The organism is Paenibacillus sp. KN14-4R (assembly GCF_052180255.1).
Taxonomy (GTDB): Bacteria; Bacillota; Bacilli; order Paenibacillales; family NBRC-103111; genus Paenibacillus_AM.
Map to the genome: position 1 here is coordinate 2604680 of NZ_CP197466.1, position 115343 is coordinate 2720022.

The 115343-nt window shown below is 41.6% G+C and carries 114 protein-coding genes (1 of these 114 cut by a window edge); 1 reads left to right on the top strand and 113 read right to left on the bottom strand.

Translation table 11 applies throughout. The features are described 5' to 3' along the window. The 89 genes from pgsA to sucC all read right to left on the bottom strand — a co-directional run. Positions 1-511, bottom strand: the 5' portion of a protein-coding gene (pgsA, locus tag ACSBOP_RS12565) for a CDP-diacylglycerol--glycerol-3-phosphate 3-phosphatidyltransferase (protein ID WP_442600878.1). Its footprint begins 74 nt before the window's first position; 511 of the gene's 585 nt are visible here — the first part of the coding sequence; its start codon is at positions 509-511; its stop codon lies off the left edge, out of view. After that, positions 508-1836: a 30S ribosomal protein S12 methylthiotransferase RimO gene (rimO, locus tag ACSBOP_RS12570; RefSeq protein ID WP_442600879.1), complete on the bottom strand. Its 1329-nt coding sequence runs from the start codon at positions 1834-1836 to the stop codon at positions 508-510. The genes pgsA and rimO overlap by 4 nt, the downstream gene beginning before the upstream one ends. Positions 1837-1952: 116 nt before the next feature. Then, positions 1953-2444 carry a YajQ family cyclic di-GMP-binding protein gene (locus ACSBOP_RS12575; RefSeq protein ID WP_442600880.1) on the bottom strand — a complete coding sequence of 164 codons (492 nt, stop codon included), beginning with the start codon at positions 2442-2444 and terminating at the stop codon, positions 1953-1955. A gap of 39 nt (positions 2445-2483) precedes the next feature. Beyond that, positions 2484-3350 carry a helix-turn-helix domain-containing protein gene (locus ACSBOP_RS12580; RefSeq protein WP_442600881.1) on the bottom strand — a complete coding sequence of 289 codons (867 nt, stop codon included), beginning with the start codon at positions 3348-3350 and terminating at the stop codon, positions 2484-2486. Positions 3351-3388: 38 nt separating this feature from the next. Then, positions 3389-4165 (bottom strand): DUF3388 domain-containing protein, encoded by a 777-nt coding sequence (locus ACSBOP_RS12585; protein WP_442600882.1) that lies wholly within the window; start codon positions 4163-4165, stop codon positions 3389-3391. A 124-nt stretch (positions 4166-4289) separates the two neighbouring features. Beyond that, complete coding sequence (locus ACSBOP_RS12590; protein ID WP_442600883.1) at positions 4290-5147, bottom strand: hypothetical protein; 858 nt, start codon at positions 5145-5147, stop codon at positions 4290-4292. Positions 5148-5214: 67 nt separating this feature from the next. After that, a complete protein-coding gene (locus ACSBOP_RS12595; RefSeq protein WP_442600884.1) occupies positions 5215-5469 on the bottom strand; it encodes a DUF3243 domain-containing protein in 255 nt (84 codons plus the stop codon). Between the two features lie 137 nt (positions 5470-5606). Next, positions 5607-6365, bottom strand: a complete 759-nt coding sequence (ymfI, locus tag ACSBOP_RS12600; RefSeq protein ID WP_442600885.1) for an elongation factor P 5-aminopentanone reductase — start codon at positions 6363-6365, stop codon at positions 5607-5609. Between the two features lie 11 nt (positions 6366-6376). Beyond that, positions 6377-7657, bottom strand: a complete 1281-nt coding sequence (gene yfmH, locus ACSBOP_RS12605; RefSeq protein ID WP_442600886.1) for an EF-P 5-aminopentanol modification-associated protein YfmH — start codon at positions 7655-7657, stop codon at positions 6377-6379. After that, entirely contained in the window at positions 7658-8947 is a 1290-nt protein-coding gene (gene yfmF / locus ACSBOP_RS12610; protein ID WP_442600887.1) for an EF-P 5-aminopentanol modification-associated protein YfmF, read from the bottom strand. Positions 8948-9058: 111 nt separating this feature from the next. After that, positions 9059-9829: a spore cortex-lytic enzyme gene (gene sleB / locus ACSBOP_RS12615; protein WP_442600888.1), complete on the bottom strand. Its 771-nt coding sequence runs from the start codon at positions 9827-9829 to the stop codon at positions 9059-9061. Positions 9830-9929: 100 nt separating this feature from the next. Further along, complete coding sequence (locus tag ACSBOP_RS12620; protein WP_442600889.1) at positions 9930-12452, bottom strand: DNA translocase FtsK; 2523 nt, start codon at positions 12450-12452, stop codon at positions 9930-9932. A 99-nt stretch (positions 12453-12551) separates the two neighbouring features. After that, a complete protein-coding gene (locus tag ACSBOP_RS12625; RefSeq protein WP_442600890.1) occupies positions 12552-12773 on the bottom strand; it encodes a YlzJ-like family protein in 222 nt (73 codons plus the stop codon). Between the two features lie 10 nt (positions 12774-12783). Beyond that, positions 12784-13530 carry a ClpP family protease gene (locus ACSBOP_RS12630; RefSeq protein WP_442600891.1) on the bottom strand — a complete coding sequence of 249 codons (747 nt, stop codon included), beginning with the start codon at positions 13528-13530 and terminating at the stop codon, positions 12784-12786. A gap of 149 nt (positions 13531-13679) precedes the next feature. Continuing rightward, positions 13680-15356 (bottom strand): ribonuclease J, encoded by a 1677-nt coding sequence (locus ACSBOP_RS12635; protein ID WP_442600892.1) that lies wholly within the window; start codon positions 15354-15356, stop codon positions 13680-13682. A 199-nt stretch (positions 15357-15555) separates the two neighbouring features. Then, positions 15556-16419 (bottom strand): 4-hydroxy-tetrahydrodipicolinate synthase, encoded by an 864-nt coding sequence (gene dapA, locus ACSBOP_RS12640; RefSeq protein ID WP_442600893.1) that lies wholly within the window; start codon positions 16417-16419, stop codon positions 15556-15558. 33 nt (positions 16420-16452) lie between these two features. After that, on the bottom strand, positions 16453-17673 hold the full coding sequence (dapG, locus tag ACSBOP_RS12645; protein WP_442600894.1) for an aspartate kinase: 1221 nt from the start codon (positions 17671-17673) through the stop codon (positions 16453-16455). A 36-nt stretch (positions 17674-17709) separates the two neighbouring features. Continuing rightward, complete coding sequence (locus ACSBOP_RS12650; RefSeq protein ID WP_442600895.1) at positions 17710-18750, bottom strand: aspartate-semialdehyde dehydrogenase; 1041 nt, start codon at positions 18748-18750, stop codon at positions 17710-17712. A gap of 104 nt (positions 18751-18854) precedes the next feature. Then, a complete protein-coding gene (locus tag ACSBOP_RS12655) occupies positions 18855-19448 on the bottom strand; it encodes a dipicolinate synthase subunit B (RefSeq protein WP_442600896.1) in 594 nt (197 codons plus the stop codon). Then, on the bottom strand, positions 19445-20344 hold the full coding sequence (dpsA, locus tag ACSBOP_RS12660) for a dipicolinate synthase subunit DpsA (RefSeq protein ID WP_442600897.1): 900 nt from the start codon (positions 20342-20344) through the stop codon (positions 19445-19447). The genes ACSBOP_RS12655 and dpsA overlap by 4 nt, the downstream gene beginning before the upstream one ends. Before the next feature lie 146 nt (positions 20345-20490). Continuing rightward, the gene (gene dut / locus ACSBOP_RS12665) at positions 20491-20910 is read right to left on the bottom strand and encodes a dUTP diphosphatase (RefSeq protein WP_442604465.1); all 420 of its coding nucleotides are present in this window, start codon (positions 20908-20910) and stop codon (positions 20491-20493) included. Between the two features lie 16 nt (positions 20911-20926). After that, on the bottom strand, positions 20927-22180 hold the full coding sequence (locus ACSBOP_RS12670; protein ID WP_442600898.1) for a M16 family metallopeptidase: 1254 nt from the start codon (positions 22178-22180) through the stop codon (positions 20927-20929). Positions 22181-22296: 116 nt separating this feature from the next. After that, positions 22297-23367, bottom strand: coding sequence for a polysaccharide deacetylase family protein (locus ACSBOP_RS12675; protein ID WP_442600899.1), 1071 nt, complete (start codon positions 23365-23367; stop codon positions 22297-22299). 151 nt (positions 23368-23518) lie between these two features. Further along, positions 23519-25621 (bottom strand): polyribonucleotide nucleotidyltransferase, encoded by a 2103-nt coding sequence (gene pnp, locus ACSBOP_RS12680; RefSeq protein ID WP_442600900.1) that lies wholly within the window; start codon positions 25619-25621, stop codon positions 23519-23521. A 272-nt stretch (positions 25622-25893) separates the two neighbouring features. Continuing rightward, a complete protein-coding gene (gene rpsO / locus ACSBOP_RS12685) occupies positions 25894-26163 on the bottom strand; it encodes a 30S ribosomal protein S15 (protein ID WP_258206322.1) in 270 nt (89 codons plus the stop codon). A gap of 187 nt (positions 26164-26350) precedes the next feature. After that, positions 26351-27301, bottom strand: coding sequence for a bifunctional riboflavin kinase/FAD synthetase (locus ACSBOP_RS12690; RefSeq protein ID WP_442600901.1), 951 nt, complete (start codon positions 27299-27301; stop codon positions 26351-26353). Between the two features lie 43 nt (positions 27302-27344). Beyond that, positions 27345-28268, bottom strand: coding sequence for a tRNA pseudouridine(55) synthase TruB (gene truB / locus ACSBOP_RS12695; RefSeq protein ID WP_442600902.1), 924 nt, complete (start codon positions 28266-28268; stop codon positions 27345-27347). After that, entirely contained in the window at positions 28265-29260 is a 996-nt protein-coding gene (locus tag ACSBOP_RS12700; RefSeq protein WP_442600903.1) for a DHH family phosphoesterase, read from the bottom strand. Before ACSBOP_RS12700 ends, truB begins: the two co-directional genes overlap by 4 nt. Further along, positions 29257-29613 carry a 30S ribosome-binding factor RbfA gene (rbfA, locus tag ACSBOP_RS12705; RefSeq protein WP_442600904.1) on the bottom strand — a complete coding sequence of 119 codons (357 nt, stop codon included), beginning with the start codon at positions 29611-29613 and terminating at the stop codon, positions 29257-29259. The genes ACSBOP_RS12700 and rbfA overlap by 4 nt, the downstream gene beginning before the upstream one ends. Before the next feature lie 4 nt (positions 29614-29617). Next, positions 29618-32152 (bottom strand): translation initiation factor IF-2, encoded by a 2535-nt coding sequence (gene infB, locus ACSBOP_RS12710; RefSeq protein WP_442604466.1) that lies wholly within the window; start codon positions 32150-32152, stop codon positions 29618-29620. Between the two features lie 55 nt (positions 32153-32207). Then, positions 32208-32531, bottom strand: a complete 324-nt coding sequence (locus ACSBOP_RS12715; protein WP_442600905.1) for a YlxQ family RNA-binding protein — start codon at positions 32529-32531, stop codon at positions 32208-32210. Beyond that, on the bottom strand, positions 32521-32841 hold the full coding sequence (gene rnpM / locus ACSBOP_RS12720) for an RNase P modulator RnpM (protein ID WP_442600906.1): 321 nt from the start codon (positions 32839-32841) through the stop codon (positions 32521-32523). Before rnpM ends, ACSBOP_RS12715 begins: the two co-directional genes overlap by 11 nt. 33 nt (positions 32842-32874) lie before the next feature. Further along, a complete protein-coding gene (gene nusA, locus ACSBOP_RS12725; protein WP_442600907.1) occupies positions 32875-33972 on the bottom strand; it encodes a transcription termination factor NusA in 1098 nt (365 codons plus the stop codon). Positions 33973-34093: 121 nt separating this feature from the next. Beyond that, a complete protein-coding gene (gene rimP / locus ACSBOP_RS12730; RefSeq protein WP_442604467.1) occupies positions 34094-34528 on the bottom strand; it encodes a ribosome maturation factor RimP in 435 nt (144 codons plus the stop codon). 244 nt (positions 34529-34772) lie between these two features. Next, positions 34773-39077, bottom strand: coding sequence for a PolC-type DNA polymerase III (locus tag ACSBOP_RS12735; protein WP_442600908.1), 4305 nt, complete (start codon positions 39075-39077; stop codon positions 34773-34775). Between the two features lie 84 nt (positions 39078-39161). Then, positions 39162-40613: a proline--tRNA ligase gene (gene proS / locus ACSBOP_RS12740; RefSeq protein WP_442600909.1), complete on the bottom strand. Its 1452-nt coding sequence runs from the start codon at positions 40611-40613 to the stop codon at positions 39162-39164. A 120-nt stretch (positions 40614-40733) separates the two neighbouring features. Beyond that, a complete protein-coding gene (gene rseP, locus ACSBOP_RS12745; protein ID WP_442600910.1) occupies positions 40734-41984 on the bottom strand; it encodes an RIP metalloprotease RseP in 1251 nt (416 codons plus the stop codon). 202 nt (positions 41985-42186) lie between these two features. Beyond that, a complete protein-coding gene (locus ACSBOP_RS12750; RefSeq protein WP_442600911.1) occupies positions 42187-43335 on the bottom strand; it encodes a 1-deoxy-D-xylulose-5-phosphate reductoisomerase in 1149 nt (382 codons plus the stop codon). Between the two features lie 18 nt (positions 43336-43353). Further along, the gene (locus ACSBOP_RS12755; protein ID WP_442600912.1) at positions 43354-44157 is read right to left on the bottom strand and encodes a phosphatidate cytidylyltransferase; all 804 of its coding nucleotides are present in this window, start codon (positions 44155-44157) and stop codon (positions 43354-43356) included. A 23-nt stretch (positions 44158-44180) separates the two neighbouring features. After that, on the bottom strand, positions 44181-44954 hold the full coding sequence (locus ACSBOP_RS12760) for an isoprenyl transferase (protein ID WP_442604468.1): 774 nt from the start codon (positions 44952-44954) through the stop codon (positions 44181-44183). A gap of 63 nt (positions 44955-45017) precedes the next feature. Next, entirely contained in the window at positions 45018-45572 is a 555-nt protein-coding gene (frr, locus tag ACSBOP_RS12765; RefSeq protein WP_442600913.1) for a ribosome recycling factor, read from the bottom strand. Continuing rightward, entirely contained in the window at positions 45572-46300 is a 729-nt protein-coding gene (gene pyrH, locus ACSBOP_RS12770) for a UMP kinase (RefSeq protein WP_442600914.1), read from the bottom strand. The genes frr and pyrH overlap by 1 nt, the downstream gene beginning before the upstream one ends. Positions 46301-46406: 106 nt before the next feature. Further along, the gene (tsf, locus tag ACSBOP_RS12775) at positions 46407-47060 is read right to left on the bottom strand and encodes a translation elongation factor Ts (protein ID WP_442600915.1); all 654 of its coding nucleotides are present in this window, start codon (positions 47058-47060) and stop codon (positions 46407-46409) included. Between the two features lie 122 nt (positions 47061-47182). Next, a complete protein-coding gene (gene rpsB / locus ACSBOP_RS12780; protein WP_442600916.1) occupies positions 47183-47881 on the bottom strand; it encodes a 30S ribosomal protein S2 in 699 nt (232 codons plus the stop codon). Positions 47882-48049: 168 nt separating this feature from the next. Continuing rightward, positions 48050-48517: a hypothetical protein gene (locus tag ACSBOP_RS12785; RefSeq protein ID WP_442600917.1), complete on the bottom strand. Its 468-nt coding sequence runs from the start codon at positions 48515-48517 to the stop codon at positions 48050-48052. Continuing rightward, positions 48514-49077 carry a DUF6115 domain-containing protein gene (locus tag ACSBOP_RS12790; RefSeq protein WP_442600918.1) on the bottom strand — a complete coding sequence of 188 codons (564 nt, stop codon included), beginning with the start codon at positions 49075-49077 and terminating at the stop codon, positions 48514-48516. The genes ACSBOP_RS12785 and ACSBOP_RS12790 overlap by 4 nt, the downstream gene beginning before the upstream one ends. A 21-nt stretch (positions 49078-49098) precedes the next feature. Then, positions 49099-49428: a hypothetical protein gene (locus ACSBOP_RS12795; protein WP_442600919.1), complete on the bottom strand. Its 330-nt coding sequence runs from the start codon at positions 49426-49428 to the stop codon at positions 49099-49101. 58 nt (positions 49429-49486) lie between these two features. Continuing rightward, positions 49487-50893 (bottom strand): DUF342 domain-containing protein, encoded by a 1407-nt coding sequence (locus ACSBOP_RS12800; protein ID WP_442600920.1) that lies wholly within the window; start codon positions 50891-50893, stop codon positions 49487-49489. 21 nt (positions 50894-50914) lie between these two features. Then, entirely contained in the window at positions 50915-51706 is a 792-nt protein-coding gene (locus ACSBOP_RS12805; protein ID WP_442600921.1) for a FliA/WhiG family RNA polymerase sigma factor, read from the bottom strand. 16 nt (positions 51707-51722) lie between these two features. Next, positions 51723-52130 carry a hypothetical protein gene (locus ACSBOP_RS12810; protein ID WP_442600922.1) on the bottom strand — a complete coding sequence of 136 codons (408 nt, stop codon included), beginning with the start codon at positions 52128-52130 and terminating at the stop codon, positions 51723-51725. Between the two features lie 4 nt (positions 52131-52134). Next, positions 52135-52629 carry a chemotaxis protein CheD gene (locus ACSBOP_RS12815; RefSeq protein ID WP_442600923.1) on the bottom strand — a complete coding sequence of 165 codons (495 nt, stop codon included), beginning with the start codon at positions 52627-52629 and terminating at the stop codon, positions 52135-52137. Then, positions 52626-53237, bottom strand: a complete 612-nt coding sequence (locus ACSBOP_RS12820) for a chemotaxis protein CheC (RefSeq protein WP_442600924.1) — start codon at positions 53235-53237, stop codon at positions 52626-52628. The genes ACSBOP_RS12815 and ACSBOP_RS12820 overlap by 4 nt, the downstream gene beginning before the upstream one ends. Positions 53238-53239: 2 nt before the next feature. Then, the gene (locus ACSBOP_RS12825) at positions 53240-53701 is read right to left on the bottom strand and encodes a chemotaxis protein CheW (RefSeq protein WP_442600925.1); all 462 of its coding nucleotides are present in this window, start codon (positions 53699-53701) and stop codon (positions 53240-53242) included. 16 nt (positions 53702-53717) lie between these two features. Further along, a complete protein-coding gene (locus tag ACSBOP_RS12830) occupies positions 53718-55811 on the bottom strand; it encodes a chemotaxis protein CheW (protein WP_442600926.1) in 2094 nt (697 codons plus the stop codon). A gap of 51 nt (positions 55812-55862) precedes the next feature. Next, a complete protein-coding gene (locus ACSBOP_RS12835) occupies positions 55863-56990 on the bottom strand; it encodes a protein-glutamate methylesterase/protein-glutamine glutaminase (protein ID WP_442600927.1) in 1128 nt (375 codons plus the stop codon). A 44-nt stretch (positions 56991-57034) separates the two neighbouring features. Then, positions 57035-57916, bottom strand: coding sequence for a MinD/ParA family protein (locus ACSBOP_RS12840; RefSeq protein ID WP_442600928.1), 882 nt, complete (start codon positions 57914-57916; stop codon positions 57035-57037). Beyond that, the gene (gene flhF / locus ACSBOP_RS12845) at positions 57909-59177 is read right to left on the bottom strand and encodes a flagellar biosynthesis protein FlhF (RefSeq protein WP_442600929.1); all 1269 of its coding nucleotides are present in this window, start codon (positions 59175-59177) and stop codon (positions 57909-57911) included. The genes ACSBOP_RS12840 and flhF overlap by 8 nt, the downstream gene beginning before the upstream one ends. After that, positions 59174-61207, bottom strand: a complete 2034-nt coding sequence (gene flhA / locus ACSBOP_RS12850) for a flagellar biosynthesis protein FlhA (RefSeq protein WP_442600930.1) — start codon at positions 61205-61207, stop codon at positions 59174-59176. The genes flhF and flhA overlap by 4 nt, the downstream gene beginning before the upstream one ends. A 3-nt stretch (positions 61208-61210) precedes the next feature. After that, positions 61211-62320 carry a flagellar biosynthesis protein FlhB gene (gene flhB / locus ACSBOP_RS12855; RefSeq protein ID WP_442600931.1) on the bottom strand — a complete coding sequence of 370 codons (1110 nt, stop codon included), beginning with the start codon at positions 62318-62320 and terminating at the stop codon, positions 61211-61213. A 36-nt stretch (positions 62321-62356) separates the two neighbouring features. Continuing rightward, positions 62357-63142, bottom strand: coding sequence for a flagellar biosynthetic protein FliR (gene fliR / locus ACSBOP_RS12860; RefSeq protein WP_442600932.1), 786 nt, complete (start codon positions 63140-63142; stop codon positions 62357-62359). A gap of 12 nt (positions 63143-63154) precedes the next feature. Then, positions 63155-63424, bottom strand: a complete 270-nt coding sequence (gene fliQ, locus ACSBOP_RS12865; protein ID WP_442600933.1) for a flagellar biosynthesis protein FliQ — start codon at positions 63422-63424, stop codon at positions 63155-63157. Positions 63425-63437: 13 nt separating this feature from the next. Then, the gene (fliP, locus tag ACSBOP_RS12870; protein ID WP_442600934.1) at positions 63438-64199 is read right to left on the bottom strand and encodes a flagellar type III secretion system pore protein FliP; all 762 of its coding nucleotides are present in this window, start codon (positions 64197-64199) and stop codon (positions 63438-63440) included. Then, entirely contained in the window at positions 64196-64810 is a 615-nt protein-coding gene (locus tag ACSBOP_RS12875; RefSeq protein WP_442600935.1) for a flagellar biosynthetic protein FliO, read from the bottom strand. Before ACSBOP_RS12875 ends, fliP begins: the two co-directional genes overlap by 4 nt. Before the next feature lie 41 nt (positions 64811-64851). Next, positions 64852-65214, bottom strand: a complete 363-nt coding sequence (locus ACSBOP_RS12880) for a response regulator (RefSeq protein WP_442600936.1) — start codon at positions 65212-65214, stop codon at positions 64852-64854. A gap of 26 nt (positions 65215-65240) precedes the next feature. Then, entirely contained in the window at positions 65241-66497 is a 1257-nt protein-coding gene (gene fliY, locus ACSBOP_RS12885; RefSeq protein WP_442600937.1) for a flagellar motor switch phosphatase FliY, read from the bottom strand. Further along, positions 66487-67488, bottom strand: a complete 1002-nt coding sequence (gene fliM, locus ACSBOP_RS12890) for a flagellar motor switch protein FliM (RefSeq protein ID WP_442600938.1) — start codon at positions 67486-67488, stop codon at positions 66487-66489. The genes fliY and fliM overlap by 11 nt, the downstream gene beginning before the upstream one ends. Before the next feature lie 43 nt (positions 67489-67531). After that, a complete protein-coding gene (locus ACSBOP_RS12895) occupies positions 67532-67996 on the bottom strand; it encodes a flagellar basal body-associated FliL family protein (protein WP_442600939.1) in 465 nt (154 codons plus the stop codon). Position 67997: 1 nt separating this feature from the next. Then, a complete protein-coding gene (locus tag ACSBOP_RS12900) occupies positions 67998-68222 on the bottom strand; it encodes a flagellar FlbD family protein (protein ID WP_442604469.1) in 225 nt (74 codons plus the stop codon). A 69-nt stretch (positions 68223-68291) separates the two neighbouring features. Next, the gene (gene flgG, locus ACSBOP_RS12905; RefSeq protein ID WP_442600940.1) at positions 68292-69104 is read right to left on the bottom strand and encodes a flagellar basal body rod protein FlgG; all 813 of its coding nucleotides are present in this window, start codon (positions 69102-69104) and stop codon (positions 68292-68294) included. 86 nt (positions 69105-69190) lie between these two features. Next, the gene (locus tag ACSBOP_RS12910) at positions 69191-69583 is read right to left on the bottom strand and encodes a TIGR02530 family flagellar biosynthesis protein (RefSeq protein ID WP_442600941.1); all 393 of its coding nucleotides are present in this window, start codon (positions 69581-69583) and stop codon (positions 69191-69193) included. Further along, positions 69576-70019 (bottom strand): flagellar hook capping FlgD N-terminal domain-containing protein, encoded by a 444-nt coding sequence (locus ACSBOP_RS12915; RefSeq protein WP_442600942.1) that lies wholly within the window; start codon positions 70017-70019, stop codon positions 69576-69578. Before ACSBOP_RS12915 ends, ACSBOP_RS12910 begins: the two co-directional genes overlap by 8 nt. A gap of 40 nt (positions 70020-70059) precedes the next feature. Continuing rightward, entirely contained in the window at positions 70060-71520 is a 1461-nt protein-coding gene (locus ACSBOP_RS12920; protein ID WP_442600943.1) for a flagellar hook-length control protein FliK, read from the bottom strand. Between the two features lie 30 nt (positions 71521-71550). Further along, positions 71551-72465 (bottom strand): magnesium transporter MgtE N-terminal domain-containing protein, encoded by a 915-nt coding sequence (locus ACSBOP_RS12925; protein ID WP_442600944.1) that lies wholly within the window; start codon positions 72463-72465, stop codon positions 71551-71553. A 40-nt stretch (positions 72466-72505) separates the two neighbouring features. After that, positions 72506-72952: a flagellar export protein FliJ gene (gene fliJ / locus ACSBOP_RS12930; protein WP_442600945.1), complete on the bottom strand. Its 447-nt coding sequence runs from the start codon at positions 72950-72952 to the stop codon at positions 72506-72508. 6 nt (positions 72953-72958) lie between these two features. Beyond that, on the bottom strand, positions 72959-74278 hold the full coding sequence (gene fliI, locus ACSBOP_RS12935; RefSeq protein WP_442604470.1) for a flagellar protein export ATPase FliI: 1320 nt from the start codon (positions 74276-74278) through the stop codon (positions 72959-72961). 2 nt (positions 74279-74280) lie between these two features. Beyond that, positions 74281-75120, bottom strand: a complete 840-nt coding sequence (locus tag ACSBOP_RS12940) for a FliH/SctL family protein (RefSeq protein WP_442600946.1) — start codon at positions 75118-75120, stop codon at positions 74281-74283. Further along, positions 75113-76129 carry a flagellar motor switch protein FliG gene (gene fliG, locus ACSBOP_RS12945; protein WP_442600947.1) on the bottom strand — a complete coding sequence of 339 codons (1017 nt, stop codon included), beginning with the start codon at positions 76127-76129 and terminating at the stop codon, positions 75113-75115. The genes ACSBOP_RS12940 and fliG overlap by 8 nt, the downstream gene beginning before the upstream one ends. 12 nt (positions 76130-76141) lie before the next feature. After that, positions 76142-77734 (bottom strand): flagellar basal-body MS-ring/collar protein FliF, encoded by a 1593-nt coding sequence (gene fliF, locus ACSBOP_RS12950; RefSeq protein WP_442600948.1) that lies wholly within the window; start codon positions 77732-77734, stop codon positions 76142-76144. 43 nt (positions 77735-77777) lie between these two features. Then, on the bottom strand, positions 77778-78077 hold the full coding sequence (gene fliE / locus ACSBOP_RS12955) for a flagellar hook-basal body complex protein FliE (protein ID WP_442600949.1): 300 nt from the start codon (positions 78075-78077) through the stop codon (positions 77778-77780). A gap of 23 nt (positions 78078-78100) precedes the next feature. Further along, entirely contained in the window at positions 78101-78550 is a 450-nt protein-coding gene (gene flgC, locus ACSBOP_RS12960; protein WP_442600950.1) for a flagellar basal body rod protein FlgC, read from the bottom strand. 3 nt (positions 78551-78553) lie between these two features. Then, positions 78554-78967 carry a flagellar basal body rod protein FlgB gene (gene flgB, locus ACSBOP_RS12965; RefSeq protein WP_442600951.1) on the bottom strand — a complete coding sequence of 138 codons (414 nt, stop codon included), beginning with the start codon at positions 78965-78967 and terminating at the stop codon, positions 78554-78556. 272 nt (positions 78968-79239) lie between these two features. Next, positions 79240-80025, bottom strand: coding sequence for a GTP-sensing pleiotropic transcriptional regulator CodY (gene codY, locus ACSBOP_RS12970; RefSeq protein ID WP_442600952.1), 786 nt, complete (start codon positions 80023-80025; stop codon positions 79240-79242). A gap of 49 nt (positions 80026-80074) precedes the next feature. Then, complete coding sequence (gene hslU / locus ACSBOP_RS12975) at positions 80075-81472, bottom strand: ATP-dependent protease ATPase subunit HslU (protein WP_442600953.1); 1398 nt, start codon at positions 81470-81472, stop codon at positions 80075-80077. Positions 81473-81505: 33 nt separating this feature from the next. Further along, entirely contained in the window at positions 81506-82048 is a 543-nt protein-coding gene (hslV, locus tag ACSBOP_RS12980) for an ATP-dependent protease subunit HslV (RefSeq protein WP_442600954.1), read from the bottom strand. Positions 82049-82228: 180 nt separating this feature from the next. Continuing rightward, positions 82229-83551 carry an FADH(2)-oxidizing methylenetetrahydrofolate--tRNA-(uracil(54)-C(5))-methyltransferase TrmFO gene (trmFO, locus tag ACSBOP_RS12985; RefSeq protein WP_442600955.1) on the bottom strand — a complete coding sequence of 441 codons (1323 nt, stop codon included), beginning with the start codon at positions 83549-83551 and terminating at the stop codon, positions 82229-82231. A 13-nt stretch (positions 83552-83564) separates the two neighbouring features. Next, positions 83565-85658 carry a type I DNA topoisomerase gene (topA, locus tag ACSBOP_RS12990; RefSeq protein WP_442600956.1) on the bottom strand — a complete coding sequence of 698 codons (2094 nt, stop codon included), beginning with the start codon at positions 85656-85658 and terminating at the stop codon, positions 83565-83567. A 43-nt stretch (positions 85659-85701) separates the two neighbouring features. Then, complete coding sequence (gene dprA, locus ACSBOP_RS12995; RefSeq protein WP_442600957.1) at positions 85702-86802, bottom strand: DNA-processing protein DprA; 1101 nt, start codon at positions 86800-86802, stop codon at positions 85702-85704. Positions 86803-86886: 84 nt separating this feature from the next. Next, the gene (gene sucD / locus ACSBOP_RS13000) at positions 86887-87819 is read right to left on the bottom strand and encodes a succinate--CoA ligase subunit alpha (protein WP_442600958.1); all 933 of its coding nucleotides are present in this window, start codon (positions 87817-87819) and stop codon (positions 86887-86889) included. Positions 87820-87884: 65 nt separating this feature from the next. Next, the gene (gene sucC / locus ACSBOP_RS13005) at positions 87885-89045 is read right to left on the bottom strand and encodes an ADP-forming succinate--CoA ligase subunit beta (RefSeq protein ID WP_442600959.1); all 1161 of its coding nucleotides are present in this window, start codon (positions 89043-89045) and stop codon (positions 87885-87887) included. 294 nt (positions 89046-89339) lie between these two features. Here sucC and ACSBOP_RS13010 point away from each other — a divergent pair, with 294 nt between their 5' ends. Further along, positions 89340-90899, top strand: coding sequence for a YifB family Mg chelatase-like AAA ATPase (locus ACSBOP_RS13010; protein WP_442600960.1), 1560 nt, complete (start codon positions 89340-89342; stop codon positions 90897-90899). 124 nt (positions 90900-91023) lie between these two features. On the opposite strand, the gene ACSBOP_RS13015 is transcribed toward ACSBOP_RS13010, so the two are convergent. The 24 genes from ACSBOP_RS13015 to plsX all read right to left on the bottom strand — a co-directional run bounded on the left by ACSBOP_RS13015 (position 91024) and on the right by plsX (position 115305). Next, positions 91024-91404 carry a YraN family protein gene (locus ACSBOP_RS13015; protein ID WP_442600961.1) on the bottom strand — a complete coding sequence of 127 codons (381 nt, stop codon included), beginning with the start codon at positions 91402-91404 and terminating at the stop codon, positions 91024-91026. Further along, positions 91401-91775, bottom strand: coding sequence for an EscU/YscU/HrcU family type III secretion system export apparatus switch protein (locus ACSBOP_RS13020; protein WP_442600962.1), 375 nt, complete (start codon positions 91773-91775; stop codon positions 91401-91403). Before ACSBOP_RS13020 ends, ACSBOP_RS13015 begins: the two co-directional genes overlap by 4 nt. Then, positions 91772-93823, bottom strand: coding sequence for a hypothetical protein (locus tag ACSBOP_RS13025; RefSeq protein WP_442600963.1), 2052 nt, complete (start codon positions 93821-93823; stop codon positions 91772-91774). The genes ACSBOP_RS13020 and ACSBOP_RS13025 overlap by 4 nt, the downstream gene beginning before the upstream one ends. 68 nt (positions 93824-93891) lie before the next feature. Continuing rightward, positions 93892-94500: a ribonuclease HII gene (locus ACSBOP_RS13030; RefSeq protein WP_442600964.1), complete on the bottom strand. Its 609-nt coding sequence runs from the start codon at positions 94498-94500 to the stop codon at positions 93892-93894. Positions 94501-94552: 52 nt separating this feature from the next. Continuing rightward, on the bottom strand, positions 94553-96250 hold the full coding sequence (locus ACSBOP_RS13035) for a methyl-accepting chemotaxis protein (protein ID WP_442600965.1): 1698 nt from the start codon (positions 96248-96250) through the stop codon (positions 94553-94555). Between the two features lie 135 nt (positions 96251-96385). After that, positions 96386-97282 (bottom strand): ribosome biogenesis GTPase YlqF, encoded by an 897-nt coding sequence (gene ylqF, locus ACSBOP_RS13040; RefSeq protein ID WP_442600966.1) that lies wholly within the window; start codon positions 97280-97282, stop codon positions 96386-96388. Positions 97283-97314: 32 nt separating this feature from the next. Further along, positions 97315-97947 (bottom strand): signal peptidase I, encoded by a 633-nt coding sequence (gene lepB, locus ACSBOP_RS13045; protein ID WP_442600967.1) that lies wholly within the window; start codon positions 97945-97947, stop codon positions 97315-97317. Positions 97948-98039: 92 nt separating this feature from the next. Then, positions 98040-98381, bottom strand: a complete 342-nt coding sequence (gene rplS, locus ACSBOP_RS13050; protein WP_442600968.1) for a 50S ribosomal protein L19 — start codon at positions 98379-98381, stop codon at positions 98040-98042. 136 nt (positions 98382-98517) lie between these two features. After that, on the bottom strand, positions 98518-99291 hold the full coding sequence (gene trmD, locus ACSBOP_RS13055) for a tRNA (guanosine(37)-N1)-methyltransferase TrmD (RefSeq protein ID WP_442600969.1): 774 nt from the start codon (positions 99289-99291) through the stop codon (positions 98518-98520). Beyond that, positions 99288-99809 (bottom strand): ribosome maturation factor RimM, encoded by a 522-nt coding sequence (gene rimM, locus ACSBOP_RS13060; RefSeq protein ID WP_442600970.1) that lies wholly within the window; start codon positions 99807-99809, stop codon positions 99288-99290. Before rimM ends, trmD begins: the two co-directional genes overlap by 4 nt. 66 nt (positions 99810-99875) lie before the next feature. Beyond that, positions 99876-100106, bottom strand: a complete 231-nt coding sequence (locus ACSBOP_RS13065; protein WP_258205933.1) for a KH domain-containing protein — start codon at positions 100104-100106, stop codon at positions 99876-99878. A 24-nt stretch (positions 100107-100130) separates the two neighbouring features. Further along, positions 100131-100403 carry a 30S ribosomal protein S16 gene (gene rpsP / locus ACSBOP_RS13070; RefSeq protein ID WP_442600971.1) on the bottom strand — a complete coding sequence of 91 codons (273 nt, stop codon included), beginning with the start codon at positions 100401-100403 and terminating at the stop codon, positions 100131-100133. A gap of 46 nt (positions 100404-100449) precedes the next feature. Continuing rightward, positions 100450-101817 carry a signal recognition particle protein gene (gene ffh, locus ACSBOP_RS13075; RefSeq protein WP_442600972.1) on the bottom strand — a complete coding sequence of 456 codons (1368 nt, stop codon included), beginning with the start codon at positions 101815-101817 and terminating at the stop codon, positions 100450-100452. A gap of 17 nt (positions 101818-101834) precedes the next feature. Beyond that, on the bottom strand, positions 101835-102182 hold the full coding sequence (locus ACSBOP_RS13080; protein ID WP_442600973.1) for a putative DNA-binding protein: 348 nt from the start codon (positions 102180-102182) through the stop codon (positions 101835-101837). Positions 102183-102290: 108 nt separating this feature from the next. Continuing rightward, positions 102291-103286 (bottom strand): signal recognition particle-docking protein FtsY, encoded by a 996-nt coding sequence (gene ftsY / locus ACSBOP_RS13085; protein ID WP_442600974.1) that lies wholly within the window; start codon positions 103284-103286, stop codon positions 102291-102293. 46 nt (positions 103287-103332) lie between these two features. Further along, positions 103333-106908: a chromosome segregation protein SMC gene (smc, locus tag ACSBOP_RS13090; RefSeq protein WP_442600975.1), complete on the bottom strand. Its 3576-nt coding sequence runs from the start codon at positions 106906-106908 to the stop codon at positions 103333-103335. 71 nt (positions 106909-106979) lie between these two features. Continuing rightward, positions 106980-109073, bottom strand: coding sequence for a stalk domain-containing protein (locus ACSBOP_RS13095; protein ID WP_442600976.1), 2094 nt, complete (start codon positions 109071-109073; stop codon positions 106980-106982). 109 nt (positions 109074-109182) lie between these two features. Continuing rightward, complete coding sequence (rnc, locus tag ACSBOP_RS13100) at positions 109183-109887, bottom strand: ribonuclease III (protein ID WP_442600977.1); 705 nt, start codon at positions 109885-109887, stop codon at positions 109183-109185. Positions 109888-109949: 62 nt separating this feature from the next. Then, positions 109950-111185, bottom strand: a complete 1236-nt coding sequence (fabF, locus tag ACSBOP_RS13105) for a beta-ketoacyl-ACP synthase II (protein WP_442600978.1) — start codon at positions 111183-111185, stop codon at positions 109950-109952. A gap of 103 nt (positions 111186-111288) precedes the next feature. After that, positions 111289-111522 (bottom strand): acyl carrier protein, encoded by a 234-nt coding sequence (acpP, locus tag ACSBOP_RS13110; RefSeq protein ID WP_258205942.1) that lies wholly within the window; start codon positions 111520-111522, stop codon positions 111289-111291. Positions 111523-111595: 73 nt separating this feature from the next. Then, a complete protein-coding gene (gene fabG / locus ACSBOP_RS13115; protein WP_442600979.1) occupies positions 111596-112336 on the bottom strand; it encodes a 3-oxoacyl-[acyl-carrier-protein] reductase in 741 nt (246 codons plus the stop codon). Between the two features lie 37 nt (positions 112337-112373). Beyond that, positions 112374-113306, bottom strand: coding sequence for an ACP S-malonyltransferase (fabD, locus tag ACSBOP_RS13120; protein ID WP_442600980.1), 933 nt, complete (start codon positions 113304-113306; stop codon positions 112374-112376). A 17-nt stretch (positions 113307-113323) separates the two neighbouring features. Next, the gene (locus ACSBOP_RS13125) at positions 113324-114310 is read right to left on the bottom strand and encodes a beta-ketoacyl-ACP synthase III (protein ID WP_442604471.1); all 987 of its coding nucleotides are present in this window, start codon (positions 114308-114310) and stop codon (positions 113324-113326) included. 8 nt (positions 114311-114318) lie between these two features. After that, entirely contained in the window at positions 114319-115305 is a 987-nt protein-coding gene (gene plsX / locus ACSBOP_RS13130) for a phosphate acyltransferase PlsX (RefSeq protein ID WP_442600981.1), read from the bottom strand. Positions 115306-115343 lie beyond the last annotated feature (38 nt).

Consider the following 115343-nt stretch of genomic DNA (forward strand, 5'->3'; position numbering starts at 1 on the left):
CCGCAAGCCATGTCAATATCATATCAACAGGAATTCCGATGAAATTGAACGGGAAGTTATTAACTAGCACGGTAATAATAGCAGCAATTTGCGTAATCGTCTTTAACTTTCCCCATTTACTTGCTGCAATCACGATGCCTTCAAGAAGCGCAATCTGACGTAGTCCATTTACCGCAAATTCGCGTGAAATGATAATAATAACAATCCAAGCGTCAATTTTATTCATTTGAACAAGGGATACCAGCACTGCAGTAACTAGTAATTTGTCAGCGAGCGGATCTAATAATTTACCTAGATTAGTTACCATCTTCTTCTTCCGAGCAATATATCCATCGAGTGAATCTGTACTCGCTGCAATGATAAAAATTAATGCTGCGATAATTTGATTGTAAGTTATTGTAAAATCGTCTCCGATATGAATATCAGGAAACCTCACTTGAATGAGTAAAAAGAACATGATGATCGGAACAAGAAAAATTCGTGCGATTGTAATTTTATTAGCTAAATTCACGTCAATATCACCCCTGATAGATCGAATTCAAAGGAATGCGTGATCTTAACCTTAACGATCTGGCCAATTTCAAGTTGACCTCCTGTCACGAACACCTCACCATCAATTTCTGGCGCATCATACTGTGAGCGCCCAACATAAGTATCTGTTCGTCCTTCATAACGTTCAATTAACACATCAATTTCTTCGTCAATACGTTGCCCATTGCGATCTTTTGAAATCTCACGTTGAAGTTCCATGAGTGTATTCGCACGAAATTCCTTCACATCTTCTTCAACTTGATCTGGCAATCGAGAAGCTGGTGTATCCGATTCCTTCGAGTATGTGAACACACCTAATTTATCGAACTCCACATCTTCAATAAATGCTTTTAAATTTTCAAAGTCTTGTTCAGTCTCCCCTGGAAATCCAACAATTAAAGATGTTCTTAACGCTACATTGGGAATACGGTCTCGAATTTTATCAATTAACGCCCGAGCATCCTTTTGTCTACCCGGCCTTTTCATGCGTTTCAATATACGATCTTCACTATGCTGCAGTGGCATATCAACATATTTACAAACCTTCGGATTGGTTGCAATCGTATCAATAAGTTCATCGGTAAAGAAACCTGGGTACGTATAATGGAGACGAACCCACTTAATACCAGGAACTTCACTTACCCTATTTAGCAGCTCTGGCAGCTTAAATCCATCATATAAATCTGTTCCATAATTGGTTGAATCTTGGGCAATCAAGCTAATTTCTTTAATACCTTGGGAAGCAAGATCTGTAACTTCTGACAGAATTGATTCCAAAGAACGACTACGGAAAGCACCGCGCATAATTGGAATCGAGCAAAATGTACAAGCATTGTCGCATCCCTCTGCAATTTTCACATAGGCTGAATATCGCTGAACCGAAGAACGACGTGGCATTACTTGCTCATAATTAAATATTGGATTACCGACGTAAATTGGCATTTTACCAGCTAACGCTTGATCAATAATCTCATTGATATTATGAAAATCACCCGTACCGACAATACCATCGATCTCAGGCATTTCTTTAAGTAAATCTTCTTTATAACGCTGAGTTAAACAGCCTGACACAATTAATGCCTTGAGGTTTGCTGTCTGTTTCAAATCTGCCATATCCAAAATGGTATTGACTGATTCTTCTTTCGCAGCGTCAATAAAACCGCATGTATTTACAATAATGATTGTTGCGTCTTCTTTATCTTCGACTAATTCGTAGCCACGTCCATGAATCAAACCAGACATAATTTCTGAATCCACTAAGTTTTTCTCACAACCCAGCGTGACTACTTTTACTTTTTCTGTCATTTCAATAAACCCCCAATTTCATGACCCAACCATTATACACAAGTATAATACATGCCAAAGAGAAGTGTCAAAAAAGTGAAAACCCCTTGAAATCAAGGGGTTTAAGACTTTTTATTTTATTTAAAGTTTGTAAATTGTAAATCAAGCGGCAAATTTGCTCCACGAAGTAATGCCATTACTTGCTGCAAGTCATCTTTACTTTTTCCAGTCACGCGCAATTGATCTCCTTGGATTTGACTCTTCACTTTAAGCTTCGAGTCACGGATGAGAATGTTCATTTTCTTCGCATTCTCTTGGTCGATCCCTTGCTTTAGCTTCGCACGTTGACGAACAGTAGCAGATGAACCCGACTCCACTTTGCTATATTCCAAATTTTTAAGAGGGATACCCCTTTTAGCCATTTTACTATGCAAAATATCAATAACATTTTGTAGTTTAAAGTCATCGTCGGAGATGATTACCAATTCTTCTTTTTCAATCGTAATCGAGCTTTTAGTGTTTTTAAAATCAAATCGTGTCTCAATCTCACGAGTAGCTTGATTCACAGCATTTGTTAATTCCTGCATGTCTACTTTAGAGACAATATCAAATGAACTCTCAGAACTCATGTACGATTCACCCTTTCTTTTAAGAATAATAAGTCATGATTAAGGTGCTGTTGTCCCTGTGCCCATAGCTGAAACTAAATTAAATCTGAAGTTTTTTACGAAATCGTCATTGCTGAATGAAACCGGAACGCCGTTAACGGACAGTTCTACTTCTCTGGAAGCACCAATACGAAGAAGAGCCGCATAGTCAAATTCCCATGTTTTCGTTTCACCACTTTGCAATGTGCTGCTGTTGATTGTTTTGGTTTTCCCATCAGCATCTGCAGATTTCACCTCAACCCAACTTGGGTTACCCACAATTTTAATCGTAACAGAGATCTTATCTACATTTGTTACATTAAAAGCATCGTATTTCCCTTGTTTCTCGGCTGGAATTAGCTCTGCTTTGGGAGGAGTTGGAGTCGGTGTAGGTGTTGGCTGAGGCGTAGCCGAAATATTTGGAGTTGGAGATGGTGTTGAAGCATCCGCCTTATCCGTTATTTTTGTTTGTTGATTGACGTCATTCGTGCCCCCACCGCTGCTAATTTTATAATAATAAATAATAGCTAATATTAGCACGATAAAAGAAATAACTAGAATTGTAGACGCCAAACGGCCCCACTTTTCTATATTTCTAAAGTTCCCACGGCGACGCGGTTGAATAGTCGGTTCATTCATTTCATCAGAAGCAGGCTCTGGACTACTTAAACGAAATAGATTAAGTGCTTCCTGCGGATCAATTCCTACAGCTTCTGCATAGCTTTTAATGAACGCTTTCACATAAAAACTGCCAGGCAATACCCTATAGTTACCTTCTTCAATCGCCTCTAAGTAACCTTTGCGTATCTTCGTAATTTCTTGTAATTCTTCCAAAGACATTTTACGTTGGATTCTGGCTTCGCGTAACAGTTGTCCTAATTCAGACACAAAACTCACCCCCTTATATTAATTAACATATGGCCCATTTAAAAAGGATCTACGCTATAAGTGATATTTTCGTAATTGATTTCTTCATCTGGCGTAGTGCGTAATTCAATAAAATAATCAAAATCATCATACGTATAGCTTGATTCTCTTATAAAAATGTCAGGATGCTCAATGACCTTAGTCGAAGGCATCGCCATAATTGTTTGCAGTAAATCATGATGCTTTTCGTTTGATCGAATCGTGGAAACAATTCCATCTATAATAAACACGTTATTTGGTGACAATTCATCTTCTGACAATTGGCTGCGAACGGTTTGACGGAGTAATGTAGACGAAACAAATGTCCAACGTTTATTAGAACATACACTGCCTGCAATGATAGATTCCGTCTTGCCTACGCGTGGCATACCTCGAAGTCCTACAACATGGTTACCGTCCCTTTTGAAGATTTCACCAAGGAAATCAACCAGTAGACCCAGTTCATCCCGAACAAAACGAAATGTCTTATGGTCATCAGAATCACGTTCAATATAACGACCATGACGAACCGCTAATCGATCTACCAGTTTTGGTGTACGAAAGGCATTTATGGTTATATTATCAACCTTTTTTAACATTCTACCCATAAGTTCAATTTTTTCTTCATCACTCGTCTGCAAGATCATACCACGAGTACGATCCTCTACACCATTAATGGCTACAATATTAATATCAAGCATCCCCATTAGTGAAGCAATATCACCTAACAAACCCGGGCGATTCTTGTGGATTTTATATTCCATATACCATTCTTTTACCTCTTTATTTGGTTTCATGCTCTTTATATCCAACCTGATCACCTCAAATTCTCGACAGTCTTTTCCTTTTCTCAACACATCTAAACATTTATTCTACAATATTCTTGTTTGTCCTGCTTTATTTTCGTAAAGTGTAGGAACTTTAATTTAGTTTTAGTTCTTTTAGTTCATTTGCGTTGTAGGACTTTAGACCAGACTTCCATGAGTTATCAACGATGGATTGCACACTATTTTTCATAATCTCATCCCAATTCAAATCAGCTGTTGAAGCATTAACATTCATAACCGGAATACCTATTGTCTTGAGCTTCTGCACAACACTCGCATCAGCTGGTGAATATAGAACAATCCATTCCGAATGATGATTTGATAATTGGAACTTCAACTGCTTAAACCATTCTGGATTGTTATCCAGTAACACAATATGGTCTGCCTCCTCCGATGGTGCCCATGCAGAAGGGATTGGCTTGGACGCTGTGGTTACCCACTCGATGGATGTTCGCGCCGTGATCTTAGCTTGAACCCATGATTCAATCTGAGGCTTCAGGATTGAGGTATCCACAGACATTACCGATAAATTCGCCTGATCTTGAATAGAACTCATATCCACATTCGATTGATTTTGAAGCAAACTCCACTTGCTCTTCGGTAATTCGGACGCCGCTTTAACTGTCGAAGCCAGAAGGTCATTGCCAATTACATAAATATAATCATAAGCTTTATCTTTGACTTGGTTCTTCACATCATCATTAATTTCTTGAACATCTTGTATCCAATCATATGTAATTTGATGCGCCTCACGCCAGTTTGGGAGCACAGATTGTATAGTTGATTTTATTGAAGATCCAACACTTGGGCTTGTGATAAAAAGAACGGACTTTTTGTTTGCTAACATTTCTGCGCTAATAGATGGAAGTCCACGTCCTGCACATGCTGTGAGTACACTCATACATGTCAATATAGCACCTATTAGAATGATTCTAGAAATACACTTTTGCATCCTCACAACCCTTTCCCATACAAACATACAAAGCCCCCATGAAGGAGGCTTTGAGTGAGACCTTATATTAGTCTTTATCTACCATCTTCACCATTAATCTGGCGATTACCCGTTTTTCTTCCTCATTACCTGCATCCCATAGCTGTTTGATCACATGTTCCTCTACGTTTTGCGGATCTACTTTGTTAGCAAGGAAATCGCCAATGTGAAATGCGACTTTGGAAATCATGTCGTCGCTCATTCCAACTCTTTCAGCTTGATCTACTTTTTCACCGAGGAATTGCTTCCACTTATCAAAAACAGTTAGTACAGTTGTCGCCATATACAGATTACCTCCAATTTGAATGTGATTATTATCTTTTCTAATATTCGCATTCAAATGAAGATCTATTCGAGCAATATCCTTACTATAACATACTCAGGAACGAATCGAAACTTCTTGACCTTTAGCTTGTGTCCTTACGTTAGCCATCCACCATTGGGTGAAATCACTTGACCTGTTATGTAGCTTGACTCTGGCAATGATAAGAAGTAGACAAGCGAGGCAATTTCATCTGGTAATGCAAATCTTCCCAATGGAATATCATTCTCAATTTCAGCTTGCTCCGAAGCGTCAAAAGTCGACATCATATCCGTTTGGACAGCTCCTGGAGCTACCGCATTCACGGTAACCCCAGAAGGAGCCAATTCTTTAGCTAATGCCTTTGTAAAAGCATTCATTCCACCTTTAGCGGTTGAATACACAACTTCACATGAAGCTCCAGATATGCCCCAAATCGAAGAAACATTAATGATTCTTCCATATTTTTGCGAAATCATAGCTGGCATAAAAGTTTGTGTACATAAGAATGGAGCTTTCATATTTACATTGATGACCCGATCCCAGTCCTCTTCTGAAACATCTGATAACAATCCATAATGAGAGATACCAGCATTGTTCACGAGTATATCGGGCAACATGCCGTGACTTTCAATCTTATCTTTCATTCGTAGAATCTGTTCTTTACTCTGCAAGTCAGCCGAAACTGTCATTACTTTAACTCCATATTTCATACAAGTACGTGCTACTTCATTCGCTGCTTCATGTGATTGTAAATAGTGAATAATCACGTTCAATCGAGCAGAAGCAAAGCGCTCAGCAATGGCAGCTCCAATCCCCCGTGAAGCCCCTGTAATAAGAACCGTTTGTTCTGTAAACGGCTTTATTGTATGATTCATTTTTGTCATCCTTAATCACTCCGAACAATTGATATCGCCATTCTACCCCAGTCAAAATGTTCATGGAGTCGTTCCATCACATCTTCCAGCTTCATGTTTTCATAAATACCAAGAATTTCAAACATATCAATTCCGTTTAATAAATATTTCGTGAACTCGCCAGCAATCGCTTCCGGTGAATTCATCATTCGCAGGAAAGAACCAATCTTTTTCTTACGGCTTCTTTCAAAAGCTTCTGAAGTAATCCCCTGTTTTTGAACTTCATTCACCGCATCTTGTATGCGAGAAAGGAGTAAGTCAGGATCTCTTGTCTCCCCACCAAATACGGAAAAAGCATAATCCGCTGTACAATTGTATTCATGACCAAAGTTGTCTGAAATTAAGTTGTCGTCATACAAACGTTGATAGATCGGTGAAGAACCTGAGAAAAGCACGTCAAGCAACAGTTTGGTTGTGAGTTCTCTTTTCAGAAGTGGTGTACCTTCTTGACCTAACGGTATTTCCTTAAATCCAATTAAACATTTAGGTAAGGAAACTGGAAGCTTGATTATTTTCTTTGGTATATAGACTTGTTCAGGCTCAGGATCAAAGAAATGTTTAATCTCACCTTGTGACTTAAATGTCTTCTTCTGTTGATTTTGCTCCACAAATTGGATGACTTCTTCCACATCCACGCCACCTACAACGAACAAGACCATGTTGCTTGGATGATAAAAAGTGTGATAACACATGAACAATGTTTCTTTTGTAATCTTGGAAATGGATTCAATCGTTCCCGCGATATCAATATGGATTGGATGGACCTTATACATCGCTTCGATTAAACCAAAATAAGAGCGCCAATCCGGATTATCTTGATACATATTAATTTCTTGCCCGATAATCCCTTTCTCCTTCTCTACGCTCTCATCTGTCCAATAAGGCGTCTGAACAAAGTCAAGTAATGTTCCAAGGTTATCCAGCACATGATTCGTGGCAGTGAACAAATAAGATGTGCGATCAAAGCTCGTAAACGCATTTGCAGAAGCACCTAGGGAAGCAAATTTATTAAACACGTCGCCTTCCGGCTCCTCGAACATTTTATGTTCCAAAAAATGAGCAATTCCGTCAGGCACCTGAACCGGTTCTTGACCTTCGACTGCAAAATGATTGTCCACGGAGCCATATTGGGTAGTAAAAGTGGCATATGTTTTTTGAAATCCTGGTTTAGGTAATATATACACCCGAAGCCCATTCGCGAGCTGTTTAAAATATAACGTCTCATCCAATTGCGGATATGGGATACTGCGCATTTAGGACTCCCCCTTTTGATCACGCAGGAAATAAATCGTATCCAATTCAACTTTGGATGCAATATTGCGAATCGCATCCGCATTCACACGCTTTATTCCTTCTAGAAGTGAACCAACCGTTCTTTCTTTGCCAGATAATACGGCGTTAAAATCAAACGAGATGAGCTCAAATGCTGAATCTTGTATTTCTCGCAAATGATTAGATAGCATCGCCTGTGTTTGCTCAATCTCAGATGGTGTTACTTCACCTCGTGCCATGACATCGAGCTGATTTTTAATGATTTCTACTGCTTTATCGTATTTGTCGATTTCAATACCTGATTGAATAGACAAGATTCCTTTGTGACCATCAACACGTGAAGAAACATAATAAGCAAGTGAATTTTTTTCTCGTACGTTAATGAACAATTTGGAATGTGGATATCCGCCAAGAACTCCGTTATACACCAGTAAGGCTGGATAATCATCATCTCCATATGTCGTATGTACTCGAAGTCCCATATTTAGCTTTCCCTGATTCACATCCAGCTTCTCGACAACTGTTCGAGTTTGGACCTCTTTTTTGGATGGGGTTTTCATCTCATAGGATACAGGTTCACCCTTTTCAATATAAAAAGCTTCCGTAACATAATTTTCAACTTCAGACAGTGTTGTATTACCCACAACATAAACATCAATAGGTGCTTGCTGTAACCATTGTTTGTAATGGTTAAATAACGATTCTGAAGTAATCGCTTCAAGGTCAGCAATACTTCCAAGCGGATGCAATCGATACGGCTCATCTTTGGACATTTCTTCAATACAACGCTCAGCTGCGTATCTTATCTTATCGTTAACGATGGATTCAATTCTCTTTTGCAACGAGGTTTTCTCAGCGGCTACATATTTATCACGGAAATGGCCATTCTCTGTTGCTGGTTTCGTAATTGCATTTCCAATAAAATGAAGGCCTTGCTGCAGCAAAGATTCATTGGATGAGACGAATCGATCATTAATAATATCCATCCGAAACTGAACAATTTGATAATCCCCACGTTTATAAATGTCAAAGCCAAAACCTGCTCCATACATATCATCTAAGCGCTCACGAAACGTTTGAGTTTCTGGTAACAGTTCTGTACCTCTACGTAAAACAAAAGGTGTAAGCGCTGTTGGTGTCACAGCATCCTCATTTAAAGGTCTTCCAACATAAACAGATATCGCGAATGTTTTAAAGCGATTGGTAGGCAACACATGAATTCGAATTTTCCCAACACGACTTCGTTCAAAAGTTAAAGGTTTCACACTCATTCTCCCTTCTTAACTCGTTATGCAACATCTATCCTTAGTATATTCATACAGAAACAGAAGAAGCAACCATTCGGTTACTTCTTCGCTGTATTTAATCCTATTTTCCTTATTTTAGCGACAGAAAATGTGTTCACCGATTGTTTTGAATTGTGGGCGACTCCAGATCCATTTGGAAGTGGCTGTTTTCGGGTTGAAATAGTACAGACATCCATCCGTTGGATCCATGCCGTTCAACGCATCGAGTACTGCGCGTTTGGCTGTTTCATTTGGTGTCAACCAGATTTGACCATCAGCAACAGCTGTAAAGGCAAGGGGTTGAAAAATAACACCATGTACCGTATTTGGGAAACTTGCTGAATCTACACGGTTCAAAATAACAGCAGCAACCGCAACTTGACCTTCGTATGGTTCACCCCTGGATTCCCCGTAAACCGCATTTGCGATTAAATTAATATCCTCTTCTGAATAACCGCGATGACCTGTCTTCTTCATTTCACCTTTAGGCGCTTCAGAAGTGTTTTTTCCGGCACCTGCCGTTTGACCTTTGTTTGTTTCTCCACTTGGTTTCCATGCCTTCGTCGCTTCCCAAAGTTTCACCTTCGTCTTACCACCAACCAAACCATCAACTGGCATACCGAACTCACTTTGGAACCATTTCACAGATTTCAATGTACTATTGCCAAAATCTCCATCGATTTCACCAAAGTAAAACCCTAAAAACTTGAGTCTTCCTTGTAATTCAAAAACATCTGATCCCTTCGACCCGTATTTCACGATCTCCTTAGAAAATGTCTCTTTGGAACTAAACAGAGAAGTCATTTGCACCCCTGCAAAAAGCAATAAAACGATACAAATGGTAACAATTACAATTCGTTTATTCATATTGAATCAACCTTTCTTTCGTTATACCTGCCTGATATGGCTTATTATGAGAAAGGTAGCTCTGTCTTATACAAAAAAACACTCCCGAGGGAGTGTTTTTCTATGAAGATATTCGATTATGATTAAACTGTTCTAAGGAAATAAGCACCTCGCGCGGCTTACTGCCTTCACTGGGACCAACAATTCCCTTTGCTTCCATGTAATCCATTAGCCTTGCCGCTCTTGTATATCCAATACGCATACGACGTTGTAATAAGGACGAGGAGGCTTGTTTCGCTTCAAGAACAATTTGTACGGCTTGCAAATACAATTCATCCTCCACCTCATTTACATGCTCAGAAGCTTCCTCCACCTCAGGGACTAACTCTTCTCGATAATCTGCTTTTTCCTGTGTGCTAACGAAAGATACGACTCCTTCCACTTCTTGGTCAGAAAGGAATGCTCCTTGAACACGTACAGGTTTTGATGCACCTACCGGTAAATATAACATATCCCCGCGCCCTAGCAGCTTCTCAGCACCCACCATATCTAGGATGGTACGTGAATCGACTTGAGAAGAAACACCGAATGCAATACGAGAAGGGATATTCGCTTTGATGACGCCAGTAATAACATCGACTGAAGGACGCTGAGTCGCAATGATTAGATGGATGCCTGCTGCTCGGGCCATTTGTGCTAGACGACAAATGGCATCTTCTACATCATTAGCTGCAACCATCATAAGATCCGCAAGCTCGTCCACAATAACGACGATATAAGGCAGTGGAGCTTCCGTTCCATTCTCAGTTAACAGCGCATTATAACCCTCTATATTACGCGTACCACTTTTGGAAAATAATTCATACCTTTTTTCCATTTCGGATACGATCTTCTTAAGTGCTAGCGATGCTCTTCTTGGGTCTGTTACAACAGGTGCAAGTAAATGTGGAATACCGTTATACACATTCAACTCTACCATTTTAGGATCGATCATAAGAAACTTAACTTCATTCGGCTTCGCTTTATACAAAATGCTGGTAATAATTCCATTAATACAAACTGACTTCCCTGATCCCGTTGCACCTGCCACGAGTAGATGTGGCATTTTTGCTAAATTACCGACGATCGGTTGCCCAGAAATATCTCGACCAAGTGTAATGGACAAACGCGAAGATGCGTCCTGGAAAGCCGCGGTTTCCATAACTTCCCGCATCGTTACAATAGACACCTCGGTATTCGGCACTTCAATACCGATCGCAGATTTACCAGGAATCGGCGCTTCCATCCGAATATCTTTAGCCGCAAGAGCTAGCGCTATATCATCAGTCAAAGATACAATCCGACTGACCTTAACGCCCACATCAGGTTGAATTTCATAGCGAGTTACAGCAGGACCACGAACTACCTGAAGAACTTTCGCTCGAACACCAAAGCTCTCAAGCGTTGCTTCGAGTTTCTTTGCATTTGCCATGAAGTCCGTATCAGATCCTTTTGTCGATTGCGGCTTAGCCAATATTCCTAGAGATGGCATCTCATATGGCGCAGCTACACGAACTGAAGCTTCTCCTTCATTCCCAGTAGCCAGCGATGAAACAGGTTCCTGCTTTACCTGTTTTTCTTCTACTTGAGCAGAATGGATACGATCTTCATGATCAGTAAAGTCCCGTATCATTGGCCCTAAAGCTTCGTTATCTTGCTGAACCAAATCTTTTGTCACTGGCACAGATGGAGATTGATACACGACCTTCTCTTCTACCACAGGATTCTTAGGCATAAATGACGATCCAAAATCATCATCATCCTCATCGCTAAATGCATTTTGCTTTACAGTTGAACGATCAGGCTGGAGTGCTTGCAGCCAGCTCTTCTTTTTCACGACTGGCTTTAAAAACTCTTCGTCAAATTCATCATCAATCGGTATGTATGGAACCGGGGCAGGTTTACCGCTGTTTTTAACTGTATGTCCTGAAGTTGGCGTCTTCTTCGTTTTTAGATCCGCTTTCTTCGAACGCAACCATGCTTGAAAGCGCTGATTAATTGTTCCACCAACACCTTTAAACCGACCTCTCATTAAGGCCCCCGCATCCACTAATGACCAGCCTGTTGCCAGAATGACCCCGATAATATATAGGACGATCTGAACGACTTTAGCACCAGCATTATCAAACAAGAAATAGAACAATGCATAAAGAGCGGCACCAATTAATCCGCCACCAATATCATGACGGAGAATATCCTCACCTGTTAAGGTAGGCTGCAACCCTTCAATGACTGCATTCCATGTGGTAGACCAAATCATGGAAGCGGTGAAATCACTATTGCGATAGAGTTCACTGAATAAATGAATGTGATAGGAAACGAGCAGACCGAATATAAATAATACAATTCCGGCTTTTCGTGATGTTCGATACCGTGGCCATTTACGCCGAATCATTGCATATAATGCGATGTAAATAAAAATTAATGGAATTAAAAAATCCCACTGACCAACCAGGACTCTGCATAAATATTTCAATGTGTGTCCGACATGTCCTTGATCTGCCAACGAAATAACAGAAAATGTCAGAATTAGAATTCCGTACAATTCAAAAAGCAAATCTCGTGTCAGTCGTTTATTGCCTCTTTTTTTTCCTTTTCTGGCCATTTTCTCACCTCCAATTATGAATTATACCATAGTTTGGATAATGAGAATACCTGTAAGGGGAACGAGTTTTCGCATTTTTTCAGATATACTGCTTATCCCTTATGGTTCACAATGAAGAGATATTATTGTACCCGGTGCATAAAGAGGATTGAGATAATGTTGGGGATCTGGACTGTAAATGCGGACGATCCGACCTAGACCGACACCAACTGGCTCTACCTCCATTTGCAAACCAGCCACTTGTGTGATACTAAATTTAGGCTGATAACTATCAAATCCTTCCCAAATCTGCTCTTGAGGAATTACCGAAAAATGGATCATACAGACACCCCTATTCTTTCTCTTGCTTACGCCACTGTTTAATCTGCTCCTGCAGCTTTATTATCGCTTCACCGATACCCCCAACAGCATCAATCAAACCATGTTTAACAGCATCTGATCCAATGACTGTCGTCCCAATATCCCTTGTCAGCTCCCCTGTTTTAAACATGAGATCTTTGAATGTTCGTTCTGCGATATTAGAATGCTTCGTCACAAAGCGGACGACGCGGTCTTGCATTTTATCCAAATAATCAAACGTCTGAGGCACGCCGATAACAAGCCCATTCATCCGAATGGGGTGAATGGTCATCGTGGCAGTCTCCGCAATAAACGAATACTTCGCACTTACCGCAATTGGCACGCCAATGGAGTGACCACCGCCAAGAACCAAAGTGACAGAAGGCTTAGATAACGTCGCTATCATCTCTGCAATAGCAAGACCCGCTTCAACATCCCCACCTACAGTATTTAAAATAATCAAGACCCCTTCAATTTTAGGGTTCTGCTCAATCGCAACTAATTGTGGGATGATATGCTCATATTTCGTTGTTTTATTTTGAGGGGGCAGTACCATGTGTCCTTCAACTTGACCGATCACAGTTAGACAATAAATATTACTTTCTGTGGGTAAAGAACCTATGTTTACTTGCCCGAGCTGATTCACACCCTCAACCGTCGTTTTCTTCGTATCATCTAACTCCCTTTGTTCGTTCTTTGCAGGTGAAACCGGTTCTTTTGCTTGTTCCTTATTAGCCATATCTTTTCCCTCCCTTTGTTAAATCCACCATAGTATGGGATGGGCTGTTCATATTCATGCATGTAAATGCAAAAAGCTCCCGAGACTGCTGTCTCGGAAGCTAACTTGTTCTGGTTCAGTTATGGGTTTCATTCAAGTGACTTAAGGACCTAGACTTCCATAATAATTGGAAGAATCATTGGTCTTCTACGGGTTTGCTCATATAAGAATCGTCCGAGTGCATCTTTTACATGTGTTTTGAGAGATGCCCACTCATTTACATTATCGTTCATTAATTTGTTCAATGTATTTGTTACAATGCGATTTGCTTCATCCAAAAGTCCTTCTGACTCACGAACATATACAAATCCGCGGGAAATAATATCTGGACCAGACAGAATCGTACCGTCTTGTTTGCTTAATGTTACAACAACAACAAGGATACCATCCTGCGAGAGAAGCTTCCGATCCCGAAGAACGATATTACCAACATCGCCTACACCAAGACCATCGATTAGGATGTTGCCAGCTTGCACTTTGCCTGCTTTGCGAGCCACTCCACCTTGGATCTCAACTGTATCACCGTTATCCAAAATGAAAATGTCCTCTTTAGGAATACCCACAGACTCAGCAAGCTTGCCATGTACTCTTAACATCCGATATTCACCGTGAATCGGGATGAAATATTTAGGACGAATCAAGTTAAGCATAAGCTTTAATTCTTCCTGTGATCCGTGTCCAGATACATGCAGACCTGTTTTGGAACCTGGCCCGTAGATTACATCTGCACCGATACGGAATAACTCATCTACTGTACGTCCAACATAACGCTCATTACCTGGAATTGTTGTAGCCGAGATGATAACTGTATCTCCAGGCAAAATATCAACTTTCCGATGTGTAGAGCGTGCCATTCGAGTCAAAGCTGACATTGGCTCGCCTTGAGATCCAGTAGATAGGATAACGACTCTATCCCCTGCAAGACGATTAACTTCTTCTGGCTCAATGAGCATACCGTCTGGAATATGTAAATAACCCAATTCCGATGCGATAGATACCACATTAACCATCGAACGCCCAATTACTGTAACTTTACGCTTAGTCGCTTCAGCAGCGTTAAACACCTGCTGAATACGATGAATGTTGGATGCGAATGTAGCAATGATTACCCGCTGCTTCGCTTTACGGAAAACATCTTCAATTTCTACCCCAACACTTTTCTCTGAACCTGTATACCCAGGTCTTTCTGCATTCGTCGAATCAGATAGTAAACAAAGTACGCCTTTGCTACCGATCTCCGCCATACGATGCATATCAGCAAACTGATCATTTACAGGAGTTTGATCAAATTTAAAGTCCCCTGTGTGAACAACTACGCCTTCTGGTGTATCCAAAGCAACCCCAACAGAGTCTGGAATACTATGGTTTGTTCTAAAGAACGATGCTGTGATTGTTCCCATGTTAAGTACGGAATCTGCGTGGATTAATACACGTTTTGTGTCACCTAGCAGATTTGCTTCTTTAAGTTTCATTTCAACGAGTCCGAGCGTAAGCTTAGTTCCGTACACGGGTACGTTCAGATGCTTCAGCACATATGGTAAGCCACCAATATGATCCTCGTGTCCATGTGTCAAAATAATACCGCGAACTTTATCTTTATGTTCGAGTAGATAAGAAATATCAGGAATTACCACGTCGATTCCGAGCATGTCCTCTTCCGGAAACTTCAATCCGCTATCCACCACAACAATATCATTCGCGTACTGTACTACATACATATTCTTACCAATTTCGCCCACGCCGCCAAGAGCGAAAATGGAAACCTTCTCATTATTCTTCTTAGACAAGAAAATACCTCCTCATTTTATATTACGACGTTCTTAATATGATGAAACCGAACCCAGTCACTTGCCACCATTATACAGGAAAGGAAGAAGCAAATACAAGTTAATGTAACTAACTCATATTTTCCCCTAAAAAACAAAACCGATGCCATAGGCATCGATTATGCGTCAAGCCATGTATCTTAAACCACTCACCTTGCATTTAAGACAACAAAGACGCTATGTAATCGCCTTCTTGCTCATTTAATGCGATAAGCGGCAATCTCACTCCACCTACTGGAATGCCTTTTAAATTCAGTGCATGTTTAACAGGAGCCGGACTAGGAGCTGTAAAGAGACCAGTGAAAATAGGCTGCAATTGACCATGTAATTTTGCAGCTTCAGCTACGTTACCACTCAGGTAAGCTGCTATCATCTGCTGCATTTCTTTACCGATAATGTGTGATGCCACAGATACAATACCCTCACAACCAACGCTTAAAGCAGGTAAAGTCATTGTATCATCTCCACTGTAGACACGGAATCTTTCTGCAGACTCATTGACAATACGAGTTAATTGTTCAATACCTGCACAGTCTTTCGTAGCGACGATGTTTGGAATGTGAGATAACCGTATTGTCGTTGCAGCGTCAATATTCACAGCTGTACGACCAGGAACGTTATATAAAATAACAGGAATCTTCACAGACTCTGCTACCGCTTTAAAATGCTGATACAACCCTTCTTGAGATGGGCGATTATAATAAGGAGCAACAAGTAGTAACGCATCTACGCCACGCTTTTCTGCTTCTTGGGATAGATGGATGGTATGTTCTGTTGAGTTAGAACCTGTTCCTGCAATGATTTTACAACGGCCGCGCGCATGTTCAACCGCTTTTTCCATAAGGAGCAATTTTTCATCTTCGGTCAAAGTCGGGGATTCACCTGTTGTGCCACAAATAACTAACGAATTGCTTTGCTGTTCTTCAATTAAATAGTCCATAAGAGGCGCAACTTGAGCCCAATTAATTTGTTGATTTTCACTTAATGGTGTCACCATTGCGGTAACTAATCTGCCGAAATCCACAATATTCTCCTCCTAAAAAGTCCTGTGATCAACTTATTTATGCAAATCAAATTTACGATGCAAAGCTCGAACCGCTTTGCCCATATCATCGTGACGAACCAACACCCAAATGGTTGTGTTAGAGTCCGCGGATTGGAGAATTTGAATATCTTCAAGCGTTAACGCTTCAACAATATGTGCCATAATACCTGGTACACCATTGATTCCTCCACCGATAACTGCCACTTTTGCACATTGGGACATACATCTTGGGGAATATCCAAGATCCTGCAAGAGCGCTACTGCCCGATCCGCTTCATGATCAAATACAGTGTACACGACACCTGATGGATTCACATTAATAAAATCAACAGATATATCATTTTTCGCCATCGTTTTGAAAACTTGAAGTTGTAAATCATATTGACCTTCTGCTGAAGATACTTGGATTTGTGTTACCCCCGCCGTATGAGCAATACCTGTTACGAATCGATCAGGAACACGACTCGGATCTTTGAAGGATAATGTATCCATGGAAGTAACAAGAGTTCCTTCATCTTTGGAAAAGGTTGATCTTACACGTACAGGAACATTGGCTTGCATCGCCATTTCGACTGCACGCGGATGAATAACCTTGGCTCCGTTATAAGCCATGTTACAAATCTCCGTATAACTAACACGAGTTAGTGGCCTAGCATCTTCACAAATTCGAGGATCTGCCGTTAAGATCCCATTTACATCTGTAAAAATATCGACAATTTCAGCACCAATCGCTGCTCCAATTGCCGTTGCAGAAGTATCACTTCCACCTCTTCCTAACGTCGTCAACTGACCGCCTTCCGTCGTTCCTTGGAAACCCGTTACGATGACAACCTTATCTTGCTTTAGATATTGATGAATCGTAGTTGGATCAATCGATTCAATTTGGGCATTACCAAACACACTATTCGTCTGAATGCCCGCTTGCCCACCTGTTAATACCACAGATGAAATCCCTTCAGAATGCAGCAGAGAGCATAAATTCGTCGCTGAGATGATTTCACCACAGCATAATAACATATCCTTCTCTCTTGCAGGCAAAGCATTACCACTTTGCGCGATTAACCCTAAGAGAGTATCTGTTGCATAGGGATCTCCCTTTCTTCCCATTGCCGATACAACAACCACAAGCTTGTATTCTCCCGCTAATGCGTCCTTAATATGTTCTAACACATGCTGTCTGGCATCGGCTGTAGAAAGGGAAGTACCTCCAAACTTTTGCACGAGTATGCGCATTGGAATCCCTCCAAACTTTGTAAGATTTATGTTTTACTATTCTTGTTCTAATGCAATATATTCAGCGATCTGCACGGCGTTCCATGCAGCACCTTTAAGTAAGTTATCGGATACAATCCACATGTTCAAACCACGTGGGTTACTTAGATCACGACGGACACGTCCTACAAACGTTTCTAATTTACCCGCAGCATTGGAAGCAAGTGGATAGCTTTGCTCTTCTGGATTATCTTGCAACACAATTCCAGGAGCGTTTGCAAGTAATTCACGCACTTCATCCATTTCAAAATCACTATTTAGTTCGACATAAACAGACTCTGAATGACCATAAACAACAGGAATACGGACACAAGTAGCCGTCACTTCTAGTGATTCGTCATCCATAATCTTTTTTGTTTCATTAATCATTTTCATCTCTTCATACGTAAAGCCGTTCTCTGTAAATTTATCGATTTGCGGAATCGCATTGAATGCAATTTGATGTTTAACTGGCAAAGAAGACACTGGTAAAACTTCTGGTGTAACTCCATTACCTGCAAGAACTTCCTTAGATTGTCTCAACATTTCATTGATCGCACTTGCACCAGCACCAGATACGGCTTGATAAGTTGATACGATAATGCGAGACATACCAAAACGATCGTACAACGGCTTAAGCGCAGCGACCATTTGAATGGTGGAACAATTGGGATTCGCAATGATTCCTCTATGTTCATTGATTTTATCTACATTAACTTCAGGGACAACAAGCGGTGTATCAGGATCCATTCGGAATGCGCTTGTATTATCAATACAGATTGTTCCACGATCAATAGCATGTGGAATCAATTCACGAGAAACGTCTCCACCTGCTGAAAACAAAGCAATTTCTACACCATCAAAGCTCTCAGGCTTCGCTTCTTCCAGAACAATATCGCGACCTTTAAAGCTTATTACTTTACCTGCAGAACGTGCCGAAGATAGAAGTTTTAACTCGTTAATAGGGAAATTACGCTCATTTAAAAGTCGAATGATTTGTTGTCCAACTGCTCCAGTTGCACCAACTACTGCTACATTAAATAATTTGTTGTTCGACATGTTTGTTCTATCCCCCATACATAAAAATTGGAATGATAATATGAAATCTATCCCACCCTCCCTATACGACAGAAGAATGAAATAGATTTGTAAGTGAGTATTGTTTAATAATTAAAGCGTTCAATGATCATTGGTTGCAATTGCTTGCCTTCCAATGCCGCCTCACACGTCTCCATAATAAGATCCATTCTAGCAACTAAAGAATTTGCTTTCACATGCGGAGCATCTTGCCCGAATGGAACGAAGTAAATATTTTTCGTAATAAGCAGCTTCGCAATATTCGTTGAGTTCAGTCCGAGTCCATCATTCGTTGAAATCGCGAGAACAAGGGGCCGGCCATTGCGCATTTGAGCTTTTGCAGCCATCAGTACGGGACTCTCCGTCATCGCATTAGCAAGCTTGCTTGTCGTATTACCAGTACATGGGGCTATTAACATGACATCGAGCAGCTTAGATGGTCCAAGCGGTTCAGCTTCAGGTATAGTTGTGATCAATTCATTTCCAGTGATCGCTTTAATTTGAGCGACCCAATCTACCGATTTGCCAAAGCGAGTATCAGTGGTCATAATCGAATAAGATACAATGGGTACTACGTTAGCCCCACTATCAACAAATCGTTGAATTTGCGGCATAATTTCTTCTAATGTGCAATGTGATCCTGTAAGTGCAAAGCCTACTGTTTTTCCTACCCAGTTCATTCCACACCATCCCTCTTGATAAAGTCTTCTTCAATGAGCTGACTTAGCGTATTCGCTATGATACGTCCAGCTGATTTAGGAGCAACAATACCGGGAAGACCGGGAGCCAAAATGGCCTTTATTCCACGTTTTTCAGCGAACCGAAAATCGGTGCCGCCAGGACGGGAAGCAAGGTCAATAATGACAACACGATGCGGAATATTGGTTATAACCTGTGCTGTGACTATCATAGTCGGAATTGTATTAAAAAGCAAGTCAATATTGGCTACTCGCTCATATAAATCCTTGATGTAGAAGGGCATAAAGCCCATCTCTGATGCCCTTGCATAATGCTCTGGCCGTCTAACTCCAACTAGCACATGTGCACCTAATCCTTGGAGCGTTCTTGCCATCGTAATCCCCGTTCTGCCAAATCCTAAAACCATCGATTGTGACCCATGAATGGTAAAATCCGTATTCTGGATAGCCATCATGATCGCACCTTCTGCTGTCGGTATTGAATTGTAAATCGACACATCATCCCGCTCGAACAATTCAATGACTTCAATCCCATATTGATTGCAAAGATTTGTCAAATACGGTTTTGCCATACCTGTATAAACTTTCGCGTGTGCTGGTAACTGAGCAATATGAAGTTCTTGAAGAATCATCTCGTTCTTTGAAAATATAGACTCCACCTTGCCTTGGTCATCCGTCCCAACAGCAGGTAAAATAACAATATCTTTACCTGCGAGCACATCTTCTTTCATTTCCACTTTGGTAATTCCATTGTAATCTTGTTGCAAATTATCAAAGCCAATTAGCGTAATCGTTGCATCAAGTTCGCTTAATTTTTGAATAACCTCAAGCTGCCTGGCATCGCCGCCAATAAAGGCTACCTCTATTCCTGTTAGCATGAGCTTACGCCCCTTTCGCGGTCGTTTCAATATCTCATTGTATGCCCATGCCTACAAATGGTGCTTGTGTAAAGACTTAACCAATAAAAAAGAAGCGATCCCCAGTAGTTCACCTACTGTGAGATCGCCTCTCTTTGAAAAGTCACTTATTTACCTGTATGACCGAAACCGCCTGCACCTCGAACTGTCTCTGAAAGCTCAGATACCTCGTTCAATGTAATTTGTGGTACAAGCTGGAACACCATTTGTGCTATACGTTCACCGCGTGCTACAGTAAACGATTCTTGACCATGGTTTATGAGCAGTACTTTCACTTCGCCACGATAGTCCGCATCAATTGTTCCAGGTGAGTTAAGTGTTGTTATACCATGCTTGTAAGCAAGTCCACTACGAGGACGAATTTGTGCTTCTAATTCAATTGGCATGCTAAGCGCAAAACCAGTTGGAACAAGCGCACGCTCTCCAGGTTTTAATACCATTGGTTCAACAACAGCTGCATGTAGATCAAAACCACTTGCAGCTTCAGACATTTTTTGTGGTAACGGAATATCTTCATTCCCAGACATTTTCAATATCTCTACGTTATAAGACAAGCTGATTCCTCCTGAAGCCTTGCAAGGCTTGATCGTCTGCTCCAACCATCGCAACTGCAAATGGCATTTCAAATAATTGCTTCGTTAAGCTCTCAATTTGATCCATTTCCACACTATCGATTCGAGCTATAATTTCATCAAGTGTGTAGTGTCTTCCTGTCATAAGTTCATTTTTCCCTAAACGATTCATTCGTGAGCTTGTGCTTTCCAGACTAAGGATCAGTGAACCTTTCAACTGCTCTTTGCCTTTCTTAAGCTCAGCTGGGGTCATCCCCTTCTCTATAAGCTCTCTTAAGAGTTCAACTGTAACATCAAGAACTTCTTTCGTTTGTTTGGGTGCCGTTCCTGCATAAACGGTAAAATTACCGCTATCCGCATGTGCGGAGTGGTAAGAATACACGGAGTATGCTAACCCTCTTTTTTCACGAATTTCTTGGAACAATCTTGAGCTCATTCCACCGCCAATGACATTATTCAGTAGTGCCATTGGGTACAAATTGTGCTCATGCAGTGACAACCCTGGGATGGATAAACAGATATGGTTTTGTTCCGTTTTCTTCTCATGAAAAATAAGATCACTTAAAAAAGACGGTGCTTGATAAGTTGTTGATTCACCTGAATTTGTGAAAGAACCAAAATGCTTCTCCAGTAACTCCTTCACACTGTCATCAATATTTCCCGCAATCGCAAGCACTGTATTCTCAATGTTATAATGCTGTTTCATGTAGGAACGAAGATCGTCAGAAGTCATCGACTTCAAGTTATCTTGTGTCCCAAGAATCGTCGCACCAAGTGGATGCGATCCATAAGAAGCCCGTGCAATTAAATCATGCACAAGATCATCAGGTGTATCCTCGTACATTGCAATTTCTTCAAAAATAACGTTCTTCTCTTTCTCCATTTCTAGTTCGTTAAACTCGGAGCGGAAGAACATATCAGCTAACACTTCAACTGCTTGTGGTAAATGCTCGTCAAGCATTTTAGCATAGTAGCAAGTATATTCCTTCGAAGTAAAGGCGTTGACATTCCCACCAATTCCATCAAATATTTCTGCAATTTCTCTGGCGGAAAAATTCGGAGTTCCCTTAAACAGCATATGCTCAATAAAATGGGAGATTCCGTTATTAGCCGCGTTTTCGTTCCGAGAACCGGTTTTAATCCATATGCCGAAAGATACAGAACGACATGTAGGAATCGGCTCCATTACTACACGAAGTCCATTATTTAACGTATATTTAATCAATCGTGTACCCCCTAGATACTGATAAGCTGATTCATCACAATAAGATAAACGCCATAATCTATAATTCTACCAAAAACATGGAACCGACTCAACAGCAGTTCATTCCCATAGCACCTTTATTTTACTTTCCTAACCCCTGGTACTCGCTTGGGTGAAATTAATTCAGATACGGTTCCAATTGCAAGACCCTTATTTTTGATAATCTGAATCATTCGTTCCAGTGCCCCAGAGGATGAAACAGTAGGATGCATGAGAATTGTTGAACCGGCCTCAAGCCGTGTTGATATTTTATTTAGTATCGCTTCTTTTCCCGGATTTTTCCAATCAACCGTGTCTAGTGTCCACAAAATTGTTTGTAGTTTCAAACTTGCGGCGATTTCAACCGTTTCTTGATCAAAATCACCCGAAGGTGGAGCAAATAATTTATTCGTAACACCTAGTTTGGTAGCAATTAATTGCTCTGTTTTCACAATTTCTTGCTCTGCTTGATACCGACTAAGTGTACTCATATTTTTATGTGAGTAAGCGTGATTTGATACTTCATGCCCTTCATCACGGATACGTTTTGCCAATTCTTCATTCTTACTGAGCCATGTTCCATCAAAGAAAAAGGTTGCTTTCACTTTTTCCCTCGCGAGTGTTTCTAACATACCATCAAGAAACTCATTTCCCCATGCGACGTTGATCATAAGTGAAACCATAGCTTTTTGCGGGTTACCTCGATATATCGGGTGTGCACCAAGCGCCTCAAGACTCACTTTAGGAGATATTTCACGAAAGACATACGAAGTTTCATCTAGCTTTCCTTTACTCTTAGCCAATTGAAATGTCTGCTCCTCGTCTACTTCCAACCCATTATAACCCGGAATAAGCTTCCACACTCTATCAACCCTAGCATCAATGGGTGCAATACGTCTATTTAGCGCTTCTTGGTGAATTTGCTGTTTCAATTGCGCCGCATCTGTGGAAAGTTTTTGTGGTGTATTCGTCTTCAATGTGTCTACCTGATCCACCGCTAAACTTTCAACCTCACCTACAGCACTTCCTATGAGCATTCGTTGAAAAGCGAGCTGTACTTTGTTCCTTTTCACTTCACTTATATAAGCACTTACCGGTTTTACCAGATTCATAATAACCATGACAGCTACAAATAAAATGAGTAGTCCCATCCATCTTCTTTTGTTCATTTATACCCACACCCTAACCATTAATGATGTTGTGATGAGCATATGCGCAATGGGACAGGTTTAGACCAATTACAAGGACTACTGTAGCCTCTAATACACTTATGGACACAAAAAAGAGTCAGATCGCTCTGACTCTTTCATCAAATTAAGGTTATTCTTTCGATTCAACAGGTGTTTGAAGTGTTGCTTTACGGGAAAGGTTAACACGACCTTGTCCGTCAATTTCAGTTACTTTCACCGTGATGGAATCTCCGATAGAGACAACATCTTCAACCTTCGCTACACGCTCTGTTGAAAGCTGCGAAATATGAACTAAGCCTTCTTTTCCAGGTAAAATCTCAACAAATGCACCGAATTTCTCAACGCGTTTCACTGTTCCAAGGTATACTTCACCTACGACAACTTCGCGAACAATGCCTTCGATAATACCGCGCGCTTTATCCAGCATGGCTTCGTCAGATGAAGCGATAAATACACGTCCATCTTGCTCAATATCGATTTTAACGCCAGTTTCCTCGATAATTTTATTGATGATCTTACCACCAGCACCAATAACATCACGGATTTTATCCGGGTTAATTTGCATAACTGTAATTTTCGGAGCATATTGGGATAAACTTGCTTTTGGCTTTTCAATACGAGCAAGCATTTTATCAAGAATAAACATACGGCCAGCTTTCGCTTGTTCTAATGCTTGATTCAAGATATCACGGTTAATACCATCAATCTTAATATCCATTTGAAGTGCTGTTACCCCAGCTGCTGTACCAGCAACTTTAAAGTCCATGTCACCCAAGTGATCTTCCAACCCTTGAATATCCGTTAAGATTGAGAAATGATCTCCATCTTTAATTAGTCCCATAGCGATACCTGCTACTGGAGCTTTGATCGGTACACCAGCATCCATCATTGCCATTGTTGATGCACAAATACTTGCTTGTGAAGAGGAGCCATTCGATTCCAAAACTTCAGATACAAGACGAATTGTATAAGGGAATTCTGTCTCAGACGGAATCACATATTCAAGTGCTCTTTCACCTAAAGCACCATGACCAATCTCACGACGACCTGGTGGACGTAATGGTCTTGCTTCACCAACAGAGAATGGAGGGAAGTTATAATGATGCATAAAGCGCTTCGTTTCAGTTAAATCGATACCGTCCAAAATTTGAACGTCACCAAGCGCGCCTAGTGTACAAACTGACAATACTTGTGTTTGACCACGTGTGAACAATCCAGACCCGTGCGTACGCGGTAATGCGGAAATATCACATTCAATTGGACGAATCTCGTCAAGCTTACGACCGTCAGGACGTACTTTATCATGCGTGATTAAACGGCGCACTTCATCTTTTACGATGTCATGCAATACTTCTTTCACATCACCCATAAACTCTGGAGTTTCTGCATATATTGTTGTAAAATGCTCAATTGTTTCTGCATCAATCGCATCAATTGCATCTCGACGTGCATGTTTTTCAACAATTTTGATTGCATCAATGATACGCGCTTCTGCATAGGCACGAACAGCTGTATTCACATCAGCTCTAACTGTCTTTAGCTTCACTTCCATCTTCGGCTTACCTGCATCCAAGACGAATTGCTCTTGAATCGCTACGATCTTACGAATTTCATCGTGACCGAACATGATGGCTTCTAACATCACTTCTTCTGGAACTTCTGCAGCGCCAGCTTCTACCATCATAATCGCATCTTTTGTACCTGCTACGACGAGATGAATGTCACTCTTAGCAGATTGTTCTGTAGTCGGGTTAACGACGAATTGTCCGTCCACACGACCAACAATTACACCGCCAATTGGGCCGCTGAATGGAACGTCCGAAATACTAAGTGCAGCTGACACACCGATCATGGCAGCAATTTCAGGTGCACATTCTTGATCAACGCTCATTACCACCGCTACAACTTGTACATCATTACGGAAACCTTCTGGGAACAATGGACGAATTGGACGGTCTGTCAAACGACTCGCCAAAATTGCCTTCTCACTCGGTCTACCTTCTCTTTTAATAAAACCACCTGGGATTTTACCAACGGAATATAAACGTTCCTCATAATTTACTGTAAGTGGGAAAAAATCTAAATCCTTAGGTTCCTTCGATGCAGTAACCGTACACAACACTACAGTATCTCCATAGCGTGCGACAACTGCACCATTTGCTTGCTTGGCAAGTCGACCAGTCTCTAAGATTAAGGGACGGCCACCTAAATCCATTTGCACTCTTTTCTCCATAATTAACCTCCTGAAAGTAAAAACCAATTAAGGCTGTGATTGTAAGACATATAGATATTATAAATTTCATTCTATTAAGAGTAAAAATAAACAGAATGAATTTTTATGTATTCTTCATTGTAATTAGTATTTCCTTCTTTCCCGACATTTAATATCAGCACAAAACCTTATTTTATGCTAGAAAGAAGAAAAAGCAACCTGCCGACATCCATACGTTAGACTCGACTAGGAGACCAACGCAAGGGCAAGGTTGCTTTTGTTGTTAACTATTACTATCTGCGTAGACCTAGTTTCGCGATCAATGCGCTGTAACGAGCTACGTCATTTTTCTTCACATAAGCCAACAACTTACGGCGTTGACCAACCATTTTCAACAATCCACGACGGGAATGATGATCCTTTTTGTGCGTACGCAAGTGATCAGTCAAGTTGATGATGTTTTGCGTAAGGATAGCCACTTGAACCTCTGGAGAACCAGTGTCAGTGTCATGGTTTTTGTGCTCTTGAATCAATTCTTGTTTGCGTTCTTGAGTTAAAGCCATCCTTGTTCACCTCCTAATTCTTAATATCAATATAATCGCCTATAGCCCAGAGATCGTCGGTGAAAACGATTGTCCACGCTAAGGTTCTGTGCTGCCTGAAGCTAGCTTCTTGGGCAACGAATAAAATTATAACATAAATGATTTATAAAAGTAAATACAAGCATTTGGAATTAACCTGCTACACCGATTATTTTACTTGAAGTAGTTTTTCTCGGCAAGATTGTACATCCAGCTGAATTTGCTCAATCAGATCTTGAATCGAACTGAACTTTTGCTCTGGGCGGATGTAATCAACGAATTCCACGACAACTTGCTTGCCGTAAATATCTTGATCAAAATCAAGTAAATGCGCTTCAAGCGTCTGAATGAGTCCAGCACCCTCAAATGTTGGGCGAATGCCGATATTCATTACACCATCATGCTGCTCTCCATTTACGGTTACCCGAGCGGCGTATACACCATTTCGCGGGATGACATAGGGCTCAGTGAGCTTAATGTTCGCAGTTGGAAAACCGAGCTTCCGTCCGCGTGCATCGCCATGTACAACTACTCCCGAAATCGAATAACGTCTACCTAAAAGCGATTCGATGGTAATGATCTCGCCATTTAACAATTTATCGCGAACGGCTGAAGAACTTATTTTCGCATTTTGCAATTGATAAGGACGAACGACTTCAACAGCAAACCTGCCTTTGCTTAGCTCACACAATAAATCGACATTACCTTCTGCTTGATAGCCAAAGCGGAAATCAAAACCAACAATAACCGTCTCCACACCAAGACGTACAAGAATTTCATCTACGAATTGAGATGGACTCATACGCATTAATGCCTCGTTAAACGTCACTAAGTAGGCATACTCCACACCCAATTTAGAAAGTATCTCCATCTTAGCAGATATAGGTGTTAATAATTGCGTATATTTGTATTGCTCTTGACCCAACACTTCTCTAGGATGTGGATTAAATGACATGACAGCTAAAGGTACACGACCTGCATTAGCAGATTTCATCGCACGTGAAATTACCTCTTGATGGCCCAAATGGACACCATCAAATTCTCCTATAGCAAGAACTTGTTTCTCCGGAAGTTCTGGAAGTGCGGATGTTAATGGATATGTCAATGAAATTATTTTCACAAATATTCACCTACCATAATATAACCCTATGACATAGGATTCTCTACCCAAATATTTTATGCGGGAGAAGTAAGCAAGCTTCCTTCTTCCATACAAACAAACCGACAAATGTCCCACCATTACTATATACACGAAGGATTGATTCATCCGCTGTATCATTTGTCACAAGTTTAGGATCGATCTTCAATCTTTGACCTTGACTTGCTTGCTTAGCTTGAACATCCGTTAGCGTAACAGCATGCAAGTGCGCTACACCTTGATCGGCGGCAATCACATGCTCCTCAAGTGTACCAGATTTCTTCAACTCCGCAATCTGCTCCAAAGTCAGACATTGTTCCAATGTAATACTTCCAGTTCGAGTACGCAGCAGTTCTTTCATTGTTGCCGGGTACCCTAATTTCTTGCCAATATCAACGCAAAGTGTACGAATGTAAGTTCCCTTGGAACATGTGACACGAAACTTCACTTCAGGATGCGGCTTATCAAGTTCCATCTCTATAATATCAATCTCATAAATGGATACCTGACGTGGTTTACGTTCGACTTCCTTACCTTCGCGTGCAAGATCATACAATCTTTTCCCATTGATTTTTACGGCAGAGAACATAGGTGGAATCTGTTCGATATCACCAATAAAGCCCATGATAGCCTCGATAACAGCTTCCTTCGTTAAGGTTACCTGTTCTACTTCATCAATGATTGTACCTGTAGCGTCTTCTGTATCTGTTGCAACCCCAATGAGCAATGTTGCTTCATATTGCTTCGGCAATTCTTGAATATATTCTACCATGCGTGTTGCGCGGCCAATACATAGAGGCAGTACACCGACGACTTGAGGATCAAGCGTACCGGTATGTCCGATACGCCGAATTCCAAGCAATCCTCGTGCTTTGGCTACTACATCATGAGATGTCCAGCCCGCAGGCTTACGCACAGCTAAAATACCATCTATAGTTGTGTTCGTCATGCGAGTCTTTTCCCAACTTCCTCTAGCAATTTAGCAATGATTTCCTTAATGTCGCCTTCCAACGTGAGTCCAGATGCACGTACGTGTCCACCGCCTCCATATTGCTTAGCGATTTGTGCGACATCGACTTTACCTGCTGAACGTAGTGATACTTTGAATAGATTGGGTCCTCTTTGCTTAAAAAGAATACCTACCTCAACACCTTCAATGTTACGTGGATAATTCACTAAACCATCCAAATCTTCAACTGTCGCTTTTGAAGCTTCAATTAAGTTAGTGGTCGCGATTAGCCAAGCAACCTTACGATCCGGTGAAAAAGCAAGAGTTGGCAGTGCCATTTGCAGCACAACCATTTGCTCATAAGACATTCTCTCCAATAATCGCTCAGCAAGTTCTGGACCTTGTGCACCTAGATCAAGCAGTTCAGATGCCATTCTCATCACTTTAGGCGATGTCGACGAATAGCGGAATCCACCTGTATCTGTTAAGAGGCCTGCATAAATTAAGTTTGCAAAATCACGATCCGGTTGAATCTTTAACTGAATAGCTAGATCATACAAAATCTCCACCGTTGCTGCAGCATCTGGCTGAATTAAATGAACGCTCCCAAAACAATCATTCGTTGGATGATGATCGATATTGAGTAATTCATATGACTCGCCAAAAAGAGCGCTGACTTTACCTATTCTGGAAAAATCAGCGCAATCTACCGTAATGATGGCAGGAAAAGTGCAGGATGCCTCTTCAGTCGAACCTTCTTTAATTTCTCCTACACCAGGTAAGAAATGAAACTTAGAAGGGATACTACCCTCATTGATCATCGTATATCTTTTATCAAGTTGTTGTAGCATCCACCCCATAGCTGCGGTAGAAGCAGCCGCATCCCCATCTGGTTGAACGTGAGCCACGACAAGAAAATTGTCGTGGCTGTGAAGAAACTCGGCTGCTTGCTGCAACTGGGAATGATACTCCTGCACGGTACCTTTTATCATTCTGGCGAATTCTCCTCATTAATTTGATGTAGAAGACTTTCAATTCGCGAACTGTAATCAATTGACGTATCAATTTTGAACACCAGGTCAGGTACGATCCGAAGCCGGATACGCTTGCCTAGCTCTGAGCGAATAAAACCCTTCGCTTTGTTCAAAACTTGAAGTGCTGCATTCTTCGTCTCCTCAGAACCTAAAACACTTATATATACTTTCGCTTGAGACAGATCATTCGTCACATCTACACCAGTAACGGTGATGAAACCGACACGAGGGTCTTTAATATTCGTTTGAATGATTTGAGAAAGCTCTTTCTTAATCTGCTCTCCCACCCTACCTACACGAACTCGTGCCATGTGATCACCTCTCTACTGACTCCATAATGAAGGCTTCAATGATGTCGCCTTCTTTAATATCGCTATACTTCTCGATGGAAATACCGCATTCATAACCTTGTGCAACTTCCTTCACATCATCTTTAAAGCGTTTTAAGGAATCCACTTTACCTTCTGTAATTACGATACCGTTACGGATCAAGCGCAATTCCGCATTACGTGAAATTTTACCAGAAGTCACCATACAACCTGCGATCATACCGGAACCTGTAATTTTGAACACGTTACGAACTTCGGCATGACCAAGGATGTTCTCTTTGAAGATTGGGTCCAAGATCCCCTTCATAGCTTGCTCAATTTCTTCGATCACATTATAGATAATGCGGTGCAAGCGAACGTCAACTTTTTCTTGTTCTGCTGCATTTTTCGCAAGCGGCTCTGGACGTACGTTAAAGCCGATTACGATCGCATTGGATGCAGAAGCAAGAAGAATATCGGACTCCGTAATCGCACCTGCGCCTGTATGAATAATTTTCACACGTGCACCTTCTACTTCAATCTTCTCTAATGAACCGCGAAGTGCTTCAACGGAACCTTGAACGTCACCTTTGATAATTACGTTCAAATCTTTCACATCGCCAGCGGCCATGTTACTGTACAAGTCTTCAAGCGTAACTCTTGAATTCGCACCCATTTCGGATTGACGAAGTGTAATCGCACGCTTCTCAGCGATATCACGCGCTTTACGCTCATCTTCGAATACGATAAACGGATCGCCAGCAAGTGGAACTTCAGTCAAACCAGTGATTTCAACTGGTGTAGAAGGGCCTGCTTCTTTTAAACGTTTACCTTTGTCATTCACCATTGCACGAACTCTACCGAAACATACGCCTGCTACGAAGGAATCCCCAACTTTAAGGGTACCATTCTGGATAAGAAGACGTACAACTGGTCCGCGGCCTTTATCAAGCTCTGCCTCGATAATTGTACCACGAGCACGCTTGTTCGGGTTCGCTTTGTATTCTTGTACTTCTGCTACGAGAAGAATCATCTCAAGCAAGTTCTCAAGACCAATGCGTTGTTTCGCAGAGATTTCGCAGAAGATTGTGTCGCCGCCCCACTCTTCAGGAACGAGTTCATATTCTGTAAGTGCTTGTTTGATACGGTCAATATCAGCACCTGGCTTATCAATCTTGTTCACTGCGATAATGATCGGTACATTCGCTGCTTTCGCATGCGAGATTGCTTCAACTGTTTGAGGCATTACACCGTCATCTGCAGCAACAACGATAATCGTAATATCAGTAACTTGAGCACCACGAGCACGCATAGTTGTAAATGCTGCGTGACCTGGAGTATCAAGGAAGGAAATTTTCTTGCCGTTCACTTCAACTTGGTAAGCGCCGATATGCTGTGTGATACCGCCTGCTTCGCCTTCTGTTACATTCGTCTTACGAATCGCATCTAGAAGCGTTGTTTTACCGTGGTCAACGTGACCCATGATAGTAACAACTGGTGGACGTTCAATTAGATCTGCTTCATCATCCACTTCTTCGAAGTTCTCAAACTTATCTTCTTCAACACGAATCTTCACTTCAACTTCTTCTACACCAAGTTCAGCTGCAATCAGTTGAATCGTTTCAATATCAAGCTCTTGGTTAATCGTTGCCATAATGCCCATCATCAGAAGCTTTTTGATTACTTCAGAAGCATCTTTGTGGAGCACTTTCGCAGTTTCACCAACAGTCATATTGCCACGAACGATAATTTTCTTCGGTGTGTTATCGATTTTTTCTCTCTTAACTTGATCCGCACCTCTGCCGCCTTTACCAAAGCGTTGGTTACCTTTACCGTTCTTATTTCCACCTCTGAAGGCACCTGGTTTGTTGTCATCAAAACGACGTGGTCCAGTACCTGGTTTCTTTGCACCCGGTTTAAAATCATCACCATCGCGTCTTGGCGATTGAGTGCTACGGTCGTCAAATTTACGATTCGCAGGAGCATTAGAGCGTCCTTGACTTGCTGCTGGAGCGCTGCTTCCACCGCGTGCAGGTTGTGAAGATTGACCTGCATTCGAGTTTTGCGGTCGGTTACCTTGATAGCCGCCTGTACTTCCTTGGGATTGACCCGATGGGCGGTTGTTATATCCACCTTGACCAGATCCTTGGTTTGGACGAGATTGACCACCCTGTCCTTGGTTCTGACCCGGGCGACGATCGTTGTTAGGGCGATTGTTATTATTGTAAGATGGACGATTACCACCTTGCTGTTGATTGGAAGGTCTATTACCTTGCGCTGCATTAGACGTTGAAGAACCACTAGTTGTGCTAGAAGCAGTCTGCGGCTTAGCTTCACTTGCTGTTGCTTGTGCAGGTTTATTCGTTTGTTGAGGTGTAGATGAAGTTTTTGCTGGCTCTACACGCTTCGCTGCTGCATTGGATTTAACATCATGGAAAAATTTCTCCACAGCCGTAACTGTTTCATTTTCCATAACACTCATGTGATTTGTAACAGGAATGTCCAATCTCTTGAGTATTGTGATGATCTCCTTAGAGCTCATGTTTAAATTTTTTGCGTATTCGTAGACTCGAAGCTTATCTTTATTGTCGCTTTTATTAGTCAATACCTTTCACCTCCGCGGTTATTACCGGCGGCTTCAACATTTTTGCAAATCCTGCATCCAGGACTGCAATGAGAACGCGCGCCTCTTTCCCGATGCTCTCACCAAGTTCTCCACGTGTACCTGTAATTAGGAGTGGAACGTTGTAGGAAGAACACTTATCTTGGAACTTCTTCTTTGTATTCTCTGAAGCATCTTCTGCCATAATGACTAGCTTTGCCTCGCCGGAGCGGACTGCCTTGAGTACAATTTCATCCCCCGTTGCGAGCTTACGTGCACGCATCGCTAATCCCAAATTGTTGTAAAATTTATGATTCATCGGATTCATCCGTCATTTCATCTTTACTTTGGTTAAACTCATCCTCAACTATTATAAAATCACGTTCAAGTTGATCGTAGATTTCAGCTGAGACTGATTGCTTAAGGGCACGGTCTAAAGCATGGCTTTTCTTAGCTAATTTGAAGCAAACCTGCTTTCCACATAAGTAAGCGCCACGCCCAGACTTTTTACCCTTGAGATCAATTTGAATTTCTTCTTCTGGTGTACGAACGACACGGATCAATTCACGTTTCGCCTTCATTTCCTGACAAGCTACACATTTACGCAGTGGCGTTTTTCTTTGTTTCATATTGCTACACCTCGTTTCACGAACTGAAACTCATTAATCAATGGATACAGAGTCCTGATGCATTTCGCTAGTCGAAGTTTTGGGTCTGCCAAATTCTTGCTCAGCTTGGGTTTCGCTTTTGATATCAATCTTCCAACCTGTCAACTTAGCAGCAAGACGTGCATTTTGTCCTTTAATACCAATTGCAAGTGATAATTGGTAATCAGGCACAATAACACGAGCCATTTTTTCTTTTTCAAAAACAGTCACTTCGAGCACTTTAGAAGGAGATAATGCATTTGCAACGTACTCTTCTACGCTTTCCATCCAACGAACAATGTCAATTTTCTCTCCGCGTAGTTCATTTACAATCGTCTGAACACGTAATCCCTTTGGTCCTACACAAGAACCTACTGGATCAACTTCAGGATTGCGGGAATGAACAGCAATTTTGGAACGGAATCCCGCTTCACGCGCAACGGAGCGAATTTCAACAACACCATCAAAAATTTCCGGCACTTCAAGCTCGAATAGACGCTTTAACAGACCTGGGTGCGTACGTGACAAAATGATTTGCGGCCCTTTAGTCGTGTTTTCAACCTTCGTGATATACGCTTTAACGCGCTCACTATGCTTGAATTTCTCGTTAGGCATCATTTCAGTAAGCGGCAGCACTGCCTCGACCTTGCCAAGATCGATATATACATTACGCTGATCTTGACGTTGTACGATACCGGTTACGATGTCTTCTTCTTTTTCAATGAATGCATTGTAAATCAGACCACGCTCAGCCTCACGAATACGTTGAGTTACGACTTGTTTAGCTGTTTGTGCTGCGATACGTCCAAAATCACGAGGTGTAACCTCGATTTCAACAATATCATTCAATTGGTAGTTCGAGTTAATCTCTCTTGCAGCATGTAGAGAAATTTCCATACGTGCATCCAAAACATCCTCTGTCACAGTTTTGCGAGCATATACACGAATGACGCCTGTTTGACGATTAATGTCCACACGAACGTTAGATGCTGTATTGAAATTGCGCTTGTAACTGGAAATCATAGCCGCTTCAATCGCATCGATTAGCAGTTCCTTTGCAATCCCTTTCTCTCGTTCAATTTCAGACAAGGCTTCAATAAAATCCATGTTCATTTGAAAATTGTTCCCCCTTTCAACATTGAAAACCATTACCGTAGAAGAAACGCCTTACCGTCTGTTCCAACAAAGTTAGGCGTTTCCAAGGCAATAAAGTATTAAGATCGTTGTAAACTTGTTAAAAAACAATCGCAAGACGTGCGCTAGCAACCTTACTGTAAGGAATGGAGTATTGTTTTTTTACTTTACCGGTCGTTTTCACAACTAGCTCTTCCCCATCGAAAGACAAAAGCTCTCCCTCAAACTCCTTCACACCGCCAATAGGCTCGTATGTAGTCACAAATACATGTTTACCTACTGCCTTACGCACATCATCTGCTTTCTTAAGTGGTCGTTCTGCACCTGGTGATGATACCTCTAAGAAATAAGCTGTGGAAATGGGGTCGTTCTCATCGAGACGTGCGGAAGCATATTCGGAAATGTTCGAACAATCATCGATGTCGATGCCGCCTTCTTTGTCTACATAAATACGTAAGAACCAGTTACTACCTTCTTTCACGTATTCAATATCAACAATTTCATAGCCATTTTCATCCATATAATCTTTCAACATGTCCTCAACAGTTGCTTTAATTCCTGTGCTCAATTGGTTCTACCCTCCTAAAAAGCTTGCGCAAATAAGAAAATCTGTTCATTTTTCATTGAATAGACTCAAAAAAGTCCTATAGCAAAATGTAAAGAGTGGGTTGCCCCACTCTCTAATCGTTAATCGCTATCTTCATTATTGCCAATATCAAGTATACCATAACCGTCAAGAGGGTGACAATAACAAAAAAGTTGTGTTTACCCGCTTCTACCTAGAATAAAGAGAGCTGATTGGACTCTGGAAGCCCACGGAAGCATCCCATCGTATTAAGTAGTTCAACGACAGTTTTTGTCGCTTTAGAACGCTGTTGGAAATCTTCCACAGAAAGGTAGTCACCGTCTGCCCGGGAAGCCGCAATGTTGCGTGCTGCGTTCTCGCCAATACCCGGCATCGCTGAAAATGGTGGGATGAGTGCGTCCCCATCGATAATAAATCGGGTCGCATCCGAGCGATACAAGTCAATTGGCTTAAACGACATTCCTCTTGCCGTCATCTCGATAGCCATCTCAAGAATCGAAATCATTGACTTCTCCTTTGGTGTTGCACCAAAGCCCTTATCTTCAATTTCGACCAAGCGTTTTACAATGGCTGAGTAGCCTTGACAGAGCATATCAATCTCAAAGTCTTCTGCACGGACTGTAAAGTAAGTCGCATAATATTCAATGGGATGGTATACCTTGAAAAACGCAGTTCGAACCGCTGAAATAACATAGGCTGCGGCATGCGCTTTAGGGAACATATACTCAATACGCTCACAAGATTCAATATACCAAGCCGGAACATTATGTTTCTTCATATCTTCTTTCCATTCATCCGTAAGCCCTTTACCTTTACGTACACTTTCTGTGATTTTAAAGGCAAGACTTGCGTCCATTCCAGCTTTATAAATCAAGAATAACATGATGTCATCCCGACAACCGATAACGGTCTTAATGTTACAAATCCCGCGACGTATGAGCTCTTGGGCATTACCCAACCACACACCAGTCCCATGTGATAAACCGGAAATTTGCAGTAAATCGGCAAACGAGCTTGGTTGTGTTTCTTGAAGCATCTGACGCACGAATTTTGTTCCCATCTCAGGAACACCGTATGTGGCAACAGGCGTACGAATTTGTTCAGGTGTCACATTCAATGCTGTTGTTGAGTTGAAGATGCTCATGACTTTCGCATCATTCATTGGAATCGTTGTTGGATCAATACTCGTTAAATCTTGCAGCATCCGCATCATCGTCGGGTCATCGTGACCCAAGATATCGAGCTTCAGTAAGTTGGCATCAAAGGCGTGATAATCAAAGTGAGTTGTCTTCCACTCAGCGTTCACATCATCCGCAGGGAACTGAACGGGTGTAATATCATCAACCTCAATATAATCAGGTACAACGACAATACCGCCTGGATGCTGTCCTGTTGATCGTTTAACACCTGTGCAACCAGATGCTAATCGGTTAATTTCCGCATTTCTCCATTTTTTACCAATTTGTTCTTCGTATTTTTTCACGAATCCAAATGCTGTTTTCTCAGCAACCGTACCAATTGTACCCGCACGGAAAACACTCTTGTCACCGAACAGCTCTTTCGTGTAGTTGTGAGCAACTGGTTGATATTCACCTGAGAAGTTCAAGTCAATATCGGGAACTTTATCCCCTTTAAAGCCAAGGAATGTTTCAAACGGAATATCCTGTCCTTCACCTTTAAGCTTGTTCCCACACTCTGGACAATCTTTATTTGGCAAGTCAAAACCACTCGGTATGCTGCCATCTAAAATCCATTCACTAAACTTACAAGAAGCACATGTGTAATGCGGTGGAAGTGGATTTACTTCTGAGATTCCTAAAAATGTTGCGACGATTGAAGAACCAACCGATCCCCTAGAACCAACCAGATAACCGTCTTCATTCGACTTTTTAACTAAGCGCTCTGAGATTAGATAGTTCGCCGAGAAACCGTACTTAATAATCGGCACAAGTTCCTTTTCAAGACGTGCGACAACTACCTCTGGTAACTCATCTCCATAAATTCTTTTGGCTGTATCGTAACAGGTATTTCGGATTTCATCATCAGCACCATCAATAATCGGCGTAAACAATTTATCAGGGAACAATTCAATATCTTCGAACTCATCTGCGAGGTCGCTCGTATTTCGCACCACGACTTCAAACGCTTTTTCTTTTCCAAGAAATTCGAATTCAGCTAACATCTCATCCGTTGTTCGAAAATGTGCATCTGGCTTTTGAATGTCTTTAAGTGGTGAAAAGCCTGTAATCCCGTTAATCGTAATATCTCGATTCATCTTATCTCTAGGATTCAAATAATGGACATTTCCAGTTGCTATAACTTTTTTACCCAACTTTTCACCAATTGCGCACACACGCTCTACGGCTTCTTCTAGCTCACGTCGAGAAGCAACAAAGCCTTTATCAATTAAGTGCTGATTATAACTAACAGGCTGGATTTCTAAAATATCGTAAAACGCTGCAACTTCTTCTGCTTCGTCTTGCGACTTGTTCATGACAGCCTCAAAAAATTCACCTTTTTCACAACCAGACACAATCAAAAGCCCATCCCGCATTTGTGCAAGTTTACTCTTTGGAATGGTAGCAACCCGATGAAAATGCTCCGTATGAGAGATGGAAATAAGCTTAAATAGGTTTTTCTTACCTATTGCATTCAAAGCATAAATACAACAATGAAACGGTCTTGTATTGGTTAATACTGTTCCTACCTGATCATTTAGTCGTGGAAGTTCAGTTAGGCCACGATCTGCCGCTTCATTAATAAGACCATACAAAACAAAACCGAGTGCAATGGAATCGTCAATCGCACGGTGATGATTTTCAAGTGATACTTTAAATTTATCTGCGAGCGTATTCAGTCGATGATTCTTCATCGTTGGGAACAGCAATCTCGCAAATTCCAACGTATCGAGTACAGGATTGGTCAGTTCTTTCATTCCGAACTTTTTCAAATACGCTTGGATAAAACCCATATCGAATCTCGCATTGTGTGCAACGATGACTGCGTCACCCACGAACTCAACAAACTTAGGAAGCATTTCCTCCAGTTCTGGAGCATCCTGCACCATTTCATTCGTAATATTCGTGAGCTGCTGAATGTGATAAGGAATGTTCTGATGTGGATTAATAAAGGTGCTAAATCGATCGATCTCCTTGCCTTCTTGCATTTTCACGCCTGCCAGCTCGGTGATCCGGTTATTCGCAATGGATAAACCTGTTGTCTCAATATCGAACACAACATAAGTTCCTGTCTTAAGTGCCATATCTACCGGATTTAAGACAACTGGAATGTTATCATTCACTACATTGGCTTCAACACCATAAATCATCTTTATGCCATTCTTTTTCGCAGCTTTACTTGCATCTGGGAATGATTGTACACCGCTGTGATCTGTTACTGCGATTGCCTTATGTCCCCATTTTGCAGCTAGTTTGACATATTGATCAATTGGGGCAATTCCATCCATTGTACTCATGGTTGTGTGCAAATGAAATTCTACGCGCTTCTCTGGCGCCGTATCTTTACGATCTGCAATGGTTGCAACAATTTCACATAGGTCAGAAGGGAGCATGACTAGTTCTGGTTCTTGCATAAAACGATCATATTCCACCTTACCGCGTGCTTTCACCCACATCCCGTTGGAGAGCAGGCTCATGATCTTCATGTCATCCTTCGTCTTGGCGAACACCTTCATCATGATGGAGTCCGTAAAGTCTGTAACGTTAAATGTATATAAAGTCGATCCTGTTCGCAGTTCTTTGGATTCTAATCCAAACACCATGCCATGCACGGTTGCTTTCTTCTCTTCATCCTGAATGTTTGAAAGCGGAACAGGGATGTCCTTAATGTCATAACCAATAACAAGTTTCACTTCAGCTTGCGATGCAGGCGATTCTTCCTCTTGGAAAGTCGCGGTCAACATCTCCTGTGTGAAAGTTTGCTCTTCTTGTTCAATTTTTTTAGCGAAGCGCTCAAACTCCTCTTCAGCTTGTGCATGAACATCATATTTCACTTGCAGTTCCGTTTGAAAATAATCCCGAAAGAACGATGTAATCCAATTATCAATGTTCTTCTTCTTCGCTAGTTCAAGTCCAATTCCATCTAAGAAAAAGATCGTAAGGCGACTACCTTGCACTTCTACCTTCGCTCTGCTCATCCACCCATTTACACTTGTTTCCTCACGATGAACCCATTCCATGAACATACTCCAGTATTCATTAACGAGCTGTGCCGGTTCAGTCTGTTGAAAGTGCACAATGAAACGAGTTTTCGCCAGGTGGGCGTAATGCTCACTGATCATTTTACAAAAAGCACGATAAACGTCTTGAGGAACTAACCGAGGTACTTGTAAAAAGAAGGTCCACTCGCGTTGATTACGCATCACTTCAACCCGCTCCAAGTACGCATCCACAAAATGAGTTTGAACCACATCTTTCGGGATGCCCGCCGACTGTACCAACAGCTCAAATCGTTGTTTCTTCTCTCCCGTTTGGCTCACACACGTTTCCCTCCTCAAAAAACACAAAGGGCAAAGGAATAATACATCGCTTTGCCCTCAGTTTTATCATCAACAAACAAATAATTAATATGCTCGTCCAAATACAACAGTTTCTTTAGCTGCTTCACCACAAACCAGACAAGTATGCTTCTTCTCTGCCGGTTCAAATGGAATATTACGTGATGTTGCACCTGTCACTTCTTTTACGTGAGACTCACATGCATTTGATCCACACCAGCCAGCTAGTGCAAAGCCACGTTGACCTTCTAAGAATGCTGTGAACTCATCCAAGGAATCCACAGAGATAAAGTGCTCATCACGGAATGCTTTTGCTTTCTCAAACATCTCGTTATGGATTTCTTCTAACATTGTTTGTACTTCTGCGATTAGATTATCTTGTTTTACAATTCGCTTTTCACCGCTAATGCGGGATACAAGTACAACTTGTCCATTTTCCATATCACGTGGTCCAAGTTCTACACGAATTGGTACACCACGCATTTCGTATTCGTTAAATTTCCAACCTGGACTTTGATCTGGACGATCGTCCACTTTTACACGAATACCTGCTGCTTTAAGTTCAGCGAATAATTCATCCGTACGAGCTATAACCATATCGCGCGTTTTCGCCGGACCAATTGGAATCATAACAACTTGTGTTGGAGCCACTTTAGGCGGCATTGCTAGACCACGATCATCACCATGCACCATAATTAATGCACCTATCAAGCGAGTCGATACACCCCATGAAGTTGTGTAAGCATACGTATGCTGATTTTCACGATCCAAGTATTTAATATCAAAAGCAACTGCGAAGTTTGTACCCAGGTAGTGTGACGTTCCTGCCTGTACAGCTCGTCCGTCCTTCATCATCGCTTCGATTGAGAATGTATCAACCGCACCTGCGAATTTTTCGGATGGTGTCTTCTGTCCTACGATAACTGGAATCGCTAAAAAGTTCTCCGCAAAATCACGATACACTTCAAGCATTTGCATCGTTTCACGACGTGCGTCAGCTTCGTCTTCATGCGCTGTATGGCCTTCTTGCCACAAGAACTCGCTTGTCCGTAAAAATGGCATTGTTCGCTTCTCCCAACGAACAACGTTCGCCCATTGGTTAATAAGAAGTGGCAAATCACGATAGGAATTAATCCATTCGGAGTACATATGACCAATCATTGTCTCAGAAGTCGGTCGAATCGCTAGACGTTCCTCAAGCTTTTCGCCACCTGCTTCTGTAACAAATGGAAGTTCAGGATTGAATCCTTCCACGTGCTCTTTTTCTTTTTGGAAAAAGCTTTCTGGGATGAAAAGTGGGAAGTAGGCATTTCGGTGCCCTGTTTCTTTAAAACGGCGATCCAATTCACGCTGGATATTCTCCCAAATTTCATATCCGTCTGGTTTAAATACAATACATCCACGAACAGGTGAATAGCTCATTAAATCTGCTTTCTTAATTGTATCCAGATACCATCTGGAGAAATCTTCACTCTGCGGGGTAATCTCTTTGCTAACTTGTTGCTTATCCTTCGACATACCGTTCCTCCTACGAAACTCCGGTGGCAGCACGCCAACCGGAGTTATATGCTTCATTCTATGTTTCTATCATAAAGAAATTTTGCAAGGAAATCACCTGTTAAATTGTGAAATCTCAAATTAGCTCTTAATTAACCGTACAATATCGTTGTAAGTTACGACAACCATAAGCAGCATAAGCAGTGCAAAGCCAACAAAATGGACGAGACTCTCACGGCTTGGATCTACTGGTTTACCTCTAACGGCTTCAATCCCGAGGAAAACAAGTCTAGACCCGTCTAACGCTGGGAATGGCAGTAAATTAAACAAGCCTAAATACAAGCTGAAAATCGCTGCCCAATAAATGTACGATGTCATACCATTTTGCACGAATTGTCCTGTCACTTCCACAATTCGAACGGGACCACCCAGGTCATCCATTTTAACTTGACCAAAGACAAGCTTTTTAAATCCATCCAATATCCCAACCGTCGTCTTGGACACATAATCCCAAGTTCCCGTTAACACCTCACCAAATGTAGCTGATCGCTTATCAAAACCGATCACGATGCCAACTTTTCCTTCACTGCTCGGTGTAACTTGAAGTGGAACTTCTTTTCCACCACGATCTACGATCCAATTCATGGACTTCTGCGGGGATTTCTGGATCATGTCTGTTAAACGATTAAAATTAGCTCCAATATCCGTACCATTAACCGACTTCACAATGTCGCCTTTGAGCAGCCCAGCTTGCTGTGCAGGTTGATCCGCGACGACGGTATCAAGCTTCGTATTCATAGGCACTCCCGCCATGATGACTACGATGCAAAAAAGCACTACTGCTAATAAAAAGTTCATGACAGGGCCCATCACAATGGACATTGCACGTTGACCAACAGTCTTGGAACCGAATTGGCGATTAAATGGAGCGATCTGCGTCTCTGTGCCTTTTGTCACCATCATTGCTTGAGGATGGATGGTATACTTGGCTTCATGCTCGCCTACAAGCAGTTCAACTTCAAGTTTACGCTCCATATCAATATTTGTTACTTCACCTTGAATAACATCAGAGCGTTGATTCAATTGATCCAAATATAAAAAAGTGACTTCGTTGGATTTATTCAATTTAACAGCGATGGTTTGTCCCTTTTGAATATCAATCATTTCTGGATCTTCACCAGCCATACGCACAAAACCACCAATTGGCAGGAAGCGAAGCGTAAAGCGAGTCTCGCCTTTTTTGAATGAAAATAACTTCGGCCCAAAACCAATTGCAAATTCTCTTACGAGAATACCAGCCCGTTTGGCGAAATAAAAATGTCCCCATTCATGTATTGTGACAAGCACAAAAAACAATAAGATTACCTTTAAAGTGATTTCCAAACTTGACAAAGTGTTCCTTCCTCCTTCACTATCCGCGATGTCTCATTCCTTAAGCTTACATGATTGCCAAAAGCAATACAAGCTTCCCAGCCCTTGCACAAGTATACGGTTATTTTACTTTTTTTAGACCAAGGAGAAACCGACTCATCTTCTTCAAAAAAAAAGAGCCGATCCGAGCTTGGCAGCTGGCTTCGACTCTTCGCTGATACGTTTATAGAAGAATATTCGATGCAAATTGACGCGCCCATGCATCCACACTTAAAATTTGCTCAAGCTGCGGATTCCCCGCTACTTCGTGCTGCTCCATTGTATGGGCAATGATAGTCTCAATATCAAGAAATTCGATTTCACCATTTCGGAAACGAGCAACTGCGATTTCATTCGCTGCATTAAATACAGTTGGCATTGTGCCGCCTAACTTCCCACTCTCATAGGCCATCCGTAAGCACGGAAAGCGCTCAAAGTCCATTTTTCTAAAATTCAACTGACTTAATTCAGCTAAATTTAACGGACGTGTATCAAGCGGCAACCGTGTAGGATATGTTAGCGCATATTGAATTGGAACCCGCATATCTGGATTTCCAAGCTGTGCTATTACACTATGATCCACAAATTCTACATAGGAGTGTATGATGCTCTCCGGATGAATCAAGACGTCAATTGAATCATAAGGCAGATTAAACAACCAATGTGCTTCAATGACCTCAAGACCTTTATTCGCCATTGTCGCGGAGTCAATCGTCAGCTTCGCGCCCATCGACCAATTGGGATGCTTCAGAGCATCTTGAACAGATACTCCATGGAGCTCATCGCGAGAACGATCTCGGAATGCACCTCCAGAAGCAGTTAGTGTGATGCGGCTAATGTCTGCTCTTCGTTCTCCATTCAAACATTGAAATATAGCAGAGTGCTCGCTATCTACAGGTAGGATTGCTACTCCTTTTTTCTGCGCAGCTTCCATGACAATGTGCCCCGCACTTACTAATGTCTCTTTGTTGGCTAAACCAATCTGTTTACCCGATTCAATTGCTGCTAACGTCGGCTGCAGCCCCTGTGAACCTACAATCGCTGTAATGACAACATCAGCATCTGTTGATGCTGCGACTTCTTCTATGCCCTTAGGACCGTAACAGACTTTTGTCTCTGAAGAAACTTGTGTTTGCAATTGTTCAGCAAGTTCTTTCGTCGCTACACTAACCAGCTTTGGACGGAATGTATGTACTTGCTCCGTTAACAAATCGATATTGTATCCACCTGACAACGCTTCAACACGAAACTGTTCCGGATGTTGTCTCACAACATCTAACGTTTGCGTTCCGACTGAACCCGTTGAACCAAGAATGGCAATTCTTTTTGTCATGTTTCACCTCAATTAAGTTTATTGCACGAGTATACCAATCCAGTGAATGAACGGAAACACGATGAGCCAAGAATCTACGCGATCTAGTACCCCACCATGTCCAGGGAGAATTGTACCTGTATCTTTAATTCCTTTTACACGTTTATAAGCAGATTGAATTAAATCTCCTAATTGACCGATGATACCAATGATAATACCTATCCCAACTGCTTTTCCATAGCTCAATAATTCAGGATTAAACCAAGCGAAGCAAAGAGCAGCGATGACTGAAATGATAATACCACCCACAGCACCTTCAATCGATTTCTTTGGAGAGATCGTTGGCCAAAGTGGCGTTTTTCCAAACTTAGACCCTACAAAATAAGCCCCTGCATCTGTACACCAAATACAAATAAACAATAGGAATGTGTAAAAGAGTCCGCCCGTCTCCAGCAATCTAGTGGAGATCATATAATGAAACCCAAAACCAATATAAACAGCACCCAAAAAGACAGCTGCTGCTTGGTCGATCACAAAACGATTCTTCGTCGTTACTGTAATTGTCAGTAATATGAACATAGCCATCCAGAGTACGGCATCTAGATTTAAGTGAATACCAAATGCAAAAGCATCCATCTCCCAAGGGACAGCTAGCCACAATAAAAGCAGCAAACCAATGATGGATGTGATTCGAAAGTTTTGTAGCCCAAACATCCGAATGTATTCATAGTAACCAATTATTGCCATAATAAGAATTAACGCGGCATAATAGTAACCTCCGGCAACTAGCATCCCTAAAAATGCGCTGCCAGCAATTACACCCGTAATGATTCGCTGTTTCACTGTTATAAGCCTCCAACTGGTGTCTACAGACCACCATAGCGCCTTACCCGACGCTGATATTCTGCAATCGCTTGATAAAAATGTTCTTCTGTAAATTCTGGCCAGTATGCATCTGTAAACCACAATTCAGAATAGGCAAGCTGCCATAACAAGAAGTTACTAAGACGTAGCTCACCGCTTGTACGAATAAATAAATCAGGATCTGGAAGACCATCGGTCAACATATATTCTGAAAATATAGCCTCGTCCAAGTCATCAGGATTTAATTTCCCTTGTTTGGCATCACGCATCATCTGTTGTACACCACTTAGCAATTCTTTGCGTCCACCATAATTCAAAGCAAAATTCAAGATTAGGCCTGTATTATGTTTCGTACGCTCAATTGCATTATCAACAGCTTCTAGTGTATCTGCTGGAAGTCCTTCGCGCCAACCGGTCATCCGAACCTGAACATTATTTTCCATTAATTCATCAATTTCCAAAGGAAAAAATTCTTGAGGAAGCTTCATTAAAAATTCAACTTCATCTTTCGGACGTTTCCAATTTTCCGTGGAAAAAGCATACATTGTTAGCACTTTTACACCAATTGCATTAGCAGCTAACGTAATTTTTTTCACATTTTTCATACCAGAATAATGACCAGCAACACGTGGTAATCCACGTTTCTTGGCCCAACGACCATTCCCATCCATCACGATGGCAACATGAGCAGGGATGTTGTCTGTGGCAAGGTTCTTCGCAACATGAATTTGCGTCGTTGATTTGGAACCCAGCCATTGTCTTATGTGCTTCCACATCATTAATATCCCCCAATTAAGGAAAGACTAAAACCCCCGATGAACTGGGGGTAAGGCTTCATTCTATACTTCCATGATTTCTTTTTCTTTAGCAGCTAACGTCTTTTCCACTTCTAAGATAAATTTATCTGTAAACTTTTGCACATCATCTTGATGACGACGTGATTCATCTTCGGAAATACCCGCTTTTTCAAGCTTTTTAATATCATCGTTTGCATCGCGGCGAATGTTACGAATTGCAACTTTTGCCTCTTCTCCGCTCTTACGAGTCAATTTTACTAGCTCACCACGGCGTTCTTCCGTCAATGCTGGAATAACTAGACGAATCACATTACCGTCATTTGCAGGTGTCAAACCAAGATCTGACTTCATGATTGCCTTTTCAATAGCACCGATGGATGTTTTATCCCAAGGCTGCAATTGCAAAGTACGAGAATCAGGAGTAGAGATGTTAGCCATTTGATTAAGTGGCGTCATTGCTCCATAATACTCAACTTGAATACGGTCAAGCAGAGCTGTTGATGCGCGACCAGCACGAAGTGCTGCTAAATCTCTTTTTAGAGCTCCGATTGCTTTCTCCATACGATCTTCTGCATTTTTCTTAATCGATTGTGGCACTATGATACACTCCCTTTAACGATTGTTCCAATTTTTTCACCTTGGACCACTCGCTTAATGTTACCTCTTTCTGTGATCGAGAAAACAATAAGCGGGATGTTATTGTCCATACATAAGGACGAAGCTGTCGCATCCATTACGCCAAGATTTTTGTTCAGTACATCAAGGTATGTTAAAGTTTCGAATTTCACTGCTGTCTCATCTTTAAATGGATCTGCAGAGTATACACCGTCCACTTTATTTTTCGCCATTAAAATAACTTCAGCTTCAATTTCTGCTGCTCGTAATGCTGCTGTAGTATCTGTCGAGAAGTAAGGGTTACCTGTACCTGCGGCAAAGATTACAACACGACCTTTTTCTAAATGACGCATGGCTCTACGACGAATGTAAGGTTCAGCAACCTGCTGCATCGTGATGGAAGACTGTACCCGGGTTGGTACACCGATATTCTCTAGCGCATCCTGCATGGCCAGTGAATTCATAACAGTAGCAAGCATGCCCATATAATCAGCCGTCGCACGATCGATTCCTTTTTCAGAACCAGCAATACCGCGCCATATATTTCCGCCACCTACTACAATCGCAACTTCCACTCCAAGATCTACTACTTCTTTTACTTGCTCAGCAATAGATGAAATCACTTCGGATTCGATTCCAAAGCCCTGGTTTCCTGCCAATGCTTCCCCGCTCAATTTCAATATTACACGTTTAAACACCGGTTGCTCCAAGCAGAGTACCCTCCATTTCGGACTACACGCATAAAGCGCTGTCCATCTTTATTTAAAAAGAAAGGAACACAATGTGTTCCCTACTTTGTATGTTCAAACCTTTAGATTACTGTTTCACTTGGGACATAACTTCTTCTACGAAGTTGTCAACTTTTTTCTCTAATCCTTCACCTAGCTCGAAACGAACGAAACGACGGATGGAAATGTTCTCACCAATTGTAGCAATTTTTTCATTAACAAGATCAGAGATCTTCTTGTCTGGATCTTTAATGAAGGATTGCTCCATCAAGCAGTACTCTTCGTAATATTTTGAAATACGGCCTTCAACCATTTTCTCAACGATTTTTTCTGGTTTACCTTCGTTAAGAGCTTGGTTACGAAGAATTTCTTTCTCTTTTTCAAGAGCGTCAGTTGGAACTTCTTCACGACGAACATAAGTTGGGTTAACAGCTGCAATTTGCATTGCGATGTCTTTAACGAATGCTTTAAATTGGTCTGTCTTTGCAACGAAGTCAGTCTCACAGTTAACTTCAACAAGTACACCTACGCGACCACCAGCGTGGATGTAGGACTCGCAAAGACCTTCAGTAGCAATACGTCCAGCTTTGCTAGCAGCAGCGGACAAACCTTTTTCACGAAGAATTTCAGCAGCTTTTGTTACATCGCCATTTGCTTCGTCAAGTGCTTTTTTGCAATCGAGCATTCCTGCTCCTGTTTTCTCACGTAATTCTTTCACCATTGCAGCTGTAATTGTAGCCATTATGGACCCTCCCAAATAAACTATAATTTTTGTTAGACCTAAATCATTTTTAAAAAAAGGGCGGTGAGAGGTTATTACACCTTCACCCACCCTTCTCATTGAACTTCTATTGTGTGATGCTCTTATACTGTTGCTTCTTCACCTTGGTGAGCTTCTACAACAGCGTCAGCAATTTTAGCAGTCAACAATTTAACTGCACGGATTGCATCATCATTACCAGGGATCACATAATCGATTTCGTCTGGATCACAGTTAGTATCGACAATACCTACGATTGGGATACCCAATTTACGAGCTTCTGCTACTGCAATACGCTCTTTACGAGGATCGATAACGAATAGGGCGCTAGGCAACCCTTTCATATGTTTGATACCGCCCAAGAATTTCTCCAAGCGAGTTTTTTCTTTGTTCAAGATGATAACTTCTTTCTTCGGTAGAAGATCGAAAGTACCGTCCGCTTCCATACGCTCCAAAGTTTTCAAGCGATCAATACGCTTTTGGATTGTTTGGAAGTTAGTAAGCGTACCACCCAACCAACGTTGGTTGATGTAGTACATTCCGCAACGCTCTGCTTCTTCCTTAACGGAATCTTGAGCTTGCTTCTTAGTACCTACGAACAACATTGTACCATTGTTTTCTGCAATGGATTTAACGAAGTTGTAAGCTTCATCAACCTTCTTAACTGTTTTCTGAAGATCGATAATGTAAATACCGTTTCTTTCGGTGAAGATGTAACGATCCATTTTCGGATTCCAACGACGAGTTTGGTGACCGAAGTGTACCCCTGCTTCCAAGAGTTGTTTCATGGAGATTACTGCCATCCTCACACACCTCCTCTAAAATGGTTTTTGTAGTGACTTCCGCTGATCGCATCTTCATATAAAACTTATCATCCGATAAGCACCGTTATATGAATTGATACAGCGTGCATTTTAACACCGCTGATAACTATACCATAACATGATACTAGATTGCAACACTTTGTCGAATCAAGGTTTGCGAATGATGGTTTCAATAATTACATCCACACTTGGCTCCCCTTTGAATATATGCACGCCTGATCGGATACTTGATGTCAAACCTCGCTTTTTAATCTCCGTACTCAAAGCAGTAGGTTCATTAATTAAACCACTTTGCTGAAACATCTCAACTACTTTGTCAGAATTAAGTCCAGGTGTGATGTATACAGCAGTCTGCTTTACAATCTCAGCTTTCGGTGCTTCAGGCTTCGGAATCTTATCGACTTCTTCCTTCAATCTTGCTTGAAGCTTCTGATCAAACTCAGCTTGTGTATACTTTTTGCTGATTTCTGGTGTTTCAACTGGTGGTTGCGACTCTTTAGATACCGTTTCTTTCCCAACAGAAGGAGGACTTTGCACCCCGAGCATCAATTGCAAAAGAAGAGCTCCACCAATAAGCCCGAAACCTAAGCCATTCCAGAACATCTTCTTGCTCATCTTGCTGCCTCCTCTTGCTTAGACAGCATCAAAATAAGATTCACTTCACCCTTGTTCTTACCTAGCTTCTTGGCAATATATTCGACAGACTTCCCTTGCTGATACAAATCAAATAATTCTGGGTATCGTGTTTGAATTAACGGTTCGGCTTCAGGCTCTAGTGTCGATTCTGGCGTGCTTAAAGCAACCGACACTTGTTCTTGTCTTATATAGGTATCAACTTCTACCGGTGCGGCAGCTTCCACTCTTTTCTCATTAAGCGCAAGTTTAAGGTGTGATACTTCTTGAGCCAATTCATGACTATGCTTTTCCATTAACTCAAGCTTACCTGCAAGATGTGCAAGTTTCAAATCGCTTTCTCGCTTACTTTCGGCAAAAAGTTTCACTAAAGCTTCATTTTGCTCTTCCAGTTCAGCCGCGAAAAAACCAAACGATTTTTCGAATTCTTCAAGACCTGGTGCGGTTTTCACTGTCTTTGATTCTTTTTTAATAAAAAATTGTGTAAAAACCACAATAACTAAACCTAATAAAATCACATAAACCATGGGGTGATCCATCATTGTACCTCTCTCCCCCTAATTTCATAAAGATAAATCTATATGATGACCTTTGAAAGGATGTTTTGCTTTTTCATCATGCAACACGTTGTCAGATTTAGCCTGCTTTTCTGAGCCCTTTTTATCCCGCTGACCATTATTACTTTGATCATCTCCTTGTTGTTTAAGTCGCTCGGATTCTACAGTTGCATGTACAGGATCTGTGTGTGTTCTTGCTTTTTGAAGTGATGCACCTGCTTCTTGTGCTAGAATTGTTTGTTCATTCATTGGTTTTTGAACATGCTGAGCTTGTCTGAAGCCTGCATCATCATTTTTATGAATAGCAAACTGCAAATCGATTCCTTTTAAACTCACGACCAGCACCCCATTTTCACTAGAATGATCAAGCGCTATTTTCAACTAGCCATTCGAACTAGACATAAGGAATTAGCGAAATATCACCGTCAGACAATGTAAATGTAACTCTCGCAATTGGATCTTTTATATACTTAATGTAACGTCCAATTACGATCTTGACTCCCCCGTAAACATTCGATAGCACATGAACTTTCGCATTCTCGGAGTCTTCCAATACTTTTTCTAATTCTAATATACGCTCTCTCATCTCGTGTTGTTCCGCTAACACTTGTTTTTTCGTATTGCCAAGTTTAATTCGCATCGCCATTTTATCGGCGCTCAATTGACCAACCATGGCCATCTGATCAAGCATAGCTAATGCTTTATTTGTTTTATCTAGATTTTCAATAGTAACTCGCAGCTGAGCTTTCAATCTAACAAGCTCGTTGCGTTGTACAGGCAGTACACCTACTTCAATGACAGTTGTTGTCGACATCATATTCCCTATCGTACGACAAGTGACCTTCTCACCCGCTTGGATTGTCCCACCTACTATCAAACCTTTGGCACCCGAACACAATACACTGCGACCAGCAAGGACTGTGGAATGCATGATACTTTGTGAAACGGTTACATTTCCCCCAGCCTCAATATACCCATCTTGTATAAAAGAACCTTTTACATCACCTAATGCTTTAACTCTGGCTTTATTCTGTCCCAGGACACCACCTGATATATCAATGGATCCCTCTGCCTCAAGTTCAGCTGCTTCCACTCCACCTGTAACACGAATATCACCTGATGCTTTAATTTTAAATCCGGGTAAGACATTGCCACGAATTACGACAGTTCCCACAAAATCAATATTCCCCACATTAAAATCAACGTCCCCATTGACCTCATAAACAGGGAATACATTTATTCGATCTCGATCTGTCTTCGTCACCATACCGCTGATTCCAGCATATAACGCCATTTCTTCATTATCGAGAACGACATTTTTACCGGGTTTAAATCGAATATTCTTACCTGCTTTGGACTTTAATATTTCTCCTGTCACCGCTCGACCTGGAGTTCCTTCTGTCGGTAAGTAACGTTGGCCAATTAACTGACCCTCTCTGACATTATTGATCGTGATAAGCTCTTTAAAATCGACAGTTCCATCATCTAATTCCTGTGGCTTTTTACTAATACTACCTAAGTCATGTAGTAATTTGATACTACCATTCCGACCATCAATCGCTTTAGAACCTCGAGCTATGACTGTTTTGGCATATAGAAAAGGTCTGGGGTCATTTGCAATGATTGCAAGCTGGCTCATATCAATTCCATGTGAAACATTGTTAGATCGTAAGCATTCTTGCAATTGATCGATTGTCACTTGAAACGTATCAGGAACATTGGAAAACTGTAAATAAGCAGTTAATTTATCCTCTGATATCGAAATTTGTACATAAAATTCCAAAGACAAATTTTGACTCATACTAACTTACCACCCTTCATCCTAAAAATCGTCCTCAAAAAGTTGAACCTTATACCTTGCTAATGAACCTCTCATTCGTAGAATTGCTTTGGAATGAAGTTGGGATATTCGTGAAGGAGATAAGCTCATAACTTCTGCAATTTCACTTAAAGAGAGTTCTTCATAATAAAACAAAGATACAACTATACGTTCTTTTTCAGTTAGACGGTCAATGGCACGAGCTAATGTTTCTTTTAAATAAAACTCATTTACTTTATATTCCGGATTCTTTGCCTTTTCATCTACAATCAATGAGATTCGAGTTTCTGAGTCTTCTTCACGAATTGGATCATCAATTGAACACACCGTTGTCACGGCCAAATCCTGAAGCATGTGCTGAAACTCTTGCTCTGTAACACCTAGGTAACTAGACATTTCTTCATCTGTTACAGAACGCAGATATTGCTGCTCTAGCTTCTGATAAGCATCTTCTAATCGCTTCGCTTTCTCACGAACCGAGCGAGGCACCCAATCACCTTGCCGGAGACCATCTATAATAGCACCACGAATACGCCATGATGCATAGGTTTCAAATTGTAAGCCACGTTCATAATCGAACTTATCGACAGCATCGATTAATCCCATGGCACCAAAACTTTGTAAGTCTTCTAGAGCTACATTTTTGGGCAGACCGATTGATAACCGACTAGCTACATAATCCACAAGCGGTAAATACGTTTCAATGAGCTCTTGCTTCGCTTCGAGAATCTGATTCTCTTTCCACCGCTTCCAAATTTCTATATTGGCGAGATGAGATTGCTTGTATTCGATCATGGATTATTCACCACCCTTAATCTGCTGTCCAATGGCGAACCGTTTCAGCCACTCGTTCAGGTTCGATTGCTTCTTTGGTAGAAAGTTTTGGCGGGTTAAGCGGAGTGAAGGGCTGAGCTTCTGATTGTTGTTGATCAGCTGAATCATCCGGTGTCTGCATGTCAAAATGTTGACCTACATGTGTAGACTCCGCTTGTTGTTCCCCTTGTTGTAAGACCTCAGCGTGGACTTGATCCTCTATCTTCGGCTGTAAAAATGCGCCAATGATAAATCGAATCAAGAACGTACCGATAAACAATAAAATAAAGCTGTATAATCCATTCAATAATGAAGTTAGAATGAAATTATTTTGTATGGATAATAAAACTGTAAAAATAAATGCTAGTAGTCCCATTACAAAATTCCAAATTAAAGATCCAATCATGGTATCACAATTCCTTTACTCCATGTTGTACGCTGCGAATAAATAAAATCCCTGTTTCACAATCAAGTTCAATTGTTCGTCCAAAATTACCACCTGTGTCTTCGCTAAGGATCGGAATCTTATATTGGCTCAGAAGTTCTTTGCACGATTCTACATTCCGAGGACCGATTCGCATGGAGTCTTGTTGTGCGGAAAAAGCGAACATTTGCGCACCACCTGCAAGCTTTGCCTGCATACGTCCAACCATTGCACCAAGTTGTACCATCTTATCAATTAAATCAGGAACTGCTGTATCCGCATATTTCGCTCGATTAAAATCAGGTTCCCTTGCAATATCCGAATTCGGAAGCATCACATGAGCCATCCCGGCTACTTTCACGCGTGAATCATATAATGTTAACCCTACACAAGAGCCTAGGCCTGTCGTCTTGAGCACTCCGGTCATGTGCACAACATTCAAATCTGCCATACCTACTTTGATCCAATTGCTTTGAATCATCTAATGTCGACTCCTAATGCAGCAAAGATTGAATTGAAAGAACCAGGATCTGGTATTAAAAAGAAATGACCATTGATCACTTGCGAACCTTCTAAAAACTTGGTGTCAATTAATAGCGCTTGATCTCCCATTTCACCGGATTGGATAAGACCATAGCTTAGTATTGCTCCAGCCATATCAATAGCAAGAGCAGGTACAGATGGTGACATGCTTAGATGTGTAAAATCTGCTAATGAGGATAAATAAGAACCAGCAAGGATATTGCCAATCTCATTCAATGCAGAGAGTTCCATCTCTGAAAGAGAATCATCCTCAGTTGTTTCCATACCTGCTAAATCTTTAAGCATACTTTTGGCTGAGTTTACATTTAGAATAAAAAACAAATTCCCTGGTGCATCTCCAATGACCCGAAGGTAAATCGCAAGTACGATTTCCTCAGGGCCACCCACACATGAAGCAATCTCTTCAAAAGGAAGAAATCTAACCTCGGGAACAAGCATATCGACTGGCTTATCCAACAGCATCGACAATGCAGTTGCGGCATGTCCCGCTCCAATATTGCCGATTTCTTTTAAGACATCGATGTGAAAGTCAGCTAATTCACCCACAGTTACACCTCGAGATTTTCAAGTTGTATAAGCTCTTCTTTATTTAAGACTTGATCCAAATTGAGCAGTACAAGCAGTCGCTCATCGTTGATTTTGGCAATACCATTTAAATACTTCGCACGAATACCGCCTACAATTTCTGGTGGACTCTCAATTAAATCGGAATCCAGGTCAATCACATCATTGGCTGAATCAACAATCATCCCAACTTCGATATCACCTGAATTCACAATGATGATTCGGGATTGATCTGTATATTCGATCTCTGGTTGTCCAAAGCGTGAGCGCAGATCAAGCACAGGAACGACTACCCCACGAAGATTAATAACTCCTTTTATAAAAACAGGTGTTTTAGGAACTCGTGTTAATGCTTGCATACGTTCAATTGTTTTTACACTATCAACTTCAACACCATACTCTTCATTTCCTAATGCAAATACGATAATTTTCTTTTCCTCACTCATTAGAAACCCTCCTTCACTATTTAAGAAGTGCATTCGTATCAATGATTAAGGCAACATGTCCATCACCTAAAATCGTAGCACCTGAGACTGCGAACAATTTCGTCAAATATTTCCCTAACGATTTCAACACGATTTCTTGCTGTCCAATCAATTCATCAACAAGAATAGCGGAGAGCTTGTCTCCCTTACGGATAATAACAACATCACTTTCCTCTTTGGAGTCTAGTGTGTAGCCTGGCACTTGGAACACGCTACCCAATGTAATAACAGGTATCACGCTTGAACGATAATCCATCATCATATTGCCATGTACATGTCGAAGTTGTTCCACCTTTACAGTTGCAGTCTCTACGATTGAGGACAATGGAATGGCATATTTCTCATTACCTAATCGAATCAACATGGCTGCAATAATAGACAAAGTAAGTGGCAATTGAACCGAGAACTTCGTTCCTTGACCTGGCTCTGATTCAACAAGCACACTTCCACCAAGTGATTGGATCTTTGTCTTTACTACATCAAGTCCTACTCCACGACCTGAAATATCAGATATCACACTTGCTGTTGAGAAACCAGATGCAAATAATAGTTGGTATACTTCCGAATCAGTCATTCGAGCGCCTTGTTCAGGCGTGACCAGTTCATTCTTAATCGCTTTGCTTAGTACAACATCACGATTTACACCGTCACCATCATCTTGAACCTCGATGTATACATGATTTCCACTGTGGTACGCACTTAAATGAACTTTACCTGTGTCACTCTTTCCTGAGGCTAGACGTTTACTTATTGTCTCTACTCCGTGGTCGACCGCATTACGCAACAGATGCACAAGAGGATCACCAATTTCATCTATGACCGTTCGATCCAGTTCTGTTTCTGCTCCAGTAATAATAAGGTCTACTTTCTTATCCAATGACTTAGCTAGATCTCGTATCATTCTTGGGAACCGGTTAAAAACAGACTCTACAGGTACCATGCGCAGCTTTAGAACAATATTCTGCAAATCACTACTTACTCTTGCCATGTGCTCTACCGTCTCGGTTAGTTCACTCTTATCGATCTCTGAAGCAAGCTGCTCCAGTCTAACGCGGTCAATCAACAATTCGGAAAATAAGTTCATTAAAGTATCTAATCGTTCAATATCGACACGAATCGTTCGATTTGCAACTGCCGTATTACCAGTTGTTGAACTAGCTGTAGGTTTCGATTCTGCAGCTTTTACGAAAGCAGTAGGCTTTCCGGGAGCTTCTACAACTACTGCAGCAGCTACTTCATCTTGTGCAGCTTGTAGGAATGCTTCTGAAGCTTGTGCAATCAAATCATCCAATGAAGCACGATCTAATTCCATTACAGATGCAGAAGCAATTTCAGACACACCCAGGATTGTTTTCTCTAATGTCGGACTATCCATCTCAGAAACATAGTAAAGGGAGAATGAATTATCAAATTTCCCTTGTTCCAAATCTTCAACCGCAGGATGCGATTTAACAATTTCCCCATTGTTTTCAAGAAGATTGAACACCATATAAGCGCGAGCTGCTTTAAGAACACAATCCTCATCAACAGTTACATCAACGTAATAGACGTTATAACTTGAATCAAAAGACTGAAGAAGAACAGAGTACTGGTATTCATCCAGTATTTTTGTAAGATCAGCTTGATCCGCAAAAGATCCAGCACTAGAAGTCGCTACAGCACTTGCTGCAGCTTTCGTTTCAACTTGATAGTCACCTGTCACAATGGATTTTAAGCTCGTTACAATTTCACTAACATCTGCTTTTCCAGTTCCACCTTGGATAATGTCATCTACCATGGCTTCAAGAGAATCTAAGCTTTTAAAGATACAATCAAAAATAAAAGAATCCATGTCTAACTTGGAATTACGAACAAGATCAAGTACATTTTCCATCTCATGCGTAAGAGAGGCTATATCTTCGAATCCCATTGTAGCTGACATCCCTTTTAACGTGTGAGCCGATCGGAAAATATTGTGGACAATGGAAATATCCTTTGGATCATTTTCTAAAACAAGTAAGTTTTCATTTAACGATTGCAGATGATCTTTCGATTCATCAATGAACATAGATAGATATTGATTGAGTTCCAAAACCTATACACCTCCAAAAGTATCTGTTCGCTGCTGCTGACTCTCGTTTTTCTAAGATGTAGTTGGATCAGTTTGTACGATGTCAATAAGTTTCTGAGAAATTTTATACTGTGGGAGAATACAGTTGGCTGCATGAAGCATAACTGCGGTTCGTGGCATGCCATATACGACACAGGTTTCCTCTGCTTCTGCGATCGTTGTGTTTGCTCCACTTCGTAACAGTGCCAATAATCCTTTGGCTCCATCACTACCCATGCCAGTCATCAATACAGCATGCCGTTTCAATTCCTTGAGTGAGACAAGGGATTCAAATAAAATATCAACGGATGGCCGATGGCCTGTACGTGGCTCCTCCTTGGACAATTCAATGCGATAAGTGTTAGAAGAATGTTTGCGCATACGCATGTGCCATCCTCCTGGTGCTATGTATGCCGTGCCTGATACTACAATTTCTCCGTTTGTTGCCTCTACGACTCGAATGCAACAAACGTTATCAAGTCTTTGCGCGAGTGATTTGGTAAAATTCGGAGGCATATGTTGAACAATAAGTATAGGTGCTGCAAAATAAGCAGGAATTTGAGTTAGAACCTCATGCAAAGCTCTTGGTCCACCTGTCGAGGTTCCAATTGCAACAACATGCTCAAACTCTGAGCTAGGTTCAAGATGGACTTTCTCGTTTTTAAAAATAGCTGTCTGTTGTTTAACTGAATTCATGGATACCTGATTTGGTTTATCAATACGCGGTCCATCATTCTTCACAAAAGGAGCACGGTTAAATTTCATTTTTATTGCAATTTGCAGCTTATCGTGCAGCTGCGACTTTACTTTATATAAATCTAATGAGATGGAGCCAGATGGTTTGCATATAAAATCAACAGCACCATACTCCAATGCACGAATGGTTTCCGCTGCCCCTTCATTTGTTAGAGAACTTAGCATTAGTACGGGAGTCGGATGCTCGGCCATGATCTGTTTTAATGCATCCAGTCCATTCATAATTGGCATCTCAATATCCATTGTTACAACATCGGGACGCAGCAGCTTAATCTTTTCAATTGCTTCTTGACCATTTTTCGCGGTATCAATAACGGCGAAACGTTCATCTTCTACAATGAGGTCACTAATTATTTTACGCATGAAGACAGAGTCGTCGACGACAAGAACACGAAATGGTGCCATTTTATTCACCCTTATATGTAAGTATTGGATTTGCGGCGAGGTGATTATTTTTGCATCAAACGGAATATCTTACCGATAAAACCCTTCACACCGTTGGTATTGCTTTCCCCACTTACAAGATGAGACTGCCCAGAAATAAAATCATTGGCTATCCCATTAATGCTGCGAGTAGCTCCACAATGTGGAAATGCAATTGTAAATGGAATTTGCTGCTTAACCGCCTTGGATACATGTATGTCATCATCTACATAGCCAAGTGCAGGAATACTCAAGTTCAAAAACTGTTCAGCAACGAGTCGAATTTTGTCAGCAGTTTGTCGGCCTTCTTTGTGGTCAGTGACTCGATTAATGACAAGTTTAAATGAAACTTGGTGTCCCATACTATGGACCATTTTGATTAATGCATATGCATCTGTAATTGCGGTTGGTTCAGGTGTGGTTACGATAATCGTTTGTTGTGCCGCTAAGATAAATTTCAACGTTTCTTTCGATAACCCTGCACCAGTGTCAAAAATAATAAAATCTACATAGCCATTTAGTTGGTCTACTTGATTCGTAAAATAGTCTAATTCTTCTTCTGACATTGAAATTAAATCATTAAAACCTGAGCCACCTGAAATAAATTCAATCCCACAAGGACCTTTTTGAATAATATCCCAGATCGTTTTTTGTCGTTTTAATAGATGATATAAATTGTACTGCGGCGTCATTCCCATCAATACATCAATATTCGACATACCTAGATCTGCGTCAAAAATTAATACCTTAAGTCCTTTTGCTTGTAATGCCAGAGCCAAATTCAAAGTAAAATTGGATTTTCCGACACCACCTTTGCCGCTTGTCACAGTCAAAACACGAGTATTTCTTTTCTCACTGGATCCCTGATTTTGTACGAGGTTTCGTAAGATCTGTGCCTGATCATTCACCAGAATACTCCCCCAATATGAGATCAATTAACGCGTCTTCATTAAAAAGAATGATATCATCAGGTACGTTTTGACCATCTGTTACATACGAAATGGTTAGACCAAAGTCATGAACTAGATTTACAATTGGACCATAAGAATCGGTCTCATCCATCTTAGTTAAGAGCACTTTATCTAACTTAAATTTTGAAAAATGTTCAACAATAACCTTCATATCGCGATATTTTGTTGTCAAGCTAAGAACGAGATATGTTTCACTTTGTCCTTCAGATTGAAGTAATGCGTGGAGCTCCGAAACGTACATCTCATTACGGTAATTCCGTCCGGCTGTGTCCATAAAAATAACATCAATATCTTGGAGATTATGAAATGCTTTATTCAAATCCTGGGATGAAAACACAACTTCAAGAGGAACATTCAAAATGTTCGCGTACGTTTTAAGCTGCTCGATGGCTGCAATTCGATACGTATCCGATGTAATAAATCCCACTTTACGTCGGTCTTTAAGAACCTGTTCGGCAGCAAGTTTAGCAATCGTTGTCGTTTTCCCTACACCAGTTGGGCCTACAAAGTGCACAACGCGAGTTTGAGGATGCAGTGTTGCTTGTTGTTGCTTTTGGAATATAGCTTTAAGTTGAGATTTCAAGGAGTTTCTAATAAAGTTTTCGTCAAGATCAGTTCCTGTTGAATCACTTTCATCGATCACATTTTGTAGTAAAGTTTGAATGATCTCAGTGCTTATTTCTTGATCAATCATTCGATTCTCATACAGCTTTACAATTTCGGGAAGATCAATTTGTTGCCCCTTTTGGCTTGCAAGCGTCAATTTCTGCATCATTTCTTTCATCATCTTCATTTCCATCAATAATTGATCTTCAGCCCGTTTTCGGCTTGTTTCAACTGGATGGACTGATCGCTCAGGTTCTTGTGATGATGGATTTGATAATGGAGAAGGAACTATTGGCTGCTGATCAGTAATTTTTGTATCCGGAATAATAACAGGCGGGACTATCGGCTTAGGCTTCAAAGCAGGCACCATTGCCATAAAAGCATTTGCTGCTGCTTGTTCAGCCGCATTTGATTTACTTACTGACTCATCAATCGCTGCAACAACTTCGATTTTCTTTTTAGAGAAAAAGCCAAGGAATCCGCCTAGACGGATTTCCTTGGTGTTTAATATGACAGCATCGTTACCTAGTTCACTGCGTATTTTTTGTAGGGCATCTGGCATCGAATCGACGACATATCGTTTTACCCTCATAAATTAACAACTCCCACGCTTTGAATTTCAACACTCGGTTCGAGCTCGCTGTAGGACAAAACAGGAACCTCCTGCATGGAACGCTCTAATAATTGTCTTAAATACATCCGGATCGTAGGAGAAGTCAAAAGAAGCGGCTGGTGCCCAGATTGCATCATCTTCACAATTTGTTCGTTTACTTTGTGGTAAATGAGTTGTGAAGCTGAAGGATCAAGAGCTAAGTACGAACCTTGATCAGATTGCTGTACAGACTCCGATATTTTCTTTTCCAAGGATGGTCCTACTGTAATGACTTTGAGCGTATCGCCTGTCGTTGTGAATTGTTGTGTAATTTGTCTCGATAATGCCTGACGTACATATTCTGCAAGCACTTCAGGATCTTTCGTATATGTACCGTAATCTGCTAAGGATTCTAAGATCGTTACAAGATCACGCACAGAAACTTTTTCACGAAGCAGCTTGTTCAGTACTTTTTGAATCTCACCAATGGAGAGTACATTTGGAATGAGATCGTCCACAAGTGCAGGATATGTTTCTCTAACATTATCAATGAGAGTCTTCGTTTCTTGACGACCAAGTAATTCATTCGCATGCTTCTTAATCACTTCCGTCAAGTGTGTCGCTACAACGGAAGGTGGATCTACAACGGTGTAACCTGACAACTCTGCTCTTTCTTTTGTTGCTTCATCAATCCAGAGTGCAGGGAATCCGAACGCTGGTTCCTTCGTTTCAATCCCAGAAATCGATTCATCCTCAATTCCAGGACTCATTGCTAGATAGTGATTAAGTAACAATTCATCTCTAGCAACCGTGTTGCCTTTGATTTTGATAATGTACTCATTTGGTCTCAATTGAATATTGTCACGAATACGAATCACGGGAACAACAATACCTAGCTCTAGCGCACATTGTCTACGGATGAGAATAATACGATCCAGCAAATCCCCGCCCTGCTGAGCATCGGCTAGTGGAATTAAACCATAGCCAAACTCGAACTCAATTGGATCGACTTGAAGGAGTGAAATCACACTTTCTGGTGAACGTACTTCTTCAATTTGTTGTTCTTCCACTGCATGTTCGTCTTCAACCTGCTTACGGTCGAGATTTTGCTGCATTCGATATCCGCTATAGGCAAGTAGAATTCCAATTGGAATCGTGACATACCAATGAATCGGCGTAAAAATACCAAGAAAAGTAAGTGTAGCTGCTACGATATACAATAACTTAGGATGAGCGGTGATTTGCGATGTAATATCATGCCCTAAGTTACCATCTGAAGCAGCTCGGGTCACAATAATACCTGCTGAGGTAGAGATCAGCAAGGCTGGGATTTGAGACACAAGTCCGTCCCCAATCGTCAAAATACCATAGGTTTGCAATGCCTCTCCAATTGAGAAGCCTTTCATCGTCATGCCGATAATCAATCCGCCGAGAATATTGATAATCAGCATGATGATCCCCGCAATGGCGTCCCCTTTTACGAACTTAGACGCACCATCCATAGCTCCATAAAAATCTGCTTCGCGTTCAATATTTCGTCTACGCTCGCGAGCTTGAACCTCATTAATCATGCCCGCATTCAAATCTGCATCAATACTCATTTGTTTACCAGGCATCGCATCGAGGGTAAATCGTGCCGCAACCTCTGCAACCCGCTCAGAACCCTTTGTAATGACGATAAACTGGACAAGTACGAGAATGAAGAAAACAACAAATCCGACAACTAGGCTTCCCCCTGCAACGAACGAACCAAAAGTTTCAACAACGGAACCCGCTTTTGCTTCTGATAAAATGTTACGTGTTGTCGAGATGTTGAGCGCAAGTCGAAACAGTGTTGTAATCAATAACAGAGATGGAAAAATGGAAAACTCGAGAGCATTTTGCGTATTCATACCTACAAGCAATATTAGTAATGCGGCAGAAATGTTAATAATCAAAAGAAAGTCGAGTAAATGGATATTGACAGGCACTACCATCATTAAAACAATACCGATAACCCCTAAAAGTACGACTAAGTCTCTTGTTTTCATGCTTTACGCCCTCCTCTCCCGGCTAGCTCCTTTGCCTTTTGTTTTATACACGTACGCTAGCACTTCAGCTACCGCTTGGAACAACTCTGCCGGAATCGATGAACCAATTTCAACTTGCGCGTATAGAGCACGAGCTAAGGGTTTGTTTTCCATCGTCACAATGCCATGTTCTCTCGCTTTTTCTTTGATTTTTTGTGCGACGTAATCTGTTCCTTTTGCAATAACAGTTGGCGCATCCATTTTTCCCGATTCATATTTAATCGCGATTGCAAAGTGAGTCGGGTTCGTAATAATAACATCCGCTTTAGGAATTTCCTGCATCATCCGCATAAGCGCCATACGCCGCTGCTTTTCCTTGATCTTCCCTTTGATGAGCGGGTCCCCTTCGGATTTCTTATATTCGTCTTTAATATCTTGCTTGGACATACGCAAGCTTTTTTCGTACTCAAACTTTTGATACATGTAATCAAATACAGCCAGTGCAATCAGAATAGCTCCAATCTTAATTCCCAACATAAGCGTAATCGACGAAACATAAGACAACGACTGTTCGATTGGGACATGGCTGATTGTTAGCAGCTTATCTTTCTCACTCCACAATGTTACATAGACGACTATACCAATGACTAGTGTTTTCAAAATAGACTTCACAAACTCAATCATCGATCGAAGTGAAAAAATACGTTTAAATCCTTCTAATGGATTCAGCTTACTCAGCTTAATCATAAGCGGCTTTCCTGTAAACAGAATACCTACCTGTGCATAATTGGCAACCAATGCGATCACTAATGTCAGTAAAAGGATCGGTGCTATAATCATGAAGCTGTCATACAATAAATTTGTAAAATAAGCTTGTATATTCTCCATCGTTAGGTCCATCAATAAACGATTATTGAGCGTATCATTCATGAGGTCTATGAGCTTATTCTTCATGCTACCACCATATAGGAAAAAGAACAGGAAGGTGAAAAATAAGATAAATGCAGCTGGCAGCTCCATGCTTTTTGCTACTTGACCCTTTTCACGTGCTTCCTGCCTTTTCTTAGGCGTTGCACGCTCTGTTTTCTCTTGAGAAAACAACTGTAAATCAAGCTCCAAAGCATATGACTTCATGGTTAATCTCACTCCCACCAGGACTTCAATGAATGATTACGACTTACCTGCGATGACATTCATCAAATTCTCCATCGTACGGAACATGTTCACGAATAAATCATGAAAAATCGTTAACATCTCAGGCAGTAGAATAGCGACAAGTGCAACACCAACAATGATTTTTAATGGAACACCGATAACAAAAATATTAAACTGTGGAGCAACTCGCGTTAGCAAACCAAGTCCAACATCCGTTAAAAACAAAACTGCAACAACCGGTGCCGCAATCTGGAATGCCAACCCAAAAACTTTCGAGAACGTTTGGACGATAAAGGTCGATATCTGCCCGTCATACATTTTTGCAAACGTGTCATTCATAATCGGTATCCAGTCATAGCTATCCATAATCGCTTGTAATAACATGTGATGGGCATTGAAAGCGAAAAATAACATCACAGCAAGCATGAATTTTAAGTTACCTAACAGCGGAGCAGATGCTCCTGTCATCGGATCGATAATGTTAGATAAACCAAAGCCAATTTGTATATCCATAAATGATCCTGCAATCTGGACAACTGTGAAAAATATATAAGCAACAAAACCGAGCAGCACACCAACCAACGTTTCACGTATGATTGCAAATACAAACTGCCAATCAAGCGGGACCGGTTTATCTGTTCCAATTGCTGCAAACACGATAAACGAAATCATCACAGCTAATCCAATCTTAAATTGCATGGGCACATTTCGCGAAGAAAAGACAGGTGTTACGACAAAAAAAGCGCTAATTCGACACAAAACAAGCAGAAATGTAGGGAGAAGTTGATAAAATAGCTCCATCTATTTCACAACCTACCCGATGTATTTATAAAGATTATTTAAAATGTCATACGTAAAATCAACTAGAGTCGTCATGATCCAAGGTCCAAATAGCAGCAAAGCAAGGAGTACAGCTACAATTTTAGGTACAAAAGCAAGTGTCTGCTCTTGAATTTGTGTCGTTGCTTGAAAAATACTAATTATAAGTCCCACACCCAAAGCGATAAGCAGCATAGGTGCACTTGCCTTCAAAACGGTAAACACAGCCTCGCCAGCGATACGAATTACGAACTCCGGACTCATATATTCCCTCCACTCATGAATAGCTCAGAAGCAATGACTTCACAACCAAGTACCAGCCATCCACAAGAATGAACAGTAGTATCTTGAAAGGTAATGAGATCATAACCGGTGGCAGCATCATCATCCCCATTGCCATCAGGGTCGATGCAATGATCATATCAATGACAAGGAATGGAATAAAAATCATGAATCCCATCGTGAACGCTGATTTCAATTCGGAAATTGCATATGCAGGAACCAAAGTTGTAAGTTGTACATCCTCTGGCCCAGTTGGAGCATCCGCTTTTGTATAATCGACGAAAAGTTTAAGATCTTTCGTTCGCGTATGTTCCCACATGAACTTTTTCATTGGAATAGCAGCTTTCTCAAGTGCAACTGTCTGATTGATTTCACCCTTTATATAAGGCTGTATTGCGGTTTGATTCACTTCACCAAGTGTAGGAGCCATAATAAAAAAGGTAAGGAATAATGCAAGTCCAACAAGCACCTGATTGGGAGGCATCTGTTGTGTTCCAAGTGATGTTCGAACAAAGCCGAGTACGATTACAATGCGTGTGAAACTTGTCATTAAGATCAAAATCGATGGAGCTAGGCTTAACACAGTTAATAGCAGCAGTAGAGAAATTGTACTTGATGCACCTTCTGCACCCGTAGAAGATCCAATATTCAAGTTTATGCCTGGTATTGTATCGGCTGCTAAAGCAGTACTAACTCCGAACGAAAACATCATGACACATGCAACCGTAAGTAAAATAAGCAGTCTCTTTTTTTTCATTCGTCATTCAACCGATCTGCATCTGTTTGCTTTTGCTGTAATATTTGTTCAACCCTTTTATTGCGACTTTGCGTATGCTGCATTTTCTCAACTAATACTTGTTGAAAAGAGGCTGTTAAATCCTCCTCAATTGGAGGATCCTCTTTTTTCTTCTGCAATTTTTGAAGCCACTGAGCTACAGAAGGAAACTGCGGTGAGGCAGTTCGTTCTGCAAGGACTTCAGTTATGTAAGCTATTTCCTCTGGATCTTCAATCTTATCCAACACTCGTATGTCGTTACCGACACCAACTATGTATAAGAAATGACCTAGCTCAACAATTTGAATCGATTTATTAGGACCGAGCGGGACGCCTCCCATTGATCGAACTGACCTGCCAGATCGGGTCAAACGATTTTTCTTCGATAACAGCTTGATCGTTACATAAAAGAGGGCAAGCATTAACAGCAAAACCCCAATAACTTTCAACAGCATAACGAAGTTATCTAAACCACTGTTATACTTTCCACCATCGGTCTGTCCCTCATTTGCATAAGCAACAGCTGAAAATGAAACGAAAAAAGCCGCAACGATAGGCGTCAAAATATGTAGTTTTGCGGTCAAACGTTTCAACGGTCACATTCCCTTCGGCTAAGTTATGATTTGCTAACGTATTAGCCTAGTGTCTTTTTGATAGCTTCAATTACACGGTCAGCCTGGAACGGCTTCACAATAAAGTCTTTTGCTCCTGCTTGAATTGCATCAATAACCATGGCTTGTTGACCCATAGCAGAGCACATAATAACTTTAGCATTTGCATCGATATTTTTGATTTCTTTCAATGCTTGGATACCGTCCATTTCTGGCATCGTAATATCCATCGTAATTAAATCGGGGTGCAGTTCTTTATATTTCTCAATAGCCTGTGCACCATCATTGGCTTCTCCACAAACTTCATAACCATTCTTTGTTAAAATATCACGGATCATCATTCTCATAAATGCAGCATCATCAACAATTAAAATTCGGTTTGCCATTGTAAATACAGTCCTCCTAAAATGAGTTATCTAATCTTTTGCATGCGGTCCCATTGACTCACAATATCAGTAACACGTACTCCGAAGTTTTCGTCGATTACGACTACCTCACCTTTAGCAATCAATTTATTGTTGACTAATATATCAACAGGTTCACCTGCTAGTTTGTCTAACTCGATGATTGATCCTTGTGACAACTCCAAGATTTCTTTAATCTCTTTATGTGTTCTTCCTAATTCAACTGTTACTTTAAGTGGGATATCAAGTAATAGACCCAAATTCGTTGCATCCACTTGATCATAACCTCCTGCCGGTAAATCAGCGAATTGTGCAGGTTGAACATGTACATTGCGATTAGGCATTCCGCCATAAGCAACAGGCTGATGTGTCGGCATTGGTGTTTGCTGATACATCGGAGCTTGATAACCAGGATCATACGGTGGCTGTTGTGAGAAATTCGGTACAGCCGGTTGATTATATTGGTTATGCGTCGGTGCTATATTCGGAGTGTGTGGTGCAGTCTCTTGAACTCGATTCGGCTCTGGTGTTGATTGAACTACTGGCTGCGATTGAGCAGGCTGAGCTTCAGCTTGCACGTTCGTATCTCCAATTAAAGTTGTAACCATCTCACGAGCAAAATCGATTGGGAGCAGCTGCATAATATTAGAGTCAATTAAATCGCCAATCGTTAAACGAAAGGACACCTTTATTAATACGTCTTCCTGAGGCAATTTCCCTTCTCCCTCAGGCAAATTTAATATGTCAATTCCTGGAGGGGAAATATTGACAAATCGATTGAAGATCGTAGACATCGATGTTGCAGATGAACCCATCATTTGATTCATCGCTTCTTGTACAGCGCTAATGTGGATTTCAGACAAATCATCATTTGCAGGATGTCCATCTCCACCCATCATCAAATCCGCAATAACTTGAGCATCTCGGGTCTGAATGACGAGCAAATTAATCCCATTAAATCCTTCTACATAATTAACGTGTACAGCAACATGTGGTCTTGGAAACTCACGAATTAATTGTTCTTTTGCAATAACAGAAACTTGAGGAGTCGTAATTTCTACTTTTTTCCCAAGTAATGTTGAAAGGGCTGTTGCAGCAGATCCAAAGGTGATGTTACCAATTTCACCTAGTGCATCTTGTTCAAGCATGGACAAATAATTCTCAACTAAGGGATTAGGGTCAACATCATCGCTTGTTGGAGTATCATTCGTTTGTTTTAACAAAGCGTCAATTTCTTCCTGTGATAAATAATCCTTACCCGTCATTCTCCTCAACCCCTTCATCTCTGACGATTTCTGTAATTTGAACGGCCATCTTCCCTTTTACCGTACCAGGACTGCCTAAGTATTTTAGAAGTTCACCGACCTTCAGGTCAAGTGGCATATCAACTGACTTATCTAGCTTAATCACATCGCCTTGACTTAAGTTCAAAAATTCATTAATCGTAATTTGCGATGCACCGAGTTCTGCAATTATTGGCAGCTCCGCTTTTGTTAAACGAGTTTGTAAGGCGTCAATTTCTTCTTGTGCTCTCGTCTTTTTCTGGGAAACAAACCAATGATGTACGGATAACTTAGGCATGATCGGTTCAATTACAACATGAGGGATACATAGATTAATCATCCCTGTCGTGTCACCAATTTTCGTACTTAACGAAATAAGAGCAATTGTCTCATTGGGTGATACAATCTGCATGAATTGAGGATTCGTCTCTAATGCCTCAAGTCTTGGTTGTAGATCAATAATGGTCTTCCACGCCTCTTGAAGACTTTCAAATGCTCTTGAGAAAATACGTTCGATCACGATTGTTTCAATCTCTGTTAAAGCTGTAATTTTAGTAGGAGATACACCAACCCCACCGAGCAGGCGATCCAGCATAGCAAATGCTACGTTTGGGTGAACCTCAAGAACCATTCTTCCTTCCAAAGGTTCTGCTTCGAAAATGTTTAAAATGGTCATTTTAGGGATGGAGCGAATAAATTCGTCGTAAGGCAGCTGCTCAACTTGGACCACATTAATTTGTACAAATGTACGAAGCTGTGCTGAGAAATACGTCGTTAAATAACGAGCGAAATTTTCATGAATCCGAGTTAAGCTGCGGATATGATCTTTAGAAAAGCGAACAGCCCTTTTGAAATCATAAGCTCGTACTTTCTTCTCTGACTCTTCCTTCTTTAATTCCTCAGCATCCATTTCACCGGAAGACAGAGCAGCCAGCAAGGCGTCAATTTCATTTTGCGATAACACATCAACCATCGAAGTCACCCCCTTCATGTAAAGCTTAATATACCATGAAAAGCTACTGAATCACTTTATCCGTGATTGAGATCTGCTTGATTGTTCCTCGTTTAAGCAGCGGATTCAATCGATTTATCAAGGTAGCTATAAGATTATCATTCCCTTTGCTTCCTTGTAATTGATCCACTGTCATGTCATTTAATGTTTTGATAATCGTACCTTTTACCTGCGAATCAAGTAAATTTTCAAAGTCTTCCTTTGTTTTCGAGTTTTCCAATTCAAAAGCTAGTGAAATTCTTACAACACTTGTAATTGGCATTAGGTTAGTTGCAATTTCTTTTACAATTACGGTATTATCTTTCATTTCTTTTGTGCTGAGTGATTTCGAAGATTTTGCTTCGGTCGTCGCCGGTGTTCCAGACGCACTACTTTTATCCATGTAATTCCATATAAAGAAAGAGGCAACCAAGATTAACGTAATCGATACTAAAATAATAATAACCATAGATAATAGACGATTTTTCATATTAAGAATCCTCCTTTGTGTCATGTGACAAAACGGCAGCTCGAACAGTGCCAATGTCCTGCATATATTGCTGTACAAGCTCGATCACCACAGCTGCTTTTTCAAGCACCGTAATCTTTTTGCTGGTTGTCAGCGTAATCATCGTATCCGGAGTCTCCTCGATCGTTTCTATTAAAATCGCATTGACTATGATCTTTTTACCGTTAAGACGCGTAAGAGAAATCATCATTCTCCTCCAAATATTGGGTTGGGGAGAATGATTCTCCCCATTACCTTAATCTACAAAATCAAACTATTATCGCTTCAAATTAACAACTTCTTGAAGTACTTCATCTGAAGTTGTAATGATCCTGGAGTTCGCTTGGAAACCACGTTGTGCGACGATCATTTCAGTGAATTCAGCTGTTAGATCGACGTTGGACATTTCAAGTGCTCCTGAAATGAGAGCGCCCAGACCCTCTTTCATTGGTTCGCCAACTTCAGTTCCATTCGGATCTTCCACAGCGTTTTGATTCATCTTATATAAGTTGCCCCCAACCTTCTCAAGACCTGATGGATTGACAACATTCACTAAACCAATAACTTTATCATTTGAAGTTGAGCCATCTTTTTTCTTTTCTACGATTTGCCCTGTTTTCGAAATCGCAAATGCCTCAGTTTCTGAATCTAATGTAATCGGATTGCCTCCAGGTCCAAGAACGAACAATCCGTCTGCGTTAACTAATTGGCGTTTTGCGTCCAATGTGAAGTTACCGGCACGACTAAGTAAAAGTGGGCCACTATCTGTTTCTCTTAAAGCAAAGAATCCGTCACCATCAATACGTACATCAGTTGGAACATTTGTTGTCATTGCACTTCCTGGTGTATGGATATTATCAATTGCCGATACTGCAACACCCAAACCGATTTGCTTGGCGTTTACACCACCGACTGTGCCATCTTGTGGAGCTGTAATACCTGAGACTGTTTGACTCAAAATATCTTTAAACATAACGCGGCTGCCCTTATAGCCTACCGTGTTCACGTTAGCGATATTATTACCAATAACGTCAAGCTTTGTTTGAAAACCTCTCATACCAGAAACACCAGAATACATGGACCTTAACATGGAAAATCCTCCATTTCGTATCACCTATTATTGAATCCCGCTTCGATCGATCCGCGGAATAATGGGCTTCCCTATCGGGTCCGGCCCTATGAAATAATAACTGTACTATCAATTTGAGTGAACACATTATCCTTCATGGATTGTCCATCCATTGCCGTAATGACTGTCCGATTCGGTACATTTACAATAAGTGCAGTACCTCCAAGAACCATGAGCGTATCCTTTGCGCCTTTTGCAGCAGCCATATCTATTGCATTCTCAAGCTTAGCAAGCTGATCAGGCTTAATTTCAATACCTCTTTGTTGGAGGCGCATTTCAGCATGTTGACTAAACCGAACAAATTGCTTATCTAAAATGTGCTGAAACGGAGTTGTTCTAGCTCCTGTGCTAATACCTTTGTCAGCAGCAGATGCTTTGCGTAGTGTGGATGGATGAATGCCATTTGGATACAACTGTCCAATGGTTATTTTATCAGCCATTTTTTTCCTCTGGATTTTCAATCTTAATGACTTTATCCAAAGGAATTTCCTCTCCTTTCACACTCGCATATTGAACACCGCCACGAATTAGGATCGAATCCACAACCCCTGACTTTGGAGTTAGCTCGCCTTTTTCATCCTTATTCATCCAAGTCACTGATTTTCCTATTAATGAAGATGCAGATCCAAGGGATTGTCTCAGCAATTTTAATTCGCTCGTCATGTTCCCAAGTTGCTCAACTGAGGTAAACTGAGCCATTTGTGCGATAAACTCTTTATCCTGCATAGGCTGCATAGCATCTTGATTCTGAAGCTGAGTAATCAGCAACTTTAGAAAATCATCTTTTCCGAGCACAGAACCTGGTTCTTTCTTGGGCTGACCTGATGCAGGCTTACCGATAACATCCTTTGGATTTACAAAAATGGGATCTGCCATATCTTACACACTCCTTCCTTTGTTATTGCACATTCATCGATTATACAGAAGCTTGGAAAAGACCGCCGGAGCTATTTGATCTCACTCGTTCTTTGGCAGCTGCAATATCTGCTAGAAGTTCGCTTTCTTCTGTGGTGTATGTAGCACTACTTATCGAAGTATCGCTTGCTTTTCCAGAGTTTCGATCCTGCTGGAATGCTTGTTGACGCTGCTGCTGATTATGAAACATAGATGAGCCAAGTTGACTACTCTGAGCAACCTCTAGTTTGTCTACCTGTAATCCTTGATTTTGCAGCATTTGCCTCAGTTGAGGAAGCTGACTTTCAAGTAATTCTTTGGCTGCTGCTGTTTGCGCAGCAAATTGAGCCATCATATGACCGTTTTGCATTGTAATTTTGACATCAACAAGTCCTAAATGTTGAGGATATAAGCTTAACTTTGCTTCGGAAAATCCTTCTCCAAGCTTAACTTGAAGTGATTTCACAACAAATCGACTCATTTCTTCGGCAAAATTAGCAGCATTCATCGATGTAGTTGTTGCTTTTGCAACCTCATTTGCAGTTCCCGTAAGTTCCTTAAGCACATTACCCGCTTGCAAAACAACATTGTTAGTTGCATCATCAGCAAGGATTGGTGCATCCTGGAGTGCAGACTCACTAGTCTCTGGATTTACGAGTTGTGCAGCGCTTAATGCTCCTTTGGAAGTCAAAATTTCAAGACCCGAGCTACTTTTGGTTGTAACCGCTGTAAAATGAACTGATTCTGTCGAAGCAGCACTCTTTCCTTCTGAAGATTCTGGCTTAACAGTAGTTGTGTTTAGCTTATTAACAAGCCTACTTGAATCTTCCTGCTTATCTACGGCTGTTAAAGCGTTCGATTGAATCGCAGAAGTGAGTGGGGCATTATTGGACACACCTGATGCAACCGCTTCTTGATGTGGTGCTAATGCCGCTTGAAGCTGCGCTTGAAGATGTTGCACAAAAGGTTGATCTGGCTGCTGCTCAAGCAATTGAGCAAATTTCAATAACACTTGTTGCAGTTGAGCAGACTGAACTTCTGTCCCTTCTAACGGGATATTTAGCCCTGCATTTAACTGAAACGCTTGCTTGTTATTGAGCCCCTTCGTTGTGTCTAATGCCTGCATCAGTGTCATTGCATCTTGCAACCATTGTTGAACATTCGGATCTGCTAACAGTTCCTGAGTTAATTCTGGGTTGTTCTGAAGCGTCTGTACAAGCTGATCTGCTGTATTCAAGTCACCTTGGTTATCTTGAATTGGCTGAATGGTAGGTGGTAAAACAGATAACGCCATCAATACACTCATATTCGTATCCAATTGCTCATTGGATGGGCTTGTTCCAACTTGAGAAACAAGAAGTCCAGCAAAAACATCTTTTCCAGTTACCCCAGATAAATTGCTATTTTGCTTACTGCCTGACGTTGTTGCATTCCCTGTTGTCGTTGGTGTAGCTATTGATAAAGCTGGCATTTGCGCGTTCATTATTTTTTCACCTCCTTTCAGTGCACGTCATTACTTCGCTAACAATTCTGCAATGTTAGCAGCTACATCTTTTTTCTGATCTGTCATCGCGGACATTACCCGAGCACGGGAGCCTGCATCCATAGATGTTAGAATCGTTTTGACTTTCGCTGGAGTAACATCGTACATTTCAAGCAGTAAACTTGCAGCACTCTTCGGGATCATATTAGAAAAAGTTTGTCCAAGATCATCAGATGTGATGGACTTTCCTTTATTCGCAGCATCTTGAGTACGTTTCAGACGTTCGTCCTGAGCAGCAATTTCAAGATCTCTCAGAGTTGCTCCATCTTTTAAAGCAATGGACACTTCTGCAGCTTTTTTCGGATCCATTTTTTCTAAAACTTTCACACGATCATCTGATTTCATCATTGTCAGAACAAGAACAGATTCCTTCGAAGTCATATTCTCTAGAATTGGTGCTGCTTTACTAGGATTCATTTTAGCAAATAGGCTTGAGAGTTCTTGAACTTGCTTCGTAAAATCCACGTCACTTTGCGTCTTGCTCTTTATCTTATCTTCCAAAGCAGCGTTTTTAGCTTGTAAGTCTTTAACCTCATCATCTTTTTGAGACATATTGCCATTTGTTTGCTCGATATTCTTTTCCAGTTCTGCTATTTTTCCATTTAACTGGTCGATTGTATCATCTTTTGCTTTCACATTCTGTTCATTAGATGGCTTCGATTTGCTATCTGCCGCTTTTTCTGTAGGTGCCGGTATAAGTTTACCAATACCTGGGATATTATGAAGCGCATTTTGTACCCCGCGCATAACATCAAAGTCTAAAATGGTTAACAAAACACCTAACAATACAGCCGTAAAAACGATAGGTATCAGAAACCAGATTAGAAATCGCTCCAATGCTCCATAAGAAGAGGAGCTCTCTGTCTCCGTATTGGTGTTTGCCATCCCTATCCATTCCCCCCTACCTCATGCAATCTTCTTCTTTTTATACAGATGACATTCTTAAGAACCGACTAGAAGCCATCTCATCAAGAAGGTTTTGTTCCTTTTTTAGTTGAGTTGTCATGTAAAGTTGATATGCTTTCTCGCGAGCCTTGACCCAGACTTTCTCGTCAACCATTCGATTCGTCAGTTCGTCTTGATCTTTCGATACTCTTTTCTTAGCGATGTGTACATCCTGACTCTTCCTCTTGATCTGATTGTCCAGAAATTCAGCATAGTGCTGCATTTGAACCATCTGCGAGATCGGAATACGTTGGCTGGATACCTGATTCATTCGATCCATGACTTCATCATGACTATCTATTAATTCTTTTAATGAGTATTCTTCCTGCTGTAATTGACCAATTGATAGTGATAATTCTCTTTCCGCTTGATTTCGCTCTGACTCTTTTAGATCTAGAATCCCTTGAAACGTATAGCGAAAGCCCATTGATCATCATCCTTTTGAAAATTCAGCGAGCAGGCGTTCCTTCGCCTCATCACCCAATAATTTTTCTGTAATACTTTGTTTGGTATAGTCCGTAATCACTTTGATATAATCGATGGATTGATCGATATCTGGATTAGAGCCCTTCTGATAAGCGCCCAGATTGATTAAATCCTCGGACTCCCGATATATCGCAAGATTACGTTTTAACTGATTAGCAGCATCCTGGTGCTCTTGAGAAACGATCTCTGTCATAACACGAGACACACTTGACAACACATCTATTGCAGGGTAATGACCCTTGCTTGCGATATTTCGATCCAGCACAATATGCCCGTCTAAGATTCCTCGTACAGCATCAGCGATTGGCTCATTCATATCGTCCCCATCAACAAGAACGGTGTAGAATGCTGTTATAGAACCTTTTGAAGCCGTACCTGAACGCTCCAACAAACGAGGCAGCATAGCGAATACGGAAGGGGTATAACCCCTTGTTGCTGGTGGTTCACCAACTGCTAGTCCAACCTCACGCTGCGCCATTGCAAAACGTGTTACCGAGTCCATCATCAGCATGACATTTAGTCCTCTGTCTCGGAAATACTCAGCTATCGAAGTAGCAATTAGTGCCCCTTTGATCCGAATCAATGCAGGTTGGTCAGAAGTTGCGACGATGACTACCGAACGAGCCAAACCTTCGGGTCCTAAATCTCGTTCAATAAAGTCCAGAACCTCACGTCCACGTTCCCCAATCAATGCAATTACGTTGACATCTGCTTCTGTGTTTCGAGCAATCATACCCATTAAGGTACTTTTACCCACCCCTGATCCTGCAAAAATACCTACACGCTGTCCCTTGCCAATTGTCAGTAATCCGTCGATGCAACGCACACCTACACTGAGTGGCTCAAGTACACGCGGCCTGCTCAACGGATTACTAGGTGCATTATTTGTTGAATAGCTAGACATCCTCATTGGAAGGAATGAACCATCCAGTGGTTGTCCTAAGCCGTCTAACACCTTACCTAGAAGCTCATGACCTACTTGTACGGAAAGGGGCTTGCCCGTTGCTACTACATCACAGCCAGGGCCAATCGAATCTAACTCCCCTAGCGGCATTAAGATCACTTTATTGCTTTTAAAGCCTACAACTTCAGCTTTTAAAGGCTCCTTAGACTTTAAAGGATAGATGTAGCAAACCTCACCAATACTCACAACAGGACCTTCTGATTCGACTGTTAATCCAATCACCTGCGTTACTTTTCCATTTACACGTACGGTATCGAGATTGTTCAATGCTTCGATGTACTTACTTGCCCGAGGAACAGATATACTCAAGATTGTTCACCTTCATCTCGGATAGCCATTTGCAAAAGAACACTCTTAATTTCTTTCAACTGCGTGTCTATTCTTGCATCGATTGAGCCATAAGAAGATCGAATCACACAGCCTTCATCATTAACCGTTGAGTCAGGCAATATCTGCAGCTCAGCCTGAGAGTCGATCGACATAAGTAGTTCATCACGTGCATTATTGATATAGGTAAAATGTTTAGGTGATACGCATAACGTAATAACACCTTTTTCCTGCCTGCGTGAAAGGACATTGCGAATCAATTCCAAAGTCCATGCTGGTTCAATACTTAGTTGATGACTAATAATCTTCTCTGCGATCGACGAACTCAGTTCAAGAAGAAAAGGCTCCGACTCTCGGATAATTTGTTCTTTAATAGTATGCGCATCATCCAAGATCGATCTAGCTTCGATAAGCATCGTTTCATATCGAGTAAGAATCTCTTCTTCCGCTTTGGCAATACCTTCCGAATAACCCTGCTCGTAACCGGCATTCTTGGCTGCTTCAACATGCTCTTCATCTTCTGCACGCCGCTCTGTCCACCATGTATCAATATCGTTTTGAACTTGCTCGTGAAGATGTTTAACTTCTTCTACTGCCTGCGCTATTTGCGCTTCAGCAAATGCCTCAGCATCACCAATAATTTGATCTTTAAGCTGTTCGACTTCTTCTAACTTCTTTCTTTGTCTAGCAGACCACTCACTATCCTCTTCATCGTCTGCTAGATCGATTGGTTTCCTTAAATATTCTAATGAAGCAGCTTCGATGATTTTCTTATCATCCAGCGATCGGTAATAGATTGGTTTGATCACATTAGACAATAATATCATCTCCTCCACCACGAGCAATGATGATTTCACCTGCTTCTTCTAAACGACGAATCGTTGCCACAATTCGAGTCTGAGCTTCTTCAACATCACGCAATCGAACGGGACCCATAAATTCCATATCTTCTTTGAACGTTTCAACCATGCGTTTAGACATGTTACGGAATATCGCTTCACGCACTTCTTCGCTAGCAACTTTAAGTGCAAGCTGAAGATCAGCATTCTCCACATCACGAATAATCCGCTGAATCGAACGGTTATCGATATTGACGATATCTTCAAATACAAACATCCGTTTCTTAATTTCTTCAGCAAGTTCCGGATCTTGAATTTCAAGTGAATCTAAGATCGTTCTTTCCGTACCACGGTCAACACCATTTAAAATTTGAACAATGGCTGAAATACCTCCAGCAGAAGTATAATCCTGTGTTACAGTGGATGATAACTTCTGTTCCAACACTCGCTCGACCTGAGAAATAACTTCTGGTGAGGTCGAATCCATTAAGGCGATTTTCTTAGCTACTTCTGCTTGCTTTTCCTGAGGAAGTGAAGACAAGATGATGGAAGACTGATCAGGTTGTAAGTAAGCGAGCACAAGAGCAATCGTCTGCGAGTTTTCATTTTGAATAAAGTTTAAGATCTGTGTAGGATCCGCCTTACGTGCGAAATCAAACGGTCTAACTTGGAGTGTCATCGTCAGCTTATTAATAATATCAATAGCTTTCTGAGAACCCAGCGCCTTCTCAAGAATTTCTTTCGCATAAGCAATACCGCCTTGTGAAATATATTCTTGAGCGAGGCAGATCTGATAGAACTCAGAGATAATCATATCCTTGTCCGAGGCGTCTACCTTTCTTACGTTAGCGATCTCCATCGTCAACTGCTCAATTTCTTCTTCATTTAGATGTTTAAATACTTGGGCAGACACTTCTGGCCCTAAACTAATAAGAAGAATTGCTGCTTTCTGACGACCTGTTAATCCTTGTTGTGAAGATCTAGCCAAAAAAGTACACCTCTATTCCTCAACTAACCACGTACGAAGTAAACTTACGAATTCCTCTGGTTTCTTCTTAGCAAGAGTTTCGAGTTGTTTACGTACTTGATTGTCATTAGTTACATTTTCAATGCTAATACTCGGGTGCTCCACCATAACCGGTGAATCAAATTCATTATTTGCTGCTGCTGCTTTTCTTCTACTTCTCACAATCGCAAATATTCCTAGTCCAATTAATAGAGCTGCAAGTCCACCAATACCAGCATAAATCCAATTTGAGTTCGAATTTGTCGTAACCGTTCCTGGTGACTGTGCAAAGGAATGCGGAATGACGTTCACTTTCTTCGCAAGCTCTTCATCTGTTATAGCTGGGTTCACGTTACCTAGTGCTGCTCTTACAATAGAAACAAGTGCTTTTTCAATTGGAGCACGTACTTCTTGTGTTAATGAATTCGGGTCATCCTTTTTAGGAGGTTCCACTCCAACTGTAATACTCAAATCTTTCAATTCATAAGGTGTTCTCACAATGTTGTTCGTGATATGATTCACTTCCGAATTTACGGTACGACTTGTTTTTTCCGAATTGGTCTTCCCAGCATTAGAGCCTGTTGGATATGTAGGGACATCAGTTTGTCCAGTTCCTGGCACTCCACCTGGAGCAGTTCCACCATCACTTGTGTAGGATTCAGATGCTTCCTGCAAAGAAATTTCTAATCCCTTTTGATCCAATTGATTAGGTGCAGTCACTAATTTTTCAACCGTATTCTTTTGGTCAAAATTCATATTCGACGTCACATTTACTATGATCTTATCTGGTCCAAAAAAAGTACCCAATAACGTACCTACGCTATTTTTTATATCTTTTTCAAACTTCGATTTAATCTCCATATGACTCTCAATATCATTCAAACCAGATAAACTCGCATTACTTCCTTCACCATTTGAAGGTTTATACGTTTGTCCATATTGGTCAGATACCGTAATTCGTTCTAGTGGTAAATTCATGACACTGTGTGAAACGAGATTATAAACCGTATCCACTTTATTCTGATCAAGCTTGTATCCTTCTTTGATTTGAAGCACAACAGAAGCGCTTGCTTGATCTTTTTGTTTTGACAGGAATGCAGACTCCTCAGGTTTGTTAATAACAACGTTCGCGTCAGCGATTGCTTGTATACTGCGGATCATTTTGCGTAATTCGCCTTGCAAAGCATCCACATACTTCACATTAAATTCTTTATCCGTTGTTGTTAAAGAACCTTTATCACGGAAAATTTCGTAACCTCCAGATCCACCTGTCATCCAATTTTGTGATGCTGAATCAATCAAAACAGATGCTGATTTATTCTCTGGTACAGAGATTGTTTTTCCATCTGGACTAAGCTTGTATTCAATACCTGCTGACTCCAAGTTTTTCTTAACAGATGCCGCAGCGTCAGGCTGCATATTTGTAAAGACTGGAGTGTAAACAGTTTTAGACATACTCAATGAAACTAAAATTCCAGCTAGAATCAGCAATGCGACTGATGCTATTAAAATTCCTTTTTGCTTCTTACTCAATCGGGTCCAATACTGCTGAACTTTATTCCAATATTGGAGCAATGTTTCGTTCACTATGCCACCTCATCCTTGTCAAATGTTTGAAAGCCCATTTGGATCAAATCTGCATGCGCATAATGTCCTGATACGCCTCAATTACTTTATTGCGGATTTGTACGGTTGTTTCTAATGCAATTGCAGAGGTCTGAGCTGCAATTGTCAACTGATGTACATCTGATAATTCACCTTTTGCAAAAGACTCATTGAGTTTGTCGACTGTGTGCTGCTGTTCACTTAGTTTATCTAATGCATCATTTAGCATATTTCCAAATTGCTTGCTTAAATCTGCTGCGCCAGCTTTACTCGAATTTGTTACCGACATTCCGCTTGAAACCAATGGGTTAATTTTGTCGATCATTCTAGCCATTCATCCTCTCTAGTCTATCTACCAATTTCTAATGCTTTTGTAATCATCGCCTTCGATGCATTTAAAGCTGTTACATTTGCTTCATAAGAACGTGTTGCTGAAATCATATCAACCATTTCTTTCATGACATCCACATTCGACATCATGACATATCCATTCGCATCTGCATCTGGATGTGTTGGATTATAAACTGGTTTGAATGGTGAAGTATCTTCAACAATTTTTGTAACTTTCACACCTTGTCCAGTCCCATCTGCCATCGCACCTTGCAGGGTTTGTGCAAATGAAGGCTGCTTATTCGGTTCAAAATTGACTAGCTTACGCGAGTAAGGCTGCCATTTCCCATTAACGAATTGCGCCCTTGTTGTATCCGCGTGAGCAATGTTAGAACTGATCACATCCATGCGCAGTCTTTGAGCGGTTAAGGCAGAAGAGCTAATATCAAACGAATTGGTCAGTCTCATTTATTACCTTCTCCCTTCAATCACAGTTCTTACACTTTGAAATTCATGATTCAGTTGTTGAATCAGTGTATTGTACCTGAGCTGGTTTTTTGCCATTAAAGACATCTCATAATCGATATCCACATTATTTTTATTATTATTCATCGCTGTCTGATTGTCAGTGCGTATTTCAGGAGAAATAGCAGACAGCGGCTTAGCTCCAATATAAAAATGTCTTGGATCAGTTCGTACACCAGAAAGTGTGCTGCCCCCAGTATTCATTTGCTTTTCAAGGAGTTCTTCGAAAGCAACATCCGACCTCTTAAAATATGGGGTATCCACATTCGCAATATTGTTCGTAACTACTTTTTGTCGAGAAGCAGAAGCATCAATCGATCTTTCTAACAACAATACACCTGGCTTACTAAGCGGAAACATGTTATACCTCCAATTATTTGAAAGACTGTTCTCCAAATCTCTAATTCGACAATTATTTTTTTCGACATTTACTATTCTCTATCAAAAAGCGTATTTCCTTCTTTATTCGACAATTTAAATGAATCTTTTTCAACAAACATATACACAAAAATTACTTTTTATTGAATACGTTAATCATCTATAAAATCCCACCAACTTACAATAAGAAAAAAGCCCTATCTTTTAATAAGACAGGGCTCTTACTGCATTTTTCGGATAATGAGTAAACAGAATTAGCTTTTCAGTTTATTCTGTTCAATCGCTGCTAAAAGATTCTGATTTAGGATACGAATATACGTACCCTTCATTCCGAGGGAACGAGTCTCAATTACACCAGCACTTTCCAATTTTCTCAAAGCATTTACAATTACAGAGCGTGTAATACCCGCGCGATCTGCAATTTTGGATGCGACAAGTAGTCCTTCTTTACCATCAAGCTCTTCAAAAATGCGTTCAACCGCTTCTAGCTCACTAAAAGAAAGGGAGCCAATCGCAACGGAAACAACTGCACGATTTCTAGCTTCATGTTCCACTTCTTCTGAGCGAACTCTTAAAAGTTCCATTGCAACAACAGTTGCACCATATTCTGCCAAAACAAAATCATCATCGCCAAATGGTTTACTTAATCTAGATAAGACTAAAGTCCCAAGTCTTTCTCTTCCACCGATGATTGGAACGATGGAAAGATACTCATAATCCGTATGTTCTTGAACCTCGCGCGGGAAAGGATTCTCATCACTTTCACGCAGAATATTCGAAGATGTTTCGTTGTATTTCAATAATGCATTGTTGTAATTATCCGGAAAACGTCCTTCTTCTGTTACTAAGCGACTAAACTCAAAGGAGAAGAGTGGATTTTTAATGGAATACCCAAAGATTTTTCCATTACGGCCTACTACATAAACATTTGCATTTACAACATCACGAAGTACTTCGGCCATGTCAACAAAAGATACGAAGTTACCTGCTTCCTGTTGCAAAAGCTTATTAAGTCTGCGAGTTTTTTCTAATAGTGTCATTGTTATGCCTCCATTTTCAATACGTTCATTCTTGTTGCGTTTCGTGTTGCTACAGAATGTACTGACTTAGGTCACGATTTTGTGCGATTTCAGTTAGTTTTTCTTTCACATATTCGGGAGTGATTACGATCTTCTCTAACGAGATTTCAGAAGCCTCGAAAGATAAATCCTCCAAAAGTTTTTCCAATATCGTATGCAATCTCCTTGCACCAATATTCTCTGTATTCTGATTCACTTCTACAGCAATACGCGCCATTTCATGAACAGCTTCAGATGCAAATTCAACTTCGATCCCTTCCGTCTCCAGAAGCGCTGTGTACTGCTTTGTCAGGGCATTCTTTGGCTCCGTAAGGATACGCACAAATTCGTCTAAAGTCAAATTACTTAACTCAACACGAATTGGAAAACGACCCTGCAGCTCCGGAATCAAGTCAGATGGTTTAGCGATGTGAAAAGCACCTGCTGCAATAAACAAAATGTAATCCGTCTTGATTGGACCATACTTGGTCATAATGGTTGAGCCCTCTACGATAGGTAGTATGTCCCTTTGTACGCCTTCTCTTGACACATCAGGACCACTACCTCTTCCAGAGGAAGCAACCTTATCAATTTCATCAATAAAAATAATTCCCGACTGTTCGGCAAGACGTAAGCCTTCTTGTGTGACATCATCCATGTCAAGTAGCTTTTGCGCCTCTTCATGCGTCAAAACTTTGCGAGCTTCTTTGATCGGAAGCTTACGCTTTTTCGTTTTCTTCGGCATTAACGAACCTAACATTTCTTGGATATTAGTTCCCATGCCCTCATTGCCTTGAGCACCAAGTAGATCTAACATATTAGGTGCTGACTCTTCAACTTCGATTTCGACTAAATCATTTTCCATTTCACCGCGAGCCATCTTTTCTGAAATTTCGGAACGCTTCTCCAATAATGAAGTATCTTTAACTTCAGTTTCTTCTTCTGGCTCGGATTGATTACTGCCAAATATCATTTCAAATGGATTTCTTTGTGATTTAGCCGCTTTAGGGCTGGGAGCCAAAATCTTAACAAGTCTCTCATTAGCAAGCTTTTCCGCTTTTTCCTTAACTAATTCCATACGTTCACTTTTAACCATCCGAATTGACGTTTCGAGTAAATCACGCACCATTGATTCCACGTCCCGCCCGACATAACCAACTTCTGTAAATTTCGTTGCTTCCACTTTTACAAAAGGAGCACCGACTAACTTAGCAAGTCTTCGAGCAATTTCGGTCTTACCCACACCTGTCGGACCAATCATCAGAATATTTTTCGGTACGATCTCATCGCGTAATGATTCGTCAAGTAGTGATCGACGATATCGATTACGTAACGCAACCGCAACTGATTTTTTCGCCTTTTTTTGACCAATAATATATCGATCAAGTTCCTCAACAATTTGTCTTGGGGTTAAAGCGTTCTTATGCATGAAATCCCTCCTTGATTCAAAGTGGGCTTGCCATTAAATTTCTTCAACAATGATATTATGATTCGTAAAAACGCATATTTCTGCAGCAGTTTCCAATGAAGCCTTTGCGATCTCAGCTGCCGTCATATGAGGCGCATATCGATACATCGCACGACCTGCTGCTAAAGCAAATGATCCTCCAGAACCAATAGCGGCAATCCCGTCATCTGGTTCTATGATTTCTCCATTACCCGAAATTAAAAGCAAACCTGAATCATCCATGACGAGCATCATTGCCTCTAATTTGCGAAGAACACGATCTTGACGCCAATCTTTAGCAAGTTCAACTGCTGCCCGCTGTAAATTACCATGATGTTCTTCAAGTTTTCCTTCGAATTTCTCAAATAAGGTTATCGCGTCTGCAACCGACCCTGCAAATCCAGCAACCACCTTACCTCTGTAAAGGCGTCTAACCTTCTTAGCAGTTTGTTTCATCACCATTGAATTACCGAACGTCACTTGACCATCACCGGCAATTGCACCTTTGCCTTGATGACGAATTGCAAAAATGGTAGTAGCGTGAAAAGTCGCACTCATTGAATCACCTCTTGTCTTTGGAAATAATAATGGCTAAGAAAATGGGTTATGAAAAGAAGAAGAGCAGCTAAAGAATACACTCTTGCTGCTAATCTTATGGTTTCAATTAAAAGAAAAGCACAACTAATTATGAAACTCCAAGAAAAGCCTTTAACATATTAACACATCTAACATGCAAAGTCATTTTTTGATTGCAAGTTTTTGTGGTAACTCACCAATTGTTTCCAGAGCACGATTTGCAAGCTCTTCGTTCTTTTGTTTTTTATTGCGAATTTTCTGAGCTGTAGGTGGTAATAAACCAAAATTGGCATTCATTGGTTGGAAATATTTACCCTCAGCAGTTGTGATGTAATGCGCCATGGATCCAATTGTTGATTCATGAGGGAAGACAATTGGTTCCTCCCCTAATGCCACCTTCGCTGCGTTAATTCCAGCAACTAGCCCAGCAGCTGCAGATTCAACGTAACCTTCCACACCTGTCATTTGTCCTGCAAAGAAAAGATTATCCATTCCACGGAATTGATAAGTTGGTTGTAATAATTCAGGTGAGTTTATAAACGTATTTCGATGCATAACGCCATAACGAACGAATTCTGCATTCTCAAGACCTGGAATGAGCGAGAAAACTCGTTTTTGCTCACCCCATTTTAAATGCGTTTGGAAGCCAACCAGATTGTATAACGTTCCTGCTGCATTATCTTGGCGAAGCTGAACGACTGCAAATGGAAGCTCACCTGTATGCGGATTTACAAGTCCTACAGGTTTCATCGGTCCAAACAGTGCTGTTTGTTTACCGCGCTTCATCATCACTTCAATTGGCATACAGCCTTCGAAATAGATTTCTTTCTCGAACTCTTTAATTGGCGCAGTCTCAGCAGAGATAATGGCATCATAAAAAGTATTGAACTCTTCTTCTGTCATTGGACAATTTAAATATGCTGCCTCACCTTTATCGTAACGAGAAGCCAAATACACCTTGTTCATATCAATGGAATCCTTCTCTACAATTGGCGCTGCTGCATCATAGAAGTAGAGATATTCCTTACCCATTAATTGCTGTAGATGAGCAGATAATGATGGTGAAGTTAGTGGTCCTGTTGCTACAACAACAATACCTTCAGGCAAAGATTCTAATTCCTCATTCTTCACTTCGATCAAAGGATGATTACGAAGGGTAGATGTAATTTCACCTGAGAATCCATCACGATCTACAGCTAACGCTCCACCTGCTGGTACAGCATGTTTATCCGCACAACGCATAATAAGTGAATCTAGAATGCGCATTTCTTCTTTCATGACCCCTACTGCATTTCCTAATCCATTAGAACGTAGAGAATTGGAGCAAACAAGCTCTGCAAATTGATCTGAAATATGAGCAGGCGTCTTTTTCACTGGACGCATCTCATATAGTGTGACGGGAACACCACGGGATGCGATTTGATAAGCAGCTTCACTTCCAGCAAGACCCGCTCCGATGACTGTAACTCTTGTATTTTCTTTCAACACCTTAACACCTCTAGTCTGTAGCTTCGTCTTGTACAATTTCTTCTTTATGCGTGCATTCCGTACAGTGCAAGAATACGCCTGCTTTTGTACGTTTTTCAATCATTGATGAACCACAATCCGGACAAGGCTTCGCAGACGGCTTATCCCATGAGATAAAATCACATTCTGGATAACGATCACATCCGTAGAAAATGCGCCCTTTCTTCGAACGGCGTTCAACAATCGCGCCTTCTTTACATTTTGGGCAAGTGACACCGATATTTTTAACAATTGGTTTCGTGTTGCGGCAATCCGGGAATCCAGAGCAAGCTAAAAACTTTCCGAATCGTCCCATCTTGTACACAAGGTTCTTGCCACATTTTTCACAAATCTCGTCGGAAACTTCATCTTGAATCTCGATTTCTTTCATTTCTTCTTCCGCAAATTCAAGTCGTTTCTCGAAATCTGTATAAAAGCCATCAAGCACCCGGACCCAATTCTCTGTACCTTCTTCAACATGGTCTAATTCGCCTTCCATCTGCGCAGTGAACTCCGCATCAAGAATTTCAGGGAAAAATTCGACCATTAATTGAATCACAAGCTCACCGAGCTCCGTTGGTACAAACTTCTTCTCATCAATTGCTACATAGCCACGTTTTTGAATCGTTTCCAGCGTTGGCGCATACGTACTTGGACGGCCAATACCTAGCTCCTCAAGTGTGCGAACAAGTCTAGCTTCTGTATAACGTGGAGGTGGCTGAGTAAAATGCTGCTTGGGTTCCATACTTTGCTTTTCAATTTCATCGCCTTGAGCAAGTGGCGGAAGCAGCTTATCTTCTTCAGTCGTCCCGTCATCGTTACCTTCAACGTAAACTTTCATGAAACCTGGAAATTTGAGTTTGGAACCAGCTGCGCGGAACATCCCTGCACCTACTGCAATATCTATCGTCATTGTATCAAGAATCGCCGAGGACATTTGTGATGCAACAAAGCGCTCCCAAATCAGCTTGTATAATCGGAATTGGTCACGGCTTAAGTACTCTTTAATCGAATCTGGTTCACGAAGGACAGAAGAAGGACGTATCCCTTCATGCGCATCTTGTGCATTACTATTCTTTTTCGCATATACACGCGGAGTTTCTGGGATATAGTTAGCTCCGTACTTGGATGTAATTAACTCTTTCGCTTCTTCTTGCGCAACAGGTGAAATTCGAGTTGAATCCGTACGCATATAAGTGATTAGACCGACGGTTCCTTCTTTACCCAAATCAATACCTTCATACAATTGCTGTGCAACTGACATCGTTTTGGATGCTCTAAAGTTGAGCTTCCGTGCCGCTTCTTGCTGCAAAGATGATGTAATAAATGGCGGAGCAGGGTTACGCAAGCGCTCCTTCTCTTTGACTTCTTTTACGATAAAGTTTTGATCTTGAATAGCCGCTAATACTTTATTTACGTCTTCAACGGAATGAAGTTCCAGTTTTTGACCATTCATGCCATAAAATTTTGCTTCGAACTTTGCTTTTCCAGCTACTAAAAGTGCCGTAATCGACCAGTACTCTTCAGGAACGAATGCTTTTATCTCATTTTCTCGATCAATGATAAGTTTGACTGAAACCGATTGCACTCTTCCAGCCGACAAACCTTTCTTAACCTTCTTCCATAATAATGGTGAGATTTTGTAACCAACGAGTCGATCCAAAATGCGTCTTGCTTGTTGTGCATTTACTAGATCTTGATTAATAACTCGTGGAGTTTTAAATGCATCCTTCACAGCTTGCATCGTTATCTCATTAAATACGACACGGCATGGTTCATTTGCATTAATCTCCAAATAGTGAGCTAAGTGCCATGCGATTGCTTCCCCTTCGCGATCCGGGTCAGCTGCGAGATAAACTTTTTTTACTTTTTTAGCAGCGTCTTTTAATTCCTTTAAAATCGAACCTTTTCCACGAATCGTTATGTACTTCGGTTCGAAATTATGCTCGACATCAACACCGATTTGGCTTTTTGGAAGGTCTCGAATATGACCCATTGACGCTTTTACAATAAACTTTTTACCTAAATATTTGCCGATGGTTTTGGCTTTGGCTGGTGATTCTACAATTACTAATGCATCTGCCATAGGTCGCCCTCCCCCTCTCGATTTTGAAAAATCCAAAAATATATTATAAAGCCATGTATGTTGATCCCGGCAGAAGTACAATCTTTTTTTTCATAAGCAAGGATAACAGAACTGAATGTAAAAGTCCAAATTTATATGAGGTTAGGGTTAGAAGTGCGTCAAGTGACCTTGGTTCTTCCAACACAATTCGATAGACAAAAGATTCCTCTTCCGTCAATTGTACGCCAACTGAATCAAGCAAAACTTCCGATTTGGCTGTATTTTTCGACAAAATCAGTACATCTTTATATTCTTCTAAAATATCTTCTACACAAGTGATAAGTTTAGCTCCTTGCTGAATTAATCGCAAACATCCCCTACTATTAGGTGAAGTAATCGGACCTGGAACAGCAAACACATCACGTGAAGATTCCAATGCGGAATCTGCCGTGATCAATGAACCACTACGTTCAGCAGCTTCAACTACGACTACTCCAACTGATAGACCAGCAATAATCCGATTACGTTGCGGGAACAATCCTGGATGAGACTTTGTACCCATGGGGTACTCCGAAATGACAATCCCTCTCTCCTCAATTTCTTTGCACAGTGAAGTATTCTCTGGCGGATAAACTTGATTTATTGCACAACCAAGTACCGCAACTGTTGTTCCCTCTGCACGTAATGCACCACGATGCGCTGTTGTATCAATCCCTCGTGCAAGTCCGCTAATTACGCCAATACCAGATGCAGCTAATTGAAAAGCAAGTTCATCTCCTACTTTTTTACCATACACCGTTGGCATTCTTGTTCCAACCATAGCGATGGATGGATTGTGCAGTAATTGAGCGTTCCCTTTATAATATAGCACCCAAGGTGGCTGTGCAATTTCTAAGAGCTGAACGGGATACTCTGCATCAAATGAAGTCATATAGGAGATGCCTGCTTTCTTATAGGCATTCAACTTCTCATCCAGCCACTCTGACTTATAAGTTTTCTTAATGATCTCAGATTGTTTAGCACCTATGCCTAGTTGCAGCAATTCGTTAATTGATAGACGAAATAAATCATTTAAAGTTACGCTGCATTGTACAAGATGTTCGATCGTTTTATAGCCAACCCCAGGCATTTGATCTAAAGCAAATAATAGGTCTCGATCCTTCATAAATAACAATTCCCCCTTTTAGTAACAAAAAAAACCTTTCAAATCCCCTTAGGGAAATGAAAGGTTGCTTACCTTTTACTTTAATTATGCTTTAGTAATACATTCTTCAAGAAGACCTTTTTCTTCAAGAACACCTACTAGTGTAGAGCCCATTTCAGAAGGTGTTGGTGCTACACGAATACCACATTTCTCCATCACTGCAACTTTCTCAGCCGCAGTTCCTTTACCACCGGAGATAATTGCGCCCGCATGTCCCATACGTTTTCCTGGAGGCGCTGTTTGTCCACCAATGAAACCTACGACAGGCTTCGTCATATTCGCAGCAATCCACTCAGCCGCTTCTTCTTCTGCTGTACCACCGATCTCACCAATCATAATTACTGCATAAGTATCTGGATCATCATTGAACATTTTAAGAATATCGATAAATTCAGAACCTTTAACCGGGTCCCCACCGATACCAACTGCGGAAGACTGACCAATTCCACGAGCTGTTAATTGATGAACCGCTTCATATGTCAATGTTCCTGAACGGGAAATTACACCTACATGACCTGGAGTATGAATATATCCTGGCATAATACCAATTTTACATTCGCCTGGCGTGATTACACCTGGGCAGTTAGGCCCAATTAGAATTGTTCTTTTGCCTTCCATGTAGCGCTTAACGCGAACCATGTCAAGGACTGGAATACCTTCTGTGATACAGATAACAAGATCAAGATCAGCATCTACTGCTTCCATGATCGCGTCAGCTGCAAATGGAGGAGCAACGTAAATAACGGATGCAGTAGCACCTGTTGCTTCTTTTGCTTGGTTTACTGTGTTAAAGACAGGAACTTGTTTCGTTTCGCCATTACCTAGCTCGATATCAAGAGTCATGCCGCCTTTACCAGGAGTTACACCAGCAACCATTTGTGTACCATATTCAAGGCCGCCTTTTGTATGGAACAAACCTGTTGCGCCAGTAATCCCTTGCGTGATGACTTTTGTATTTTTATTTACCAAAATACTCATGATCTTTGTTCACATCCCCTATTTTTATTCGTTATGCGTGCTCAAATCGCTATTTCTGAATGCGTTTACTTAACCAGATTAACGATTTTCTGTGCTCCGTCTGCCATGGAATCTGCAGCAACAATGTTTAGTCCGGACTCGTTCAAGATTTGCTTACCAATCTCAACGTTCGTACCTTCCAAGCGCACAACAAGCGGTTTGTCTAAACCAAGTTGTTTAGCTGCTTCCACAACACCGTTAGCAATAACGTCACAACGCATAATGCCACCGAAAATGTTAACAAAGATACCTTTTACTTTTGCATCAGATAGAATAATTTTGAAAGCTTCCGTTACTTTCTCCGTTGTAGCACCGCCCCCAACATCAAGGAAGTTAGCTGGGTCTCCACCATAATATTTAATGATATCCATCGTTGCCATTGCTAGACCAGCACCATTCACCATACACCCGATGTTGCCATCAAGCGCGATGTAGCTTAAGTCAAATTTGGAAGCTTCGATTTCTTTCTCATCTTCTTCAGCCAAATCGCGAAGTGCAACGATATCTTTGTGACGGAACAATGCATTGGAATCAAAGTTTAGCTTCGCATCAAGTGCCATAACATCACCATCGCCTGTTACGACGAGCGGATTAATTTCAGCAATAGAGCAATCCTTTTCGACAAAAGCAGTATACAAAGCAAGCATAAATTTAACTGCTTTATTTACTAGTGCATCAGGAATATTAATTGCATAGGCTAAGCGACGCGCTTGGAACATTTGTAATCCAACAGCAGGATCTACAACTTCTTTGAAAATTTTCTCTGGAGAATGCTCAGCAACTTCTTCAATCTCAGTGCCGCCTTCTTCAGAAGCCATCATAACAACAGAACCTGTAGCACGGTCTACAACAACACCAACATAATATTCTTTCTTGATGTCGCAACCTTGCTCAATAAGTAAACGCTTAACTTCTTTACCTTCAGGACCCGTTTGGTGGGTAACAAGCACTTTACCTAGGATTTCAGATGCATACGCACGTACTTCATCCAAGTTCTTCGCAACTTTCACACCGCCCGCTTTACCACGGCCCCCAGCATGAATTTGCGCTTTTACGACAACTACGGAAGTGCCCAATTCTTCAGCAGCTTGTACAGCTTCTTCAACTGTAAATGCTACTTTTCCTTGCGGTACCGCAACGCCGTATTGTTTCAATACTTCTTTGCCTTGATACTCATGGATATTCATGTGCAAAATTCCTCCTATCGAAATGGTTCTATGTCGACTACATAAAATCAGGTCTTGTGACTACTATGAAATTGATCACTAAGCCTTTGATATTGTACCACTTTTTTTCGACGGTTGCCTTACTTTTTTAAAAAAATTCACGCTTTTTCTAATTACTCGGTAAATTATTTGTAAAGCCACCATTCGGCAGGAAATGAAAGAAAAATGACGAATGAGGAAATACACATCATTTCGATAAGGAAGCACCTTTCGTCTATGAGCAATCATTTCATTTGAGGAAGGGTGTTATTTGTTATGTATGGCAAAGTCTTAAGCGCATGTTTGCACGGTGTAGAGGGTAAAGGCATCGAAGTCGAAATCGATCTTTCCAATGGATTACCACAAGTGAATCTAGTTGGTTTACCAGATACAGCAATCAAAGAATCAATTGAACGTGTACGATCAGCAATAAAAAATTGTGGATTCACCTTCCCCATGGAGCGTATTACGATTAACTTGGCACCTGCTGATTTACGAAAAGAAGGGACTTCCTTTGATCTAGCCATAGCTGCAGGGATTTTAATTACGAGTAAACAGCTTCAGTTAAGCGAAATTGATCACACTTTATTCCTAGGCGAGCTTGCACTTGATGGCAGTATCCGACCCGTTCCGGGCGTGCTCTCTATGGTTCACTCCGCTAAACAGCGAGGAATGAAACGTATGATTGTGCCCCATGCTAATGCCGCCGAATCTCTACTTATTTCAGACGTAGATGTCTTTGCGATCAAAACGCTTCGTGATTTGAAAGAGCTAGAAGGCGCGCGTGTAAAGAGTGTTTATGATATTCAAGTAAACGTAGCGAATCAAGCCCCCTCTAACAACGAACAAGATCTTTTTGAAAAAGATGACTTTGCAGATGTTCGCGGCCAACAAACAGCCAAACGCGCCATGGTCATTGCCGCCGCTGGCATGCACAATGTCATTTTAATTGGACCTCCAGGCACAGGTAAAACCATGCTTATTCGTCGTTTACCAAGCATCATGCCGCTAATGGCAGAGGATGAATCTTTGGAAGTGACGAAAATTTACTCTGCGGCAGGCAAACTCACGAATCAATTAAAGCCACTGACCAAACGTCCTTTTCGTTCGCCTCACCATACAGTATCAGCTGCAGGACTTGTCGGCGGAGGGTCTAACCCCAAACCAGGTGAAGTAAGCCTCGCACATCGTGGCGTATTATTTCTAGACGAGCTCCCTGAATTCTCGCGAAATGTTCTTGAGGTTCTCCGGCAGCCATTAGAAGACTGTATGGTAACAATAGGTCGTGCACGCGCCGTGTACACCTTCCCAGCTCAATTTTTACTCGCTTCTTCGATGAATCCATGTCCTTGTGGATTCCTCGGATCCGGCGATCCTGTTTCACAGCCTTGCACCTGCTCACCCCTTAAAGTACAACAATATCGCTCTAAGCTATCTGGTCCTTTACTTGATCGCATTGATATGCACGTCGAAGTACCTAAACCCGATTTTTCTGTTCTGTCAAGCGAGCAGGAATCGCTCTCTTCAGCAGAAATGAGCCAATTAGTTGAAAGAGCCTTGATCAAGCAGCAAGAACGCTTTAAAGAAACCTCTATCCGTTTTAACAGCGAATTAAGCGGTAAGATGTTACGTATGGTATGTAAATTAGATGTGGAGACACAAAAAATGCTGGAACAATCTTTTGAAATGCTAGGACTTAGTGCCCGGGCACATGATCGTATCTTACGAATGGCCCGCACGATTGCAGATCTAGAAAATAGTACAAATATTGAGTTACCTCATCTTGCTGAAGCCTTGCAATATCGAGCATTGGATAAAAAGCAGGAGTTATATTAAACATGTAGGGGGTAATGAGGGCTTTGATCTGATTCAAACTTGAGGAAGAGCATTGATGCTGCTAATAAAGAGCTGGATGCTCTTTATTTGTATTTCGATAAGGTATCTGCGCTTTCAAAATTGTTTAGAATGCACCAATGATATGTTCCACCATCGTTAGCTCTCCCGTTGGAGTTAATTCGACAGAGATCACATCCATCCTCACTTGTTTATTAAATGCTGCATTTTGATACATGTATACTTGTGCGGTTTGGCGTACCTGCATTTGTTTACGAAAACCTACGGATTCCTTGGCAGTTCCGAATCGACCTGTCTTCCTCCGTGTGCGCACTTCAATAAAAACAAGGACGCCATCTTTCTCTGCGATTAAGTCAATTTCACCTGAGCGACAGCGCCAATTACGAGCAATGATACAGTAATCTTTATCTATTAAAAAATCAGCAGCAACCTGCTCACCATATTTACCAGTCTGTTTACGTAGATCTGGAGATTTGCCTTCGATCATGGGTTCCTCCTCTCACGCAATCGGGAATCTGAGCGATATATAAAACTAAGTACTTCTGCTACAAGCTGATACAACTCTGCAGGTATTTCTTGATCCAAATCTAGCTTGGATAGTACCTCAACTAATGATTTATCTTCTTGAATAGGAATCCCATTCTCTCTTGCTTTTTGTAAAATGACATCTGCTAAATGACCCTTTCCCTTCGCAACAACCTTTGGGGCAGAAGGTCCCGTACCGGGATTATAACGAAGGGCTACCGCTTTTTTAGCAATAAAATCAGGCTGCACACCTTGCTCATCTTTCAATCGATTGTCTGAGATGGAGTCAATTGGTGATGTATACATATGTGAGTTCTTGTTAGAGCTAGTCATGCCCGATAGTCCACTCCTTTGTACGGTTTGGGCATAAATAATGGATTGATTTCGTTTTCTTGCGTATCATTCGTGACTTGCCCATTTGTAAGTGACTCGATCGATTCTTGAGGAAAACGAGAACATTTGAGTGATAAGAATTGGAAACCAAGTTGATTCACTCCTCTCGCAATCTCCTCTCTAAAACTTTCGATCAGATGCCCTACTTCTTCGTGATCATTATGTACTTGTAGGGAAACAATCGAATTGACCACTTGCACATCAACAAGCGTATCACCCATCGCGTTCATCTGCAGATCGAATAATAAACGGCAATTATTGGAATCGAGCACCCCCTTGTCACCTTTACGTGATTGAATATGGACAGAGGCTGTTTGTAGTCTATCCCCATTAGTAAACGGAATAAACAAGGTTACGTGTGCAAAGGGAGATGTACGATCGGCGCTCAAAAGGAGCTGCTGACCTGTAATTTGTTGTACAACGCTTTGCATCGCTTCCTTCAAAGCTGGAGGCAGTTCATTAGTCGTTCCTAATGACAGGAGTAGGCTTTTCAATGTCTCTCGTACACTATGATTAGCCGCTGATTCCACTGGCATGGAAGAAGGTGCAAATAATTCAAGCGCTGCGTTTGTGCGTGCCTTCGCTAGATGAGTCAGATCTTGAGCTTGAAATTGAACCTTATTATTAGATATTGGGTTTGGCGGAGCTTTCTGATCTGCTGCCGTTGTATGTTCTGGCTGATTGGATTCAGTTCCCGTATGTAAATTCGGATTTACTGGACTTTGAATAACACTTGAATTTGTGCTTGCATTCACAGATATACCTGGAATAGAGCCAGTTACTGATTGCTGGTTAGCTACCTGAGCACCTTGAATACTACCCTGAATATTACTCTGGGCATTAACTTGCATATTACCAGCTGTTCTCGTTGCAATAGACGCACTCTGAGCCATCTGACCATTTAATGGCGCATTTACCTTCTCTTGACTTGCAGCAGCCGTTAGACTGCCTGCTGGAGCCTCAGGCGCCTCATCTTGCGCGCCTGTAGCGGTGTTGTTAGCCAGCACAGCTTTGGCTAACAAATTTTCGTGCTCGACGCCTAGAAGCTTGAGCACGTTGCCAATCCAGCCCCCGGCAGGGCTCGGGGCTGGGGCTACTCCCCCCGGCGCGGTCCCGCCGCCGGGGATGGCTTCCCGCCCATGTGCCTGCTGTACATGGGCGGGGTTTACACTGCCGCCGCTTGGCTGAGCGCTGGCGGTGTTGTCCCCACGCGGTCCCGCCGCCTGCGAGGCGGCAGGACCTTGCGTCACACTTGGAGCGACAGCTTCGCGAGTCGCTTCAGGTACTGCCGCGAGAGAGCTCCGCTGCGAGCCAGCTGTTAACTGCTCCACTTGGTGGAGCAAATCAACAGCCTTCATAAGTGATCCTCTCACTTCATTCGATAGTGACAGTCCTGTATCCTTTAATACCGCTTGAATCCCAGCTTCCAATTTTCCAAGGTGCTCTGTCAAAGAGGGACCCGTCATTGCTTCCAACATGGCATTTATGGTTGCGCCACTAAGTGGAATACCTCTTGCTTGTGCAACAGCAGCAGCACCTACCCATATTTTCGCATCCACATTCAAAGGTTTTTCAGCTAAAAGCTCTGCAAACTTTTGTACATTTTCCTTGGTCAGAGGCACTCCCGCTTCCTGCATATGAGAGAGCAATTCACGATTCACTTCTGTATTGGCAACACCAAACGATTTTAACATTTCTGCACGCGAAGCCATTGTACTAAGCATCTCTGAGTTGGCAATCGGCCTAAGAATAACCTCACCATTTTCAGTCTCGCCTTGTACTTCAAGCATAGTCGTCTCACCTTGATTTAAAGGAGTCTCCAACTTCGCGCGGATTTGTACACCGTTAATTGCAACCATCGCTTCTTGATTCCCTAAATCTCGTACAACAACACCGCGCACAATTCCACCTTGCTTTAGATCCAACACTTTCGCTTGTGAACCCTGAGGCTCCCCCATCACCGAACGAATCAAACTACTAATATTCATTATGCTTGCCTCCATTTCCGATCCTCTTAACTACTTTCTATCTTTATCGGCAAATGCAAAGCAGTCTATTAAAACAACTCACCTTGTTGATGCAATATATTGCGCAAAAAAGTAGGGCGATGCAATGGAGTCGGTCCAAATTCTATTATTTTCTCACGATGAAGTTTCGTTCCGTAGCCTTTATGGAGTGCAATTCCGTACTCGGGGTATGCAAAGTCCCACTGCAAACACATTCGATCACGTGTCACTTTCGCAATAATCGAAGCAGCAGCAATCGATTGACTAATCGCGTCTCCATGAATAAGTGCCATTTGATCAATTGTCGTATCGATTGTCTCCGCATCAACCAAAACAAAATCCGGTATCTGCTCCAATTGCTCCACTGCCTTTTTCATTGCTAGCCTAGAAGCGGCCTTAATATTGATACGCTCAATCGTATCAACATCCACAATTCCAAGACCGATTGCAATCGCTTCTTCCACAATTCGATCATATGCTATTTCTCTTTTTTTCGGGCTTAATTTCTTCGAATCATCTATACCATCAATGACTAGACCTTGAGGTAAAATGACAGCAGCGGCTACGACATCTCCAAATAGACAACCTCTACCTACCTCGTCCACACCCGCAATATATTTAACACCTTGATCCCATAACATTTTCTCGTGCTCAAGCATTGATTTCTCTCCTTGTCTATGTACCTATAGACGAACCTCTAACTCTTCCATATTATATCTTAAATTGCTCAATTTGTTTCTGTAATGTTTTGGAGGATGACTCTACAAATTCAGATGAACTTGAAATATCTTCTATGATAGAGAGCTGCTCATCCGATGCAATTGCAACAACTTGAGTTTGATTCGAAGCATCTCGCGAAATAGCTTCCAATTCTTCAAAAGAAGCAATAATTTCCTCGCTACTTGCAGACATCTCCTCGGAGGCTGCAGTCACTTCTTGGATGTGGTCTGAAACTTCTTGAATCGATTTGCGAATCTGCCCAAACGCTTCTCCTGCAAGATAAGCAATTTTTTTGCCAGCTAACGCATCTTGTACACCGATTTCCATTGTGTTTGCCGTTTGCGCCATATTCCGATTAATTTCTTCAATTAACGTAGCAATTTGATTAGCTGAATTTTTACTACGATCAGCTAAGTGTCTAACCTCATCTGCAACGACAGCAAAACCTTTCCCATGCTCACCGGCACGTGATGCTTCTATTGCTGCATTCAGAGCTAGCATATTCGTCTGATTTGCAATATCTCTTATTATTTTTAAGATTTGACTGATATCATCTGCATTTACTTGTAATTGTTGGAGGCTAGTTACTGTCTTTGACACAGAATCATGGATTTTATCCATTTGAGTTACCGTATCTTGTATAATCGTGTTCCCTTGATCCGTGTAGTTAGTTGCTTGATTAGCTAGTTCTGACACATTTCCTGATGACTCTGCGATTGTAGCAATACCACTTGCCATCTCATCCATTGCCTTCTTGCTCTCTTCCATACTGCTTAACTGTGTTTTAGAGCCATGCGCAATGCTTTGAAACGAATTCGTCATTTCATGTGTACTTGAGGCTGCTTGATGCGCATTTGTACGTAATACGCCTGCTGATTCAACAACTTGTTCTGAATTTTTTTTAATATGTAAGATTAGCTCTTTTAAGCTTGCAACCATCTGATTAAAATTAATCGTCAGTCTACCAATCTCGTCCATACTTTGAATTGAAATGACAGAAGTTAAATCCCCTTGTGCAGCTTGCTTGGATAATTTCGTAAGTTGTAAAAGCGGTCGTAATGCATACCAAACGTATCCGATTATAATAGCAACCGCAATTCCCGCAACTAAGATTCCTATTAAAACATTACGTGTGAGTGATGCAGACAGATCACTATCAATTTGTTGATAACTATAATCCGCCCCTTTAATCGCAACAACTTCCCCTCGCTCGTCTCGAATCGGGCTTAGGATCGTTATCCATTCCCCTACATCATCCTTGTACACCTTTGTAATTCCTAAACCATCTTTTTGCATGGCATCATACGCTGCTTTTAATTCCTTACTCAGCTCATAATTAGATTGAGAAGCGCGATCCGCCCCTAAAAATGTGAAGTAATTTTTCCCATCTTCTGATATCAATTCCGGAAAAAATAAGTAACTATCCTTCACACCACTACTTGTACTCGTCTTCTCTAAGGCTTTAGATATATTTTGATAAAAAGCACCATCAACGAATTGATTCTCCCTGATCTCCTGCTCAATGATCGCATTCATCGATTGATCAATGGCTTTCATTCGATCAAAGTACAACTGTTGTTCTTTATAGTATGCACTGCTTACGAACTCCGCTGTAAGAATGATAAGCACGATACTGAGAATGACGCTTGTTTTCACAACAAGACTTAAACTTCTAAATTTCCTAAACATTCGTATGTCTCCCCTTTGTTGCGTAAATGACACCACTTCGACATTATCCTTAGAAATTGAGCTGAACGCAATCCAATATTTGGATATATGTGAAGTCAAAAAAAGAAGCACCCAAAGGTACTTCTTATTCAAATACTATTCCATGATGGGTTCGGCTGCTATCTGAGCCCCAGGTGTTTCTAACGAAATCCGTGTGATTTTTCCATTACGAAGTTCGCGTAAAATGATGACAGATGCCTTATCGAGATCCACTCGTCCACCACTTACAATCGCCCCACGCTTACGCCCAATTGCCTCCATAACAGCTAATATGGCTTGGTTATCTTCCAGATCAGTAGGCAGCTTATCTAAGCTATAGCGCTCCTTCAGCTCCTCGGGGTAATTTGCAATTAAGTATTGAATGGAATAATAGGCGATTTCGTCCAGATGCAGAATTTCTTCACGAATCGCACCTGTCGCAGCTAGAGCAAGACCCACTTGCTGGTCTTCAAACTTTGGCCACAAAATGCCCGGTGTATCCAGAAGTTCCATCTCCGTGCCAACTTTAATCCATTGCTGCGCTTTTGTCACCCCTGGTTTGTCTCCAGTTGCCGCAATCTTTCTGCCAGCCATATGGTTAATTAATGTCGATTTCCCCACATTCGGAATCCCTACAATAAGTGCACGAATCGCACGTGGGCGCATCCCTTTGCGAATTTGAGCTTCAATCTTATGTGCTAACAGCTTCTTTGCGCGTGGAATAATTTCTTTAACTCCAAAGCCTGTTGACGCATCAATTGGGAGCGCATCCAAGTTTTCCGTCTCTGCAAAATAACGAATCCATTCTGCAGTCACTTTCGGATCAGCTAAATCGTTTTTATTCAAGACGACTAGTCGCGGCTTATCTTTTAAAATTTCATCAATCATTGGGTTTCGACTTGACTGCGGAATACGTGCATCAAGTAGTTCAATCACCACGTCGATGAGTTTGAGTTTTTCTTGAATTTGTCTTCTTGCCCTAGTCATATGACCAGGAAACCACTGTATGTTCATGCTTTCACCTCTTACGGCCCGATCGAGACATGCTAGTCAACGAGGCTAAATTTATTCAGCGGCCAGAAAATGACATCTGCACGTCCTACGACTTGTGAGATATCAACAAAACCGACATCCTCAAAACGGCTATCTTTGGATACTGGACGATGATCTCCTAATACAAAGAGTTTACCTTCCGGCACTTTCGATTCTGGGAAATTACGTAATGTATTATACGGGTGTCCATCTTTATGAGCATTTTCAACCGCTGTCTTTAAGTAGGGTTCATTCAGCTCATTACCATTAACAAACACCTTGTCACCATCTACTTTTACTGTATCACCTGGAAGCCCGATTACCCGCTTAATGTAATCATCTTCAGCTGTCGCTTTAAAAACGATAACATCTCCTTGTTTCGGCTTACCAAAAGTATACGTAATTTTATTGACGATCAATCGTTCTGCATCAAAGAAATTTGGTTCCATCGAAGGGCCTTTGACTTTAAATGGCTCAAATAAGAACCCACGAAGCACCACAACGATAACAACGGCAATCAATAACGCTTTTGCCCATTCCCACGTTTCTTTCTTCAGCTTACTCGTGGTTGGATTAGGCTTATTTCCTTCCCCATTCGTATCCGATACTTCCACATCTTTTGTATGGTCATTCTCGTTGCGTTCCATAGGCCACCCTCCTCTATATTCGACATCATGAACATGCCTCATTTGTGATATTAGAAACTAAAAAGGAGCTTGCATAACAAGCCCCTTCATTATTAGCGAATTTCTTGAATTCTTGCAGCTTTACCACGAAGACCACGAAGATAATAAAGTTTCGCGCGACGTACTTTACCACGACGAGCCACTTCAATCTTTTCTAGTTTCGGGCTATTCAATGGGAATGTTCTTTCAACACCAACGCCGTAAGAAATCTTACGAACTGTGAATGTTTCAGAAATCCCGCCGCCGCGGCGTTTGATTACAACACCTTCGAACAGCTGAACACGCTCACGAGATCCCTCGATAACTTTTACGTGTACCTTAAGAGTATCTCCTGGACGGAAGTTAGGAAGATCCGTACGCAATTGCTCTTTTGTAATTTCCTGAATAAGATTCATATATGACTCCTCCTTCCACTCAGATGTTCATACCGCTCAATAGCGTAGAGGACCATCAGATTAAAAACCAGCACAACATTTGATATTATAACATAGGCAGCAGCATATTACAAGCATTTCCCTATGATAAATATTTTCACTTCTTCTCACGCAGTTCCTGCTCGTATTCACGCTTCCACTGCGCTTCTTCCTTCGATAATTTGCGGCCCTCTAGCATGTCCGGACGACGCTTTAACGTACGTAAAAAGGACTGCTGACGACGCCACGCATCAATGTTCTTATGGTGACCCGACATTAAGATATCAGGAACACGCATATCGCGAAACTCGACGGGACGTGTGTACTGTGGGTATTCCAGTAGTCCTGTGGAGAACGAATCGGTCACGGCGGACATTTCATTGCCCAGCACACCTGGTTTAAGACGTACGACCGCATCGATCATAACCATGGCAGGTAGCTCACCGCCTGTAAGCACATAGTCGCCAATCGACAGTTCATCCGTCACAAGAAACTCACGAATACGCTCGTCATATCCCTCATAATGACCGCATACGAAGATCAGATGCTCCTCTTGAGACAGCTCCTCGGCTTTACGCTGTGAGAACGGCTCGCCCTGTGGACACATCAAGATGACACGCGGCTTCTTCACTGGTTCATCAGAACCTGCCGACTCCTGCAACTGAGCAGTAAGCGATTCAACAGCAGTGAATAGCGGCTCTGCTTTGAGCACCATACCGCCTCCACCGCCATAAGGATAGTCATCCACTGTATTATGTTTATTGTTCGCATAATCCCGGAAATTAACTGTACCGAGCTGCACAATCCCCTTATCCTTGGCTTTACCTAGGATCGAAGAATTAAACACACCTTCGAACATTTCCGGAAAAAGCGTCATGACATCAATTCTCATTCTTCCAGCAAACCTTCCATCAGGTATACGATTACCTTTTTCTCATCCACATTCACATCTAAGATCACTTCATCAATTACTGGTAGAAGCAGATCTTTACCCATTGGACGTTTAACCACCCATACATCATTAGCGCCAGGAGACAAAATTTCTTTTATCGTGCCGAGGGTTTCACCCTGTTCCGTGACAACTGCACAGCCAATAATTTCGTGGTAGTAATACTCATCCTCTTCAAGTTCTTCCTGCTCAGATGCAGCTATTTTCAGCAGAGAACCTTTAAACTTCTCCACCAGATTAATGTTGTTAAAATCTTTAAGCGTAATGATATACGTTTTTTTATGTAAACGAGAAGATTGAACGACAACAGGTGTTTGCGTTCCTTTCACATCCACAATAATAAGCTGGTTACCCGATGCAAAACGCTGATCAGCAAAATCCGTATGGGGTACTACTTTTAATTCACCACGGATGCCATGCGTATTAACAATCTCACCTACTGTATACAATGGTTCACTCATGCTGATGATTCAACCTCCCGAATATGTCCTTATAAAGAAAAAGGTTAGGATCAAGTCCTAACCCTTTTATGAAACAATTTCTACAGTCACACGTTTACTTTGTTTCACTGCTGCGGATGTGACGATGGAGCGAAGTGACTTCGCGATCCGACCGCCCTTGCCTATTACTTTGCCGATATCCTCAGCGTTCACGGACAATTTGTAGACGATACTGCTCGCGCTCTCTTCTACACCTACGCTAACATCCTCGGGATGATCAACGAGCGCCTTGGCGATAACGATGATTACATCTTTCATAATTCCCTCCGAGTGAGCAGATTATTACTTCTGCAATTTAAGCTCGTGAAACTTAGTCATAAGACCTGCTTTGGAGAACAGGTTACGAACTGTATCGGATGCTTGCGCACCGTTGGAAAGCCATTTCAATGCTTTCTCTTCGTCGATTTTCACAACTGCTGGTTGTGCAACCGGGTTGTAGAAACCGATTTCCTCGATGAAACGACCGTCACGCGGGGAACGGGAATCTGAAACAACTACGCGATAGAAAGGAGCTTTGTGAGCACCCATACGCTTTAGACGAATACGAACTGCCATGTATAATTCACCTCCATAATAGAATAAAAGTTATATATTCAATCCCTCAAAAAGGAAATTTGAAACCTTTACCAAGCTTGCCTTTTAAACCTTTCATACCCTTACCTTTAGGACCCATCATACCCGAGAACTGCTTCATCATCTTCCGCATATCTTCGAATTGTTTGATGAAACGATTCACTTCCGTAATGGAGTTACCCGAACCTGCGGCAATCCGCTTCCGGCGGCTGTGATTCAGAAGTTCAGGTTTCACCTTCTCTTCCTTTGTCATCGAGCGCACAATCGCCTCAATACGAGTCAATTGCTTATCATCGACTTTCAGATCCTTCATGCCCTTCATCTTATTAGCACCAGGCAGCATATCTAAGATCTGATCAAGCGGCCCCATTTTACGAACCTGCTCCATTTGCTCTAAGAAATCATCGAACGTAAATTCTGCATTACGCATCTTACGCTCCATTTCCTTTGCTTTATCAGCATCAATACCTGCTTGCGCTTTTTCGATCAAGGTAAGTACATCACCCATACCAAGTATCCGAGATGCCATCCGTTCTGGGTGGAATGGCTCTAATGCATCAAGCTTCTCGCCCATAGCGGCAAACTTGATCGGACAACCTGTTACGGCTTTAACGGAGAGTGCAGCACCACCGCGCGTATCTCCATCCAACTTCGTAAGTACAACACCAGTAAGTGTTAGCTGCTTATGGAAGCTTTCAGCTACGTTAACGGCATCTTGTCCAGTCATTGCATCGACTACGAGCAAGACCTCATCTGGATTTACTGCTGCATGAACATTACGAAGTTCATCCATTAGTGTTTCATCGATATGAAGACGACCCGCTGTATCGACAATGACGTAATCATGGCCATTCTCAGAAGCATGTGCTAAAGCTTGTTTAGCAATCTCAACTGGGCTTACCTGATCCCCAAGTGAGAATACAGGCACTTTCAATTGTTCTCCAAGCACTTGAAGCTGCTTAATGGCTGCAGGACGATAAATATCACCCGCTACAAGTAAAGGTCTACGACCTTCCTTCGTAAGTAACTTTGCAAGCTTACCTGACGAAGTCGTCTTACCCGCCCCTTGCAAACCGACCATCATAATCACTGTTGGCGGCTTGTTTGAACGTGCAAGCTTACTTTGAGTACCACCCATAAGCTCTGTTAATTCTTTATTTACAATATCAACAACGAGCATCCCTGGTGTAAAACTCTTCATTACCTCTTGGCCAACTGCTTTCTCTTTGACCTTCGCGATAAATTCTTTTACAACCTTGAAGTTTACGTCCGCTTCGAGTAATGCCAGGCGAACTTCACGCAGCGCATCATTGACATCGTCTTCTGTAAGCTTTCCTTTCGTGCGTAGCTTGCTAAACACATTCTGCAAACGACTTGCCAATCCATCAAATGCCATGAGCGCTCACCTTCTCTCTAATCGATCCGTTCTATTTGTTCAATCAGTAATTTTGCTTTTGTTTTATTCTCATCATCTAAGCTTACAATCACACGATCAAGTTCTCGCATTAACTGTTGTCTTTGCTCAAACTTTTGAAGTAATCCAAGCTTCGCCTCATATTCGTGCAACATGCTCTCCGCACGTTTGATATGCTCGTACACGGCTTGGCGTGATATACCAACGTTTTCTGCGATTTCACTTAATGAATAATCATCATGTACATAATACGCAAGAAAAGTACGTTGCTTCTCCGTCAGCAGGAGCTCGTAAAAATCAAACAGCAGATTCATGCGATTCGTCTTTGCAAGCAATTCATCTTTCATTGTTCCCGCCTCCGTCAAGGTAAATACCTTTACATCTGCAACATTGACTATCTTACTTGATATCAAATGCATTGTCAAGGCTTTTACCTTGTCAGCTGATGGGAAATATTATTCTTTCACTTCTTCGCCCATTTCAGAAGCCCATTTTCCAAATAACGCATGAACAAATTGCTCAGAATCAAATACTTCAAGGTCATCCATCTTCTCGCCTAAACCGACGAACTTCACAGGAATGTTCAATTCTTGACGGATTGCAATAACAATACCGCCTTTTGCTGTCCCATCAAGTTTCGTTAGAACAAGTCCCGTCAATCCTGCCTTATCTCCGAACATTTTTGCTTGGCTAAGTGCATTTTGACCTGTAGTAGCATCAAGCACGAGTAGAGTCTCATGCGGCGCATCTGGAACTTCACGTTGAATCACACGATAAATTTTTGCAAGTTCTTCCATTAAGTTTACTTTGTTTTGCAAACGTCCGGCCGTATCACACAATAATACGTCCACTCCACGGTTCTTAGCTGCTTGTACAGCGTCGAACATAACAGCGGCTGGATCAGAGCCAGATTGTTGCTTAATTACATCTACGCCGACACGAGCGCCCCAAGTTTCAAGTTGTTCAATCGCACCTGCACGGAACGTATCACCTGCTGCTAGCAAAACCTTTTTACCTTGAGATTTAAATCGGTGCGCCATCTTACCAATCGTTGTCGTCTTACCAACTCCGTTCACACCCACAAATAAAATAACAGTTAGTCCATTTCCGGACATGCGCAGCTCATTATTTTCCTCACCGCGAAGCAGCTCAACAAGCTTCTCAGACAAGATCGGTTGAAGATCATTAGGGTCTTCAATCTTGTTCTTACGTACTGCAGCACGAAGCTCATCCATCAAATTCATCACCGTGTTCACACCAACATCGGCACCAATTAAAATTTCTTCTAATTCTTCATAGAAATCTTCATCAATCTTTTTACGGCGTGAAAATAAATCCTCAACCTTATCCACGAACGCATCGCGTGTTTTTGCTAATCCATCTTTAAACTTTGATGTTACTTGCTCCGCTTTGGAAGCAATACTTTCCTTTAATTTACGAAAAAAACTCATCTTGTCTAGTCACTCCTCTTGTATGATCAACTACATTTTACTTCAATTAAGATGCCGAAATGAAGCTATCTTCTTCCTCTAAACGAACAGAGACAAGCTTCGATACGCCGCCTTCTTCCATTGTCACACCGTACAATACATCTGCTTCTTCCATTGTACCTTTACGGTGTGTTACAACGATAAACTGTGTAGATTCCGCAAACTCACGAAGGTACTCCGCAAACCGTGATACATTCGCCTCATCAAGTGCTGCCTCAACTTCATCCAGGACACAGAACGGTACAGGTTTCACATGTAAAATTGAAAATAACAAAGCAATCGCAGTAAGTGCACGCTCTCCCCCTGACAGCAAGCTCAAGTTCTGCAGCTTTTTACCTGGTGGCTGCGCTACAATCTCGATCCCTGTCTCTAAAAGATTATCTGGTTCAGATAGAATAAGATCAGCTCTACCGCCGCCAAATAACTTCGAGAAAACCGTACCGAAATGGGAACGAATCGCATCGAAAGTCGTTTTGAATTTTTTTGACATTTCGTCTTCCATTTCACGAATAACACCATACAAGGTAGTCTTCGCTTCGATTAAATCGTTCTGTTGCGCTGACAAGAAGTCATAGCGTTCATATACGCGTTCATATTCTTCAATTGCACCTAGATTCACGCTGCCAAGCGATGCGATTTCTCGTTTCAACTCACGAACCTCAGACTGTGCACCAGGAATATCCTCCGGAATCGGATAACGTTCCTTCGCCAGTTCATAGCTAAGCTCGTATTCTTCACTCAATTTCTTAAGTAAATTATCCAGTTCAACATCTAGACGGTTCACTCGGACTTCCGTTGCATGAAGCGTAGACTCCACTTCTTTAAGTGCAACACGCTGCTCACGAGTGTGACTCTCCTCCTGCTCTAGCTTACGAAGCCAATCAGCACGTTCTGCACGCTTGAACTCGATCTGCTCTGCACACTCGCTACGACGTAGCTTCGCTTGATTCAAGGCTTCGAGCTGCGCAATGGATTCCGCCTCATTCATCTCTGCACTTCGCTCAAGTTGACGTAAGCTTTCTTGGCTATCTGTCAGTTCTTGCTGAACTTGAGCAAGTTCCTGCTCGATTCGTTTCTGTTCGGCAAGTAAGCCTTGTTTCACTTGAGAAGTTGCGGCTACCTTTACTTTGAGTCCAGTCAAATGCTCTTGTAATTCTTCTTTCGCAAACTCACTTGCTTTACGAGCTAATTCTGCATCACGTAATTTCTGTTGGAGCTCTGCATCCACTTTCTCAAGCTCAGCAAGCTCGATCCTACTCTGTTCTTTCTTCTGTATGTGCTCCGTTCGTTCAGCTTTGAGTGAATCGCGGTCTTGTGTATCTTCACTGAGTCCTTCATCTATTGAGCGCGCCTCTGCATTCAAGGCACTTCGTTCACTGAGTAAGCTCTGCTCTTCGATCCGCTTCGTTTCACTTAAATCACGCAGCTCTTGCAAATCACGGTTCGCTTGTGCAATTTCAGCTTTCACATTAGCAACCCGCTGCTTGCATTCTTTTAACTCAACATCAGATAATACAATCTCTTTCTCCAGCTCTTCGATCTGGCGTTTACGTCCAAGCAGATTCGCTGTTTTCTTCGCATGGGAACCCCCTGTCATGGAACCACCAGCATTGACGACATCACCTTCGCGAGTAACTACACGGTAACGATAACCAACTTTTGCAGCAATTCGGTTTGCATCTTCCAGTGTCTCTGCGATTACAACATTCCCTAATAAGCTTGCGATAATTGCTGTATATTCGGTTTCAAAACTGACTAAATCAACAGCAACACCGACAAACCCAGCAGCTTCCTGCATGGCTCTTCGCTCGTTGTCACTGATCGAACGTCCACGAATAACATCCATCGGTAGGAAGGTAGCTCGCCCTAATTGTCTTTGTTTCAAAAAGGCAATCGCCGTACGACCATCCTTCTCCGTCTCCACGACGACATTTTGCAAAGCGCCTCCAAGCGCTGTCTCAACAGCGACCTCTACTTCAGCCGGAACTCTTACGAGTTCCGCAACTGCGCCGCGAATTCCTTTTAAGTGATTGTTTCGTTTGGCTTTAAGCACTTCTTTAACACCATGCATAAAACCATCAAAATCGTCTTGCAGCTCCACCATTGTATCGCGACGGGAAATTAACGCATCCATACGGCCTTCCACTTTACGTGCAATAACCTGCTCTTCCTCGGCTGCTTTTTCTTTTTCCCGTAATTGACGAGTTGCCTCCACATACTTGGTTCGAACTTCATCGAGCGCTCTTGTTGCCTCTTCAATTGATCCATCTAACAACTTTCTTCGCTCTACAAGCTCATCTTGTTGTTTTGACCATTTCTGGCGCTCTTCTTCTAACTTCTCTAACCGACGATTCAAGCTATCACTCTGCTGCTCCGCATACCGAATATCGTTACGAGCTGCGGCAATGGCATTCATAATTTCTAGCAATTCGGTTTTAAGTAATTCTTCTGCCTCAGTTCCAAGACCACCGCTAACACCCAGCAGTCGAATTTCTTCCTCTTTGAGAACCTTTTCAAGCTCCTGAAGATCTTGTGTGACTACAGTCAATTTACCCTGCTGTTCGGATAACTCAATCTGACGACCTTCTATACGCGTTTGTTGCGAAGTGATACTTTGGAGCAATGTTTCCCGATTACTGCCAAAATGTTTCTTGCGTTCCCGCAGCACTTCCCCGTAACCTTCATTCTTCTCCACTTCCTCACTAAGACGCAGCAGCGTAGCTTGTAAGGTATTGACTTCATCTTCTAAGCGACGCTCCGCCAATCGATGTTCTTCGAGATGTGCATCATGAAGCTGTACAACTGTTGAGAGCTTCTCCTGCTCCTTGCCAAGTTCAACCAGCTTTTGACTTCCTTCTTCCCATGCGGCATGAATCCCCTCAATTTCGTGCACATAAAGGGCAATTTCACTTTTTTTCAAAGTCTCTTTTAATTGTTTAAATCGCACCGCTTTCTCCGACTGTTTACGCAACGGTTCTACCTGTGCATCCAATTCTGAAACCAAGTCATGAATACGCAGCAAATTTTGCTCCGTATCCGCAAGTTTCTTCTCCGCTTCTTTCTTCCGTGATTTGTATTTCACAATACCAGAAGCTTCTTCAAAAATACTGCGTCGGTCCTCAGATTTCGTACTTAAAATCTCCTCAATCCGGCCTTGTCCAATGCTGGAATAAGCTTCTTTACCGATACCTGTATCCATGAACAGTTCAGTTATATCTTTCAGGCGACAAGCCTGTTTATTGATAAAATATTCACTATCTCCACTACGATGTACACGACGGGTGACAGTTACTTCTCCAAAATCGAGTGGTAATGTCTGCGACGCATTATCCAGTGTTAAAGATACTTCACCGTAATTGACCGCTTTACGCGCATCACTACCTGCGAAAATGACATCTTCCATTTTTCCACCACGTAGTGATCGTGCGCTTTGTTCACCAAGTACCCAGCGTATGCCGTCGGATATGTTACTCTTCCCGCTCCCATTCGGTCCTACTACAGCCGTAATACCCTGTACAAATTCCAGCTCCGTGCGATCTGCAAATGACTTGAAGCCAGACAATTCAATCCGTTTCAAAAACATGGTCTCACCTCAGCACCTATTGTAACACAACCCGCGCCCCGGATGGAGTCCTCCAGTAAATCCATTTTGCACTAGTGTCCATTAGGAAAATATTCAAATTCCATTGTAGACGGTTTTGTTTTCTCACCTACTATGGCTGAAGCATAAGAACGACCTTCAAACGTAATAACAGTAAGACATTCTTTCATATTCGATAGTTCTGACCAATGATCATGAATAAATGCAATAATAAGAGATCGCTTACCGTTTTCGGACAATGCTTTGAATTGGAGCAAATCCTCTTCACTGGAGAACTCCAAGTACATGTTTACAGAATCTGCTTCTGATTCTTTATCACTTTTATCTCCACTCTCGTTTACTTTATAATCCAACTTTTTTTGCAAAGAATGGATCACGTAAGCTTCTGTGAGCTTTGTTTTCTCAAGATCTGGATCATACTTACCTGCAAAAAAATCTCCCTCTTGCAAAACTTTTCCTTCTGCATTTTTCAAGACACCTTTACCATCGGGCAATCCCATGTAATGCTCACCTGTATACACATCACCATTTGTCATATAGGAAGTCCCTTGTCCAATGAAGTAATTATTCACTAATTCGCCTACATATCGCACTTTCCCTTGTGTATCATAGCTAGTTCCCCACCCGAAAGGCTGATCACGATAAAAGTCTCCCTCATAGGTTAACTTGCCAGTGTGATAAATCTTTCCAATTCCATTACTGTAACCATCCTCAAAATTCCCTTCATAAATTAATTCATCTTTCAGAAATATTTTTCCCTGACCCGTTAATGAACCATCCTGCTTGAAGTAACCTACGTACTTATATCCATCATCAGAATAATTCGTACCCTGTCCATCGATTCTATCGTTCTTATACTGAACTTCATGCATGAGAACTTGATTTGCATTATATGATTTCACAAGCCCTTCACGTTTCCCTTTTTGCATGTGTACAAGGGCATAACTTCCATCTTCATACACAATTTTCCCATCACCATTTGGGATCTCTTGATCGAACCCACCCGTGTAGTACCTACCTGGCGCATATACATCATACAAAGTTCCATTTCCTTGTATTTTCCCGTCTACAAAATTCCCTTCATACCACACCTTGTTATCTTCCCACATATACTTACCTTTACCGTGCGGTTTGCCCTCTTTCGTCGCACCTTCATACTTTAGGAAATAGGAATGCAGCATTTCATTGACATACGAGCTATATCCCGAAATGATGTCCGTTTCACGAAACTCTTCACTCCAACTCACTTCATGATCTGTCGTTTGAGCAATAAGCTGCAGGGGAATAAGCGTGTCTCCCTTTTCAAGACGTGGGGCTGCTGCTAATTGAATTTCCCTGCCATCCATAGTCGCTACCGAACTGCCGATCTGTAAATTGATTTTTAATCGCTCACGAGCAATTTTGATTACTTGTGTATCTTGATTCCAATCCATTGTCATGTTTAGCGCCTCAGCCACTGGTCGAAGCGGAATCATGACTACGGAGCTTTTTTCTTCCGGTAATTCGCCAGAATATATAAGTTTGTCTCCAAAATAAACAGAAAGCGGATGCATGGATACTCCATTTGCCGGAAGTTCCATTGTTGATTCCTCATTCTCATATTTAGTAATCATTCCTTTTTCCTCAAAAGCTTTAACTAAATCTATTGACGCATCATGAAGTGGATTTCCCGCAACAGAAACTTCCGCTAGCTGTTTGAGAGATGTTAGAGGCGTAAGATCCTTGATTTGATTGTGGTCAATCCACACGTATTGCAAATTAGTTAACCCTTGTAAAGGACTTATATCGATAATATTGTTATGATCCAATACCACACTGTTCAATTTGGTTAATTTTGCAATTGGATCGAGAGAAGTAATTTGATTTCCTTCAATTATAAGTGCTCGTAAATTTGTTGCGTATTGTAAGCCTTCTAAGCTTAATACAGACTGATTTTGAGGCACTTGAAGCACCTTTAGTTTCAACATATCGGCTTTTACAAGTGTACCTGTAGGTTTATAGATTTGTTTACGAATAACCTTTTCCAATTGCTTATCTATTATTAACGGAGCCTTCTCTGCTTTTGCATCATCTGTACACCACGTCACCACAATGAACAATACCAAACAAAATATGAACCCATATGTACTTATCTTTCTCTTACTCACATTAGCACGCCCCTCATCGACTCTTATCTACAAAATGAAAATAAAAAAATCGACCTCATAACCTTACTGAAGTCGATTCATGTAGCTGTATATCCAGCTTGCTAAGCGATTATCTAATTTCAATGCTTACGTCTAATTTCTCTAACGCTTGTGCCGCTGCACCTTGTTCAGCTTCTTTCTTAGATCGACCTATGCCTTGACCTAAGATAGAACCATCCATATGCACTTCAGCCACAAATTGTTTTTCATGAGCAGGTCCCCGCTCATCTACAATTCGATATTCAAGCGACCCCATGCTGTGTTGCTGGGTATGTTCTTGTAAAAACGTTTTATAATCAATAATGAGATGTTTACCCGCAGTTGGGATGTTCCCAAACACATACTTTCGCAAAAACGAACTTGCGGCCAACAATCCTTGATCCAAGTATAGCGCACCAATAAACGACTCGAATACATCTGCAAGTAGAGATGGCCGCGTACGTCCACCCGTTAATTCCTCACCTTTTCCAAGTAAGACAAAGGCTCCAAAATTCAACTTTTCAGCAAATGTAACGAGTGACGGTTCGCACACGATGGAAGCCCGCAGCTTCGTCAATTCCCCTTCAGATCGATCCGGATACGTTTCATATAAATACTCTGATACGGAAAGTTCAAGTACAGCATCCCCTAGAAACTCAAGCCGTTCATTGTCCCGATGTCCTGCAATCCGGTGTTCATTCACATAAGAAGAATGTGTAAAAGCTTGCTTTAACAAGTCACTATTTCGAAAAGTAATCCCAAGTTCCGATTGTAAGTGCTTTAAGTTCCGATTCATGATGCAATTCACCACCCCATGAGACTGACATTGTGCTAGCTTTGGTCAATGGCTAATGGCATTTACTCTTCGAATTTTTTAAGCAGAATTGTCGCGTTATGTCCACCAAAACCAAATGAGTTAGACATTGCAACTTTAACTTCTGCTTGGCGAGGGTGATTCGGCACATAATCAAGATCACATTCAGGATCTGGGTTTTCCAAATTGATTGTTGGCGGAATGATACCGCGTTCAATTGTCAATCCACAAATAACGGCCTCGACCCCACCAGCTGCTCCAAGCAAATGGCCTGTCATCGATTTTGTTGAGCTTACTGCTACTTTATAGGCATGATCGCCTAGTGCTTTCTTAATGGCAATCGTTTCTGATTTATCGCCAACTGGCGTGGAAGTACCATGAGCATTGATATAATCAATTTCACTCGGTGAAATTCCAGCATCTTTAATCGCCTTGATCATACAACGTGCTGCACCATCTGGATCTGGATCTGTCATATGGTGAGCATCGCCACTCATACCATAACCAATAACCTCAGCATAAATGTGCGCACCACGAGCTTGAGCATGGTCAAGCGATTCTAGAATCAAAATTCCAGCACCTTCACCCATTACAAAACCATCACGATCTGTATCAAACGGGCGGCTTGCTTTCTCCGGCTCTTCGTTGCGAGTAGACATTGCACGCAGTGCACAGAACCCAGCCATACCTGTTGGTGAAATCGTTGCTTCCGCTCCACCACAGATCATGACATCTGCTTCCCCATGTTTGATGAGCTTGAAAGAATCACCGATCGAATGTGTACCCGTTGCACAAGCCGTTACAGAAGTCGTATTCGGCCCTTTCGCTCCGGTAATCATCGAGATTTGGCCTGAAGCCATATTCGCGATCATCATCGGAATGAAAAAAGGTGAAACGCGTTTCGGTCCTTTTTCAAGTAAAATCTTATGCTGCTCTTCCCATGTTTGTAAACCACCGATACCTGAACCGACAGATACGCCGACTCTCTCAGGATCTGCTAATTCTCTTACATCTAATTTCGCATCCTTCATCGCTTTGTCGGTTGCAGCTACCGCGAACTGAACAAAACGATCCATACGACGCGCTTCGCGACGATCAATATAATCTTCGGGGTTAAAGTCTTTAATGGAAGCCCCAATACGTGTCGGATATTCACTCACATCGAATGACTCAACATGCGAAACGCCTGACTTTCCATCTAAAAGATTACCCCAAAACGTTTCAACCTCTTTACCTAGTGAGGTGATAACGCCTAAACCCGTAATTACGACTCGTTTCACTTTTGACCACCTCTATATGATTAACCGTGTTTGTATTTTAAATTAAGTAAAGCTTCTTATAATGAGGAGAAGTCCCGTTTGGTTAAGAACGGGACTCGCAACTCTAGGTATGAGATTTAATGTGGTCTACAACTTGACCTACTGTAGTAATCTTCTCCGCATCTTCATCGGAAATTTCCAAATCAAATTCATCTTCAAGTTCCATCACCAATTCTACTACATCAAGAGAATCAGCGCCTAAATCATCTTTAAAAGATGCTTCGAGGGTGACTTCTGCCTCATCTACCCCTAGACGATCAATGATAATACGCTTAACGCGATCTAATACGTCGGACATCCGGTTCACCTCCTCCTTGGTATTATATATAACTTTACATCAAAATTCCAGAGCCTAGTGTTTCACCCTTGAATTACATGTACATGCCGCCGTCTACATGCAGGGTTTGACCTGTCATATAGGAAGCATCATCAGATGCTAAGAAGCGGACAGTCTTGGCAATATCGTCAGGCTGACCAAAGCGAGCTAGCGGGATTTGACCCAGCATAGATGTACGAATTTCCTCTGATAATTGATCCGTCATATCCGTATCAATAAACCCTGGTGCTACAGCATTCACCGTAATACCACGAGAGGACAATTCTCTTGCTGCCGATTTCGTCAAACCGATCACACCAGCTTTAGCTGCTACATAGTTAGCTTGTCCCGCATTGCCAAGTACACCAACAACAGAGGTGATGTTAATAATACGGCCATAACGTTGCTTCATCATCGGGCGTGTAACTGACTTGATACAGTTGAATACACCCTTCAGATTTGTATTAATGACCTCGTCAAATTCTGCTTCTTTCATACGCATGATTAGATTGTCACGCGTAATACCTGCATTATTCACGAGGATATCAATCTTGCCAAATGCTTCGATTACTTCCTTTATCATCGCATCAACTTCAGCGCTAGATGCAACATTTGCGCGAATTTTAATCGCTTTACGGCCCATTGCTTCAATGGCTTGTACAACCTCAGCAGCAGCAGTTTCATTACCAGCATAGTTCACAGCAACATCAGCGCCTGCCTCTGCCATTTGTAGTGCAATAGCTCGACCAATCCCCCGTGATGCGCCTGTAACTAACACAGATTTTCCTGTAAGCATATGTTTACCCCCTCTATCATCTACACGCTAGTTGCTCTTATTGTTCAGCTGCAAATTGCTGAGCAGCTTCAAGTGAACCAATTGATACTGTTCTTAATGAACGATCAACTTTCTTGATTAACCCTGCTAATACAGAGCCAGAACCTAGCTCAATGAATGTATCCACACCTTGTGCAGCAAGATAAGCTACAGTGTCTTCCCATAGAACAGGGGAGTAAACTTGCTGTACAAGCAGCTTACGGATCTCATCTGGTGATGTCACAGGACTCGCTGTCACGTTAGCAACAACAGGTATAGATGCTTCAGACATCGATACACCACCTAGTGTCTCTGCAAGACGCTCAGCAGCAGGCCTCATTAATGAAGAATGGAACGGCCCGCTCACTTCTAGCGGAATTACACGTTTCGCACCCGCTTCCTTACCACGTGCCACAACTCCGCTTACTCCTTCACTAGATCCCGATACAACAATTTGACCTGGACAATTGATGTTAGCAAGTTCAACAAGACTACCAGTACGTGCAATATCTGCACAAAGTTCTGCCAAAGCCTGTCGCTCCGCACCAAGAACAGCAGCCATAGCTCCTTGTCCACTTGGTACTGCCTGTTCCATAAATTCACCACGTGCGCGAACTGTGCGAACAGCATCTTCAAAGGAAATGACACCTGCAGCCACAAGTGCACTATATTCACCCAAGCTATGACCCGCAACATAATCAGGTACAATGCCTTTTGCTTTAAAAACTTCTAGACAAGCTACACTCATCGTTAGCAGCGCAGGTTGTGTGTTGTATGTGATTTTAAGATCAGCTTCAGGACCCTCGAACATGAGCTCGGAAAGTTTAATCCTGAGTGCTTCATCCGCACGGTCAAAGAATGCTTTCGATTCTGAGTGAGAAGCATATAAATCTTTTCCCATACCTACAGACTGGGAACCTTGTCCCGGAAATACAAATGCGATTTTACCCATAAGATCAGACGTCTCCTCTACCAATTAATGACTGAAGCACCCCAAGTAAGTCCGCCGCCGAATCCAACGAGTACAATGCAATTACCCTCTTGAATACGACCGCTCTCAACCGCCTCGGCTAATGCGACAGGAATAGAAGCCGCTGACATGTTACCGTATTTATCCAGATTCATCATACATTTATCTTCAGTTAAATCCAATCGATTTAATGCCGATTGAATAATTCTAATATTTGCTTGATGTGGAACGAGTAAATCAATATCTGATTTCGTTTTGCCTGCTTTGCGAAGTGCTTCCTCTGCTGCATTACCCATAATACGTACAGCAAACTTGAACACTTCACTACCAGCCATATAAATATAGTGCATCTTACCATTCACAGTTTCAAGGGAAGATGGGTAGCGCGAGCCGCCGCCCGCAATTTTCAATAGTTCGCCACCTGAACCATCTGCTCCAAGCTCAAAAGATTGGAAGCCGCGACCTTCAGTCGTTGGGCCTAAGACAACTGCACCTGCTCCATCTCCGAACAGGATACATGTATTACGGTCTTCATAGTCCGTAATTTTCGATAGACACTCTGCGCCGATAACAAGTGCATACTTATATGTGCCTGTCGCAATAAAATTAGAGGCATTCGCTAGACCGTAAATAAAACCGGAGCAAGCCGCCGAAATATCATAAGCAGCTGCCTTTTTCGCACCAAGCTTCGTTTGCAAAATGCAAGAAGTCGATGGGAATGACATATCCGGTGTAATCGTTGCGACAACAATCAAATCAAGCTCTTCAGCGCCGATACCAGCATTTTTAAGTGCCTCTTGAGCAGCTTCAAAAGCTAAATCGGAGGTTGCTTGATTAGGTGCTGCAATGCGGCGCTCACGAATACCCGTACGCGTGACAATCCACTCGTCATTCGTCTCAACCATTGATTCCAATTCCTGATTCGTAAGCACACGCTCAGGTACATACTTACCTGTTCCTAATATCCCTACCGGGGTTAATTGCATCATTTCTCTCACTTCCCCTGACTGATTTCCTTTGAAATAGTTCCAACTAAATCGTTTTGGATCGCAATTCGCGCTTGGCGTACAGCATTTTTAATCGCTACTGCATTTGAAGATCCATGACTTTTTAGTACCAAACCATTCGTTCCTAAAAGTGGTGCCGCACCATGCTCTTTATAATCGAACTTTTTAAATTGTGATAAACCAGGCTTCATGATCAGTGCCGCAATCTTCGTAAGTGCAGATCGCTTAAACTCCTTCTTCAACATAGACAGCAGTGTTCCTGCTGCTCCTTCAAGAGTTTTTAACATAATGTTACCTGCGAAACCATCACATACAATTACATCACATGATCCTTGCAAAATAGTCTTCGATTCGACATTGCCCACAAAGTGAACCGGCGCTTCTTCAAGTAAAGGGTATGCACCCTTCGTTAGTTCATTTCCTTTCATCGCTTCGGTCCCGACATTAAGAAGACCAACACGCGGTTTTACAATTCCATGAACCTTCTCACGATATACACTCCCCATTACTGCATATTGCTTCAGCTGCTCCGGAGTTGCATCCATGTTAGCGCCAAGATCAAGAGCAAGTACGCCTTTCCCATCCATTGTCGGGATCATTGGCGCAAGTGCCGGTCGTTCAATCCCTTGAATGCGACCTACAACAAGTAAACCCGTTGTCAGTAAAGCACCTGTATTTCCAGCAGAAATCATTGCTTCTGCTTCACCATCTTTAACTAGTCTACCCGCGACTACCATCGAGGCATCCTTTTTTCGACGCACTGCCTTTACAGGCTCATCATCTGGTCCGATAACATCCGTGGTATGTTCAATTGTTACATTCGCAGGAAGATTAGGTGATATCGCTAGAATTTGATCACGATCACCGACTAAGATCAGACTAATATCTGACCATTCCTTCGCTGCCGTTATAGCACCTTCTACAATTGCTTGCGGTGCATGGTCGCCACCCATGACATCAATTGCTATCCGCATACTCATCCTCCTAAGTGGTTGCTCCAAACCTGCTTAAT

Bases quoted from the DNA above. Each gene is read 5' to 3' on its own strand.
- rimO (WP_442600879.1), bottom strand. From the start codon at position 1,836: ATGACAGAAAAAGTAAAAGTAGTCACGCTGGGTTGTGAGAAAAACTTA.
- ACSBOP_RS12575 (WP_442600880.1), bottom strand. From the start codon at position 2,444: ATGAGTTCTGAGAGTTCATTTGATATTGTCTCTAAAGTAGACATGCAG.
- ACSBOP_RS12585 (WP_442600882.1), bottom strand. From the start codon at position 4,165: ATGAAACCAAATAAAGAGGTAAAAGAATGGTATATGGAATATAAAATC.
- ACSBOP_RS12590 (WP_442600883.1), bottom strand. From the start codon at position 5,147: ATGCAAAAGTGTATTTCTAGAATCATTCTAATAGGTGCTATATTGACA.
- ACSBOP_RS12595 (WP_442600884.1), bottom strand. From the start codon at position 5,469: ATGGCGACAACTGTACTAACTGTTTTTGATAAGTGGAAGCAATTCCTC.
- ymfI (WP_442600885.1), bottom strand. From the start codon at position 6,365: ATGAATCATACAATAAAGCCGTTTACAGAACAAACGGTTCTTATTACA.
- yfmH (WP_442600886.1), bottom strand. From the start codon at position 7,657: ATGCGCAGTATCCCATATCCGCAATTGGATGAGACGTTATATTTTAAA.
- yfmF (WP_442600887.1), bottom strand. From the start codon at position 8,947: ATGAGTGTGAAACCTTTAACTTTTGAACGAAGTCGTGTTGGGAAAATT.
- sleB (WP_442600888.1), bottom strand. From the start codon at position 9,829: ATGAATAAACGAATTGTAATTGTTACCATTTGTATCGTTTTATTGCTT.
- ACSBOP_RS12620 (WP_442600889.1), bottom strand. From the start codon at position 12,452: ATGGCCAGAAAAGGAAAAAAAAGAGGCAATAAACGACTGACACGAGAT.
- ACSBOP_RS12625 (WP_442600890.1), bottom strand. From the start codon at position 12,773: ATGATCCATTTTTCGGTAATTCCTCAAGAGCAGATTTGGGAAGGATTT.
- ACSBOP_RS12630 (WP_442600891.1), bottom strand. From the start codon at position 13,530: ATGGCTAATAAGGAACAAGCAAAAGAACCGGTTTCACCTGCAAAGAAC.
- dapG (WP_442600894.1), bottom strand. From the start codon at position 17,673: ATGCGCATACTCGTGCAAAAGTTTGGAGGTACTTCCCTTTCTACAGCC.
- ACSBOP_RS12650 (WP_442600895.1), bottom strand. From the start codon at position 18,750: ATGTCGAACAACAAATTATTTAATGTAGCAGTAGTTGGTGCAACTGGA.
- ACSBOP_RS12655 (WP_442600896.1), bottom strand. From the start codon at position 19,448: ATGAACTGGGTAGGAAAAACAGTAGGCTTTGCACTTACAGGATCACAT.
- dpsA (WP_442600897.1), bottom strand. From the start codon at position 20,344: ATGCTAACAGGAATAGAGGTAGCCTTTATTGGCGGCGATGCCAGGCAG.
- dut (WP_442604465.1), bottom strand. From the start codon at position 20,910: ATGTCTGGGAATGAAGATATTCCGTTACCACAAAAAATGTCTGAAGCT.
- ACSBOP_RS12675 (WP_442600899.1), bottom strand. From the start codon at position 23,367: ATGAACAAAAGAAGATGGATGGGACTACTCATTTTATTTGTAGCTGTC.
- pnp (WP_442600900.1), bottom strand. From the start codon at position 25,621: ATGGAGAAAAGAGTGCAAATGGATTTAGGTGGCCGTCCCTTAATCTTA.
- rpsO (WP_258206322.1), bottom strand. From the start codon at position 26,163: ATGGCTTTAACTCAAGAACGCAAACAAGAATTGATTCAAGAGCACAAA.
- truB (WP_442600902.1), bottom strand. From the start codon at position 28,268: ATGACGAACACAACTATAGATGGTATTTTAGCTGTGCGTAAGCCTGCG.
- ACSBOP_RS12700 (WP_442600903.1), bottom strand. From the start codon at position 29,260: ATGATAAAAGGTACCGTGCAGGAGTATCATTCCCAGTTGCAGCAAGCA.
- rbfA (WP_442600904.1), bottom strand. From the start codon at position 29,613: ATGGCACGAGTTCGTGTAGGTAGGGTGGGAGAGCAGATTAAGAAAGAG.
- infB (WP_442604466.1), bottom strand. From the start codon at position 32,152: ATGAGCTCTAAGGAGATCATCACAATACTCAAGAGATTGGACATTCCT.
- ACSBOP_RS12715 (WP_442600905.1), bottom strand. From the start codon at position 32,531: ATGAATCATAAATTTTACAACAATTTGGGATTAGCGATGCGTGCACGT.
- rnpM (WP_442600906.1), bottom strand. From the start codon at position 32,841: ATGAAACAAAGAAAAACGCCACTGCGTAAATGTGTAGCTTGTCAGGAA.
- nusA (WP_442600907.1), bottom strand. From the start codon at position 33,972: ATGAACATGGATTTTATTGAAGCCTTGTCTGAAATTGAACGAGAGAAA.
- rimP (WP_442604467.1), bottom strand. From the start codon at position 34,528: ATGTTGAAAGATTATATGGATGAAAATGGCTATGAAATTGTTGATATT.
- proS (WP_442600909.1), bottom strand. From the start codon at position 40,613: ATGTCGAAGGATAAGCAACAAGTTAGCAAAGAGATTACCCCGCAGAGT.
- ACSBOP_RS12750 (WP_442600911.1), bottom strand. From the start codon at position 43,335: ATGACAAAAAGAATTGCCATTCTTGGTTCAACGGGTTCAGTCGGAACG.
- ACSBOP_RS12760 (WP_442604468.1), bottom strand. From the start codon at position 44,954: ATGTGGAAGCACATAAGACAATGGCTGGGTTCCAAATCAACGACGCAA.
- tsf (WP_442600915.1), bottom strand. From the start codon at position 47,060: ATGGCTACAATTACAGCTGCAATGGTGAAAGAATTACGTGAGAAAACA.
- rpsB (WP_442600916.1), bottom strand. From the start codon at position 47,881: ATGGCAGTAATCTCCATGAAACAACTCTTGGAAGCAGGGGTACACTTC.
- ACSBOP_RS12785 (WP_442600917.1), bottom strand. From the start codon at position 48,517: ATGAGCAAGAAGATGTTCTGGAATGGCTTAGGTTTCGGGCTTATTGGT.
- ACSBOP_RS12790 (WP_442600918.1), bottom strand. From the start codon at position 49,077: ATGATGGATCACCCCATGGTTTATGTGATTTTATTAGGTTTAGTTATT.
- ACSBOP_RS12800 (WP_442600920.1), bottom strand. From the start codon at position 50,893: ATGAGTCAAAATTTGTCTTTGGAATTTTATGTACAAATTTCGATATCA.
- ACSBOP_RS12805 (WP_442600921.1), bottom strand. From the start codon at position 51,706: ATGATCGAATACAAGCAATCTCATCTCGCCAATATAGAAATTTGGAAG.
- ACSBOP_RS12810 (WP_442600922.1), bottom strand. From the start codon at position 52,130: ATGATTGGATCTTTAATTTGGAATTTTGTAATGGGACTACTAGCATTT.
- ACSBOP_RS12815 (WP_442600923.1), bottom strand. From the start codon at position 52,629: ATGATTCAAAGCAATTGGATCAAAGTAGGTATGGCAGATTTGAATGTT.
- ACSBOP_RS12825 (WP_442600925.1), bottom strand. From the start codon at position 53,701: ATGAGTGAGGAAAAGAAAATTATCGTATTTGCATTAGGAAATGAAGAG.
- ACSBOP_RS12835 (WP_442600927.1), bottom strand. From the start codon at position 56,990: ATGGCACCATTTCGTGTTCTTGTCGTCGACGACTCTGTCTTCATGCGT.
- flhF (WP_442600929.1), bottom strand. From the start codon at position 59,177: ATGAGGGTAAAACGATATGTCGTCGATTCGATGCCAGATGCCCTACAA.
- flhA (WP_442600930.1), bottom strand. From the start codon at position 61,207: ATGAAAACAAGAGACTTAGTCGTACTTTTAGGGGTTATCGGTATTGTT.
- flhB (WP_442600931.1), bottom strand. From the start codon at position 62,320: ATGAAGTCATATGCTTTGGAGCTTGATTTACAGTTGTTTTCTCAAGAG.
- fliR (WP_442600932.1), bottom strand. From the start codon at position 63,142: ATGGAGCTATTTTATCAACTTCTCCCTACATTTCTGCTTGTTTTGTGT.
- fliQ (WP_442600933.1), bottom strand. From the start codon at position 63,424: ATGAGTCCGGAGTTCGTAATTCGTATCGCTGGCGAGGCTGTGTTTACC.
- fliP (WP_442600934.1), bottom strand. From the start codon at position 64,199: ATGAAAAAAAAGAGACTGCTTATTTTACTTACGGTTGCATGTGTCATG.
- ACSBOP_RS12880 (WP_442600936.1), bottom strand. From the start codon at position 65,214: ATGGCAAACCGAATTTTAATTGTTGATGATGCTGCATTTATGAGAATG.
- fliY (WP_442600937.1), bottom strand. From the start codon at position 66,497: ATGACGGGTAAGGATTATTTATCACAGGAAGAAATTGACGCTTTGTTA.
- fliM (WP_442600938.1), bottom strand. From the start codon at position 67,488: ATGGTTGATGTGTTATCGCAAAATGAAATTGACGCCTTGCTGGCTGCT.
- ACSBOP_RS12895 (WP_442600939.1), bottom strand. From the start codon at position 67,996: ATGAAAAATCGTCTATTATCTATGGTTATTATTATTTTAGTATCGATT.
- ACSBOP_RS12900 (WP_442604469.1), bottom strand. From the start codon at position 68,222: ATGATTTCTCTTACGCGTCTTAACGGTAAAAAGATCATAGTCAATGCG.
- flgG (WP_442600940.1), bottom strand. From the start codon at position 69,104: ATGTTAAGGTCCATGTATTCTGGTGTTTCTGGTATGAGAGGTTTTCAA.
- ACSBOP_RS12910 (WP_442600941.1), bottom strand. From the start codon at position 69,583: ATGGCTGATAAAATAACCATTGGACAGTTGTATCCAAATGGCATTCAT.
- ACSBOP_RS12915 (WP_442600942.1), bottom strand. From the start codon at position 70,019: ATGGCAGATCCCATTTTTGTAAATCCAAAGGATGTTATCGGTAAGCCT.
- ACSBOP_RS12920 (WP_442600943.1), bottom strand. From the start codon at position 71,520: ATGAACGCGCAAATGCCAGCTTTATCAATAGCTACACCAACGACAACA.
- ACSBOP_RS12925 (WP_442600944.1), bottom strand. From the start codon at position 72,465: ATGGCAAACACCAATACGGAGACAGAGAGCTCCTCTTCTTATGGAGCA.
- fliJ (WP_442600945.1), bottom strand. From the start codon at position 72,952: ATGGGCTTTCGCTATACGTTTCAAGGGATTCTAGATCTAAAAGAGTCA.
- fliE (WP_442600949.1), bottom strand. From the start codon at position 78,077: ATGATCGACAAAATTAACCCATTGGTTTCAAGCGGAATGTCGGTAACA.
- flgC (WP_442600950.1), bottom strand. From the start codon at position 78,550: ATGAGACTGACCAATTCGTTTGATATTAGCTCTTCTGCCTTAACCGCT.
- flgB (WP_442600951.1), bottom strand. From the start codon at position 78,967: ATGTTTCCGCTTAGTAAGCCAGGTGTATTGTTGTTAGAAAGATCGATT.
- codY (WP_442600952.1), bottom strand. From the start codon at position 80,025: ATGACACTATTAGAAAAAACTCGCAGACTTAATAAGCTTTTGCAACAG.
- hslU (WP_442600953.1), bottom strand. From the start codon at position 81,472: ATGCATAAGAACGCTTTAACCCCAAGACAAATTGTTGAGGAACTTGAT.
- hslV (WP_442600954.1), bottom strand. From the start codon at position 82,048: ATGAGTGCGACTTTTCACGCTACTACCATTTTTGCAATTCGTCATCAA.
- topA (WP_442600956.1), bottom strand. From the start codon at position 85,658: ATGGCAGATGCATTAGTAATTGTAGAATCACCAGCCAAAGCCAAAACC.
- dprA (WP_442600957.1), bottom strand. From the start codon at position 86,802: ATGAAGGATCGAGACCTATTATTTGCTTTAGATCAAATGCCTGGGGTT.
- sucD (WP_442600958.1), bottom strand. From the start codon at position 87,819: ATGAGTATTTTGGTAAATAAAAATACAAAAGTCATCACGCAAGGGATT.
- sucC (WP_442600959.1), bottom strand. From the start codon at position 89,045: ATGAATATCCATGAGTATCAAGGCAAAGAAGTATTGAAACAATACGGC.
- ACSBOP_RS13010 (WP_442600960.1), top strand. From the start codon at position 89,340: ATGTATGGCAAAGTCTTAAGCGCATGTTTGCACGGTGTAGAGGGTAAA.
- ACSBOP_RS13015 (WP_442600961.1), bottom strand. From the start codon at position 91,404: ATGATCGAAGGCAAATCTCCAGATCTACGTAAACAGACTGGTAAATAT.
- ACSBOP_RS13020 (WP_442600962.1), bottom strand. From the start codon at position 91,775: ATGACTAGCTCTAACAAGAACTCACATATGTATACATCACCAATTGAC.
- ACSBOP_RS13025 (WP_442600963.1), bottom strand. From the start codon at position 93,823: ATGAATATTAGTAGTTTGATTCGTTCGGTGATGGGGGAGCCTCAGGGT.
- ACSBOP_RS13030 (WP_442600964.1), bottom strand. From the start codon at position 94,500: ATGCTTGAGCACGAGAAAATGTTATGGGATCAAGGTGTTAAATATATT.
- ACSBOP_RS13035 (WP_442600965.1), bottom strand. From the start codon at position 96,250: ATGTTTAGGAAATTTAGAAGTTTAAGTCTTGTTGTGAAAACAAGCGTC.
- ylqF (WP_442600966.1), bottom strand. From the start codon at position 97,282: ATGAACATACAGTGGTTTCCTGGTCATATGACTAGGGCAAGAAGACAA.
- lepB (WP_442600967.1), bottom strand. From the start codon at position 97,947: ATGGAACGCAACGAGAATGACCATACAAAAGATGTGGAAGTATCGGAT.
- rplS (WP_442600968.1), bottom strand. From the start codon at position 98,381: ATGAATCTTATTCAGGAAATTACAAAAGAGCAATTGCGTACGGATCTT.
- trmD (WP_442600969.1), bottom strand. From the start codon at position 99,291: ATGAGAATTGATGTCATGACGCTTTTTCCGGAAATGTTCGAAGGTGTG.
- rimM (WP_442600970.1), bottom strand. From the start codon at position 99,809: ATGAGTGAACCATTGTATACAGTAGGTGAGATTGTTAATACGCATGGC.
- ACSBOP_RS13065 (WP_258205933.1), bottom strand. From the start codon at position 100,106: ATGAAAGATGTAATCATCGTTATCGCCAAGGCGCTCGTTGATCATCCC.
- rpsP (WP_442600971.1), bottom strand. From the start codon at position 100,403: ATGGCAGTTCGTATTCGTCTAAAGCGTATGGGTGCTCACAAAGCTCCT.
- ffh (WP_442600972.1), bottom strand. From the start codon at position 101,817: ATGGCATTTGATGGATTGGCAAGTCGTTTGCAGAATGTGTTTAGCAAG.
- ACSBOP_RS13080 (WP_442600973.1), bottom strand. From the start codon at position 102,182: ATGAAAGATGAATTGCTTGCAAAGACGAATCGCATGAATCTGCTGTTT.
- ftsY (WP_442600974.1), bottom strand. From the start codon at position 103,286: ATGAGTTTTTTTCGTAAATTAAAGGAAAGTATTGCTTCCAAAGCGGAG.
- smc (WP_442600975.1), bottom strand. From the start codon at position 106,908: ATGTTTTTGAAACGGATTGAATTGTCTGGCTTCAAGTCATTTGCAGAT.
- rnc (WP_442600977.1), bottom strand. From the start codon at position 109,887: ATGAATCGGAACTTAAAGCACTTACAATCGGAACTTGGGATTACTTTT.
- acpP (WP_258205942.1), bottom strand. From the start codon at position 111,522: ATGTCCGACGTATTAGATCGCGTTAAGCGTATTATCATTGATCGTCTA.
- fabG (WP_442600979.1), bottom strand. From the start codon at position 112,336: ATGCTTACAGGAAAATCTGTGTTAGTTACAGGCGCATCACGGGGGATT.
- fabD (WP_442600980.1), bottom strand. From the start codon at position 113,306: ATGGGTAAAATCGCATTTGTATTTCCGGGACAAGGTTCCCAGTCTGTA.
- ACSBOP_RS13125 (WP_442604471.1), bottom strand. From the start codon at position 114,310: ATGCAATTAACCCCGGTAGGGATATTAGGAACAGGTAAGTATGTACCT.
- plsX (WP_442600981.1), bottom strand. From the start codon at position 115,305: ATGCGGATAGCAATTGATGTCATGGGTGGCGACCATGCACCGCAAGCA.